General features: G+C 31.6%; 92 protein-coding genes. 44 read left to right on the top strand and 48 right to left on the bottom strand.

Going from position 1 to position 93,441, the window contains the following annotated elements:
- Positions 1-100 precede the first annotated feature (100 nt).
- From B4A23_RS05250 to B4A23_RS05240, 3 genes are read left to right on the top strand one after another with little or no spacing between them, the layout of a single operon-like run.
- Positions 101-643: an RNA polymerase sigma factor gene (locus tag B4A23_RS05250; RefSeq protein WP_180906191.1), complete on the top strand. Its 543-nt coding sequence runs from the start codon at positions 101-103 to the stop codon at positions 641-643.
- A gap of 44 nt (positions 644-687) precedes the next feature.
- Positions 688-1,245: a C40 family peptidase gene (locus B4A23_RS05245; protein ID WP_280046011.1), complete on the top strand. Its 558-nt coding sequence runs from the start codon at positions 688-690 to the stop codon at positions 1,243-1,245.
- 8 nt (positions 1,246-1,253) lie between these two features.
- Complete coding sequence (locus tag B4A23_RS05240; protein ID WP_291117706.1) at positions 1,254-3,080, top strand: hypothetical protein; 1,827 nt, start codon at positions 1,254-1,256, stop codon at positions 3,078-3,080.
- 54 nt (positions 3,081-3,134) lie between these two features.
- Here the strand turns inward: B4A23_RS05240 and B4A23_RS05235 are convergent, their stop codons facing one another.
- Positions 3,135-4,319, bottom strand: a complete 1,185-nt coding sequence (locus tag B4A23_RS05235) for an ABC transporter permease (protein ID WP_291078460.1) — start codon at positions 4,317-4,319, stop codon at positions 3,135-3,137.
- Entirely contained in the window at positions 4,319-4,678 is a 360-nt protein-coding gene (rbfA, locus tag B4A23_RS05230) for a 30S ribosome-binding factor RbfA (RefSeq protein WP_038334637.1), read from the bottom strand. The genes B4A23_RS05235 and rbfA overlap by 1 nt, the downstream gene beginning before the upstream one ends.
- 94 nt (positions 4,679-4,772) lie before the next feature.
- Here rbfA and B4A23_RS05225 point away from each other — a divergent pair, with 94 nt between their 5' ends.
- Positions 4,773-5,171, top strand: coding sequence for a group III truncated hemoglobin (locus tag B4A23_RS05225; protein ID WP_019975256.1), 399 nt, complete (start codon positions 4,773-4,775; stop codon positions 5,169-5,171).
- Between the two features lie 56 nt (positions 5,172-5,227).
- On the opposite strand, the gene B4A23_RS05220 is transcribed toward B4A23_RS05225, so the two are convergent.
- From B4A23_RS05220 to B4A23_RS05205, 4 genes are all read right to left on the bottom strand, one after another.
- Entirely contained in the window at positions 5,228-6,601 is a 1,374-nt protein-coding gene (locus B4A23_RS05220) for an NAD-dependent succinate-semialdehyde dehydrogenase (protein ID WP_291117704.1), read from the bottom strand.
- 405 nt (positions 6,602-7,006) lie between these two features.
- Positions 7,007-8,566: a replicative DNA helicase gene (gene dnaB, locus B4A23_RS05215; protein WP_115001280.1), complete on the bottom strand. Its 1,560-nt coding sequence runs from the start codon at positions 8,564-8,566 to the stop codon at positions 7,007-7,009.
- A gap of 99 nt (positions 8,567-8,665) precedes the next feature.
- Complete coding sequence (locus tag B4A23_RS05210) at positions 8,666-9,619, bottom strand: acetyl-CoA carboxylase carboxyltransferase subunit alpha (RefSeq protein ID WP_038334644.1); 954 nt, start codon at positions 9,617-9,619, stop codon at positions 8,666-8,668.
- 157 nt (positions 9,620-9,776) lie between these two features.
- On the bottom strand, positions 9,777-10,955 hold the full coding sequence (locus B4A23_RS05205; RefSeq protein WP_291117701.1) for a thiolase family protein: 1,179 nt from the start codon (positions 10,953-10,955) through the stop codon (positions 9,777-9,779).
- Positions 10,956-11,147: 192 nt separating this feature from the next.
- Here B4A23_RS05205 and B4A23_RS05200 point away from each other — a divergent pair, with 192 nt between their 5' ends.
- The 3 genes from B4A23_RS05200 (at position 11,148) to B4A23_RS05190 (ending at position 14,052) form a co-directional block, all read left to right on the top strand.
- Positions 11,148-12,452, top strand: a complete 1,305-nt coding sequence (locus B4A23_RS05200; protein ID WP_291117698.1) for a M28 family metallopeptidase — start codon at positions 11,148-11,150, stop codon at positions 12,450-12,452.
- A gap of 463 nt (positions 12,453-12,915) precedes the next feature.
- A complete protein-coding gene (locus B4A23_RS05195; protein ID WP_291117694.1) occupies positions 12,916-13,488 on the top strand; it encodes a hypothetical protein in 573 nt (190 codons plus the stop codon).
- A 48-nt stretch (positions 13,489-13,536) separates the two neighbouring features.
- Positions 13,537-14,052 carry a hypothetical protein gene (locus B4A23_RS05190; RefSeq protein ID WP_286475897.1) on the top strand — a complete coding sequence of 172 codons (516 nt, stop codon included), beginning with the start codon at positions 13,537-13,539 and terminating at the stop codon, positions 14,050-14,052.
- Positions 14,053-14,112: 60 nt separating this feature from the next.
- On the opposite strand, the gene B4A23_RS05185 is transcribed toward B4A23_RS05190, so the two are convergent.
- Positions 14,113-15,066, bottom strand: coding sequence for an isopenicillin N synthase family dioxygenase (locus B4A23_RS05185; RefSeq protein ID WP_115001276.1), 954 nt, complete (start codon positions 15,064-15,066; stop codon positions 14,113-14,115).
- Between the two features lie 438 nt (positions 15,067-15,504).
- On the opposite strand from B4A23_RS05185, the gene B4A23_RS05180 reads away from it, so the two are divergent.
- Positions 15,505-15,768 carry a hypothetical protein gene (locus tag B4A23_RS05180; RefSeq protein ID WP_291117690.1) on the top strand — a complete coding sequence of 88 codons (264 nt, stop codon included), beginning with the start codon at positions 15,505-15,507 and terminating at the stop codon, positions 15,766-15,768.
- Between the two features lie 57 nt (positions 15,769-15,825).
- Complete coding sequence (gene hemF, locus B4A23_RS05175; protein WP_291117687.1) at positions 15,826-16,728, top strand: oxygen-dependent coproporphyrinogen oxidase; 903 nt, start codon at positions 15,826-15,828, stop codon at positions 16,726-16,728.
- 43 nt (positions 16,729-16,771) lie between these two features.
- Here the strand turns inward: hemF and B4A23_RS05170 are convergent, their stop codons facing one another.
- Genes B4A23_RS05170 through B4A23_RS05155 form a run of 4 tightly spaced genes read right to left on the bottom strand, consistent with a single transcriptional unit; the run spans position 16,772 to position 21,111 of the window.
- Positions 16,772-18,217, bottom strand: coding sequence for an RtcB family protein (locus B4A23_RS05170; protein WP_291117684.1), 1,446 nt, complete (start codon positions 18,215-18,217; stop codon positions 16,772-16,774).
- On the bottom strand, positions 18,204-19,271 hold the full coding sequence (locus tag B4A23_RS05165; protein ID WP_291117680.1) for a DNA polymerase beta superfamily protein: 1,068 nt from the start codon (positions 19,269-19,271) through the stop codon (positions 18,204-18,206). The genes B4A23_RS05170 and B4A23_RS05165 overlap by 14 nt, the downstream gene beginning before the upstream one ends.
- The gene (locus B4A23_RS05160) at positions 19,268-20,023 is read right to left on the bottom strand and encodes a nucleotidyltransferase domain-containing protein (protein WP_291117677.1); all 756 of its coding nucleotides are present in this window, start codon (positions 20,021-20,023) and stop codon (positions 19,268-19,270) included. Before B4A23_RS05160 ends, B4A23_RS05165 begins: the two co-directional genes overlap by 4 nt.
- Positions 20,020-21,111 carry a slipin family protein gene (locus B4A23_RS05155; RefSeq protein WP_280045990.1) on the bottom strand — a complete coding sequence of 364 codons (1,092 nt, stop codon included), beginning with the start codon at positions 21,109-21,111 and terminating at the stop codon, positions 20,020-20,022. Before B4A23_RS05155 ends, B4A23_RS05160 begins: the two co-directional genes overlap by 4 nt.
- Positions 21,112-21,912: 801 nt before the next feature.
- Between B4A23_RS05155 and B4A23_RS05150 the strand changes: the two genes are divergently transcribed.
- Together B4A23_RS05150 and B4A23_RS05145 are read left to right on the top strand one after the other, a co-directional pair.
- Entirely contained in the window at positions 21,913-22,932 is a 1,020-nt protein-coding gene (locus tag B4A23_RS05150) for a helix-turn-helix transcriptional regulator (protein WP_291117674.1), read from the top strand.
- A gap of 40 nt (positions 22,933-22,972) precedes the next feature.
- Positions 22,973-23,722, top strand: a complete 750-nt coding sequence (locus tag B4A23_RS05145) for a polysaccharide deacetylase family protein (protein WP_291117671.1) — start codon at positions 22,973-22,975, stop codon at positions 23,720-23,722.
- A 64-nt stretch (positions 23,723-23,786) separates the two neighbouring features.
- On the opposite strand, the gene B4A23_RS05140 is transcribed toward B4A23_RS05145, so the two are convergent.
- The gene (locus B4A23_RS05140; protein WP_291117668.1) at positions 23,787-24,128 is read right to left on the bottom strand and encodes a phage holin family protein; all 342 of its coding nucleotides are present in this window, start codon (positions 24,126-24,128) and stop codon (positions 23,787-23,789) included.
- A 133-nt stretch (positions 24,129-24,261) separates the two neighbouring features.
- The gene (locus tag B4A23_RS05135) at positions 24,262-25,797 is read right to left on the bottom strand and encodes a glycine--tRNA ligase (RefSeq protein WP_291117665.1); all 1,536 of its coding nucleotides are present in this window, start codon (positions 25,795-25,797) and stop codon (positions 24,262-24,264) included.
- Positions 25,798-26,000: 203 nt separating this feature from the next.
- Here B4A23_RS05135 and B4A23_RS05130 point away from each other — a divergent pair, with 203 nt between their 5' ends.
- From B4A23_RS05130 to B4A23_RS05115, 4 genes are all read left to right on the top strand, one after another.
- Positions 26,001-26,519: a hypothetical protein gene (locus B4A23_RS05130; RefSeq protein WP_291117662.1), complete on the top strand. Its 519-nt coding sequence runs from the start codon at positions 26,001-26,003 to the stop codon at positions 26,517-26,519.
- A 93-nt stretch (positions 26,520-26,612) separates the two neighbouring features.
- Entirely contained in the window at positions 26,613-27,065 is a 453-nt protein-coding gene (locus tag B4A23_RS05125) for an HYC_CC_PP family protein (protein WP_291117659.1), read from the top strand.
- Between the two features lie 126 nt (positions 27,066-27,191).
- Positions 27,192-29,441: a TonB-dependent receptor gene (locus tag B4A23_RS05120; RefSeq protein WP_291117656.1), complete on the top strand. Its 2,250-nt coding sequence runs from the start codon at positions 27,192-27,194 to the stop codon at positions 29,439-29,441.
- Positions 29,442-29,462: 21 nt separating this feature from the next.
- Positions 29,463-29,828 carry a heavy-metal-associated domain-containing protein gene (locus tag B4A23_RS05115; RefSeq protein ID WP_291117653.1) on the top strand — a complete coding sequence of 122 codons (366 nt, stop codon included), beginning with the start codon at positions 29,463-29,465 and terminating at the stop codon, positions 29,826-29,828.
- A 64-nt stretch (positions 29,829-29,892) separates the two neighbouring features.
- Here the strand turns inward: B4A23_RS05115 and dnaJ are convergent, their stop codons facing one another.
- The 4 genes from dnaJ to B4A23_RS05095 form a co-directional block, all read right to left on the bottom strand.
- Positions 29,893-31,017 carry a molecular chaperone DnaJ gene (gene dnaJ, locus B4A23_RS05110; protein WP_291117650.1) on the bottom strand — a complete coding sequence of 375 codons (1,125 nt, stop codon included), beginning with the start codon at positions 31,015-31,017 and terminating at the stop codon, positions 29,893-29,895.
- Between the two features lie 14 nt (positions 31,018-31,031).
- A complete protein-coding gene (locus tag B4A23_RS05105) occupies positions 31,032-31,589 on the bottom strand; it encodes a nucleotide exchange factor GrpE (RefSeq protein WP_038335626.1) in 558 nt (185 codons plus the stop codon).
- Positions 31,590-31,884: 295 nt separating this feature from the next.
- A complete protein-coding gene (locus tag B4A23_RS05100) occupies positions 31,885-34,323 on the bottom strand; it encodes a TonB-dependent receptor (protein WP_291117647.1) in 2,439 nt (812 codons plus the stop codon).
- Positions 34,271-35,962 carry a M23 family metallopeptidase gene (locus B4A23_RS05095; RefSeq protein ID WP_291117644.1) on the bottom strand — a complete coding sequence of 564 codons (1,692 nt, stop codon included), beginning with the start codon at positions 35,960-35,962 and terminating at the stop codon, positions 34,271-34,273. Before B4A23_RS05095 ends, B4A23_RS05100 begins: the two co-directional genes overlap by 53 nt.
- 238 nt (positions 35,963-36,200) lie before the next feature.
- On the opposite strand from B4A23_RS05095, the gene B4A23_RS05090 reads away from it, so the two are divergent.
- The 6 genes from B4A23_RS05090 (at position 36,201) to B4A23_RS05065 (ending at position 42,739) form a co-directional block, all read left to right on the top strand.
- Positions 36,201-37,025, top strand: coding sequence for a hypothetical protein (locus B4A23_RS05090; protein ID WP_291117641.1), 825 nt, complete (start codon positions 36,201-36,203; stop codon positions 37,023-37,025).
- Positions 37,026-37,155: 130 nt separating this feature from the next.
- Positions 37,156-37,491, top strand: coding sequence for a hypothetical protein (locus B4A23_RS05085; RefSeq protein ID WP_146810388.1), 336 nt, complete (start codon positions 37,156-37,158; stop codon positions 37,489-37,491).
- Positions 37,492-37,499: 8 nt separating this feature from the next.
- Positions 37,500-37,790 (top strand): cell division protein ZapA, encoded by a 291-nt coding sequence (locus tag B4A23_RS05080; protein WP_291117637.1) that lies wholly within the window; start codon positions 37,500-37,502, stop codon positions 37,788-37,790.
- Positions 37,791-38,053: 263 nt separating this feature from the next.
- The gene (gene rny, locus B4A23_RS05075; RefSeq protein ID WP_414647060.1) at positions 38,054-39,616 is read left to right on the top strand and encodes a ribonuclease Y; all 1,563 of its coding nucleotides are present in this window, start codon (positions 38,054-38,056) and stop codon (positions 39,614-39,616) included.
- Positions 39,617-39,999: 383 nt separating this feature from the next.
- Entirely contained in the window at positions 40,000-40,959 is a 960-nt protein-coding gene (locus tag B4A23_RS05070) for a ribonucleotide-diphosphate reductase subunit beta (protein WP_291117635.1), read from the top strand.
- A gap of 79 nt (positions 40,960-41,038) precedes the next feature.
- Positions 41,039-42,739, top strand: a complete 1,701-nt coding sequence (locus B4A23_RS05065) for a ribonucleoside-diphosphate reductase subunit alpha (protein WP_291117632.1) — start codon at positions 41,039-41,041, stop codon at positions 42,737-42,739.
- 99 nt (positions 42,740-42,838) lie between these two features.
- Here the strand turns inward: B4A23_RS05065 and B4A23_RS05060 are convergent, their stop codons facing one another.
- On the bottom strand, positions 42,839-43,666 hold the full coding sequence (locus B4A23_RS05060; protein WP_291117629.1) for a DUF4197 domain-containing protein: 828 nt from the start codon (positions 43,664-43,666) through the stop codon (positions 42,839-42,841).
- Between the two features lie 55 nt (positions 43,667-43,721).
- Positions 43,722-45,308, bottom strand: a complete 1,587-nt coding sequence (locus B4A23_RS05055; protein WP_291117626.1) for a peptide chain release factor 3 — start codon at positions 45,306-45,308, stop codon at positions 43,722-43,724.
- A gap of 116 nt (positions 45,309-45,424) precedes the next feature.
- On the opposite strand from B4A23_RS05055, the gene B4A23_RS05050 reads away from it, so the two are divergent.
- Both B4A23_RS05050 and B4A23_RS05045 read left to right on the top strand, forming a co-directional pair.
- Positions 45,425-48,562, top strand: coding sequence for a T9SS type B sorting domain-containing protein (locus B4A23_RS05050; protein WP_291117623.1), 3,138 nt, complete (start codon positions 45,425-45,427; stop codon positions 48,560-48,562).
- A gap of 17 nt (positions 48,563-48,579) precedes the next feature.
- The gene (locus B4A23_RS05045; RefSeq protein WP_286475533.1) at positions 48,580-49,539 is read left to right on the top strand and encodes a PorP/SprF family type IX secretion system membrane protein; all 960 of its coding nucleotides are present in this window, start codon (positions 48,580-48,582) and stop codon (positions 49,537-49,539) included.
- A 117-nt stretch (positions 49,540-49,656) separates the two neighbouring features.
- On the opposite strand, the gene B4A23_RS05040 is transcribed toward B4A23_RS05045, so the two are convergent.
- The 3 genes from B4A23_RS05040 to B4A23_RS05030 all read right to left on the bottom strand — a co-directional run bounded on the left by B4A23_RS05040 (position 49,657) and on the right by B4A23_RS05030 (position 51,898).
- On the bottom strand, positions 49,657-50,598 hold the full coding sequence (locus B4A23_RS05040) for a PstS family phosphate ABC transporter substrate-binding protein (protein ID WP_291117619.1): 942 nt from the start codon (positions 50,596-50,598) through the stop codon (positions 49,657-49,659).
- Positions 50,582-50,776, bottom strand: coding sequence for a hypothetical protein (locus B4A23_RS05035; protein ID WP_038333573.1), 195 nt, complete (start codon positions 50,774-50,776; stop codon positions 50,582-50,584). The genes B4A23_RS05040 and B4A23_RS05035 overlap by 17 nt, the downstream gene beginning before the upstream one ends.
- Before the next feature lie 177 nt (positions 50,777-50,953).
- Positions 50,954-51,898, bottom strand: a complete 945-nt coding sequence (locus B4A23_RS05030; protein WP_286484574.1) for an energy transducer TonB — start codon at positions 51,896-51,898, stop codon at positions 50,954-50,956.
- 121 nt (positions 51,899-52,019) lie between these two features.
- Between B4A23_RS05030 and B4A23_RS05025 the strand changes: the two genes are divergently transcribed.
- From B4A23_RS05025 to B4A23_RS04980, 10 genes are all read left to right on the top strand, one after another.
- Positions 52,020-52,691: a hypothetical protein gene (locus B4A23_RS05025; protein WP_291117615.1), complete on the top strand. Its 672-nt coding sequence runs from the start codon at positions 52,020-52,022 to the stop codon at positions 52,689-52,691.
- Positions 52,692-52,802: 111 nt separating this feature from the next.
- On the top strand, positions 52,803-53,774 hold the full coding sequence (trpS, locus tag B4A23_RS05020; RefSeq protein WP_280048961.1) for a tryptophan--tRNA ligase: 972 nt from the start codon (positions 52,803-52,805) through the stop codon (positions 53,772-53,774).
- 119 nt (positions 53,775-53,893) lie between these two features.
- Positions 53,894-54,223: a HesB/IscA family protein gene (locus B4A23_RS05015; protein ID WP_180906272.1), complete on the top strand. Its 330-nt coding sequence runs from the start codon at positions 53,894-53,896 to the stop codon at positions 54,221-54,223.
- Position 54,224: 1 nt separating this feature from the next.
- Positions 54,225-55,079: a hypothetical protein gene (locus tag B4A23_RS05010; RefSeq protein WP_291117611.1), complete on the top strand. Its 855-nt coding sequence runs from the start codon at positions 54,225-54,227 to the stop codon at positions 55,077-55,079.
- Between the two features lie 4 nt (positions 55,080-55,083).
- Entirely contained in the window at positions 55,084-56,541 is a 1,458-nt protein-coding gene (gene sufB / locus B4A23_RS05005) for a Fe-S cluster assembly protein SufB (RefSeq protein ID WP_291117608.1), read from the top strand.
- A 140-nt stretch (positions 56,542-56,681) separates the two neighbouring features.
- Positions 56,682-57,437 carry a Fe-S cluster assembly ATPase SufC gene (gene sufC / locus B4A23_RS05000; RefSeq protein WP_038333580.1) on the top strand — a complete coding sequence of 252 codons (756 nt, stop codon included), beginning with the start codon at positions 56,682-56,684 and terminating at the stop codon, positions 57,435-57,437.
- Between the two features lie 149 nt (positions 57,438-57,586).
- Positions 57,587-58,906 (top strand): Fe-S cluster assembly protein SufD, encoded by a 1,320-nt coding sequence (gene sufD, locus B4A23_RS04995; protein ID WP_291096327.1) that lies wholly within the window; start codon positions 57,587-57,589, stop codon positions 58,904-58,906.
- Between the two features lie 136 nt (positions 58,907-59,042).
- Positions 59,043-60,266, top strand: a complete 1,224-nt coding sequence (locus B4A23_RS04990; protein ID WP_291117605.1) for an aminotransferase class V-fold PLP-dependent enzyme — start codon at positions 59,043-59,045, stop codon at positions 60,264-60,266.
- 81 nt (positions 60,267-60,347) lie between these two features.
- Positions 60,348-60,596 (top strand): hypothetical protein, encoded by a 249-nt coding sequence (locus B4A23_RS04985; RefSeq protein ID WP_291117602.1) that lies wholly within the window; start codon positions 60,348-60,350, stop codon positions 60,594-60,596.
- Positions 60,597-60,610: 14 nt separating this feature from the next.
- Entirely contained in the window at positions 60,611-61,402 is a 792-nt protein-coding gene (locus B4A23_RS04980) for a DUF3667 domain-containing protein (RefSeq protein ID WP_291117599.1), read from the top strand.
- A 55-nt stretch (positions 61,403-61,457) separates the two neighbouring features.
- Here the strand turns inward: B4A23_RS04980 and B4A23_RS04975 are convergent, their stop codons facing one another.
- The 3 genes from B4A23_RS04975 to B4A23_RS04965 form a co-directional block, all read right to left on the bottom strand.
- Positions 61,458-61,784 (bottom strand): single-stranded DNA-binding protein, encoded by a 327-nt coding sequence (locus B4A23_RS04975; RefSeq protein WP_180906278.1) that lies wholly within the window; start codon positions 61,782-61,784, stop codon positions 61,458-61,460.
- A gap of 80 nt (positions 61,785-61,864) precedes the next feature.
- Positions 61,865-62,248: a DUF3037 domain-containing protein gene (locus B4A23_RS04970; RefSeq protein ID WP_291117594.1), complete on the bottom strand. Its 384-nt coding sequence runs from the start codon at positions 62,246-62,248 to the stop codon at positions 61,865-61,867.
- Complete coding sequence (locus B4A23_RS04965; RefSeq protein ID WP_291117591.1) at positions 62,226-63,017, bottom strand: HipA family kinase; 792 nt, start codon at positions 63,015-63,017, stop codon at positions 62,226-62,228. The genes B4A23_RS04970 and B4A23_RS04965 overlap by 23 nt, the downstream gene beginning before the upstream one ends.
- A 121-nt stretch (positions 63,018-63,138) precedes the next feature.
- Between B4A23_RS04965 and B4A23_RS04960 the strand changes: the two genes are divergently transcribed.
- On the top strand, positions 63,139-63,774 hold the full coding sequence (locus tag B4A23_RS04960) for a SanA/YdcF family protein (protein ID WP_180906281.1): 636 nt from the start codon (positions 63,139-63,141) through the stop codon (positions 63,772-63,774).
- A 36-nt stretch (positions 63,775-63,810) separates the two neighbouring features.
- Here the strand turns inward: B4A23_RS04960 and B4A23_RS04955 are convergent, their stop codons facing one another.
- The 3 genes from B4A23_RS04955 to B4A23_RS04945 form a co-directional block, all read right to left on the bottom strand.
- Positions 63,811-64,341 carry an adenine phosphoribosyltransferase gene (locus B4A23_RS04955; RefSeq protein ID WP_291117588.1) on the bottom strand — a complete coding sequence of 177 codons (531 nt, stop codon included), beginning with the start codon at positions 64,339-64,341 and terminating at the stop codon, positions 63,811-63,813.
- Between the two features lie 93 nt (positions 64,342-64,434).
- Positions 64,435-64,863 carry an acyl-CoA thioesterase gene (locus tag B4A23_RS04950; protein WP_291117584.1) on the bottom strand — a complete coding sequence of 143 codons (429 nt, stop codon included), beginning with the start codon at positions 64,861-64,863 and terminating at the stop codon, positions 64,435-64,437.
- Positions 64,864-64,948: 85 nt separating this feature from the next.
- Positions 64,949-65,209 carry a hypothetical protein gene (locus B4A23_RS04945; protein WP_291117581.1) on the bottom strand — a complete coding sequence of 87 codons (261 nt, stop codon included), beginning with the start codon at positions 65,207-65,209 and terminating at the stop codon, positions 64,949-64,951.
- 255 nt (positions 65,210-65,464) lie between these two features.
- On the opposite strand from B4A23_RS04945, the gene dnaA reads away from it, so the two are divergent.
- The 4 genes from dnaA to B4A23_RS04925 all read left to right on the top strand — a co-directional run bounded on the left by dnaA (position 65,465) and on the right by B4A23_RS04925 (position 68,753).
- On the top strand, positions 65,465-66,892 hold the full coding sequence (dnaA, locus tag B4A23_RS04940; RefSeq protein ID WP_038333589.1) for a chromosomal replication initiator protein DnaA: 1,428 nt from the start codon (positions 65,465-65,467) through the stop codon (positions 66,890-66,892).
- 18 nt (positions 66,893-66,910) lie between these two features.
- The gene (locus B4A23_RS04935) at positions 66,911-67,357 is read left to right on the top strand and encodes a low molecular weight protein-tyrosine-phosphatase (RefSeq protein ID WP_291117579.1); all 447 of its coding nucleotides are present in this window, start codon (positions 66,911-66,913) and stop codon (positions 67,355-67,357) included.
- A 9-nt stretch (positions 67,358-67,366) separates the two neighbouring features.
- Positions 67,367-68,074, top strand: a complete 708-nt coding sequence (locus B4A23_RS04930; protein ID WP_286501802.1) for an SAM-dependent methyltransferase — start codon at positions 67,367-67,369, stop codon at positions 68,072-68,074.
- Positions 68,075-68,279: 205 nt separating this feature from the next.
- Positions 68,280-68,753, top strand: coding sequence for a DUF962 domain-containing protein (locus B4A23_RS04925; protein ID WP_291117576.1), 474 nt, complete (start codon positions 68,280-68,282; stop codon positions 68,751-68,753).
- Between the two features lie 49 nt (positions 68,754-68,802).
- Here the strand turns inward: B4A23_RS04925 and B4A23_RS04920 are convergent, their stop codons facing one another.
- From B4A23_RS04920 to B4A23_RS04900, 5 genes are all read right to left on the bottom strand, one after another.
- Positions 68,803-69,357, bottom strand: coding sequence for a hypothetical protein (locus B4A23_RS04920; protein WP_291117573.1), 555 nt, complete (start codon positions 69,355-69,357; stop codon positions 68,803-68,805).
- A 134-nt stretch (positions 69,358-69,491) separates the two neighbouring features.
- Positions 69,492-70,559 carry an SGNH/GDSL hydrolase family protein gene (locus tag B4A23_RS04915; protein WP_291117570.1) on the bottom strand — a complete coding sequence of 356 codons (1,068 nt, stop codon included), beginning with the start codon at positions 70,557-70,559 and terminating at the stop codon, positions 69,492-69,494.
- 89 nt (positions 70,560-70,648) lie between these two features.
- The gene (purB, locus tag B4A23_RS04910) at positions 70,649-72,076 is read right to left on the bottom strand and encodes an adenylosuccinate lyase (RefSeq protein WP_038333596.1); all 1,428 of its coding nucleotides are present in this window, start codon (positions 72,074-72,076) and stop codon (positions 70,649-70,651) included.
- 21 nt (positions 72,077-72,097) lie between these two features.
- Complete coding sequence (locus tag B4A23_RS04905; protein WP_038333597.1) at positions 72,098-72,952, bottom strand: fructosamine kinase family protein; 855 nt, start codon at positions 72,950-72,952, stop codon at positions 72,098-72,100.
- Between the two features lie 56 nt (positions 72,953-73,008).
- Positions 73,009-74,298: an adenylosuccinate synthase gene (locus B4A23_RS04900; RefSeq protein ID WP_038333598.1), complete on the bottom strand. Its 1,290-nt coding sequence runs from the start codon at positions 74,296-74,298 to the stop codon at positions 73,009-73,011.
- Positions 74,299-74,527: 229 nt separating this feature from the next.
- On the opposite strand from B4A23_RS04900, the gene B4A23_RS04895 reads away from it, so the two are divergent.
- Positions 74,528-75,217 (top strand): DsbA family oxidoreductase, encoded by a 690-nt coding sequence (locus tag B4A23_RS04895; RefSeq protein WP_291117567.1) that lies wholly within the window; start codon positions 74,528-74,530, stop codon positions 75,215-75,217.
- A 55-nt stretch (positions 75,218-75,272) separates the two neighbouring features.
- Here the strand turns inward: B4A23_RS04895 and B4A23_RS04890 are convergent, their stop codons facing one another.
- Complete coding sequence (locus tag B4A23_RS04890) at positions 75,273-75,878, bottom strand: N-acetylmuramoyl-L-alanine amidase (protein WP_291117563.1); 606 nt, start codon at positions 75,876-75,878, stop codon at positions 75,273-75,275.
- 125 nt (positions 75,879-76,003) lie between these two features.
- On the opposite strand from B4A23_RS04890, the gene B4A23_RS04885 reads away from it, so the two are divergent.
- Entirely contained in the window at positions 76,004-78,400 is a 2,397-nt protein-coding gene (locus tag B4A23_RS04885; RefSeq protein WP_291117561.1) for an outer membrane beta-barrel family protein, read from the top strand.
- 49 nt (positions 78,401-78,449) lie between these two features.
- On the opposite strand, the gene B4A23_RS04880 is transcribed toward B4A23_RS04885, so the two are convergent.
- From B4A23_RS04880 to B4A23_RS04855, 6 genes are all read right to left on the bottom strand, one after another.
- The gene (locus tag B4A23_RS04880; RefSeq protein ID WP_291117558.1) at positions 78,450-79,067 is read right to left on the bottom strand and encodes an N-acetylmuramoyl-L-alanine amidase family protein; all 618 of its coding nucleotides are present in this window, start codon (positions 79,065-79,067) and stop codon (positions 78,450-78,452) included.
- Between the two features lie 80 nt (positions 79,068-79,147).
- Positions 79,148-80,476 (bottom strand): DUF58 domain-containing protein, encoded by a 1,329-nt coding sequence (locus B4A23_RS04875; RefSeq protein WP_291117555.1) that lies wholly within the window; start codon positions 80,474-80,476, stop codon positions 79,148-79,150.
- Complete coding sequence (locus tag B4A23_RS04870; RefSeq protein WP_291117552.1) at positions 80,476-81,462, bottom strand: AAA family ATPase; 987 nt, start codon at positions 81,460-81,462, stop codon at positions 80,476-80,478. The genes B4A23_RS04875 and B4A23_RS04870 overlap by 1 nt, the downstream gene beginning before the upstream one ends.
- On the bottom strand, positions 81,462-82,706 hold the full coding sequence (locus B4A23_RS04865; protein WP_291117550.1) for a hypothetical protein: 1,245 nt from the start codon (positions 82,704-82,706) through the stop codon (positions 81,462-81,464). The genes B4A23_RS04870 and B4A23_RS04865 overlap by 1 nt, the downstream gene beginning before the upstream one ends.
- Positions 82,703-83,365, bottom strand: a complete 663-nt coding sequence (locus B4A23_RS04860) for a hypothetical protein (RefSeq protein ID WP_180906296.1) — start codon at positions 83,363-83,365, stop codon at positions 82,703-82,705. The genes B4A23_RS04865 and B4A23_RS04860 overlap by 4 nt, the downstream gene beginning before the upstream one ends.
- Entirely contained in the window at positions 83,352-84,347 is a 996-nt protein-coding gene (locus tag B4A23_RS04855) for a stage II sporulation protein M (RefSeq protein ID WP_291117548.1), read from the bottom strand. The genes B4A23_RS04860 and B4A23_RS04855 overlap by 14 nt, the downstream gene beginning before the upstream one ends.
- Positions 84,348-84,376: 29 nt before the next feature.
- Here B4A23_RS04855 and B4A23_RS04850 point away from each other — a divergent pair, with 29 nt between their 5' ends.
- Complete coding sequence (locus B4A23_RS04850) at positions 84,377-85,099, top strand: RDD family protein (RefSeq protein WP_114999751.1); 723 nt, start codon at positions 84,377-84,379, stop codon at positions 85,097-85,099.
- A gap of 30 nt (positions 85,100-85,129) precedes the next feature.
- A complete protein-coding gene (locus tag B4A23_RS04845) occupies positions 85,130-85,501 on the top strand; it encodes a YchJ family protein (protein WP_291117545.1) in 372 nt (123 codons plus the stop codon).
- Between the two features lie 34 nt (positions 85,502-85,535).
- Here B4A23_RS04845 and B4A23_RS04840 read toward each other — a convergent pair whose 3' ends face one another.
- The 6 genes from B4A23_RS04840 to B4A23_RS04815 all read right to left on the bottom strand — a co-directional run bounded on the left by B4A23_RS04840 (position 85,536) and on the right by B4A23_RS04815 (position 89,594).
- Positions 85,536-85,997 (bottom strand): PEGA domain-containing protein, encoded by a 462-nt coding sequence (locus B4A23_RS04840; RefSeq protein WP_286484548.1) that lies wholly within the window; start codon positions 85,995-85,997, stop codon positions 85,536-85,538.
- 93 nt (positions 85,998-86,090) lie between these two features.
- Positions 86,091-86,927 carry a tetratricopeptide repeat protein gene (locus tag B4A23_RS04835; RefSeq protein WP_291117541.1) on the bottom strand — a complete coding sequence of 279 codons (837 nt, stop codon included), beginning with the start codon at positions 86,925-86,927 and terminating at the stop codon, positions 86,091-86,093.
- Positions 86,902-87,384, bottom strand: a complete 483-nt coding sequence (locus tag B4A23_RS04830) for a hypothetical protein (protein WP_291117538.1) — start codon at positions 87,382-87,384, stop codon at positions 86,902-86,904. Before B4A23_RS04830 ends, B4A23_RS04835 begins: the two co-directional genes overlap by 26 nt.
- Before the next feature lie 63 nt (positions 87,385-87,447).
- Entirely contained in the window at positions 87,448-88,161 is a 714-nt protein-coding gene (locus tag B4A23_RS04825; protein WP_291117536.1) for a nucleotidyltransferase family protein, read from the bottom strand.
- A gap of 1 nt (position 88,162) precedes the next feature.
- Entirely contained in the window at positions 88,163-88,585 is a 423-nt protein-coding gene (locus tag B4A23_RS04820; protein WP_291117533.1) for a RapZ C-terminal domain-containing protein, read from the bottom strand.
- The gene (locus B4A23_RS04815; protein ID WP_291117530.1) at positions 88,578-89,594 is read right to left on the bottom strand and encodes an aminoglycoside phosphotransferase family protein; all 1,017 of its coding nucleotides are present in this window, start codon (positions 89,592-89,594) and stop codon (positions 88,578-88,580) included. Before B4A23_RS04815 ends, B4A23_RS04820 begins: the two co-directional genes overlap by 8 nt.
- A gap of 105 nt (positions 89,595-89,699) precedes the next feature.
- On the opposite strand from B4A23_RS04815, the gene B4A23_RS04810 reads away from it, so the two are divergent.
- Complete coding sequence (locus B4A23_RS04810; RefSeq protein ID WP_291117526.1) at positions 89,700-90,164, top strand: hypothetical protein; 465 nt, start codon at positions 89,700-89,702, stop codon at positions 90,162-90,164.
- Positions 90,165-90,240: 76 nt separating this feature from the next.
- Positions 90,241-90,876 carry an NAD(P)H-dependent oxidoreductase gene (locus tag B4A23_RS04805; RefSeq protein ID WP_114999737.1) on the top strand — a complete coding sequence of 212 codons (636 nt, stop codon included), beginning with the start codon at positions 90,241-90,243 and terminating at the stop codon, positions 90,874-90,876.
- A 47-nt stretch (positions 90,877-90,923) separates the two neighbouring features.
- Here the strand turns inward: B4A23_RS04805 and B4A23_RS04800 are convergent, their stop codons facing one another.
- Together B4A23_RS04800 and B4A23_RS04795 are read right to left on the bottom strand one after the other, a co-directional pair.
- Positions 90,924-92,570 (bottom strand): dipeptidyl-peptidase 3 family protein, encoded by a 1,647-nt coding sequence (locus B4A23_RS04800; protein WP_291117522.1) that lies wholly within the window; start codon positions 92,568-92,570, stop codon positions 90,924-90,926.
- A 51-nt stretch (positions 92,571-92,621) separates the two neighbouring features.
- Entirely contained in the window at positions 92,622-93,326 is a 705-nt protein-coding gene (locus B4A23_RS04795) for a hypothetical protein (protein ID WP_291117519.1), read from the bottom strand.
- Positions 93,327-93,441: the final 115 nt, after the last annotated feature.

Below are 93,441 nucleotides of genomic sequence, written 5' to 3'. Positions count from 1 at the left end.
TCGAATCCCTGTGGGTCTACAGATTTTAAGCTTCAATATTTTTATTGAAGCTTTTTTTATACTATATATTTTGTTATATTTATCATAATTGATTTAGTAAATGACATTAGAGAACATAATTTTAGAAGCTAAAAAAGGGAAACGAAATGCTCAGAACGCAGTGATAGAGGTTTTGTGGAACAAAGTTTATCATTATGTATTTTCTAAGATTAGAAACGAAGAAGAAGCCGAAGATATCGCTATAGAAACGTTCACAAAGGTTTTTACAAAATTAAAATTGTATAACGAAGATTTTGATTTTACGACTTGGGTAATTTCTATCGCACATAATACGATGATTGATCATATCAGAAAATCTCCAAAACTGAATATTTCTCTTGATGATGAAACAAAATTTTTAGAAATTTTAGAAGATCATCCTTCGCCAGAAGAGCATTTGATTTTAAAACAAGATAATGACACGCTAATAAAGGCTATTGCAAAATTGAGAGAACCTTATCAAAAAATTATCGAACTGCGTTATATCGAAGATAAAACATATAAAGAGATTGCTGAAGAACTCAATTTGACCTTGCCAAATGTTAAAGTTCGACTTTTAAGAGCCAAACAATTGTTAACAGAGGTGATGCAAGATAATATTTAGTAAATTTATTCGTTGAAAATTTGTTGAAGAAAACCGAACCGAAAATGAAGAAGCACATATACCTTACAACAATTATTATCGCAAGTTTATTCTTGACGTCTTGTGGAAGTAGCAAAGTAACTTCGTATAAGAAAACAGGTTCTAAAAAAGTGTATACTTCTTCCAAAAAAAACGAATCTACAGAGGTTTTTCGTTCTAAAAATGCTGATGATAGTGCGCCTCGTGATATAAATAAAATCCTAAAAACGGCAAAATCTTACTTAGGAACACCTTATAAATATGGTGGAATTACGAAAACAGGCTTCGATTGTTCGGGATTGGTATATATAAGTTTTAAAGAAATGAATTTAGAATTGCCTCGTCGTTCTAGTGATCAGGCACAATATGGAAATGAAATAACGATTGAGAATGTAAAAATTGGTGATTTAATATTTTTTAATACTTCAGGAAATTCAATTTCTCATGTAGGTATTGTAGAAAGCATTAATCATGACGGATCAATCAGTTTTGTACATTCATCTACTTCAAAAGGTGTCATCATTTCTTCTCTTGATGAAAATTATTGGAAAACTAGATTTGTAAAAGCGGTTAGACTTTTATAACTTGACGTGTGCTTAAAAAAAGAACTATATTATTAACTTTTCTGGGATTACTATTTTTTAGTTTATCCATAGTTGTTAATGCTCAAGAAGATAGTGTCAAAATTGATACAGTTAGAATTGAGAATAAAAATCATTCTAAGTTTAGAAAGTTTTACCAAAAATTATTATTCAAGAAAAAACCAACGAGTTTTCCTATTCAGCCCAATAATAATGTAGGTGATGGAAAATATCAAGGAAAAATTATTCGAAATATTTACTACAAAACACAAGATCCTTTCGGATATTCTTTGCAGGACACGACGAGAAAACCGACAAGATGGATTGAAAGAACTGGAAATACTTTGCATGGAAAATCCAAAAAGTTTGTGTTGCGCCAAAATATGTTGTTAAAGCCAGGAGATAAATATGATTCTGTAAAAGCATCCGAATCTGAGCGTTTAATTCGTACCAATCGTTCTATTCGTCGAGTGGAGATTAAGGAAGAAGCTGTCGGAAATGATTCGGTTGATTTATATGTCAATTCAATTGATTCTTGGAGTATGTTTATAACAGGTTCGGTTTCGAGTTCGAAAGCTGGGATTCGCGTTAGAGAACGAAATTTTTTAGGTTTAGGACATGTGTTTGATAATCGTTATCGTCACAATTACAAAACAGGAAATTCGTTATATCAATTTAATTATACGGTTCCAAATATTGCTCAAACTCGAATTATTGGGAATGTACGATATTTTAAAAATGAAGACAATCATTATACAAAATCAATCAGTTTTGTACGGCCTTTTTATTCGCCATTAGCGCATTATGCGGGTGGAGTTTCGGTTGGACAAGTGTATTTTAAAGATTCATTAGACTTCGAAAAACCTATTTTGGTTGATAATCATTTCAAGTATAATTACCAAGATTATTGGTTGGCAAGAGCGTTTAGAATTGATGATGGTCATTCAGAAAACATTACCAATTTTATTGTCTCAGGGAGATTTTATGATCGATCTTATACCGAAACACCAACTCCAGAAAACGATCCTGTGAACTTTTTTTCTGACCAAACGAATTATTTAGTAGGGATAGGAGTTTCTTCGAAACGATATATCAAAACAAAATATATTTTCAATTATGATATTGAAGAAGATATTGCGATAGGGAAATCATTGGGAATTATAGGAGGTATTCAAAATATTCGCCAAACTGATCGTTATTATCTTGGCGGAAAAGCTTCTGCGGGAGGTTTCTTAAATACTGGCTTTTGGGGATTTGGAGTTGAGTTTGGAGGATTTTTTAATAAAGGAAAATTTGAACAAAAAACGCTATCAGTAGAATTACAGTATATGGCAAAATTGATAAGTTGGGGAAAATGGAAGTTCAGAAACTTCATGAAAACTAATTATCTTTTGGGACATGATCGTTTAGATTCTCCTGCGGATCAACTTTCGCTTCATGAACATGATTATTTGGGAATGGCAGGTTTCAAATCGGATAGAGGATTAACAGGTCAACAGAAATTAATGTTCGAGTATCAATTGCAATCCTATACACCTTACGAGTTTTTAGGATTTCGTATTTCGCCATTTTTCAATGCGATGGTTGCGGCAATTGGAGATAACAAAAAATTTATATTAAATAATAACCCAATTTATTCGCGTTTTAGTTTGGGTGTGATGTTGACAAATGATTATTTTGTGTTTAATAATATTCGTTTTTCATTGTCGTATTATCCTTCAATTCCTGGACAAGGTGATAATCTAATCAAGACAAATTTATTGGATAATAGAGATTTCCAAATGATGGATTTCGACTTCTCAAAACCAAATTACATTCGTTGGAATAGGTGGGATTAAAGCATAAAAAAAGCTTGAAGATTTCTTCAAGTTTTTTTTATGTCTTAATATTTTTTATTTCACTTGTCTGGAAACGATCCATGAAACCAAACTTCCCAAACCTAACACAGTTACAATAACTGCAATAAAATTTTCGACAGAAAAGATGAATGGAAACGGAACAGTTGGCGAAGCCATAACCAAACCAAAATCTATTTGTAATAATCCAATAACAGAGGCGATTAATAAACCTGTTGTCATCGCAATAAAGGTGATAATAAAACCAGTTTGGAAGAAAATATTACGAATGTTTTTTCGTGATAATCCAAAACTATACATCGTCTGAATTTCTTTCTTTTTATCCAAAATCAAGATAATAATTGTTCCTGCCAAATTGAAACATGCAATAATAATGACTAACGTGAAAATCAAATAACTGATTAAATTTTCCATATTCATTACTTTCAAGAAAGCTGAATCTAAATCTTGTCTGGTTTCGATTTTATAATGAGAACCCAATGCTTTTTGAAGTTGAATTTTCACTTCGTTAAACGATTTTTTTCCAGTCGTTTTTACTTCAATCGAATAACATTGATTTTCGTTTAACAACAATAATTCTTGCGCCAAACCTAAAGTTGTAAAGATGTGTTTGTCGTATTGTTCGTTCAAAATAAAAACGCCAACGCTATACGCATCTTTGCGAGTAAAAGCATCGCTTTCTTGTTTTATTAAACCTGTTCCAGCTTTTGGCATCATCAAATCTGCTGGCGTTATCGGATCGATATAAAGTTGTAAACGTTCTGCAATTCCATTCGAAACAATAAAATTATCATCGCGATTAAAATCTAAATATTGTCCACCATAAATCACCGTATCTAAACGCGTAACTTTGGTAAAGTTTTCGTCAACACCTTTCAAATAGGCAATATCTTGCTTTCCTTTGTAATCGATGTAGACTTTTTCTTCGATGATTTTAGAAAAAGCTTTGACGTCTTTTTGTTGCTTTAATTGATCCACAACAAAAGTTAAACTATCTAATACTTTTCCTTTCGAAGGAGAAATTTTAATTTCAGGATTTACATTGCTATAATACTTTAAATTCATTTTTTCTAATCCCGAAAAAACGGATAAAATAATAAACAAAGCCGCTGTAGCTACCAAAATAGCACCAACAGCAATCGATGTAATAATGTTTACAGCGTTTGTATTCGTTTTCGAAAAAATGTAGCGTTTCGCAATGTAAAGTGAAATGTTTCTCATTATAAGATTGGATTATTTCCTTCTCCTCTTAGCGCTTTGTCGATTTTGTCCATTTCGTCTAACGAATTATCTAAAATGAAAATTAATTCTGGCGTAATACGCATTTGTTTAGAAGCACTTTTTGATAAAATTCCTCTAAATAATGGTGTATTAACTCTAATTTCTTTGAAAATTTCGTCTTTTTGAGTACTTGGAAAAATACTTACATAGATTTTAGAAACGCTCAAATCTGGTGTTACTTTTACTTCTGTAACACTAATCAAATTTCCAGGGAATTCCTTTACAGCCCATTTTCTAAAAGCTTCTGCTAATTCTTCTTGAAATAATTTACTTACTTTTTGTTGTCTATTGCTATCCAATTCTATTCATTTTTATGAGACCGTAAAATTACTGCATTTTTTCGTGATTAAAAACATTGATGAATTGAATTAAGTTCTTTGTAAATTTGTTTTAATGAAAAAAGATATCGAAACTTCAGAAGATGTTGCTTTATTGGTGAATACGTTTTACGATAAAGTGCAAAAAGATGATGTCATTGGTTACTTTTTTTCGGAAGTTGCAAAGGTAAATTGGGACGAACATTTGCCACATATGATTCAGTTTTGGGAAACTGTTTTGTTAGGAAAAGCAACTTTTGAAGGCTGGCCAATGCGAACACATTTGGTTTTGAGTCAAAAAGAGAAATTAAAACCACACCATTTCGAGCGTTGGATTGAATTGTGGTACGGAATAATTGACGAAAAATTTGAAGGAGAAATAGCAAATGAAGCAAAAAATCGAGCAAAAATTATGCGTGATTTAATTCTTTTCAAAATTGACCAAATGGAACAAAAACAAGGATTTATTCAATAAAAAAATGCAACTTTTATGAAGTTGCATTTTTTTATTATTAAGATATGATTGAAAAATTATTTCGCAATCATGATTAATTTTTTATTGATAAATTCCATAATTCCAGCTTTAGAAAGTTCGCGTCCGTAACCCGAATGTTTCACACCTCCGAAAGGTAAATCTGGGCTTGATGAAACTTGTTTGTTTACGTAAACCATTCCCGAATCTATTCTACGAGCGATTTTCTCCGCATTAGGAACATCTTCTGTGTAAATAGAAGCACCTAATCCATAAGGCGTGTCATTCGCAATTTTGATTGCTTCTTCTACATCTTTCACTTTCCAAATACAAACCACAGGTCCAAAAACTTCTTCGTCATAAGCCTTCATTCCAGGTTTTAAATCTGTCAAAATTGTTGGTTGTAAAAAGAAACCATCACGATCAATACGTTTTCCTCCCGAAACAATTGTTGCTCCTTTATTCGCTGAATCATTAATTTGATCCAATAATTTTTCTAATGCACTTTCCGAACTTACAGGTCCCATGTTGGTATCTGTCTGTGTAGGATCACCAACTTTCATTCCGTTTACATAATCCGTAATTTTTTTCAAATATTCGTCGTAAATACCTTCTTGTACAATAATACGTTTCGAAGAAGTACACGCTTGTCCAGCATTACGTAAACGACCATTAATTGTTCCGTTCATCACTTTTTCGATATGCGCATCATTCAAAACAATCATTGGATCAGAACCACCAAGTTCTAAAACCGAAGGTTTTACATTTTTACCTGCGATACTTGCAACCTCTGCACCAGCAGCTTCTGAACCAGTTAAAGAAACACCAACAATTTTTGGATTATTGATAATTGCATCTGTGTCTTTTCCTGACATCAACAAGTTTTTGTACAAACCTTTTGGAGCACCAGCAGTTGTAAACATTTCTTCAAAAGCGATTCCACATTGTGGAATATTAGAAGCCGTTTTCAAAACAACTGTGTTACCAGCCATAATGTGAGGACCAGCAAAACGCGCAATTTGAGAAAAAGGGAAATTCCAAGGCATAACACCTAACAACACACCAATTGGTTCTGAAACTACATAAGCGTCACCTTTTTCTGTTTGTAAAGGAACATTTGCCAAGAATTCTTCTGCATTATCTGCATAATATTCGATGATATTTGCACTATAATCAATTTCGATTTCGCTCTCATACAATGGTTTTCCCATTTCTGTTGTAATCAAAGCAGCTAATCGAGTTTTTTGCTTGCGCATTTCGTTTGCGACACGTTTCATTACAGCTTTTCTTTCTTCGAAAGATTCGAATCGCCATGTTTGATATAATTCGTTTGCGTCGTCTATATATTGATTGATTTCTTCGCTTGTGTAGGCTTGAAATTCTTTTTCGATTTTACCTGTAGCAGGATTTAATGTTCTGATTGAACTTGCCATTTCACTCTTTATTTAATGTATACAAAGTTGTAGCAATTCTCGTTCCTAACAAAACTTTTAGGATAAATAAAACTGATAGTTTGTTGAATAAAACCAAATGTAGTTGATTGTTTAGTTTTTATATTAATTTAAGCTAGATGATTGTTTGCTGAATTCAGAAATTTATATTTTCGAAATGTTTAAGGTTTTAGATTCCTTGACAAATTTGATAAAACAATTAATTGTAGCAGAAACCATTCTGAACTCGTTTCAGAATCACATATAATTAATAAAATAAATTTAAAAAATAACGATTTCTACATCTAGTTTGTTGATTATCGTTAAATTATCTATTATAAAAAAATATAATGATCAAAAGCTGAAATGAATTCAGCTGAGATAATATTTATTAATGAAAATTATTTTCTAAAACGGTAAATTATCGTCGTCGTTATTCATCGAACTTGTGAATTCTCCACCGAAATCTCCAAAAGCATCAGAAGGATCAATAGCAGATAAATTCATGGCACTTCCCATTTCTTGAGATCCATCATTCATCGAACTTTGAATTTCGAAATCTCCACCAAATGAAGTTTCTAAATCGGTAAATTTAGCTTGTTCATTAATGAATCGTAAACGTACATTTTCTAACGCACCATTACGGTGTTTAGCAATGATAAACTCGGCTTGTCCAGCACAAGGTTCACTTTCGTCATCCCAATATTCCAATTTATAATATTCGGGACGATAAATAAAAGAAACGATATCGGCATCTTGCTCAATCGCTCCAGATTCACGTAAATCCGAAAGTAAAGGGCGTTTACTCCCTCCACGAGTTTCTACCGAACGAGATAACTGCGAAAGTGCAATAACAGGAATACTTAACTCTTTCGCAATGGCTTTAAGGGAACGCGAAATCATCGAAATCTCTTGCTCACGGTTTCCATTTGCTTTTCCACCAGCAGTCATTAACTGCAAATAGTCAATCAAAATCATTTTAACACCATGTTGAGAAACCAAACGACGTGCTTTTGCTCTTAAATCGAAAATTGAAAGGGCAGGCGTATCGTCAATGTAAAGTGGTGCATTTTCAAGACCTTTTACTTTTGTGTATAATTGTTTCCATTCGTGATCGGCTAATTTTGCTTTACGCAATTTTTCACCCGAAATTCCAGTTTCACCTGAAATCATACGTGTAATCAACTGAACAGAAGACATCTCTAATGAAAAAACAGCAACCGGAATATTTTTGTCAACCGTCATATTTTTCGCCATCGAAAGGATAAAAGCGGTTTTTCCCATACCAGGACGAGCGGCTAAAATAATCAAATCCGATTCTTGCCAACCCGAAGTTATTTTGTCAATTTCTGTAAATCCAGAAGATAAACCAGACATTCCTTCTTTTGTAGATTGGGCTTTAATTTTATCAATCGCTTCGGTTACTAAATCTCTTGCTTCCGAATAACTCCGTTTGATTCCACCTTCTGTAATTTCGAATAATTTCGATTCTGAATAATCTAATAAATCAAATACATCGGCAGTGTCATCGTAAGATTTTTCAATGACTTGATTCGAAATTTCAATTAAACGACGAAGAATATATTTTTCTTGAATTACACGAGCATAATACTCTACGTGCGCAGAAGAAGAAACTTTTTGCGTTAATTGAATCAAATAATAATCACCTCCAACACGATCTAATTTGCCCTCACTTTTCAACTCATTTGAAACCGTTAATAAATCAATTGGTTCTGAATCGTTAAATAATTTTTGAATGACAGCATAAATCGCCTGATGCTCTGGGCGATAAAAAACTTGCGGTGTAAGAATGTCAATGACTTCGTCCAACCCTTTTTTATCAATCATCATCGCGCCAAGTACAGCTTGCTCTAAATCAACAGCTTGTGGAGGAAGTTTACCTTTCTCTAAACCAATGACATTGTGCTTGTTAGCTGGTATTTCGGGATTATAATTTGCTTGTTCCATAAGAGTTCCAAAATTAAATAAAAAAACGAGATATAACTAATTTTATATCTCGTTTTAAAATCGTATATTCTACAATAAGTGTTATTGTAAAACAATATTTTATCCTGAAAATTCTCCGAATTTGATGTAACGTTCTTGACGTTGTTGTTGTAATTCTTTAGGAGAAAGTTTTTTCAATTCGTTGTAAGTATCTAAAACTTTATTTTTCAAGTTTGTGTACGCAACTTCTGGTTTGTAGTGTGCTCCACCAAGCGGTTCTTGAATGATATCTTCAATTAATCCTAATTCTAACATATCAGGACCAGTTAATTTCATTTGCGAAGCAGCTTGCTCTTTGTAATCCCAGCTTCTCCATAAAATTGTAGAACAGTTTTCTGGTGAAATTACAGAATACCAAGTGTTTTCTAACATGAAAACTTTGTTTCCAACTCCAATTCCTAATGCTCCACCTGAAGCTCCTTCACCAATTACAATTGTAATGATAGGAACTGTAAGTTTCAACATTTCGTAGATGTTTTTAGCGATAGCTTCACCTTGACCTCTTTCTTCAGCTTCTAAACCAGGATATGCGCCAGGAGTGTCGACTAAAGTCAAGACAGGAATATTAAACTTTTCTGCTAACTTCATCAATCGTAAAGCTTTGCGGTAACCATCTGGATTAGACATACCGAAACGACGATATTGTCTTTCTTTGGTATTTTTCCCTTTTTGTTGACCAATAATCATAAAAGTTTGACCATTGATTTTTCCCATACCACCAACCATTGCTTTGTCGTCAGCAAAAGTTCTATCTCCGTGAATCTCGATAAACGTGTTATCTGTGATCGCGTAAGCGTAGTCTAAAGTATAAGGGCGAGAAGGGTGACGAGACAATTGTACACGTTGCCATGGTGTTAAATTACCATAGATTTCCTTCTTTTTATTTTCAATTGCAATTTCAATTTCAACGCAAGCCTGTTTGATGTTAACACCGCTTCCTTCGCCGACGATTTGACAGCTTTGTAACTGTTCTTCTAAATCTTTGATAGGTTGTTCAAATTCTAAATATTCCATACAAAAGTGTTTGTTCAATCCAACAAATATAGAAAAGGTTTTTAAGCCAATTATAATAAATGTCGAATGTTTTTCAGATTTTTTACAAGTATTTTAATTTCAAAAGATAAAAAAGCGTCTACAGATTAGACGCTTTCATCGTGTATTTGATCTAAAATTAAATTTTTTCGATAATCATTGCAGATGCTCCACCGCCACCATTACAGATAGCTGCACCTCCAATTTTTCCTCCATTTTGCTCTAAAACATTTAATAATGTAACCAAAATTCTTGATCCAGAATTTCCAAGTGGATGACCGATAGAAACCGCACCACCATTTACATTAACTTTAGAAGCATCAAGGTTTAATAATCTAGTATTTGCAATTCCGACAACTGAAAAAGCTTCGTTAAATTCCCAAAAATCAACATCAGCAGCTGTCATATTTGCTTTTTTCAATAATTTTTCAACCGCTTTAGCTGGCGCAGTTGTAAATTTTGAAGGTTCTTGAGAAGCATCAGCATAAGCGATAACTTTCGCAAGAGGTTTTAATCCTAATTCGTTTGCTTTGTCCAAAGACATTAATACTAAAGCAGAAGCTCCATCGTTGATTGTAGAAGCATTTGCAGCAGTTACAGTTCCGTCTTTAGAGAAAACTGCACGTAAACCTGGAACTTTATCAAAGTTTACATTTTTATATTCTTCATCTTCTTTAAAAATAACTGGTTCTCCTTTGCGTTGAGGAATTTCTACAGGAACAACTTCGTTGTCAAATTTTCCAGCAGCCCAAGCAGCAGCAGATTTTTTGTAAGAATTAATTGCAAATTCATCTTGCTCTTCACGAGAAATATTGAACTCAGTTGCACAAGTATCTCCAAAAAGTCCCATCATTTCTTTGCTGTAGTAATCTTGCAAACCATCGTTCACAATTCCATCTAACAAAACCGTATTTCCGTATTTATTTCCAGTTCTTGCATTTGTCGAATAAAAAGGAACCATCGACATGTTTTCCATTCCTCCAGCAACTACAACATCTGCATCACCCAAACGAATCGCTTGCGTAGCAAACATCACAGCTTTCATACCAGAAGCACAAACTTTGTTTACCGTTGTTGCAGGAATCGTATTTGGTAAACCTGCTTTTATCATTGCTTGCTTAGCAGGTGCTTGTCCTTCACCAGCTTGCAATACATTTCCCATATATACTTCATCAACCAAAGATCCATCTAAGTTGATTTTATCTAAAGCTCCTTTAATAGCTGTTGCGCCTAAATCTGTAGCTGGAACGTTAGATAAACTTCCCAAAAAAGATCCCATTGCTGTACGAACAGCTGAAACGATTACGACTTCTTTCATTTAATTGTGATTTGTTGTTTTTATTATGATAACTTAATAATGCAAGATATAAAATTTATAGTAGTATTAATTTGATTTACTTTTTAAAGATTTTTTAAATTTGTTGTTGACTTAATACAGATAATTGATTTTTTTTGTTAAAATGATAATTATCTTAGAATAGAATATTTTTTGAACGATAAAATGATTAAAATGCTGAAGATAAAAATGATATTATTTGGTTTGATTTCGTGTTTTGCAATTGCAATCGGAAATGCGCAAACCTTTGATCAAAAATATTTTAAAACAATTTTAGATTCGCTTACGTCAAATTCGTTTGCTGGTAGAGGTTATGTAGAAAATGGAATGACAAATGCTGGAATTTATTTACAAAACGAATTTCAAAAAAATGGATTGAAATCTTTTTCCTCGAATTATGAACAAAATTTTACTTTTCCGATTAATATTATCAAAGACGCAAAACTGAAAATTAATGGAAAAGAATTGAAATATGGAATTGATTTTATCGTAAAACCAAGTTCTAAATCAATTTCGAAAGCGAATTTACCTTTTTATATTTTTGACACAAAAGCCTATATCGAATCTTTTCAATCGAAAGATAAAACGAGACATTTTATTGTGAAAGATGATGAATCGCAAAAAGGAAAACATATTATTTTGCCGTCTTTAGCGACTTCTGTAGATTCTATTCAAAAATATTATAAACAATGGGCGAATATTTATGAGAAAGATGAGAATCAAAATCAGGCAATTTTTCGATTTACTTCAGATAAATTAACGTCAAGTTTGAGTCAACGACAATCTTCGATTTCAGAATTTATTATTTCAGATAAATTTTATTCTAAAAATTTAAAAATAAACGATTATTTTATTGATTCAGAATTAAATAATTCATTCGAGGCAAATAATGTAATTGGTTACATTGACGGAAAGAACAATGATAGTGTTGTCGTGATTTCTGCTCATTACGATCATTTAGGGAAAGTTGGACAAACTATTTTTCCTGGAGCGAGTGATAATGCGAGCGGAACAGCGATGATGATGACGCTAATGAAGCATTATTCGAAACATCAACCTAATTACAGAACGGTTTTTATGGCTTTTGCTGGTGAAGAAGCGGGGATTTTAGGTGCAGATTATTATGTCAATCATCCACTTTTTCCATTAAGTCAAATCAAATTTCTGGTAAATTTAGATATTATGGGGGCTGGAGATCAGGGAATTCAGGTTGTGAATGGTAAAGTTTTTAAAAATCAATTTGAAAAATTAGTTGAATTAAATCTAACAAATAAATATCTAAAAGAAGTTAAAACTCGAGGAGAATCATGTAATTCTGATCATTGCCCGTTTTATCTAAAAGGAGTTCCGTCGTTTTTTATTTACACATTAGGAGGAAAAGGATTTTATCATGATCCCAATGATACAGATGAAAGTTTGGATTTGAGTTACTCCGAAAAAGTATATAATTTGTTGAAAGATTTTATAAATAAGCTATAAAAAAATAATCCGTTCAAAGTGAACGGATTACTAACCAACCTAAACTACTATAAAAAACTCTAAAAAGTAAAAAGAGTGCGAGTAATTTCAAACTTCATAAATCAATTTCGTTATACTCGTTGTTACTCTTTGTCTTACTATCTATGAATAAATTATTTGACACTGCAAATGTCTAACTTTTATGTCTTATTTGGAGAAATTGTAAAAGATTTTATTTATAATAGATATAAAAAATATTTATAACAATCGTTTGTTGTCGGATATTAAACTTTATATTAATTCATTAAAAATAAACAATAATAGTTAAAATGTAATTACGTGAAAACGTACTTTAACACCTTTTTAACTATTTATTTACGAAAAGATGATAAAATGATAAGATTTGAAATCTTTTCAACTAAATTTGATTTTGAATCATAAAGACTTCATAAATTTAAACAAATTTTAAACCAAAAACGCCAAAATGAGACTTTTTTTATTGGTTTTTTCCTTACATATTGTGTTATTTGTTGATGCGCAAAATGTTAACCCAAATCAAATTCGAGCTAAAATATACGATACTATTTCACAAGATATCCAAAAACAAAGTTTAGAATTTCCGAACAAAAAAATTGTGGTAGATCCTACAATTAATAAGTTTGAAGATTATAAAATGGACGAATTTGGACTGAAATTGGATTCGGTAAAATATGTACAAGACACTTCAATTTGTTCTAAGTTAACAACCTACAAATGTGTTTCTAAATTTGAGATTGATAATTATTCGATTGCCAATGTTTACAAAGATGAAGAAGATGCGCTATATCCTGACTTTTATGGAATTTATGCACCAATTGATTCGTGGTACAATTTGATTTATTATGCGGCTGTTAATCATTTTGAAAAAGATAGAAAATTTCAATTTAATGTCTTAATTCCAGTTCGAAATGTGCAAATGAAAAATAAAATGATGAAGGAAAAAATGTTCTTTTATAACGTTTTATTTGATGAGCAATTTAAGATTCTAAAATTTGAAAAATTATTCTTAAAACATTAAAATTCAATCAGAAAAATTGTAAATTAGCAAGACTCAAATTTTTAATTGATGTTAAACGTTAGCGCTTATATAGACGAGCTTTTGCAATTATCAAAAGGTAATTTACGAATTTGCCGTATGAATTGGTGGCTTTTAAAGTATGAAGATGAATTTGAGAAAGCGATAGAAGAGACGTCTTGTAAAAAGTGGCAGAGATGGTTTTATAATGGCGAACACCCGTATCCGTGTGTTTGTCCAAAGCGCGAAAAATTATGTGTTTTTATTGACTTATATCGTGAATTGGATCGTTTGACACAAGTGCAACGTTTGGAGAATTTTTTTCAAGAATATTTTCAAAAATTTGAGTTGATTAAAGATTCAAAAGAATCTTTGAAAAATTGGATGAATGATATTCGTCCAACGATTTCTTCCATTTATTTATTGTTGGATAAGAATGATAATCTAAAAATTAGATTTTATAATTCGGATCCAGTTTTGGAAGTGGATATCAATAAAAATGATTATAAATACACCTTGTTGTGTTTGGATATTTTTAACTACAACATGTACGTAAGAGGCATGTAAACGAAAAGAGAGTTGACGAAATCAACTCTCTTTTTTATGAAATAATAGATTAAATATGGCTTATTTAATTAAACCAATTTCTCTTAAACGCTGAGTCAAGAAATCTCCAGCTGTAATATCTTCAAATTGTTTTGGATTTTCTTCTGTTACACAATCTTCTAAAACAGATAAATCCATTTCAGAAACTGGGTGCATAAAGAATGGAATAGAAAAACGAGATGTTCCCCATAATTCTTTCTCCGGATTAACCACTTGGTGAATTGTCGATTTTAATCTGTTGTTTGTGTGACGAGATAACATATCACCAACATTAATTACCAATTCGTCGTCAGCAGCAATTGCATCAACCCAAGTTCCATCATGACGTTGTACTTGTAATCCACGACCTTGCGCTCCCATTAACAATGTAATCAAGTTAATATCACCGTGAGCACCTGCGCGAACTGCATCTTTAGGCTCTTCTGTGATAGGAGGATAGTGAATTGCTCTCAAAATAGAGTTTCCGTTTTTCACTTTATCATCAAAGTAAAACTCGTCTAAACCTAAGAATAAAGCCAAAGCACGTAAAACGTAAACTCCAGTTTTTTCTAATTGTTTGTATGTTTCTTCACCATAAGTGTTGAAACCTGGAACTTCGTTTACATCAACATTTTCTGGATAGTTGTATTTCGCTTTATCTTCTTCAGATAAATACTGTCCAAAATGCCAAAATTCTTTCAAGTCACCAACAGTTCTACCTTTAGCATGTTCGTTTCCGAAAGCTGTATAACCGCGTTGACCACCAATTCCTTCTACTACATAACTTTGTTTTGTTTCTGTAGGTAAAGCGTAAAATTCGCGAACGCTTTTATATAAATTTTCAACTAATTCGTCAGATAAAAAATGTCCTTTCAAAGCAACGAATCCTATTTCTTCGTATGCTTGACCAATTTCGTTGACAAATTTTTGTTTTCTTGCAGGATCATCAGATAAAAAGTCTGCTAAATTAACCGATGGAATTCCGTTTTGTGACATTTATATTTTGTTTTATAAAATTTCTTTTGCAAAGGTATAGAAAGATTTCTTTTGTGAATAATATTGTTGATAACTTTTTTAAGTTGCTATTGGTTTGATTTAAAATTAAATCGTTTAAATGATTTTAATTGGTTAAAACTCTTGTTATAAGTGAAATGTGATTTTATATCTAAGTTTTTGAAGTTTTTATATTAATAAATATAATTTATTGAAATTATGTTTTGAATAGTTATTGTTAATAATTATTTTAAATAATATGAATTAATTTTAACAATATGAAGAAATATTTATTTGTATTAGCATAATGTTGTTTTCGCAAGAACCTATAAAACTCCTTTGATATATCTGAGTTGTAAAAAAGTTGAACAGAAGGGAAATGAAGAATTAAATAAATGCTTTAAACAAAATTTTAGAAAAGATTTTTATAAAATGGTAAGCATGGAATTAAGGTCGAGAAACTTAATTACGAATTACCTTCTTAAAGCTAAATTCAATTTTATTTTTGATGAAAATGGTATAATTTTTATTTCTGATTTTGAAGGAAGTGAGGACACGAAAGATATTGTAGAAAAGTCTTTATTTAGGTTAAATGAGAGAATTAAAGGAGGTAAATATAAAATTATTCCAGCAAAAAATAATGAAGGACAATTTATAGAAACCACTATAAAAGTTCCATTTCAATATGCATTTGTGAGAAGTTAATTATTAATCTTCTTTCGAATCGTTATCAATCATTCTATATTTGCAAAAATATTTATGATGAAAGATCAATTTTTTCAATATATACAAGACTTACAAAATATAATTATTGCCAAACTTGAAGAAGTTGATGGTAAATCTAAATTTTTACGAGATAATTGGGAACGCGAAGAAGGCGGCGGAGGTCTTTCTTGTGTTTTAACTGACGGAGCTGTTTTTGAGAAAGCTGGTGTTAATATCTCGAAAGTTTATGGTGAATTGCCCGAAACAATGCAAAAAGCGTTAAATGTTTCATCGGGTAAATTTTTTGCGTGTGGTTTGAGTTTGGTTATTCATCCAACAAGTCCACATATTCCAACGACTCATGCGAATTGGAGATATTTCGAAATGTATGATAAAGATGGAAATATCGTTGATCAATGGTTTGGAGGTGGACAAGATTTGACACCATATTATTTGGATGAAGAAGATGTGATGCATTGGCATATGATTTGTAAAAAAAGTTGTGACGTGCATGATGCGGCTTTTTATCCGAAATATAAAGAAGAATGTGATAAATATTTTTGGAATACACATCGTGAAGAAGCCCGTGGAATAGGAGGTTTGTTTTTTGATTATCTAAAACCAACTTCAGAAAAAACAGTTGAACAATGGTATGATTTTGTAACAGAAGTAGGAAATTCATTTTTAGAAGCCTACATTCCGATTGTTGAAAAACACAAAAATGATGAATTTTCTGCTGAACAAAAGGAATGGCAAGAAATTAGACGAGGTCGTTATGTAGAGTTTAATTTAATTCATGATAGAGGAACTTTGTTTGGTTTGAAAACCAATGGACGAATAGAATCTATTTTGATGAGTTTGCCAAAACATGTGCAATGGCATTATAATCATCAGCCAGAAGAAGGTTCGGAAGAATATAAATTAGTCGATGTTTTGAAACATCCAAAAGATTGGATTTAATCTATAATATATAAAATGCCTGAACAATTGTTCAGGCATTTTTTTAATCTTCTCTCGATCCGTCATCTGCCATTCGGACCATTTTAGGTGTAAAAGTAGCTACTACATCAACCAAATCTTGTTGCGCAGCCATTACTTCATGAATATCTTTGTATGCCATTGGTGCTTCATCTTTTCCACCACCAATTAATGTAATTCCAAAATCAATCAAATAATCGTTTATCTTATTTTGAGATAATGATTTAATCGCTTGTGTTCGGCTCATTTGTCGACCAGCGCCATGAGAAGCAGAATTAATAGAATTTTCTTCACCTTTTCCTCGAACCAAAAATCCTGGCGCAGTCATAGAACCTGGAATAATTCCCATTATATCCTTAGAAGCTGGCGTTGCACCTTTTCGATGGACAATTACTTCTTCGTCATTGTAAATTTCTTTCCAAGCAAAATTATGATGATTTTCTACTTTCGCTAAAACTTCTGCACCGATTGATTTTGCAATTTTTTGATGAATAATTTCGTGACAAGCCGAAGCATATTCGCCAGCCAAATTCATCGCAATCCAATATTCTTGACCTTCGGCTGAATCTAAATCCAAATAAGCCAAATTCTGCGCTTTGTACGGAAGTTTACAAATTTCTTTTGCAATCTTTGTATAATGTCCAGCAATTGTAGCACCAAAACCTCTCGATCCAGAATGCGTTAATAACGCTAAATATGAACCTTTTTTGATGTTCAATTTTTCATCATCTTCCTTGAAATCAATCAAACCAAATTCTACAAAATGATTTCCTCCACCAGAAGAACCCAATTGCGACCATGCTTTATCTTTTAGATTCTGAATAAATGAATTCGTCTCGAATTTTGCATCATCCAAAATCTGATGTTCTGCTTTGTATTGACCATGAAAACCATGTCCTGCACCAAATTTTGTATTTTTTATCAAAGTTTCTTTTAATGAATCGTGATGTTCAAAATAATGAGAAGCAGGTAAATCATAAATCGATAAAGCCATTCTACATCCAATATCAACGCCGACACCATAAGGAATAATCGCATTTTTTGTTGCTAAAACTCCGCCAATCGGTAATCCATAACCCTGATGTGCATCCGGCATAATTGCGCCAGCAACGGTAACAGGAAGTTTCATAGCGACTTTCATTTGTTCCAAAGCGCCGTCCTCAATTTTTTCTGCTCCATAAATTTTAAAATCGGTTGGATTTTCATTCAATTCAATCAAGTTTTCATCTTGTTGAGGTAAATGAATTCTATCGATAAAGCCTTTTGCAAGAGTTTTGAAAATTTTATCTTCTAAAAAATCTTGTGGCAAAGACAAAACTTGCGCATATTTATCAAGCATTTCGGCTTTTGTATAACCATTTCTTTTTTTGTTGATTTTTAAGGCAATTCCTAAAATTTCGTTTTCAGGATAACCCAAGGCAATCAAATCATTTCCATTGATTGGTTTATTTTGTTGTTCAGTTGTTTTCATATAATTTGGTTCTAAGGTTGATTAAAAATTTTTCTATTTTCGAAGAGTTTATTTTGGATGGAAGAAATTCTAGTTTAGATTTTTCTTCAATTTCTCGTCGTAAATTTTCAGCTTTTTCGATTACTTCTTCATAAGAGAAATCTCCATTTTTTATCGCTAATAATTCGTCACGATCTTCTGTTCGTTTTACATTTAGATTTCCGGTTTCCACTAATTCTTTCGCTACTTTTAATAGGCGAATCGTGTGCATCATATTTTTACTATCATAATTTTTTTCATGTGCAATATTTGTTGTGTAACGCTCTTCATTTCGCAATTTCATCCAATCCCAATATTCTTTGTATTGCTTACAATAAGTGGAATATTCGTCTTTTTGGAAAATGAAATAGGCAATTGGTTTTTCATTTTTCGGAATTTCACTCAAACGAATATTATCATTATTTTCATCTTTTACGATTCCTTTATAATTCAATTTTTCATTGTAATAAAGAGCAAATAAATCTTTTGAATGATTGATTTTACTTAGCCCGCAAAATTCTTGTTTGTAAGAATTTGAACTCATCCAATCAGCGAAAGAAATAGTTTTGTTGTCATCAATAATATAACAAAAATCAAGAACGGTTTTCCTGATTTCATCTATTGGATTTAGAAATTTTTTATTCAATCCTTTTGCTTTTTTGATTTGACTCAAGGTATATCCAACAAATGTTTTCTCAACTTCCGAAGTGATAAAATCTTTATAATTCAATTCATCTAACAAAGGCGATTTATACAAAATAAATTCTTCTGGAGTCGCTAAAATTTCTAAACAACTCGGATTATTTTTTAATAATAATTCAATAAATCGTCCAATTTCATAATACACAATATCATTGGTTTCGTTGCTAATTTGTGCTTGATATTCGAAACCATAAAACTCATTTTTTGGTAAATAAAAAACGCCACGAATATCAGTGTCCGAACTTTTAGTTGCCAAATTATAGGCTTTGCTTCCGCTTATACATTCAAATAAAATCAAGTTTTGACTTTTTAGATCTTCTATAGTTAGTTTCATTTTGTTACGGTTTTAATGAAAAATGCATTGATTTTGTTTTTATCAAATTCAATTCTCGATAATTTCTCAGATTCAATTTTTAATTCAGTTTTCAAATTAGTTAACCAATTGAAAAGTTCATCATTCTTCGAAATTTTAAAACTTTCATCAACATTTGATTTGATTGCAAGATATTTATCTACTTTATTTTCGATTGTTTTATTTCCGATTAAATGTTTTAATTTTTCAAATTCCATTGGAGGAATTGTTTTATTTTCTACAATCCATTTCGCTGAAAGAACCGAACGTAACGCATAAAACAAACTTTTGAGTTTAATTTCATTTTGATGTTCCATTTCAATCATTCGCTTTGTTGTAATTCCTAAATAATGCATTGCAACTTTTTGAGAATTGAATTGTGAAGCAGCTAAATCAAACAATTCTTTTTCGAAAATTTCATCAGAAATATAATGAATCGGAGATTGTAAATATTCGTTGATACTCGAATTTGATTTCAACATCAAGCGCAAAACCTTTTGAATATCCCAACCTTTAAAATCCAGTTCATCTACAATTTCTAAATCAATAAAATCGTCAATTGAATCAATTTTGAGATAATCTTCAATTTTTCGTTTGTAAATAAATCGAACATCGTAATCGCTGTCAGTAGAAGGAAAGCCCCAAGCGCGGCTCCCGGATTCTACAGCAAAAAGAATTTTGATGTTATATTTATCTTCTATTTCTTTTAATTTATTTATAATGATTGGTTTCATTTCGTAAACATTGTTTTTAGTTCATTTAACACATTCGATCCGCCAGAAATTGAGATTTCTCCCACTTTATCGGCAATTTTTTCGATGTATTCCATCTCTTTCAATTTCCATAACGTTTCGTTTTCTTCCATCAATTTCGCAGTGTTCAACAAGCTTCTTGTCGAAGCAGTTTCTTCACGACGTGTAATCGAATTGGCTTGAGCCGTTTTTTCGGCAATCAAAACGCGGTTCATAATTTCTCTTATTTCTCCAGGAAGAATAATGTCTTTCATACCTGCGTCAATCAATTTTAGACCAATTTCTTGGAATTGAGCTTGATATTTTTGAATGATATAATTCGTTACCGAATTTTTATCCGACATCAAATCGTCAAAATTCATGTTTCCAATAAACTCTCTCAAACCTAATTGAATCGCTTGATAAATCATTTTTTCGAAATCTTTGTTCGATTGATAAGCATTTAACAAATCAATAATTTGATAATTTACCATAAAATTGATTCGCAATTGAGCTTTATCTTTTGTCAAAATTTCTTGTCCCGAAATTTCAATTGTTTGCGGACGCATATCAAAAGAAACCATCGAAATTTTTGTTTCGTTGTTGTAAAATTGGTATTCACCAGCTTTTAAAACTGAATCAAATTCATTGTCTTTAAACAAAATTCCTTCGAAATATGACGCAACAGAAATGATACGAATTGCACCAGCTTTTCTCAAAATATCAATTTCTCTTTTTGTTAAATTTTTAATTTCTTCAGTAGAATTCAAATCAAACTTTACAGCTTTTAATTGAGTCGAATTTTTCCAAATCATTACATTTTTATTATAAAATGAATTATAGATTTGATTGTTTTTGTAAATAATCAACACTTCGTTATGTAAAACTTCGATAAAATCTACCATCGATTTCAATGTTTCATTTTCTAAAAAGATTGTGTGGTATTTTTCATCAATTATTTCGTTGATGTTCAATTTTTCGATGTTTTTATTGAACAAAATCCAATAATTTCCTTTTGTGTAAACTTTTTCGATTTCGTTGTTTTTGATATAGATTCCAATTTCTTGGTTGTTAATTGCTAATTTTTTCATTTTATTATTTTTATAGGTTTTTACTATTTTATATTTCTCCTTTGTCGAAGAATCTTTAATTTTTTTTGTCAAGCTGAATTTATTTCAGCTTCTCATTCTCTATTTTATGTGATCCTGAAACGAGTTCAGGATGACTGTATTTCTAATTAAAAAAGCTAAATCATTTTCCTTTTTCAAAACGGAATTTGAAGTTTGAGCAGCTTATTTTGATTTCTTGTTTTTACAACTTTTTTTCAAATCATTTTGACTTGATATTTTAATTTAAACTTTGAAATCAATCATCAACTAAAGTTTCAAATTCAGGTTTTAAGCAAGTTTTTGATCTCATTTCAAATTCATTTCTACGAAATAAATTTTCTATTCGAAAAGAAAACTTTTTTAGCTTTTTGTTTCCAATGGTACCCTTTCGGGCGATAAACAGATTAAAAGTCTGTGTGAATTGCTCTACCCACTGAGCTATTTCAGTTTCCTGAAAGTAGGAATCGAACCTACGACCCATCCGCTGGAGATTTTAATTATTCAGAATAGAAGTGATGAAACATTTTCTACTACAATGCTATACTGAAACATTTGTCAAGGAACAATTAAAATCGTTTGGTTATTAAACCTTTGACAAAGTTGGAGTAGAAGTGTGCGAATGAATTGCGCAATAAAATATTTTTTCAAAATAATTTGTAAATGACGATGAATAGAGACTTTTGTGTTGAAAATATTTTGAATAAAAGTTGAAATAAAAATTTCTACGCAAATAGATTGCGTACTTTGATTTGAAATTTGTAGTATTGAACAAAGAAATCAACTATGGCAACCAATAAAATTGCATTGATTCGTTATCAAACGATCGATAAATGTCTTCAAAATCATTTCAGAAAATGGACATTAGAAGATTTGATAGAAAAAGTTTCGGAAGCATTGTATGAATACGAAGGAATAACTTCTGGTGTTTCGAAACGTACAATTCAAGGCGATATACAAGTGATGCGCAGTGATAAATTGGGTTATAATGCGCCAATTGTTGTTCGAGAAAAAAAGTTTTATGAATATGAAGATCATGATTATTCGATTCATAATTCGCCTGTTTCGTCTGCTGATTTAGATAAAATGAAAGAAGTGATTTCGGTGATGAAACAATTGAATGGTTTTAATTATTTTGATGATATGAACGAGATTATTACTCGTCTCGAAAATAATTTATCCAAGCAAACTCATCAACAGCCAAATTATATTCAGTTCGAAGAAAATCCATTATTAAAAGGTTTGGAGCATTTGAATCGTTTGTATCAAGCAATTGTGAAGAAGCAACCTTTGCTGATTTCCTATCAATCTTTTACTTCAAAAAGCAAAGAGCCAAAACAACAAGTTTATTATCCTTATTTGTTGAAAGAATATCGTAATCGTTGGTTTTTATTGGCTAAATCTAGAAAAGATAAAAATTTGTATACGCTGGCTTTGGATAGAATAGTTGAGTTTTATGAATTGGCAAATGAACCTTTTGTAGATGAACAAGAAATTAATTTTGATGCGTATTACAACAATGCGATTGGCGTAACGAAAAGTGTGAAAGAAAGAGAGCAGCGTGTTGTTTTTCGTGTGAATAAAAAATTGGCGCCTTATGTGGTAACAAAACCAATTCATGCGACGCAAAAAGTATTGGAAGTGACGGATGAAGGAACTTTATTTTCGATAGAAGTTGTACATAATTTTGAGTTGGAACGAGAGCTTTTAGGATTTGGAGAAGAAATAGAAGTTCTCGCGCCGAGATTACTGAAAAAAAGAATCAAAAAACGATTAGAAAAAGCGTTAGAAAAATATAAAAAATAAAATTTCTTTTATACATTTAATTCATTAAAAACTACCTTAAATGATATGGAATAAAAAAGTAATGACACTTTTGAGTGTTTTTTTATTAAGCTTTTCGACAAGTTTGTTTGCGCAGAAAACGAGTAATTCTGTGAAGAAATACATTTATTTAACTTTTGATGATGGACCTTTGAATGGAAGTGAAAATATTGATGAGGTTTTCAAAAATGAGAAGTTAAAAGTGACTGTTTTTCTTGTTGGAGAACATGTGGAGAAAAATAAAACAATGACGGATTATTTTAAATATTACGAAGATAATCCGTATATCGAAGAATGTAATCATAGTTGGACGCATGCAAATGATCAGTACAAAAAGTTTTATAGTAACGAGCAAACGTCGGTTGCGGATATTTTGAAAAATCAATCGACCTTAAAATTACAAGATAAAATTGTTCGTTTACCTGGAAGAAATATGTGGAGATTGGATGGGAAATCGAAGAATGATGGAGCTTCAGGAGTACAAACGGCTGATGGTTTAGCAAAGTTGGGTTATAAGGTTATTGGTTGGGATTTGGAATGGGCGCATCATGCAAAAGATGGAACACCAGTGCAATCTGTTCAAGCGATTTATAAACAAATTGTTAATCAATTAGAATCGAATAAAACCTTTACAAAGAATAATATAGTTGTGTTAATTCATGATGAAATGTTTCAGAATAAGTGGGAAGAGTCAGAATTGAAACAATTGGTTGATCTTCTTAAAAAACATTACAATTATATTTTTGAGCAAATAAAATTTTATCCTCAATAAACCTTTATAAAGTACAAAAGCTGTCCAAATTGGACAGCTTTTTATATGTAGTAATTTGTATAAATTAGTCTCCCATCATTCCTCCAACTAAAGAATTGACAATCGCTAAAACAATACCAAATAATAATGCATACCAGAATCCGTCCACATGGAAACTATCTCCCATAATTGCACTTGCTAATAAGATAATGATTGCTGTAATCACAAAAGAAAATAATCCTAATGTTAAGATTGTTACAGGTAAACTAATAAAGTTTAAAACTGGTTTTACAAAAGCGTTTAAAAGTCCAATAACAAGTGCAACAATAATCGCAGAACCATATCCTTTCACAGATACTCCAGGTAAAATGTTAGCAAGTCCGAAAACAACTAATGCTGATACCAAAAGATTAATAATAAAGCCCATAATTTGTATTTTTTAGATTAATATATCCAATTAAAATCAAAAGCTTTGCCAAATTGTTAAAAATTTTAATAAAAATAAAAAAAGCTCAGAAATTTCTGAGCTTTAGTATTATTGTATTGAAAAAATATTCTTTTTATAATTGTTCAAAAAGATATTTCATGTTTACTTCTTTGTCGATAATTTGAGCTAATTCATCAATATTAACACGTTTTTGTTCCATTGTATCACGGTAACGTAATGTAACAGAATTATCGTTTAACGAATCGTGGTCAACAGTGATACAGAAAGGAGTTCCAATTGCGTCCATACGACGATAACGTTTCCCGATCGTATCTTTTTCTTCGTACATTACGTTGTAATCTAAACGTAATTTTTTCAAAATTTCTTTCGCTAATTCTGGTAAACCATCTTTCTTCACTAATGGTAAAACAGCCGCTTTAATTGGTGCTAATGCAGCTGGTAAAGACAATACAACACGTTCTGATCCATCTTCTAAAACTTCTTCTTTCAATGAATTTGAGAAAACTGCTAAGAACATACGATCCAAACCTACAGAAGTTTCTACCACGTAAGGTGTGTACGATTCGTTTGTTTCGTTATCAAAATATTGAATTTTTTTGCCTGAATGTTGTTCGTGTGCTTTCAAATCGAAATCTGTACGAGAGTGAATTCCTTCTAATTCTTTGAATCCGAATGGGAATTTAAACTCAATATCAGCAGCAGCATTTGCATAGTGCGCTAATTTTTCGTGGTCGTGGAAACGGTAATTATCATTTCCTAAACCTAATGTTTGGTGCCAACGTAAACGCGTTTCTTTCCATTTTTCGTACCAATCTAACTCAGTTCCAGGTTTTACGAAAAATTGCATTTCCATTTGTTCAAACTCACGTTGACGGAAAATAAATTGACGTGCAACAATCTCATTACGGAAAGCTTTACCAATCTGAGCAATTCCGAAAGGTAATTTCATACGTCCAGATTTTTGTACGTTCAAGTAATTTAAGAAAATACCTTGAGCCGTTTCTGGGCGCAAATATAAATCCATTGCTTGATCAGCTGTCGCTCCTAATTTTGTTCCGAACATCAAGTTGAATTGACGAACTTCTGTCCAGTTTTTAGAACCAGTTACAGGATCAGCAATTTCTAATTCTTCAATCAAAGCTTTTACGTCATCTAAATCTTCGTTTTCCAAAGATTTTCCCATGCGTGCTAAAATTGTATTGATTTGATTTTGATATTCTACAACACGAGGATTTGTCGCAATAAATTGATCTTTATCAAAAGCATCTCCGAAACGTTTTGCAGCTTTTGTAACTTCTTTCTCGATTTTACCTTCAATTTTTGCACAATGATCTTCAATTAAAACATCGGCACGGTAACGTTTTTTAGAATCTTTGTTATCAATCAAAGGATCATTAAACGCGTCAACGTGGCCCGAAGCTTTCCAAGTAGTAGGGTGCATAAAAATAGCAGAATCAATGCCGACAATGTTTTCGTTCATTTGTACCATTGCTTTCCACCAATATTGTTTGATGTTATTTTTTAGCTCAGCTCCGTTTTGACCATAATCGTAAACGGCTGATAATCCATCATAAATCTCACTCGATTGAAAAATGAAACCATATTCTTTCGCATGAGAAACTACTTTCTTGAAAATATCTTCTGACATAATTAATTGTGTGTTCTTATTTAAAGTGCAATTTTAGTGATTTTTGACGACTATTGAGGTATATTTTAATAAAATCGTAAGGCTTTAAGCACTTATTCTAATTTTTGAGAAGATTATTAGCGGAATGATTGATTTTATCATTCGGATTATTTCAATTTCAATCAAAAAAACATACTTTTAAATCATTAAAAAATGATAACCTTATGAAAAAAAATATTCTTCCTATTCTATTATTAAGTTTTGTTACAAGTTGTAATTCTAATAATTCATCTAGTTCATCAACGGAAAATAAAGTTGAAAGTGAAGTGAAAGATTCGGTTAAATCATCAGATGTTAATTATAATGTTGCGCTTGATTTTATGAATAATTATGTTGATTATATCATGGATACAATTGGAAAAATAAATCAAGATGAGTATATTAAACAAAACGAATTATTGACGCAAAGTTTTAAAGATCGATACAAATTTGTACAAGATTCTGCTTATAAAGTTGAGCCAGAAATTGGTTTGGGATTTGATCCTATTGTTGATGGACAAGATTTTCCGGATAAAGGATTTAAAATAAAATCGATTGATAAAGCAATAGGTTTAGTGACTTTGCAAGGAATAGATTGGCAAGATTTTGAAGTCGTTTTGAAAGTTGTCAACGAGAACAATAAATCGCTGGTAAATGGTTCTGGAATTATTAATATTCCGACCAATAAACAGGCAAAAAGATAAAATGATAAAAACTGAAAATTCTATAATAAACTTGGAAAATGATATAAATTTCAGTTTGTTTTGATTTGAATTTTTTGTTTATTTTTGTCCAACATGAAAATGCAACAGTACATAAAGTATGTTTTGTCGTTGGTTTTGATTTTTTCAAATCTTAGCTACGCATTTTCTATGCACTTTTGTCAAGGAGTGGTTGAGCAAGTGAAGTTGAATCATTTGGATAATAATTCACACGAAATGGAAGTTTCTACTTCGTGCTGTCCTTCAAAAACAGAAAAAAAACATTGCGAATTACCAGAAAGCAATAAATCTAAAAAAGACGATTGTTGTAAGGATATTTCTTATTCGGATAAGTTTGTAGAAAAGCAAACTGTCAAAATACAGAAACTTGTTCCGATTAGTTTTATAGCTTCTGAAATTCTTCAAATTAGAATTCCGATTCAAGATGAAGAGGTGAGCAATCAATCAAATTTCCTTGATTTTTATGTTGCGTCAAATGCGCCGCCAAATTATATACTCAATTCTCAATTAACATTTTACGAAGGATAATATCCGTTATTTTTGATTAAATCAATCAGAAAACAATACGCTACTATCTAAATATTAAAGTATTTGATGAAAATCTAATCAACAAGTACACAATAATAAATAGGCATTGAGCCTTAAATCGTAAAAATGAAAAAAATATTCACTTCAGTATTTATACTAAGTGCTGCGTTATCTTACGCGCAATCTACATTAAAAGGAAAAATTACAGATCAAAATCAACAACCAATCGTTGGAGCAGAAGTGTTTTGGCAATCGTCAGATATTTCTGTTATAACAGATGAGAAAGGAAATTTTGAGATCGAAAATTACCAACCAACCTCAATTTTAGGTGTTTTTTATGACAATGAAACGACAACTTTTAAGGAATTAAAAGACGAATTTCAGAATATCACAATCAATGTAAAAGATCATTTTGGGGATACTTCGTTGAATGAAGTTGTAGTTCGTGATACAAGTAGTTCGCTTAAAAAATCGAAGTTTGCAACCAATATGACGACAATGACAGGCAAGGAATTGTTGAAAGCTGCTTGTTGTAATTTAGCAGAATCTTTTGAAACAAATCCTTCTATTGATGTCAATTTTTCGGATGCTGTAACGGGAAATAAGCAAATTAAAATGTTGGGTTTAACGTCGCCTTATATTTTGATTGCAGAAGAAAATATACCAAATGTTCGTGGAGCTTCGCAAGCTTTTGGGCTTAGTTTTACCCCTGGAACTTGGGTAGAAAGTATTCAGGTGACGAAAGGTGCGGGAACGGTGATTAATGGTTATGAAAGTATTTCTGGGCAGATTAATACAGAATTAATCAAGCCTTCAAATGATATTCCGTTGTTTGTGAATCTTTATGGTTCGACAGATTCGCGTTTTGAAGGAAATGTGCATTTGAACAAAAAATTGAATGATAAATGGAGTACTTCTTTGTTTATGCATGGAAATGCACGTGTTTCGAAGAATGATATGAACGATGATGGGTTTTTAGATAATCCGCTTGGACATCAAGTTAACGTGATGAATCGTTGGCAATATCAAAACTTAGAAAAAGGTTGGGTTGCATTTTTATCTGCACGTTATTTGAATGATACAAAACAAGCAGGACAAGTTGATTTTGATAAAGATCGCGATAAATTAACAACTAATTATTGGGGATCAGAAATCAATACGAATCGTGTGGATGTTTCATCAAAAATTGGGTATGTTTTTCCAGAAATGCCTTATCAAAGTATGGGATTGCAAACGGCGTTTAGTTATCATAAACAAGATTCTTACTTCGGATTGAATCAATATGATATTGAGCAACAAAGTTTTTATTCCAACTATATTTTCAGTTCGATTATTAGCAATACAAAAAATAAATTCTCTACAGGAGCGAGTTTTACGTATGATAAATTCAAGGAATTTGTAGCGCTTCCGACTGATGCGAATTATGATCGAATAGATAATTCTGCAGGAGCATTTTTTGAATATACGTATGATAATATGAAGAATTTTAACATGATTGCTGGGCTTCGTGGAGATTATCATAATCGAATGGGATTTTTCTTAACACCTCGTTTGCATACACGTTATACGCCTGTAAAAGGAACAACAATAAAAGCGTCGGTTGGTCGTGGAAAACGAATCAATAATATATTTGCAGAAAATCAGAATTTATTTGCATCTTCAAGGCAATTTAATATTTTGGGTGATGGGAATGGAAAAATATATGGTTTAGATCCAGAAATTGCTTGGAATTATGGATTTAGTGTGACGCAGGAGTTTAAATTATTTGGAAAAAATGCAGATGTAACAGCAGATTTTTATCGAACAGATTTTCAAAATCAAATTGTAACGGATATCGATTATTCGGCCCGTCAAGTAAGATTTTATAATTTAGAAGGGGACTCGTATGCAAATTCGTTTCAATTCGATTTTAATTATAATCCATTTACGCATTTCAAAATTAGAGCATCATACAAATATTATGATATAGCAACTGATTACGAAAACGGAAAATTAGAGCGTCCATTGCAAGCGAAGCATCGTTTCTTTACCAATCTTGAATATGAAACACATGAAAGAAATGGAAGAAATTGGCGTTTTGATGCGACATACAATTGGATTGGAAAACAGCGTTTACCAAATACATCAGATAATTTACCAGAAAATCAATTGAATGATTATTCGAATCCATTTGGAACAATTAATTTCCAGATTACACGTGTTTTTTCAAAACGTTTTGAAGTATATGTTGGAGGAGAAAATGTAACGAATTATCAGCAACATCGCGTAATTTTAGGAGCAGATAATCCTTTTGGTTCAAATTTCGATAGTTCGATTGTTTATGCGCCAATTTTTGGACAAATGTATTACGCTGGATTAAGATTTAGTTTAAAATAAAATCATAAAAATAATAAAACAATGAAAAAATTATTAGCCTTTGCTTTGGTTGCGACTTTAGGAATTAGCGCACAAGCACAAAATAAAAATGCAAAACACGATTTACATGTAAAAGGAAATTGTGGACAATGTAAAGATCGTATAGAAAAAGCGGCTTATGGTGTAAAAGGCGTAAAATCTGCTGAATGGGATAGTAATACACAAAATTTACATATCATATTGAATGAAAAAAAGACTAAAGTTGATGATGTAGAAAACGCTGTAGTAGCGGTTGGACACGATACTGATAATAAACGTGCAGAAGAAAAAGTGTACGGAAGTTTACCTTCTTGTTGTTCGTATGATCGTGAAGGTTCAGCTGGGGAAGCTAACACACATAGTCACTAAAAAATTTTAAAATAAAAAAAATCCATCTCATTTGAGATGGATTTTTTTGTTATATATTTTTCAATTACTGAAACATATCTTTTACACGTTCAAAGAATGATTTTTCATTTTTCGAAGGTTCTGGTGAGAAATGATCATCGTCTCTCATTTTTTCAAAATACGCTTCTTGGTCTTTCGATAAATGAGTTGGTGTCCAAATGTTAACATGTACAAATAAATCACCTTTTCCGTAACCATTCAAATCTGGTAAACCTTGACCTTTTAAACGTAATACTTTCCCTGATTGAGTTCCTTTGTCAACTTTAATTTTCACTTTTCCATTAACAGTCGGAATTTCTTTCGAAGCACCTAAAACAGCATCTGGAATAGAAACATACAAATCAAAATGTAAGTTGTTTCCATCACGTTTTAATGTGTCGTGTTCTTCTTCTTCAATCAAAACAAGTAAGTCACCAGGAATACCATCAAAAGGCGCATCGTTACCTTTTCCGCGAACTTGCAATTGAATTCCTTCTCTTGCTCCAGCTGGAATTTTAAGGTCGATTGTTTCCTCAACTTTGATTAATCCTTGATTATTTGCTCCCGAAGGAATTTTATCTGCAACTTTTCCTACTCCTTGACAAGTTCCACAAGTTGTAGCAGTTTGCATTTGTCCTAAAAATGTGTTGGTAACGCGAACTTGTTGTCCAGAACCGCCACAAGATGGACATGTTTTAGATGTAACGCCATCTGCTTGTTTGAAACGTTTAACTTTTACTTTCTTTTCGCAACCGTTAACCATTTCTTCTAAGTTCAATTTTACGCGAATACGCAAATCAGAACCTTTCATTCGACGTGGACCACGAGATTGACCTCCAAATCCGCCACCGAATCCTCCGCCTCCAAAGATATCGCCGAAATGAGAGAAAATATCCTCCATATTCATTCCGCCGCCACCGCCGAATCCTCCGCCAGCAGCTCCACTCATTCCTGCATGTCCGAATTGGTCGTAACGTGCACGTTTGTTGTCGTCGCTTAAAACTTCGTAAGCTTCTGCAGCTTCTTTAAATTTATCTTCTGCCTCTTTGTCACCAGGATTTTTGTCAGGGTGATATTTGATGGCAAGTTTACGATAGGCTTTCTTGATATGCTCTGATGTTGCAGATTTTTCGACCTGCAATATTTCGTAATAATCTCTTTTTGATGACATTTTCTTAATCTAAATTATAATCCAACAACAACTTTCGCGTAGCGAACTACTACATCATTTAATAAATATCCTGTTTCTACAACGTCTACAATTTTACCTTTCAAATCCTCTGTTGGAGCAGGAATTTGAGTAATTGCTTCGTGTAAATCTGTGTTGAAATCGTCACCAGGTTTTACTTCCATTTCTTTCAAGCCTTTTGCACGTAACGTTTCTACTAATTTATTATTGATCAATTCAACTCCTTGAAGTAAGTTGTCGTCTCCAGATTTTTCAATTTGATTGATTGCGCGTCCAAAATCATCTAAAACAGGCAATAATGAAGTGATTACCTCTTTATTTGCTGTTTTGAAAATATCCATGCGTTCGCGCGAAGTACGTTTTTTGAAGTTATCAAACTCTGCAAATAAACGTAAATATTGGTCTTTTTCTTTTGCTAATTGTTCCTTAACAATTTCTAATTCTGACTTTCCAGCAGTTTCTTCTTGTGGTTGTTCTACAGTGTTGTCACTCTCTTGAACGTTTTCTTGAAGATTCTCGTTCTCTAATTCTTCGTGTATATTTTGGTCAGACATATTCTTATTAGTTTTTTTGTTTCTGATTGAATCAAATAGTTTGCCAATGCCCATTATGTGTCGTTTTGTCAGATTTTAAATAAAAAAGAAGCACTTCTGTCGCGAGAAGTGCTTCGGTAAATGTATAAAGTTTTTTTGATTTGAGGTTTGATAGATTATATTAATAGTTTAACAACTATCTTTTTTATGTTTCTAAGTGTCATTCTGAACTTGTTTCAGAAACACATCTTGTTAGCTTTACTGAGGATGCGAAGTTGAAATGAATTCAACTTGACATAGGGTTTTAAAAATTATATTAAAACTTAAAATTAATTTTTCCATTCAAGAAACGTCCTGTCAAATAATTTGGCATCGTATAAACTGCATTCGAGTTTACATCACGAATCCACGAATTACTGATTTCATTTTTGATATCAAACACATTGAAAACATCTACACCAATCGAAATCTCTTTGAAATTACTCCAAAATGTTCCTTTTGATGGTTTTAATTCTTTTTGATTGATCAATTCTTTCACAAAACCAATATCCACACGTTTGTAATCTGTCAGCGTTGTTTGATAATTATATGGATCTGCAAATTGTGGTGCTCCGTTTGGTAATCCAGAAGCATAAATCAAATTCACATTCACCTTGAAAGATGGTAAAAACTCCATATAATCTTGGAAAAATGCTGATAATTTGAAACGCGGATCTGTTGGTAATGGAATATTTCCTTTGTCATCAATATTTTGGTAAGCGCGCGCATACGAAGCCGAGAACCAAGAATCAATACCAGGAACAAACTGCCCAAATAAACGCATATCAAGTCCATATGCGTAACCTTTCGAGTTGTTATCTGCCGTATAACGAATTCTCACATTGTCCACATAATACGGATTCAAATCGTTTAAGATTTTGTAATAAACCTCAGTTGTTAATTTGAACGGACGATCCATCCATTTAAATTCGTAATCGTTTCCAAGAATAAAATGTATCGATTGTTGCGATTTTACTTTATCATTCAAAGAACCATCTAAACGACGAATTTCGCGATAGAAAGGAGGTTGATAATAAACACCTGTCGAAAAACGGAACAACATATCGCTTTCCCAATCAGGTTTAATTGCGATTTGAGCACGAGGCGAAACAGTTGTTTCTTCGTTGAAATCCCAATAAGCTGCACGTACACCAGCGTTGAACATCACTTTTGCATCATTCCACATGAATTTGCTCGTGTATTGCGCATAACCAGAAATACGATTGGTTTTTAAATTATTTTTAGAGTTCACATAATAACTTAAATTCAAGCCATTATTAGGATTTGGATTCACAACATATCCTGTCGAATCAATAGCTTGCCATTCACCTAATAAATCACGAATATCTTCTTGTTGAAATTTTGCACCCCACTCAATATCATTGTTTCCGTTGATTTTGTATTTTCCTTTGTGTTGAATTCCGGCAACTAATGCATCAAAATTATTTCGTGCATGATCGATTTGCGAACCAACATCATTCGTAGAAGTAGCAAAGCCTTTTTCGTCTACTTCGGAAATGAAATAAGAACCTTTAATATCAAAATATTCGCGCTCTTTAGAATGATAAGCAAAAACGTCTAAACCTAAATCTACTTTAGAATTTGGTTGATACGTAAACGATAAACTTCCTGTTTCTGTGGCAAATTTATCATCTTCTTTTCCGTCATAAAAAACAGTTAGTAATAACGGCGTATCCATTGTATTGATATAAGTTTCACGTTTTATAGGAAACATTTCGTAGCGCGAACGCGACATTGTACCCAAAAATGCAACATTCCATTTATCATTTAATTTATAATTGATATTGGCTTGTATATCGTAATATTCAGGATTGAAATTGGTGTCACCTTTTAAAGTATTTAATACCAAATTTCTGTTTTGATAACGCGCTCCAACAATTGCCGAAAGTTTTTTGTCTTTAGAACCTCCGCCTAATGTCAAGCTCCCGCCCATTAAACTAGCTTCTAATTGACCTTCAAATTTTGTTGGACGTTTGTAGGTAACATCTAAAACAGAAGACATTTTGTCGCCATATTTGGCTTCCCAACCACCAGCAGAAAAGTTGATAAATTGTGTCATCGCAGGATTTACAAAGCCTAAACCTTCTTGTTCACCAGAACGAATTAATTGAGGTTTGTAAACTTCGATTCCGTTAACGTAAATTAAATTTTCGTCATAATTTCCTCCGCGAACCATATATTGCGAACTCAATTCTGTATTCGAATTTACGAAAGGTAATGTTTTTAATAAATCGGCAACTCCGCCAGTTAAACTTGGTCCTTGTTGCATTTGCGCAGCACTCAAAACGGTACTTTGCAAAGGTTTATTTTTATTGGATTGAAAAGAAATTGTTGCTTCACCTAATTCTATCGCATTGGTTTGATCAGGAACTAATTGAACAAAAATTTCTTTTTTGTTTTTATCTTTTAGCGTAAACGTTTGTGCAAACGAATGATAACCATTGTTGTTAAAAGTTACGGTAACGGAAGAATTTGATGGAATATCAATTTTGAAATTACCATTTTGATCCGTAAAATAAGATTGATCGTTGACAATAATCTCAGCTTCACTAATTGGAATTCTATTTTCGTCGACAACTTTACCATTAATTTGCGCAGTTTGAGCAAATAAAATTCCACCCAAAAGAGATAAACTTATGGTACTAAGAAATCTTTTTGAATGTTGTAGAGTACGTTGCTGTGTTGTTTTTTTCATCTTTCACGTTTAATTCTAATTGATGGTCACCAACCGAAATCTGTTCTTTGTTCAAATTAATTGATAATCGTTTAATTTTTTGATCATATTCGGCTAAAACCCACTTACCATCGATATAAGCTTTATAGTCTTTTATCCCAGATTGTGCATCATCAATTGTAAATTTGATAATAGCATTAGCTTGATTAAATTGACTATCTGATTTGATATTTAACGGAGTAATTGTCGGTTTAGTATTGTCAATTAAAATAGAAAAAACGCCAAAATCTTTTGGATTCGCAACAAGCTTCCCATTTTTGAGCTCTGTTGTTAAATAATCTTTTTTCCAAGCGCCTCTTTTTTGATATTCTCGCACAATAACAGCTTTGTCCAATTGTGCAGTAGGAATATCAGCAGTTGGCTCTATCGCTAACGTGTAAGTTTGATGAACTGGCATATAATAATCGCCAACCCAATGTTTACCATTCGAGAATTTATAAGCTAAATCAAAATCTTCATAGAAGATATTTTTAGGGAAAAATATTTCGATTCCATCAGATTTGAAATGATTTTCTTTGTTCCACAACATAGGATTTGTTTCAGGAAGTCTCGCGGAATCTACAAATGCTTTTCCATTAACAGTAAAAGATTGCGAAGATAAATTGCCAGCATAATCAGAAACATCAATTTTTACTTTATATGATTTTCCGTCTTCAAGCTCTAAAATTCCATTGTTTTTTAAGTTAGAATACATTCTGACAGGATTTCCATTTTTTACAAATCCTTGGTACACCCAGCTATTATTTTTCTGAATATCGCCATAATCGCAAACTGTATTTATAGCTCGAGCTTCATCAAATGAAAAACGACTCGAAGTAAAGGTATAAATTGGTTCGTCATTTACATAAATATTTATTTGATGAATACCATTGTTGTTTTCAACTCCATTCAGTTTGTCATATGCTTTTACACCAAAACCTATTGCGCCAGAAGCAGAAATTGTTCCGCCATTTGCTACAACAATTCTATTTGTTTTTAGATTCACATCACCATAAATTGGATAAGCATACAAACCTAAAATAGATGGTTTTCGTGTGTCAGGCAAATCAAAACCGAAGTAAAAAGGATTAATTGGTTCTTCCGTTTTGGTATCACGAATTTCGAAATGTAAATGTGGACCTCCAGAACCTCCAGAATTCCCTGAAAGCGCAATCAAATCGCCCATTTTTACAGGAAGTTCGTTTGGTTTTGGATGTAATTCGATCTTGAACGTTTCATTCGCATATTGTTGTTTGCGCACATATTCCTGCAATTCTGGCGTAAATTCTCTCAAATGCGCATAAACAGAAGTATATCCATTTGGATGATCGATATAAAGTGCATTTCCGTAACCAGTTGGAGAAATATTAATGCGAGAAATGTAACCATCTCCAATTGCTTTTACTTTCAGACCTTCGCGTTGTTGCGTTTTGATATCAAGTCCAGCATGGAAATGATTGGCACGTAATTCTCCAAAATTTCCAGCCAAATAATTGGTAATTTCTAAAGGATTTTGGAAGATATTTTTTGGATATGTTTCGGATTTTGGTTGTTCTGCTCGTTGTCCAAAAACAACAGAACTTAGTAATAAGTTTAGTAAAATTGGCTTAATCACTTTCATTTTTTCTTTTCAATAATTAACAAATCAGTTAAAAGTAAACTAATTCTTTTACAAACATCTTTAATCTTTTGAATTTCTGAAAATTATTTCAGGATAAATCTTTGTAAAATAAAATTAAATAAATGATTATCAATGTTTTGTATTTGTAAAATAATAAACAAGCAAAAGAAAAGGATTTTGGTGAATGATTGAAAAATGATGCAACTAATTTTAAATCAAACATTAAAAAAACATCATTATGAGAAAAATTATTTTAGCATTTTTTATAGTTGCTTCTATTGTAAGTTGTAAACAATACAAGAGTTCGGAAAGTAATGCAGAATTGGCTGCGGATGCGAAAGAAGAAGTTGCAGTTTCTAATGCCGCAAATCCAGAAGTAGAAGGGAAGACTTTCAAATCGAATGCGTTGATTGAAATGAAAGTAAAAGATGCGATGAAAGATGCGGTTCAAATTGAAGAAAATGCGATTGCACTGAATGGTTTTGTATTGAACAGCGAAATGAATAATCAAATTTTAGATTCGGATAAAATTGAATTATCGGAAGAAAGCGTCAAGAAAATAGATAAAATTCAACGTTCTTATTTGATTGAATTAAAAGTTCCGTCAAATAAATTGCGCGAGCATGTCAAATTTGCAGTAGAGAAAGGAATTATTATCGATCATATTTTAATTAATAATGAAGAAATGACCTTCGAGAAATATGAGAATGAGTTGAAAAATGAAAACAATAAAGCAGTTAAAATTTCGCAACAAATCGAAAATAAAGTCAACAAAGCGTTGATAAATGATGCGACTTCTTATGCGACTATTGCGTATCAATTATCAGAAGAACCACGAGTTGTAACGAATATTTTACCACAAACAGATCTGAAAGCTTATAGAGAAATCAACTTAGGATATGAGTTAAAACAAAGTTGGAAAGATGGAATGTATTATTTCAAATCAATTTTGATTATTTTCTGTCAATTTCTGCCAACTATTCTTTCGGTATTGTTTTTGTTTTTTAGTATCAAGTATGTTGTGAAAGTAGTGAAGAATAGAGAAACGAAACAAAAAATATAAGTAAATCTCTATTTGTCAAATGAATAAGAAAAAACTGATAATATTTAGGTTTTTGTATTGATTAGAAGTAAAAAAATACTATTTTTGCAATAGAAGCTAGAATAATTGAAATTCTCAGGAGATGGAAAAAATGGTAAAATTTAATGAACTTGAAAACAAAGTTTTAAGTGTTTTAGGCCAACTTGGGAATTATAAAGATATATTGAAGGGCGCTGAAAACTCGATACAAGAATTGGAAAAATTGCAAAATGAAATCAATTCTCTAAAAGAAGAAAATGCCCGATTGAAAAATAAATTGAGAGATTCGCAAGCGAATAACTTAAATTTAAATGAGGAGGTAAAACGATTAAAAGTCGTTAATGCAATGAGCGGAAATCAGGAGTACAAACAAATGATGAAGCAAAGAATGAACAAATTAATAAAAGAAGTCGATACGTGCATCGCTCAAATTAAAACTAATAATTAATAAAAAGAATGTCAACTCAACGAATTGAGATAAAAATTGCTTCACGTCATTATCCAATGACGATTAATTCTGACGAGGAAGAAATGTTACTTTCTTGTGCAGAAGAAATAAATGGTATTTTGAAACAATTTGAACAAAAGTACGCTGTTTCTGACAAACAAGACGCGCTTGCAATGGTGACAATTCAGTTAGCTTTACGCGAAGCAAAGCTGAAAAAGCAAGTGAAAGATAACGAAGAAATGACTACAGAGCGCATTTCGAAGTTATTAGAATTGATTGATCAGTCAATCGAAAAATAAGAGAAGTTCTGACAGTTGTGAAACTGTCCACTAAACAATATTCCTACATTAGTTCTAGCTATTTTGGTTAACTCAACACTAGTTTTGTTACCGAGTGAACACCGTTCGGAAAGCGGGCCGCAACCTTTTAGGTTCATTTATTTGACAGCGGATACTTGACTGACGGACTAACTCAAATCCTGTTTACAGGAGTTAACTCAAAACATACTTTACTAATGTAGGTTTTTTTATATATAAACATTACATAATCTATGGACCCAATTATGACAATAATTATTGCAATTGTTACATTAATCATAGGTGCAGCGGTGGGATATTTCTTATCAAAAAAATCAGTTGATAAACAGAATCAAGAACTGATTGACGAAGCAACTCGCAAAGCACAAAATTTGATTAATGATGCTGAGAAAGATGGTGAAGCCATTAAAAAAGAGAAAATTTTTCAAGCCAAAGAGAAATTTTTAGAATTAAAATCTAAACACGAAGAAGTTGTTAATCAACGTGAAAGAAAAGTAGCTGATGCTGAGCTTAAAGTAAAAGAACGTGAAGAGAGAATCAAAACGGACTTAGCAGAAATTCAGAAACAAAAAGATCAGATTAAATCTGAGAAAGGAAATATACAAGCACGTACAGAAAAGCTTAATATTAAGCAAAAAGAAGTGGATACGATGCACAAAAAACAAGTAGAAATCCTTGAAAAAATTTCGAATTATTCTGCTGATGAAGCACGTGCTGAATTGATTGAAGTCTTAAAAGACGAAGCGAGAACAAAAGCACAAGCTCATATCCAAGAAATTATGGAAGAGGCGGAATTAGATGCGAAAAATGAAGCACGTAAAATTGTGATTTCTTCTATTCAACGTATTGGTACAGAGCAAGCGATTGAGAATGCGGTTTCTGTATTTAATATTGAGTCTGACGAAATTAAAGGACGTATTATTGGTCGTGAAGGACGTAATATTCGTGCAATCGAAGCTGCAACTGGAGTTGAGGTGATTGTTGATGATACGCCAGAAGCGATTATCCTTTCTTGTTTCGATCCTGTTCGTCGTGAAATCGCTCGTTTGTCTTTGCATCGCTTAGTAACGGACGGACGTATTCACCCAGCACGTATTGAGGAAGTTGTTGCGAAAACAACAAAACAAATAGAGGACGAAATCATCGAAGTTGGTAAGAAAACAATTTTAGATTTAGGAATCCACGGTTTACACAAAGATTTGGTTCGTATCGTTGGACGTATGAAATATCGTTCTTCTTATGGTCAAAACTTGTTGCAACACTCTCGTGAAGTGGCAAATTTAGCAGGAACGTTGGCTGCGGAATTAGGATTGAATCCTAAGTTAGCGAAACGTGCAGGTTTATTACACGATATTGGTAAAGTTCCGGAGCAAGAATCTGAATTGCCTCACGCAATTTTGGGTATGCAATGGGCAGAAAAATATGGAGAACATCCAGATGTAATTAATGCAATTGGAGCTCACCACGACGAAATTGAGATGACTTCTTTAATTTCACCACTTGTACAAGTTGCCGATGCGATTTCTGGTGCTCGTCCAGGTGCTCGTCGTCAAGTTGTGGAATCGTATATGCAACGTTTAAAAGATTTAGAAGCTACGGCTCTTAACTTTGATGGTGTAGAAAAAGCATACGCGATCCAAGCTGGTCGTGAGTTGCGTGTGATTGTAGAAAGTGATAAAGTTGATGATACAAAAGCAGCTGAATTATCGTTCTTAATTTCAGATAAAATTCAAAACGAAATGACTTATCCAGGTCAAGTTCGTGTAACTGTAATTCGTGAAACGCGTGCAGTAAATATTGCAAGATAAAATTTAGAATTTAATCATATTCTTTAGGCAAGTCTACAACAAGGCTTGCCTATTTTTTTGTGTTAAATTATAGAAAATTAATCCAAGTTATAGTTGTTATTTTGATAAAAATTATTAAATTATAACGAATAAAAATATGAAAATAATCGATTAATAATCAAATAATTAACAACTTGTTGATAACCTTTTTAATTTTTAAGATTACAAAATTTTTAATTGTAAAATCTTATCTTAATTTTGAAAGAATCGATGAGTAATTGAAACGAAAATGTAACCCTATTGAGGTTCAAATTTCTAAATAAAATAAAAGAACCAACTTTAATTTATTTGGAAGAAAAAATCGTTTTTACCAAAGTTTATTAATCTAAAAAGTCCAAAAAACTATGTCTATTTTTGATAAAAGGATAAATTATAAACCATTTGAATATCCTGAAATTTTAACCTTTACAGAAGCAATCCAAAAAGCATATTGGGTACATGGAGAAGTAGATTTTACTTCGGATATCCAAGATTATCATGCAAATTTAGATGATGCGAAACGCGAAATTCACAAACGTTCTATTTTATCAATTGCTCAAGTTGAGGTAACGGTAAAAGGATTTTGGGGAGATTTGTATCACTATTTTCCAAAACCAGAATTGAATGGATTAGGAGCTACTTTTGCAGAATGTGAATTTAGACACAGTGAAGCATATTCACGTATTTTGGAGGTAAATGGTTATTTGGATGAGTTTAATGTAGCCTTACAAAATCCAATTTTCAAAAGCTATAATACGTTTGTTGGCGAAATTATGCGCGACGAGAGCAAATCAATTGTAGAGAAATTATTGTTCTTTGCATTGGTTATTGAAGATAGTTCGTTGTTCTCGAAATTTGCAAATATTTTGGCATTTACACGTTTTGACGGTTTAATGAAAAATACTGCAAACATCATTGCTTGGACATCTACAGATGAGCAAATTCACGCAAATGCTGGGATTTATTTGATTAATAAAATTCGTGAAGAAGGTTTATTACCAGAAGAGTTAGATCAAAACTGGGTAGAAACTGCGGTTCGTGGTTATATTGACCAAGAAGAAATGATGTTGGATTGGATTTTCGAGAAAGGTGAATTTGGTTATTACTCAAAAGCAGATTTATTAAACTATATGAAATACCGTATTGATGAAGCGATTGCTAAAATTGGATACAAAAAAATATTTCATATTTCACAAGAACAATATAAGCCGATGGCTTGGTTTGAGGAAGAAGTTTTTGCAAGTAGCTTAGACGATTTCTTCGCAAAAAGACCAGTAGATTATACTAAACACGACAAAAGTATTTCAGCAGACGATTTATTTTAAACCGCCAAAACTTTTTATAAAAAACACAACTATAAATAAAATTATTTAACAATATCACATCATTATAAATTCTAAAGCTATGGAGAATCCAATACCACACGACGACATTCAAAACATATTTTTTGACGGTGAAGCACCAAAATTATGGTGGAAAAACTCTGAATCTGAACAAATTTTGAATAGAGGTTATTTATTGAAAGGAGAAACAGTTGAAGGAGCTATAGATCGTATTACAGCTGCGGCTGCAAAGCGTTTATACAAACCAGAATTGCAAGAATCTTTCAAAGAAATGATAGAAAGAGGTTGGATGAGTTTATCATCTCCAATTTGGGCAAACATGGGAACAGAGCGTGGTTTACCAATTTCTTGTTTCAATGTTCATATTCCAGATAGTATCGAGGGAATTACGCATAAATTAGGAGAAGTTATCATGCAAACTAAAATCGGTGGTGGTACTTCTGGTTATTTTGGTGAATTGCGCGAGCGTGGAGCAGCAATTACAGATAACGGAAAGAGTAGTGGTGCTGTTTCGTTTATGGAATTGTTCAATTCGGCGATGAATGTGGTTTCTCAAGGTTCTACACGTCGTGGAGCTTTCGCAGCTTATTTGGATATTGACCATGATGATATCGAAGAATTTTTGAAAATTAAATCGATCGGAAGTTCAATTCAGAATTTATTTTATGGTGTTTGTGTGCCAGATTATTGGATGCAAGAAATGATTGATGGTGATGCGGATAAACGTCAAATTTGGGCGAAAGTTTTAGAATCTCGTCAAGAAAAAGGATTACCATATTTATTCTTTACAGATAACGTTAATAAAAATAAACCACAGGTTTACAAAGATTTAGGAATGTCGATCAACGCTTCTAATCTTTGTTCAGAAATTATGTTGCCTTCATCTGCGGACGAATCATTTATTTGTTGTTTATCTTCTATGAATTTGGAGTTGTACGACGAATGGAAAGATACAGAAGCAGTACGTTTAGCAATCTTCTTTTTAGATGCAGTTTTACAAGAATTCATCGAAAAAACAGAAGGAAATCATTATTTAGCATCAGCAAATCGTTTTGCAAAACGTCACCGTGCATTAGGTTTAGGTGTATTAGGATGGCACTCTTATTTACAACGCAACATGATTCCTTTCGAAGGAATGGAAGCGAAATTACGCACAACAGAAATTTTCAAACATATTCAATCTAAAGCGGATAAAGCTTCGGAAGAATTAGCGCGTATTTATGGAGAACCAGAAGTTTTAAAAGGTTATGGACGTCGTAATACAACAACTTGTGCAATTGCACCAACTACGTCTTCTTCTGCAATTTTAGGACAAACTTCTCCAGGAATTGAGCCGTTTGCTTCTAATTATTACAAAGCAGGTTTATCGAAAGGAAACTTTATGCGTAAGAACAAATATTTGACAAGATTATTACGTGAAAAAGGAATCGATAACGAGGATATTTGGCGCGAAATCATGTTGAATGGAGGTTCTGTGCAACATTTAGAACAATTGACGAAAGAGGAAAAAGATGTGTTCAAAACATTCAAAGAAATTTCTCAATTAGAAATTGTTCAACAAGCAGCAATTCGTCAAAAATATGTAGATCAATCACAATCATTAAACTTAAATATTCCGCCAGATTTACCTGTGAAGGAAGTTAACCGTTTGATGATCGAAGCTTGGCAATTAGGTGTTAAAACATTGTACTATCAGCGTTCACAATCAGTTTCTAAGGAATTAGTTGCAAACTTAGTTTCTTGTTCTTCTTGTGAAGCTTAATAGGAAATGATATATTTTATTACAAATTAAAAAATCCGCTCATTGAGCGGATTTTTTAATTTAAAATCATCCTGAACTTGTTCAGGATGACATAATATCTTACTTTTTACTGTCTTGTGCTCCAAAAACCTGCTGTAACAATGATGTTGTACGCAACGCTTTATTTCCACGAATTCCTTCTTCTTTTTCTGCAACCATGTTAAACACACCATTTATTGTTTGTTGTGTTACATATGCATTCAGATTTGGATCGATTTGATTTCCAGTTAACGTATTATACTTTGTAATCAAATTATTCCAAACTTTATCCGCACCAACTTTTCCCAAAGAAGCTTCCACTTTTGGTTGAAAAGCCTTTGTTAAATCAGATGTTGTTTTTAGTTTTAAATAATTTGTAGCCGAATTATTTCCTCCTACTAGAATATCTTTCGCATCTGTAATAGTCATCGATGTTACTGCATTTACGAAAATAGGAGCAGCTTCAGAAACAGCATCTTCAGCAGCAGAATTCAATAGTTTGATTCCTTTATCTGCCAAACTTCCCATACCCAAAGAACGCAAAGTTTTTTCTACATTTTGTAATTCTTCTGGCATCAAGATTTTCGCAACTGAATTATTGTAAAAACCATTCTTTTGGCCTAATGATTTTATTCCGTCCGTTAATCCTAATGACAAAGCTTCTTTTAATCCAGAGGCAACGGTTGCGTTAGATAAACCATTTAACTTTGTTAAGGATTCAGTAGAAATTGTTTTAGATTCAGTTGAACTATTTACAACTTTTACAGTTGAATTATTTTGTGTTGTCGGTTGAGTATTTACTTTTTCGACTTCTTTTTTTAATGTTCCAAAAATTGATTGTAAATCTTGTGCTTTTGCATTTGCTGCAAACGCTGAAATCAATGTTAAACTTAATATGATCTTTTTCATTTAGATTTTTTTCTAAAAAATATTTCAGTCGTTAATTCAATTATCTGACCAAAATTTAAAACTCACTTACAAAATGCAATTTCACTGATGGAAATTTATCTTGCGTCATTTGAATTGTAAAAGCAGAATCTGCTAAAAATACCAATTGATTGAATTTATCTCTTGCTAAATAACGTTGTTTAACACGTTTGAATTCTAAGAATTCTTCTGATTTTTCATCGTCAACTTCTACCCAACACGCTTTGTGAACAGAGAAAGGTTCGTATGTCGCTTTTGCACCATATTCATGCTCCAAACGATATTGAATTACTTCGTATTGTAGTGCACCAACCGTTCCGATAACTTTACGATTGTTCATTTCTAATGTAAATAACTGCGCAACACCTTCGTCCATTAATTGATCAATTCCTTTTTCTAATTGTTTTGCTTTCATTGGATCAGCATTGTTAATGTAACGGAAATGTTCTGGCGAGAAAGCTGGAATTCCTTTGAAAGAGAATTTTTCACCTTCTGTTAACGTATCACCAATTCTAAAGTTTCCTGTATCGTGTAAACCTACAATATCACCCGCAAACGATTCGTCAACCACTTCTTTTTTATCAGCAAAGAAAGCATTTGGCGCAGCGAATTTCATGTTTTTACCTTGACGAACATGGAAATAGTTGGTATTACGTTCAAATTTTCCAGAAACGATTTTGATAAACGCTAAACGGTCACGGTGTTTTGGATCCATATTTGCGTGAATTTTGAACACGAAGCCAGAAAATTTATTTTCGTAAGGTTCAACAATTCTCAAATCTGTTTCTTTAGATTGAGGCGTTGGAGCGATATCAACGAAAGCGTCTAACAATTCGCGAACACCAAAATTGTTAAGAGCAGAACCGAAAAATACAGGTTGTAAATTTCCGTCCATATATTCTTGCATATCAAATTCTGGATAAACTCCATCAATCAAATCAATTTCATTACGAAGATTTTCTGCGTAAGTTGTTCCAATTAATGTGTCTAAATCTGGACTTGATAAATCTTCAACTTTCGTTGTTTCAGAAATTTTTTGTTTATTATCTCCAGAAAAAATATTGATATTTTTCTCCCAAATATTATAAATTCCTTTGAAAGTTGCTCCAATACCAATTGGCCAAGAAAGAGGAGTAACCTGTAAGCCTAATTTTTGTTCAACTTCGTCCATCAAATCGAACGCATCTTTTCCTTCGCGGTCCATTTTGTTAATGAAAACCAACATCGGAATTTTTCGCATACGACAAACTTCTACCAATTTGATTGTTTGTTCCTCAACCCCTTTTGCAACGTCTATTACCACAATCGCAGAATCTACGGCAGTTAGCGTACGGAAAGTGTCTTCGGCGAAATCCTTGTGACCAGGCGTATCTAAGATATTAATCTTTTTTCCTTTGTACTCGAAAGCCAAAACAGAAGTTGCAACAGAAATCCCACGTTGACGCTCAATTTCCATGAAATCGGACGTTGCACCTTTTTTAATTTTGTTACTTTTTACAGCTCCAGCTTCTTGAATTGCACCTCCAAAAAGTAATAACTTCTCTGTTAAAGTTGTTTTACCAGCATCGGGATGGGCAATAATTCCAAAGGTTTTTCTTTTATTTATTTCTTGTTCTAAAGACATCTTAATCAAATTTTCAGGTTGCAAAGATAGTTTATCTCAGTAAAATTAGAAACATTATGGTTGATAGAATATTCTAAAGTAAATTGCGTTATTCTAAAATAGATGATGAAAGACGTATGAAAAAGATTTTTTACTTTTTACTGTTGATGATTAGTGTGGTTGTTTGGGGGCAAAGACCTACAATTTATCCATTAGAAGGAGGTTTTACTTTTAAGAATCAAACATTAGATATCTATACAAGTAATAATAACTTTTCTCCAATTGCTGTAGATGGATGTGCATTCAATACGACCTACGTATATAAGTATTTCTCATTTAAAGCTAATTTTGATATGGTTTTTGCATTTGATTTGATTGCAAATAAACCAGATTTTAAATTTTTAGTATGGAAATTACCAAAAGGTAACATTGCAAATGATGTCTTTGTGGGAAATAGTGCTACTATAAAAGCTAATAGAGCTGTAGAAGGAAGTGTTAATAATAAAGGAATGAAAGAAGGTGATCCTAATTTGTGTGAAAGTTATGGAGCTTCTGGAGGAAATGGTTATGCAAAAGCGTTTGAAGGGAATGAACTTTTGAGAAAAGATGAAACAGTAGTAATTGCAGTTTATGGAGGTAGTGATACAGAGCCTTTTGATATAAAAGTAAATGTAGCTGAAGAGAGAACAATTACAACTTTTAATAATTTATGTTTTGGTCAATCTTATACAGCAAGTCAAATTTATAATGCTATACAAAGTGATTCTGGTTTTAATGATATAAAATTATTTACAGATAATACATTTAGTACAGAGATCCCGATAGGGACTAGTATAAGTTCAGATACTACACTATATGCGCAAGTAAGAGATTCTTCTGGAAATCTAAAATTTATTTATACAATTCCGATTGCTTTTATTCCAGAACATCAATTTAATTTTAAAACTAATATTGAAACTGAATATGCGTGTACAATAAGCTACACTATTCCAAGTGAAGCAGATTTATTGAAGAAGCTTTTTACTGTAGTAAATACAGATTATTCAATCTCTTCAATAGTTATCGATGGAACAAATTATACACCTGGACAAACGGTAAATTTAGCAGTTGGTCTAAACACTTCGATGAAAATAAAAGTTCATTACGGAGGCGGTTGTCCAATCGATTCTAATGAAGTTTCAATTCCTTTAGTTCAGGGAAAACCAATTTTGACTGATGATATTTCTGATGCAACTTGTGATTCTTCTTATAAAATAAATTTTGATCGAATTTATTCTAAGCTAGGAAAAGATAAAAATGCTTTTGACGTAATTGTAACCTTAGGCGGTTTACCGATTTCTGATGGACAATCAACTGTAATTACGACAACTTTAACGTATAAAATTAAAATAAAATCAAGAACAGGAGGAGGTTGCGAAAGTGATGAGGTTGATTTTGTAGTTACTAAAACTTCTCCAGCAAAGATTGTGGATGATTCAATTAATGGAATTTGTTTAGCAGATTTTGATCAACCTAAATTAGATAATGCAATTAATAAAATTCAAAATGGGAATTCGTATCATTTAAGATTTTTTCAAGCAGATGGTCTTGTAGAAATTTCGCAAGCAGATTTATTTAATTACATCAAAACAAATAAAATAGGAAAAATCATTGTAAAAGCGTTAGCTGTTGATAATGGAAATACAATTTGTGATACAGATGTTGAATTGGGTTTTAAATTGGATGAATCAACTTTTGTTAAGGTTGATAATATTCAGACTTTAAATTCTACATGTGCTGAAGTAGGAGCAGGTTACATATTTCAGAAAGCTGACATAGAGAGTTATCTAAAAACAGTTTTAGGAACTTCAGTTTCTGCATTTCAAGGAATTTCTAGTGAAACGCTTGCAGATAATCAATCCAAAACAATTTCGTTTAAAGTTCAAAAAACGGGTGAAGCGTGTTGGTCAGAGGAAATGATATTGAAATTACAAGTGATTACAAAACCAGATGTTAGAGAAGCTTCTACTTCATTAATGGCTGATTGTGATGATAAAATTACAATCGATGCACAAGTTTTGAGTGATTTATTTGGTGCAAATTCTATTGTTGATTATCATTATGAAATTTTGTATAATAATTCAACACCATTAACTTTCGATACAAGTGGAAAAGCGATTGTAAAAGTTCTTTTCAAAAATAAATTAGACAATTCTTGTTTTGTCGAAAAAGATATTGTTATCAATAAAAAACAAGATTTAGTTGTTGATAAAGCTACTTTAGAAACGTATACAAAAGATTATCCTGTTATTTTTTGCGAAGGAGATGATGCAAATGCAAAAAATCAAATAGAAGATATTTTAGATTACATTAAATCAAAATATCCAACTTTAGTAGCGAAATCTACGGTTGACGAAATTTACACGATGTTCAATTCTAATAATGGATTTGTTGAGATTGTTTTTGAAGATCCAAATTATTGTGGAACAGAAAAAATAAAATTCTATTATCAAAAAAATGCTTTACCAGACTTTGCTATTCCGACTTCTGCTGAAATTTGTTCTGCTACAAAATATGAGTTAGATTTTGAACAATTAACAAAAGAGAAAGGATTAGACGTTACTCAATATGATTTTTCGGTTGTTGGAAATGATGTTATTAAAGTTTCAGCATATCAATATGAATTAGGAGTTGGTGATTATACGATTACAATTAAAAATATTAATTCAGGTTGTCCGAAAGAATTTATTTTGAAATTGACAAACTCAGAAACGCCAACTATTAACAAAATTACCATTAACGAAAAGAGCGTTATTGTTTCTGCAAAAGGAAATGGAAAGTTAGAATATGCGTTGTTTGATTCTGTAGGAAATGTAATCGTAGATTGGCAAACAAAGAATGAATTAATTATTCCAGATAATATCAAAAATAATAATTTTACAGTAAGAGTAAGATTGAATAATTGCGGAGTTTCGGAGCGTAAAAATGTTATTTACCTTGCTTTACCAAATGTTGTAACGCCAAATAATGATGGTTTTAATGATATTTGGCAACCAATGACAAAAGATGGTAAAGTTACTGATACATCAAATTCGTACAAATTGATTATTTTTGACCGTTACGGAAAACAGATATTGTCGCAAGAAGGAACAGATATTATAAAATGGGACGGAACGCTGAATGGCAAACCTGTTGCAGATGGAACGTATTGGTATTTGTTAGAGTTCTCGAAGCAATCAGACGATTTGCAAGTTTTATATTCTGGTAGTATATTAGTTAAACGAAAAATCAATTAATTGATTGAAAAATATTTATGAAAAAAATCACACTATTCATATTAACACTATTTTCACTTTCGAAAGTAGAAGCACAACAAGGGTTACCTTTTTACAATCACTATTTGGTGAGTGATAAAATGTTGATTAATCCTTCGTATGCAGGACAAGATCCGAACGTGATTTCTATAACAGGAACCCATCGCAATCAGTGGGACGATTTGCCCGAAAGTCCAAGTACACAAACGGTAAGTGCGCACGGAATTATTGTAGATCGTTTGGCAGTGGGAATGCAATTTTTTAACGATAGAAATGGAGCAGTTAAAATGACTGGTTTCGGAATTAATGCGGCTTATCACATTCCTATTGATGATAGAAGTTATGATGGAGACGAAATCAATGTTTTTTCGTTTGGAGTTGGAGCTTCTAATGTTTCGCAACGTTTTGATTATTCAAAAATTATTGCGGAAGATCCAAATGATCCTGCTTTACAAGAAGATAAATATTCTACTTATTTTGCGAATTTGGGATTGTCTTTCAAATATGCTGGTTTCTCTGCTGGAGTGTCAGTTTTGGATATTCCATTGAGCCAAAATGTGTATTATATTAACAATGTAGAACCTTTGCCAACGTGGTATTATTTCAATGTTGGATATAAATGGAACGTTTCCGAAGGAATTGCGTTAGAACCTTCTTTGGTGTATAATTTGAACTCGAATTCGGAGCGTCATTTGGATATCAATTTGATGTCGCATATTGGTTTTGGAGACAATAATCAAGGTGTAGACATTGGAGTAGGGTACAAGCAAGGAATGGATTCTAAAAATAGCAATCCGTTGTTTGTTTCTCCAATTCTAAAGTTTAAAGTTGGTTCTTTAAAAGCTGGAATTTCTTACGATATTGGCTTGTCAGATTATCAAGTTGATGGTCGCAAGAACGGAATGTTATTTAGTTTAGGGTTCGATTTGCAAAATCCTTGGGGAGCAAGATTTGATTAATGAAAAGAATTATATAAGAATTTTTCACCATAAATTGATGATTATAAAATTTATAAATTACGATTTTAATACTCGTTAAAAAGTAAAAAAACCTTCCAATTCGGAAGGTTTTCTGTTTTATTGTAAGGGTTGTTCTAAATTGTTAATCTGAACTTCACGTTTATAAATATAATAAGGTTGAAGACTTTCGCGCGTTACAATTTTTTGTCCACGTTGCGAACCAGCAAACCTTGTGAAACCAGCTCCAATTCCAAAACCAACTTCATTTTTCAAAATATAAATTTGACGATAAAAAGGATAAACACCAAATTTCAAATTCGGAATAGTTGGCAACACCAAGTTTCCTTTGTCATCTGCGATTGATAATACTTTTACCTTTTTAAGATATTCTTCAACTTTTGGATTTCCTTTGTCACTCAAAATATTCAATCCAATAATCCCAATTGCAGTTTTATCTTTTTGCACAAAATCAATTACTTTCTCAGCATCACCCATCGCTGTTACTTTTGCACCATTTTCTACAGATAATTTGAGTTTATCATTTATTGTGTTGAAATTCGCTGAGTTTGGATGATCGTAAACAAATGTTATTTTTGGATCTTTTTTGTACAAATTATCCTTAATATCATTTACCGTAATAGAATTGATTGGATTATCAATAGAAGTAATAAAAACTGTAGCATCCAAAGCAATTACAGACGAAATGTATTTGGTTGTTGTTTTATCGAATAAATGTTGTTGTTGTGCGTTTGTAAGCGGTTTACTTACCATCAACAGAGGAATTTTACCTTCGTAAAAATCTTTGATTGCTTTTTCTTCAATCTCTTCGTTAATCGTAATTTTTACATCAGGATAATCAACCATGTACATATCTGCCAACGACTGCGCCAAATTCTTAAAACTTGGATCTACCGTCATTGCTAAATCTCCATATTCGTGCAAAGCGCGCTTTACAGCAGTTTTTTGTTCTGCTTTTGTTGGTTTTTCCTTGTCTTTACAACTAAAAGTAGAAAAAATAAGAAAGGCCGAAAGTGAAAGTAAACTAATTTTCTTGATCATTTTTATAAGATTTTATACCGCGATAAACACGAAAAGCGCCATAAACAATAAATAAAATACCCAATAACATCGCTTTTGTTTCATCTAATTTGATGATGAAAAACTGATATTTCCAAGTAAAAATTCCGATCAAAAAATAACCGAAACCAATCAATCCGTAAACAATATTCTTATTCATAATTCGCGACGAAGTTACAATTTTATTGTGTTAAGATTGACTTAAAACTTAAATTTTATACGACAAATATGCATTTAAAGGAACTTTTTCTGAATAGATATTCAATTTCTTAAACAATAGAAACCATCACACTCAAAAAAATGAATGCAATGGTTTCAGAAAGAAAAGTATTATTAATTATTCGTTTGTTTGAAATCTAACAGGAATTGAGAAAATTAAATTTGCATCAGAACCATCTTCTAATTTTGCAGGTGTTATTTTTTTACCTTTTCTTAGAATTTGTTTATTGATACGCTCCAACGCAGATTTAGCTTCTTTCCCTAAATCTTGATTACTTCCGCTTAACGGTTTTACTTGCGAAATTTCTCCATTTTTGTTTACAATAAATTGCATTTTCGCAACCGCTGAACCAATATTATTTCGAGAAGCAGTTTCGGCAAAATCACTTAATTCTCCACCCAATTCTTTCGAGATTTTATCACTCATACATTTTGTCAAAGCAGCATTTCCTTTTTTGCTTTCGCTTTCACAACCAGGATAAATTGCCATCACCGCAGCATTTTTTGCTGTAATTGCAACATCAGGTTTTACAGGATCTGGTGTTTTTGGTCCTTCTGGAATGTCTGTATTTTGTTTACCTACTTTATTCCCTTCGTCACTTTCTTTGCCTCCACCAACTTGTCCATTCGATTTATCACCATCTCTATCAAAAGCGCCTAAATCTTTTCCTTTCAGTTCATCAACAGATTTTATAGTTTCTTCAACTTTTGGACTTTCTGTTGGAGTTGGAATAATATGTTTCGCCTGATCTGTTTTCAATTGAATTGTTTTTTCTTCCATCGGTGGATCTTCTTTTGGAGGAACTACTTCTTCTTTTTTTGGAGGTTCTACATCATCAACTTTTGTAAGATCAACCGTTACAAAATCATCATATATAATTGTTGACTTTTGCATTGTTCTATTATTTGCATAAATAGTTCCACCAGTAATTAATGCAACAATACCAATCCCTACAAAAAGAGATTTCATCAAATCTTGGCTTGCAACTTGTCTCAGTTGATAAGCACCATATTCTTTGTTTCGATTTTCGAAAAGAATGTCTAAAAAAGCTTTGTTACTCATATCAATATAATTTAAGGTTAATGAATCTTTTTTCTTTATAGATTCATCTTTTTGCAAAAAGGTTGGTTGAGGTTTGAAAAGTTTTCGAAAAAAGTTTAATTTTATTGAAAAGTAGATTTTTATGCAGCTACAAATTGATAAAAAATGTAATCAGAATTGGGACGAAATGAAGGATGCAGATTCGCAACAAAAGTTTTGTGATGTTTGTTCAAAATGTGTTCACGATTTGGATCATTATTCATTCAAAGAATTAAAAACTTTTCTGAATGATAATCCTGCCGCTTGTGTAAAAATTAAAACTAGAAATTTAGAACAGTTTAATTCATACGAAGCTTCAAAATCTATTTCTAATCAATCCAAAAGATGGTTACAACTTTCTTCTTTAGTTGGATTTTTGAGCTTTTCAACTATTACAAAAGCACAAACCGAAAATGACTCAATTATTGTACAAGGAATTATTAATGATAATAATAATTTTCCAGTTGCTGATGCTGAGGTTAATTTAAAGAATTCTAATAAAATGGTTTATACAGACGACAACGGCAAGTTTGAGTTGAAAGTTCCTAAAGGACAATCAAATTATGAAATTGAATACAAAGAATATTCTGTCGATAAAATTCAGTCATTTACTTTTAGTAATCCCGAAGTTTGTCAAAAAATAATAAGTAATAACGAAGCAAGTGAAGTTACTTTAGGTGCTGCAGTTGTAAGTTATTATAAATCTCCAACTATTTTAAGAAAAGTAGGTCGCACAATCACTTGGCCATTTCGACAAATAGGGAAGCTTTTTTAGTTGATCCATATGTTTTTCGTCATTCTTGTCAATTAATTCAAATAAACTTCTCGTTACAATTGGTGCATTTCGTTGATTAAGTTTATCTTTGCTTCTTAAATTTTTAAACAAATGCCAAGAATACTTACAGGAGTTCAAGCTACTGGAACTCCGCACTTAGGAAATATTTTAGGAGCAATTTCTCCCGCAATCGAATTAACGGAGAAAGAAGGAAATGACTCTTTCATTTTTATTGCTGATTTACACGCTTTAACGCAAATTAAAGATGCGGAAGTGTTAAAACAAAATACGTACGAAGTGGCTGCAACTTGGCTGGCATTAGGTTTAGATCCTTCGAAAGTAGTTTTTTACCGTCAATCTGATGTGACTGAAACAACAGAATTAACATGGTATTTATTGAACTTCTTTCCATTTCAACGTCTTACTTTAGCGCATTCTTTCAAGGATAAAGCAGATTATTTAGCAGATGTAAATGCTGGATTATTTACGTATCCAATTTTGATGGCTGCGGATATTTTATTGTATGATGCAGAAGTTGTACCAGTTGGGAAAGATCAATTGCAACATTTGGAAATTACACGTAGTGTTGCCGAAAAATTTAATCATCAAATGGGAGAAACTTTTGTTTTACCGCAAGCTGCAATCGACGAAAATATTATGTTGATTCCAGGAACTGATGGAAACAAAATGTCTAAATCAAGAAATAATTTCATCAATATTTTCTTACCAGAAAAACAATTGCGCAAACAAGTAATGTCGATTGAAACGGATTCAACGCCATTAGAAGATCCAAAAAATCCAGATACAGACAATGTTTTTGCTTTATACAAATTATTGGCAACGCCAGAACAAATAGAGGAAATGCGTCAAAATTATTTGAATGGAGGTTACGGATATGGTCATGCAAAACAGGCTTTATACGAATTGATTTTAGAAAAATATGCAGATGCGCGTACTAAGTTTGATGAATTGATGAATGATAAAGTGACTTTGGATGCATTTTTAGAAAATGGAGCATTGAAGGCAAGAGATGTTGCACAAAAAGTATTGAAACGTACACGAAACAAATTGGGATTGAAGTAATTTGATCAAATTGTAAGTTGGCGATAAATAATATAACTTAAGCGATTGTTAATATTTATATCGTTCATTATTTGAAGTCATTTTAAATAAGTATCTTTGCAATATAAAATTAGAATCAAATGATTAAGGTTTCAGAATCAGCAAAAAATAAAATAATTTCACTTTTACAAGAAGAAGGAACTTCTATCGAAGAATCTTTTGTTCGCGTAGGAGTTACGAGTGGAGGATGTTCAGGTTTAAACTATAATTTAGAGTTTACGAAAGAACAAAGTGCAGATGACAAATTGTTTGACGACAATGGCGTAAGAATTTTGGTTGACAAAAAATCATTTTTATACCTTGTTGGAATGACATTAGAATATTCAGGAGGATTGAATGGGAAAGGTTTCGTATTCAATAATCCAAATGCATCGCGCACGTGTGGTTGTGGAGAAAGTTTTGCAGTTTAAGATGAAAAAAATAGCTTTATTCGTTACGTTTTTGATTGGTTTCGTCGCTTTTGGACAAAATACAATTGTAGAAAAAGATTTGATGGTTTTTCAACCAACTGAATCTTCAAAAAAGTTGAATAAAGCTTATTCAGAACATCTATTTTTCGGTTTGTTTAATGTAAAACCTTTTATAAAAGCGTTGGATTTAGACGAATCAAAAATCAAAACAATCACCATTACCAATGCATCAAACAAAAAAGTTGCGTACAAAGCAAATTATGATGCGACAGGAAATCTTCTTGATTTTGAATTGACAGATGAGGTTGCAACACCAACTAAAGTAAGTTATATGTATAAAGATGGTGTAATTTCTGCCGAAACAATAGCAAGAAAAGGAAGTGAAGCAAAAACAAATCAATTCTTTTACGACCAAGAAAATATGTATGTCAAAAACGGAAATAAACTTTTTGATATCATTTGGTTAGAAGGAGATGTGATGTTGAAGAAAACCTATATGGAGCAGAAAATTGGTTTCGAAGACCGATTAATGCATGATTGTAGAATTACAAAATCATTAGGTCAAGACATTAATAAGATTTGTTATAGCAATTCAACATTTAAGGTGCCATTCAAAATAAAAGAATATACGCCAGATGTTGCGCCAAAAACAGAAAGAATTAATTTGGTAGAAGGACCTTGGTCAGAAATTAAATTAATTGCTCAAAATAAATATCAGATTTCGAAAAATGATCAACCACAATTTGAGGTGATTTTAGATCAAAATCAACGATTAAAAGAATTCAATTTTTTAGGAAATAAAGCTGATAAACAGCAACCTTTACAGTTTAATTTTACCTATACATTTTATAAATAATAAGATGAGTAACACAAAATATACAGAAGACGATCTACGTGAAGATCTTGCTAGCCAAAAGCAATATGAGTTTGGTTGGACGACTGAAATGGAATATGAAGAATTCCCAGTTGGATTGAATGAAGATATCGTGCGTGCTATTTCAGCCAAAAAAGAGGAACCTGAGTGGATGACGGAATGGCGTTTGGAAGCTTACCGTGCTTGGGTTAAGATGGAAGAACCAGAATGGGCAAACGTAACTTACGAAAAGCCAGATTTTCAGGCTATTCAATATTACGCAGCTCCAAAACCTAAGAAGGAATTAGCGAGTTTAGACGAAGTTGATCCTGAATTATTAAAAACTTTCGAGAAATTAGGAATTTCTTTAGATGAACAAAAACGTTTATCTGGAGTTGCAATTGATGTGGTTTTTGATTCGGTTTCAGTCAAAACAACTTTCCGCGAAACTTTAGCAGAAAAAGGAATTATTTTCATGTCAATTTCGGAAGCAATTAAAGAGCATCCAGAATTGGTTAGAAAATACATTGGTAAAGTAGTTCCGCCAACAGATAATTTTTATGCAGCTTTAAACTCGGCAGTTTTCTCGGACGGATCATTCTGTTATATTCCAAAAGGTGTTCGTTGTCCAATGGAATTGTCAACATATTTCCGTATCAACTCTGCAGGAACAGGACAGTTTGAACGTACTTTATTAATTGCGGACGAAGGTTCTTATGTATCGTATTTAGAAGGTTGTACAGCCCCAATGCGTGATGAAAACCAATTACACGCTGCTGTGGTTGAGTTAATCATTATGGATGATGCTGAGATCAAATATTCTACAGTACAAAACTGGTATCCAGGTGATGATAAAGGAAAAGGTGGAGTTTTCAATTTTGTAACAAAACGTGCAGTTTGTGAGAAAAATGCAAAAGTATCGTGGACGCAAGTTGAAACAGGTTCTGCTGTTACATGGAAATATCCATCTTGTATCTTAAAAGGAGATAATTCGGTAGGAGAGTTTTACTCAATTGCGGTAACAAATAATTATCAACAAGCGGATACAGGAACAAAAATGATTCACATCGGTAAGAATACGAAATCGACAATTATTTCGAAAGGTATTTCTGCTGGTAAATCACAAAACTCTTATCGTGGTTTGGTGAAAGTGATGAAAAATGCCGAAGGAGCACGTAACTTCTCGCAATGTGATTCATTGTTGATGGGTAACGAGTGTGGTGCGCATACTTTCCCTTACATCGAGATTGAAAATAAATCGGCTCAATTAGAGCACGAAGCAACAACTTCTAAAATTGGTGAAGATCAATTGTTCTATTGTAATCAACGTGGTATCGATACAGAAAAAGCGATTGCATTAATCGTAAACGGATTCAGCCGCGAAGTATTAGACAAATTACCAATGGAATTTGCTGTTGAAGCCAAAAAATTATTAGAAATCTCGTTAGAGGGTTCTGTAGGGTAGTTTTTAGAAACTAGAATTGAGAAGTTAGAAATTAACAATAATAAATAGATATATAGTTGGAAGATTCTAAAATCTGACATCTAATATCAAAATCAAGATAATTAGAAAATTATCACATTAACTAATTTACAAATTAGATTATGTTATTAAATATAAAAGACTTACACGCTCGTATTGAAGAGCGCGAAATTTTAAAAGGTTTAAACCTTCAAATTAATCCAGGTGAAGTTCACGCGATTATGGGACCTAATGGTGCTGGAAAATCAACTTTGTCTAACGTTATTACAGGTAAAGAAGAATATGAAGTAACGGATGGTGATATCGAGTTTGATAATGAATCAATCTTAGAATTAGCACCAGAAGAAAGAGCACAAAAAGGAATTTTTATGTCTTTCCAATATCCAATCGAAATTCCTGGAGTTTCTGTAACAAATTTCATCAAAACTTCTATCAACGAAACGCGTAAAGCGCAAGGTTTAGAAGAAATGGGAGCTTCAGAAATGTTGAAAGAAATTCGTGCAAAAGCAGAATTATTAGGAATCAAGAAAGATTTCTTATCTCGTTCTCTTAACGAAGGTTTCTCTGGAGGTGAGAAAAAACGTAACGAAATTTTCCAAATGTTAATGTTAAACCCAAAATTAGCGATCTTGGATGAAACTGATTCTGGTTTAGATATTGATGCTTTACGTATTGTTGCGGATGGTGTAAACGAATTCAAAAATGAAAACAATGGAGTGTTAGTAATTACACACTACCAACGTTTATTAGACTATATCGTTCCTGATTTTGTACACGTTTTAGCAGACGGAAAAATCATTAAATCTGGTGGTAAAGAATTAGCTTTAGAATTAGAAGCAAAAGGTTACGACTGGGTAAAAGAAGAAGCAGGAATCTAATTAATTTAGAAGTTAGATATTAGAAGTTAGATATTAGATATTAGAAGTTAGAAAGTGGTTATAAAATATTTTTAAATCCAGAATCTAAAATCTAAAATCTAAAGTCTGAAATCTAAAATCTGAAATCTAAAATCTAAAATCTTATAAAGATGATTGATTTAAAAGAAAATTTAGTTTCTCGTCATTTAGTGTTCAACGAAAAAAACAAAGTGAATAAAGGAATCGAAGGTTTACGTCAAGAAGCCATCGAAATCTTTAATCAAAAAGGTTTTCCGACACGTAAAGACGAAGAATGGAAATATACAAATCTTGCTCCTTTGTTGAAGGTGGATTACAAATTGTTCCCAGAAGACGAAGTTGCAGTAGAGTACAAAGACATCAAGAAATATTTGATTAATGATATCGATACATACACAATCGTATTCATTAACGGAAAATATTCTTCGTTTTTGTCAAATACAACACATGATGAAGCTGATATTTGTGTCTTATCAAGTGCAATGCATAAAACAACTCATCAAGCTGTAATTGAGAATTATTACGGAAAAATTGCGAAAAAAGGTGAAAGTTTAGTTGCTTTAAATACAGCTTTTGCAAAAGATGGAGCTTACATTTATGTTCCAAATAATGTGATTTTATCTAAGCCAATTCAGATTGTTTATTTCTCAACAGGAGCTTCTCAAGAAGCAATGTATCAACCACGTAATTTGGTTGTAGTTGGAGATAATGCGCAAGTTCAAATTATCGAAAGACATCAAACATTAGACGAAAAAGCAAATTTAACAAATGTTGTTTCGGAGGTGAATGTTGGACGTAATTCTGAAATTCATTGGTACAAATTCCAAAATGATTCTAACGATGCTTCTTTAGTTGACAATACATATATCAACCAAGAAAGAGATTCTCGTGCCAATGTATTTACGTTTGCTTTTGGAGGAAAAATTGTACGTAACAATTTAAATTTCTTCCAGAATGGAGAAAATTGTAACTCTGTAATGGACGGAATTACTGTGATTGATGGAAAACAACATATCGATCATCATACATTTGTGGAGCATAATTTCCCGAATTGTGAGTCGCACGAATTGTATAAAGGGATTTACGATGAGAAAGCGCAAGGAGTTTTCAATGGTAAAATCTATGTACACAAAGAAGCACAAAAATTGAATGCATTCCAACAAAATAATAATGTTTTATTGTCTGATGGAGCTTCAATTAATACAAAACCTCAATTAGAGATTTTTGCTGATGATGTAAAATGTTCTCACGGATGTACAGTTGGGCAATTAGAAGAAGAATCTTTATTCTACATGCAACAACGTGGTATTCCGAAGAAAGAAGCGAAAGCAATGTTATTGTATGCCTTTGCTGCAGACGCTTTGCGCCATGTACAAATTCCACAAATCTCAAATAGAGTAAACTCTATAATTGCAAAAAAATTAGGAGTTAGTTTAGATTTCGAATTATAAAATATAGTTCTGAGTTATACGTAATAAGTTTTAAGTTGAACTTATTTTGAAATATAAAGTAAGTATTTGAAACTATTTTGAATACTTACTTTTTTATTACACATCACTCATAGCTCATTACTCAAAACTAAAAAAAATGTCAATAGATATTCAACAAATAAGAAGTCAATTTCCAATTTTAAATAGAGAAGTCAATGGAAAACCATTGGTTTATTTAGATAATGGTGCAACTTCTCAAAAACCGAAAGTTGTTTTAGATGTTTTAGACGAATATTACGAAAAGTACAATGCAAATGTACATCGTGGAATTCATACATTAAGTCAAGAAGCAACAGATTTGATGGAAGAATCGCGTCGTAAGATTCAGAAATTTATCAATGCGAAACATGATTATGAAATCATTTTTACGCGTGGAACAACGGAAGGAATTAACTTAGTTTCTAATTCACTTCGTAATGTTTTATCAGCCGATGATGAAATTATTATTACCGAAATCGAGCATCATTCTAACATCGTTCCTTGGCAATTGTTGTGTCAGCGAACTGGTGCAAAACTGAAATATATTCCGTTAACTGCAGAAGGTATTTTGGATATTGATAAATTGGATGATTTATTGACAGATAAAACTAAATTAGTTTGTGTTAATCAAGTTTCGAATGCTTTAGGTGTTGTAAATCCGATCAAAACAATTATCGAAAAAGCACATGCAAAAGGTGCTTGGGTTTTGATTGATGCGGCACAATCTGCTCCACATACGGTTATTGATGTACAAGCAATGGATTGTGATTTCTTGGTTTTTTCTGGACATAAAATGTACGGTCCAACTGGAATCGGTATTTTGTATGGAAAAGAAGATATCTTGAATGAATTACCACCTTTCCACGGAGGAGGAGAGATGATAAAAGATGTAACGATGGAAGTTTCGACTTACGCTTGTTTACCTTTTAAATTTGAGGCTGGTACACCAGATATTGCAGGTATTATCGGACTTGGAGCTGCGGTAGATTTTATCAATTCTATCGGACTGCAAACGATTCACGATTATGAAAAAGAATTGGTAGATTATACCATTCAACGTTTATCAGAATTTGATGAAGTGGAGATTTATGCAAAAGATGCAGAGCATTCTGGTGCTGTTTCTTTCAACTTAAAATTTGATGGTGTTCATTCATCTGATGTCGGGATGATTTTGGACAAAAAAGGAATTGCAGTTCGTACAGGACATCATTGCGCGCAACCAATTATGCATCATTTCAATATTCCGGGAACGGTACGCGCTTCATTCGCTGTTTATAATACAAAAGAAGAAATAGATACATTTATCGAAGGTCTAAAAACCGCGATTAGAATGTTAGGATAATATTAAAAGGATTTCATTTTTTGAAATCCTTTTTTGTTTCAATTAATTTTTTATTTTTGACGTAATTAATACTAAAAACTTATGCAAACTAAAAATAAATTATCAGAACTAACATTAGATGAATTACAGACTAAACATAAGAAAGTTAATAAACTAACAATTACGATTCAAATTATATTACTTATAATTTCTATTTCACTTATTCTTGGATTTTTTGCTAATTATTTAAAACCTATAAATGTCGTTTTTGTTTCTTTATCTGTCATTTTTATTCCATTTATTACAGGTTTAAATCAAATCAACCAAGAATTAAAAAATAGAAATAATTAATTCTTAAGATTTTTATGAGTGATAAATGTATGACTTGTGGTAATTTGATTACAGAAAATTTCTGTGGAAATTGTGGTCAACGTAAAAATAAGAGAATTAATAAAACTTATATATTGGATGAATTGCAAGATTTGTATGCGCATACAAACAAAGGTTTCTACTATACATTAAAGAAAACAGCAATAAATCCTGGTAAAACAGCAAGGGAATTCATTGAAGGAAGCCGTGTTAATCATTATAAGCCTTTAATGTTTGCTCTAGCACTTTCTGGTATTGCATCATTTTTAAGTTATCAAGTAATTGGTTTAAATGACATTTTTAAAGAGACTTATAAGTCTATGGGACTTAATAATGAGTTTTCAAATGATATAATTGCCTTCTTAGCTAGTAATAATGCATTATTGATGTTAGCATTACTTCCATTTTTTGCTATACTTACAAAAATTGTTTTTAGAAAATGGGGTGAAAATTATTATGAACATGTAGTGATGAATTCATTTATTTTATCGTTTTATACAATAAGTTCAATATTATTAATTTATCCACTAATGTATTTTTTTAAAAATGATTTGGAAATTATTTTTAAAATCACATCATTAAGTTTTTTATTACTTCCATTTATTTTATTCTTCTTTTATAAGAATTATTATCCAACAAAATCAGTAAAATTGATTATATGGAAAATCTTTTTAATTTTTTTGTTAATGATACTTTCATATATCGTTTTAATAATCATATTTAGTCTAATAGTAGGTTTAATGATTGTAATAAATCCAGAGTTTGGAAACTATTTTAGAAAAAGTTAATTAATAAAACAATAAAAGGGAAACGAACTAATCCGTTTCCCTTTTATTTTAAACGCTAAAGAAGTACAATTTCATCAATTATAATTTCTGTAATCGTTTTTTGTTGATCATCTTTATCTTGATAATCTCGGTAAGTCAATTTGCCTTCTATAGCAAGTTGTTTTCCTTTTTCTACGTGTTTTTCGATCACATTTACAATTGGTCCGTAAGCAACTAAATTGTGCCACGTCGTTTGCTGCACTTTCTCACCTTTGCTATTTGTGTAGCTTTCGTTTGTTGCTAGACTAAATTTTGCAAGCTTCTTTTCGTTTTCTAATGTTTTAACTTCAGGATTGCTACCAACATTCCCAATTAGCTGAACTTTGTTTCTTAATGTACTCATGGCGATAAATAATTTAAAATTAATGTATAACCAAATTTAAGAAAATGTTTTTAAAATATTCGTTTTTAAGTATTTAACTTTTATAAAACATGTTCTTTAAATAATCGATCCAAGGTTTTATCAAGGTTTGTTGTTTTACCTGGATGCGGACGAGAACTTTGGATAGACGAACTTCTGACAGCCGTTAACCAACGAAAACGTTCAGGCGTATCGAAATTAGAGACAGCAGATTCGGGATGAATTCCTTCGGCAATTTTAGACAAAGCATTCAAATTACTGTCAATAAAATCAAGGTCTAATTCGTGGCAAAAAGCATTGATTCTATTGTCATTAATAAAATATTTTACTTTCAAATAATCTTCTTTTTTCGAAAATAAAATTACTCCAACATTGATAAATTCTTCGCGTTCAACTTTCGGAACCAAACGAAGAATCGCATACTCATATAAGATTTTTTCTGGCATTGTTTGCTTCGTTTATAAAAAGTTCGGTATGTTGTAATCGAGTTTTGATAAATGTTTTGTAGACCGTTTTCATTTCTTCGTGAGTAGAATGCGTAACTTCTGTTTCTAACCATTCATCAGGAATCAAATCGACAATTTTATCAATGATTTCATCATTCAAAATCGCTTTAAATTCTGTATCAACTTCTTCAAGTTTTGTCGCATTTTTCAATAAAACATGGTCTTTAATAGGTGTAAAAGGAGCAAGAGCCGCTTTTTCCCAATTGTCCCACGAATGATGAAAATAATAAGATGCACCATGATCTATCAACCACAATTCTTTATGCCACATCAACATATTTGTATTACGAAAAGTACGATCTACATTCGTCAAAAATGCATCTAACCAAACGATTTGCGAAGATAATTTGTTATCAATTTTCATCACAGCAGGATCATAATTGATTGCACCAGACAAATAATGCAAAGCCAAATTAGTTCCTTCGCTAAATTTTAACAAATCCTGAATTTCTTCATCAGCTTCGGATTGACCAAAATATTCGTCCAAATTTGCAAAAACTAATTCAGGAACTTTAAATCCTAAAACACGTGCAATTTCTCCTCCTAACAATTCAGAAATCAGCATGCGAGGGCCATGACCAGCACCTTTAAATTTTAAAACATATTTAAAACCGTCATCTGCATCAGCTAGTGCTGGCAAAGAACCACCTTCGCGCAAAGGTTGCAAATAGCGTTCAACGGTAACTGTTCTTAACTCAATCTCATTCATTCTCTAAAATTACGATGAAAAATTTAAAATAATTTTCACATTTATAATTTTTAAATATCACTAAACTTATAGACTTTTGAATGTTAAAATTTTTTAAAATAAAAGATAGTTGAGTAAACTTGTGAAAATAGGAAGATTTGTAATGCGTAAAAGTATGTTTATCGTTGGATTAATAACGGTTTTTACTTTGATCGTTGCATTGATTATTCAGATTTTTACTTCGTATTACATTTACAATTATCAAGGAAATATTCCGTCAGATTATCGTGTAGCAGTTGTCTTTGGTGCAAAAGTGCAAGCTAATGGACAACCAACTCGTTTTTTAAAAGATCGTTTGGATGCTGCAATTCGACTTTACAAAGAAGATCAAGTGGATGTAATTTTACTTTCTGGAGAAAAACTTCACGAGAATTTTAATGAAATTGATGTGATGGAAAAATACTTGTTGGATAGAGGTGTCAAAATTGAAGATACTTATCTCGATGGGGCAGGTTTGGACACGTATAGCACGATTTATAGAACCAAAAATATTTATCAATTTGATAAAGTGATTTTAATTTCTCAATCTTATCATCTCAAAAGAGCGCTTTTCTTAGGAAAAGTTTTCGGATTAGATTGTATTGGATATAATGCAGATAGCGGACCTTATAAAACAGAAGGTAAACAGAGTTTTAGAGAGATTTTAGCGAATATAAAAGCTTTGTTGGATATTGGGAATGAAAGAGCGCCTGAAGTGATTATAGCGCCTAAAAAATAAAAAACTCCGCTCAAAATTTTGAACGGAGTTTTTAGTTTAATATTCTGTTAAAGTAACAATATCAGTTGTGAAAGACGTTAATTTATCCTTTCCTTTTAAGAAAGTCAAATCAACAATAAATGAAAATTGTGTTGTTTTTCCGCCACATTTTTCTACCAATTTAGCACAAGCTTCGGCAGTTCCACCAGTTGCCAAAACATCATCGTGAATTAAAACTCGCGCACCATCTTTGATGTAATTCGAATTTACTTCTATCGTTGCTTGTCCATATTCCAAATCATACGATTGACTAATTGTTGGAGGAGGTAATTTACCAGCTTTACGAATTAATACAAAAGGGACTTTTAATTTTTGTGCAATCTGAATTCCGTACAAAAATCCACGGCTTTCAATTCCACAAACAATATCCACTTTACCTTTTGCTTTTTCTACAAAAGCGTCTACAATTTCGTCCGAAAGTTCAGGATTTAAGAACAATGGAGTAATATCTTTGTAGACAATTCCTTCTTTTGGAAAATCGATAACGTCTACAATCGTTTGATTGATTTTTTCTTGAAGTGTTGACATTCGTTTTTAATCATGTTTTGTTAAGGAACAAATTTAATGAGAAATCATGTGCAAGAATTTGTTTTAACGAATAATTAATCATTCTAAATAATATTATAAACCTAAACTTATCCAAATACGTTCCGGAATACGAACAGGACGTCGAGTTTCGGCATCAATACAACATAAAATAGTGTATCCTTGATTAATTATTTTTCCCGCTTCATTATATATATTGTAATCAAATCGAATGCGAACACCTTTGTCGCGCTCATGAACGGTTGTTTCAATCTCGATTAATTCATCGTACAAAGCGCTACCAATATATTTTGTATGCATTTCGATAATCGGCATCTGAATTCCCATTGCTTCCAATTCGGCATAAGGAAAACCACGCTCACGCATCAATTCTACACGACCAATTTCATAAAACTCTGGATAGTTTCCGTAATAAACCACTTTCATTTGATCGGTGTGTTTATATAGAATACGAGTTTTGGTGCGAAAAACATTTAATTGTTCAGTTTGTTCTATCTTCTCCATAATTTTCTAAAAACATCATTTTAATCTTCAAAAGTAGAGAACAAAAAAAAGACTTTATCATTAATTATATAAAAAATGAAAAAGTCTATTCAGTAATTTTTTTGTAATCCATCCAACTAAAAGAAGTTTGTGAAGAATCTTTTTGCTTTTCTTTTAAGAAATCGTATTGAATTTGAATAATCGTTTTAAAAGTAGGATTTGCTATTTCATAATAAAAAGTCCTTACATTTTCTTCTTCACCTTGTTCAATTCGTAAAAGAGAAAAATTATTTTTGATGCCCAAATCATTTAAATGATTTTCTACTTTGATAATTGCGAAGTCAATTTTTTCTTGTGTAATTTCCATAGTGATACAAAAATAAGAATTAATAGTTTTATAAGCCAAAATATGTCCGAAAAGATTATCTTTGCATTACTTTTATTTTATCTAAAACTACTTATTGATTATTTTGAATTATACAAAGTATTTTTTAATATATCAATACCTAAATCATTTTTTTTATTCAAAATTTGTTCACAATTTTGTAGAGAAGGGTTGATGAAAATTTAACATTGACTTTCAGTAATTTACATTAAAACTTAAGCACTTTTGGACAATATTATGACGATAACTGCAAATTCTGTGTGGGAAAAATGCTTGTCTTTTATAAAAGACAACATTGCGGAAGATGCCTTCAATACTTGGTTTGTACCGATACGTCCGGGCAAACTAAATAATAATGTTTTAACAATACAAGTACCAAGTAAATTTTTTTACGAATGGTTAGAGGAACATTATATCAAAATTTTAAAAAGTGCCTTACAAAAAGAATTAGGTTCTGATGCAAAATTGGTATACAGTATTTTGATGGATCAAAAGTCGCAAGGACGTGAGCCATTTACGGTACGTATTCCAAGTTCGAACAAAGAAAAACCTCGCCCACAAGAGGTAGAAGCGCCAATTAATTTGCAAGCTGGTAAAATGATGAATCCTTTCGTTATTCCAGGATTGCAAAAATTAAAAATTGATTCGCAATTAAATCATAACTATACATTCAATAATTTCATCGAAGGAGAATCAAACCGATTAGCTCGTGCGGCTGGTCGTGCGATTGCCAAACGCCCAGGAGGGACTTCGTTCAATCCACTATTCATCTATGGTGGAGTAGGATTAGGAAAAACTCATTTGGTGCATGCGATAGGTTTAGAAGTAAAAGATTTACACCCAGAGAAAACTGTTTTGTATGTTTCTACTGAGAAATTTACACAACAATTTATCGAAGCTGTAAAAAATAATAATCAAAATGATTTCATTCACTTTTATCAAATGATTGACGTTTTGATAATGGATGATATTCAGTTTTTATCTGGAAAAGCAAAAACGCAAGAAGTTTTCTTCCATATATTTAACCATTTACATCAAAGAGGAAATCAGATTATTTTGACTTCGGATAAATCTCCAGCAGATATTCAAGATATGGAAGATCGTTTGATTTCTCGTTTCAAATGGGGATTATCAGCCGATTTACAAAATCCTGATTACAATACACGTCTTTCAATTTTGAAACAAAAATTAGAAAACGATGGTATCGAATTTCCTGATGAAGTAATGGATTATATCGCACAAAATATTGATACAAATGTGCGTGAATTAGAAGGTTCATTAAACTCAATCATTGCACAAGCAACGTTGAATAAACGTGAAATTACGTTAGATTTAACAGCACGTACGTTATCAAAATTAGTACAAACTGCTCGCAAAGAAATCTCGATTGATTACATTCAGAAAACAGTTTGTGAATACTTCAAAGTGAAGATTGAAGATATTCAGTCAAAAACACGTAAACGTGATGTCGTACAAGCGCGTCAATTAGCAATGTATTTTGCAAAACAATATACAAAAGCGTCTTTGGCAAGTATTGGTACACAAATCGGTAAACGTGATCACGCAACAGTTTTACATGCATGTAAAACAGTGAAAAATTTACAAGAAACAGATAAGCAATTCCGTGGTTATATCGAAGATATTTCACGTAAAATTGCAGATTAATCTATAAATACTTTTTCAATGAAAATTTTGATGGTTTGTTTAGGTAATATTTGTCGTTCTCCGTTGGCAGAAGGAATTTTACAAGCAAAGGTTGGCGACAATCATTTGGTAGATTCTGCTGGTACAGGCGATTGGCATGTTGGTGAACAGCCAGATAGACGCTCGGTTGCGGTTGCTAAAAAACATGGTGTTGATATTTCTGATCAACGCGCGATGCATTTCAATCCAGTTTTTTTCGATGAGTTTGATTTAATCTTTGCAATGGATGAACAAAATTTAATTGATTTGCAACAATTAGCTCGAAGCGAAGAGGAGCAAAGCAAAATCAAATTGATTTTGAAAGATGGAATAGGGCAAACGCAAAATGTGCCTGATCCTTACTACGATGGTGAAGATGCTTTCGAGCATGTTTATCAATTATTAGATGAAGCCACAGACGGAATCATCAAAAAATACAATCTTTAAAATTATACAATGAAAACGGCTAAAGTTTATTTGATTCCTTCACTTTTAGGTGAAAGCGAACACAGTAGAGTATTGCCTTTATACAATCTTGACGTTATTCGAGCAATTGATACGTTTGTGGTAGAAAACGAAAAATCTGCACGTAAATTTATCAAACAAGTTTGCCCCGAAAAAGTTCAAGCCGATTTAGATATTTACATTCTAAACAAAGATACAGAGCCAGAAGAAATGTTAGATTTGATCAAATTATTGGATCAAAACAAAACGATCGGAATTATTTCCGAAGCTGGTTTGCCTGCTGTTGCAGATCCGGGTGCGCAGTTGGTAAAAGTTGCGCAACAGAAACGCATCCAGGTAGTTCCTTTGGTTGGTCCATCGTCGATTTTGTTGGCGTTAATGGCTTCTGGAATGAATGGTCAAAACTTTGCTTTTCATGGTTATTTACCAATCGATAAAACGGAACGTAAAAAGAAATTGGCACATTTGGAAGCTGAAAGTGCAAAGACTGGAATTGCTCAAATTTTTATGGAAACGCCCTATCGTAACAATCAAATGGTAGACGATTTAACGAAAATTCTTCGTGCCGAAACCAAGATTTGCGTTGCATGTCACATTACATTAGAGGACGAAGATATCCGCACGTTATCGATTAAAGAGTGGAAAAATGAAAAGTATGATTTTCATAAACGTCCCGCAATTTTTGTCATGCAAGCTTAAAATTTTTATAATATAGATCAACACTTCGTGTTTCTTTTCGCGAGTCGTTGCTCCAAAGTATACGAGAAAGCCAACATATAGATGTTGGCTTTCTCGTATAATCGTTTTTTGTGGTGAAAATAGTTGAATTGAATTAAAATATTTTAACGATTAGGTTTTATAATTTATCCAAATTCAACCTATATTTAATATAAAATCATCCAAAATGAGAAAAATAGAACAACTTTTTAGTGAATATGGAGAAAGTCATCAAAATGGGACAAATAAAACCATTCATTGGATTTGTGTTCCGCTCATCTTTTGGACGATTCTTGGTTTTATTTCCTACATTCCAACACCGCATTTTTATATTCCAAGTTTTGGTTATATCAGTATAGCTTCAATCATTGCATTGATGATTGTTTCAATCTTTTATTTTAGATTATCGGTTGTCGTTGGTCTAATCATGATTTTTCTAATGTTGATTATGGAATATTTTATTTCGTTGTGCAATCTTCAATTCGGTACAAAATCTTGGATAGTTTATTTAGTAGTTTTTATCATTACATGGATTCTGCAATTTGTAGGTCACAAAATAGAAGGGAAGAAGCCAAGTTTTCTTAAGGATTTACAATTTCTGTTGGTTGGACCAATTTGGTTGTTAGGTTTTATTTTGAGAAAAGTTGGTATAAAATATTAGTTATTATTTAAAGGTAATTAATTTTTCGTCAGCTATTATACTCAATATTTTAACAAGGAAACCACCAATGCATATTGTATAATTTTCCATTTTTAATGAATATTTTGATATGTCCATCAGAAATATTATGCTCATCTTCTCTTAATTGAATTACTTGTAACTTACCTTCATTATAAACATCTATTGTCCCAATATCATTCATTGCATTTGGAAACAATTTTTTAAGTTCTGTAATAGTTGTTTGTGAGGATAATTTTTTTCCTTTGTATAAGATGTAATTATTCTTTGAGAATCTGAATTCATCAACTGCAAATTCATTTTTAGAATTTTCAAAACGAGAGCCATCTTTATAATAGTATTTATCATCCATGTTTTTGGTTCCATCTTTATTTTCGAAAATATAAGAACAAGGAGCTTCTTCTGACATCAACATTATACTATCAGCTTTACCAAAAACGTTTTCAAAATCTTTTTTGGTAAAAAATCGTTTAAGTTTTCCATTAAAAAGAATGTCATCTGTTTTCAAGACTTCATTTTGATTATTATCAGGTTTAGGATTTTCAGTATTTGTATTTTGAACAATATTAACTGAATTATTATTCATCTTTTTACATGAATAAAAAAATAGAATAAGGATGGTAATAGTTAATCTCATAGGTTAGTTGTAATTGTTTAATAATTAGTGATTAAGTTAAGATTTTTATTGATTACATTTTAAAATTATTTTTTGAAAATAATCTATTTCTTACTCAAAATTTCATTTACTTTTTTCTCAATAGCTTCTGATAATCTACTAAAACCTAAATCATTTGGATGAATTCCGTCTGTAGAACCTTCGTAATCTGAACCGATTAAATTATCACCTTTCAATAAATACAAATCTTTTACACCTTCTTTTATCAATGCATCGTATTGTGCACGATAGGTTTGATTTTGTCTTATCATATCTTCGTGAGCAGTTAAATCAAATTTACTCATCGGTCGAATCAAGCTTTCTAACATCAAAATAGGAGTTTTTGGATGATGTTTTCGGAGTAATTTAACGAACGGAATTGTTCTACTTTTGATTTCTTCAGGAGAACTATTCGGAACACAATCCAAGATAAACAAATCAACACCTTGAATATCTTTAATCATTTCAGCTAATTCAATTTCAATTTTAGCATTTCCACTCAAACCAAGATTAATGAATTCGTAACCTGTTTTTCGCGTTAAAATTGATGGATAATTCATTCCAGGACGACTTGCTGACGCACCTTGTACAATGCTCGAACCATAAACCACGATTTTCTTTTTATACGCAATCGGTTGATTGATAAAATTTGAAGAAGCATCAATTCCTATTTTTAAGTCTGTAATTTCGTTCCAAAGTGGCAAATAAAGCATGAATTCCTTTTCTGTCTTAGATAAATTTTTGACAATATCATATTCACTTTTGATATTTTGCTGATTTGGTAAAGCCGCACCTGCAAAAATCCACTTTCCGTTTTCTTTGATATACAAATCCAATCCACGCGCCATGATTCCAGTTGTATTCGCACCCAGATAAGTAGAACGAGTTGTCCAATCTAGTTTTATTTGCGATGTATTCGATTTGAATGTAACATATAATCCAGCGGGAGCAGTAAATAAACCTTTTACTTTTTCGGGAAGATTTGCGTATTTGTTGGTGTCGATTCTATGATAGAAAGGTGCATTATCAAAGGCTTTTCCTTGTATAGTAAATTCTTTATTTGTGATATATTTGATTTGTCCAAATAGTTGAAAAGAACAAATAAGTGCAAAAAGCAGAAAGAATTTTCTCATTGATTGAAATTGATTAAAGGTTAAAATTAAAAAAAGACTTCCAATTCGGAAGTCTTTTTTTTTGTTTCATGTGTTTGTCTTAAGCGTGTTTACACTTTAAGGTCTGTGTGAGCGCCTAAAAGTGCTTTATTTTCTTCGATAATTGGATCAACCAAATCTTTTAAGAACTCTTCTGTCTGTTCAGAAGCAAATCCTGTAAAGTTTTTCGGATCTAATAATTCGACTAATTTTTCTTTGTCAATCTTCACATTATCATCAGCAATGATACGCTCAATCAAATCGTTAGATTTTCCTTCCATTTTCACTTGTTTTGCAGCTTCCATAGAGTGTGTACGAATAATTTCGTGTAATTCTTGACGATCTCCACCATTTTTAACACCTTCCATAATGATATATTCGGTTGCCATAAATGGTAATTCTTCCGCGATATGCTTCTCGATGATTTTAGGATAAACGACTAAACCATCTAAAATATTGTTCCAAATGATTAAAATTGCATCAATCGCTAAGAAAGCCTGAGGAACAGCTAAACGTTTATTGGCAGAATCATCTAACGTTCTTTCGAACCATTGCGTAGATGCAACCATTGCAGGAGAAGTTGCCAAAGACATCACGTATTTAGCTAAAGAAGCGATACGCTCAGAACGCATAGGATTACGTTTATATGCCATTGCAGAAGATCCAATTTGATTTTTCTCGAAAGGTTCTTCAATCTCTTTTAAATTTTGTAATAAACGTAAGTCGTTTGTGAATTTATGTGCAGATTGAGCAATGTTTGATAATAATTCTAATGCTTGTGCATCAATTTTACGATCGTAAGTTTGTCCAGAAACTGCAAAAACATTTTTGAATCCGAAACGTTCAGATAATTTTTTGTCTAATGTTTTTACTTTTTGGTAATCTCCATCAAATAATTCTTTGAAAGAAGCCGCTGTACCAGTTGTTCCTTTTACTCCACGAAAACGTAAAGTATCTATTCTGAATTCTAATTCTTCTAAATCTAATAAAACAGATTGTAACCAAAGTGTTGCACGTTTCCCTACTGTTGTTAATTGCGCTGGTTGGAAATGTGTAAATCCTAAAGTTGGTAAATCTTTGTATTGACGTGCAAATTTTGCTAAACCATCAATCACATTGATTAATTGCCCTTTTACATGTTGAAATCCATCACGAATCTGAATCAAATCTGTATTATCGCCAACAAAAGCTGAAGTCGCACCTAAGTGAATAATCGCTTTTGCGCTTGGAGCAACATCTCCGTAAGTGTGAACGTGAGCCATTACATCGTGACGAAATTTCTTTTCGTAAGCCGCAGCAACATCATAATCAATATTAGTTGCGTTATCTTTTAACTCTTGAATTTGTTCGTCTGTAATATCTAATCCAAGTTCCTTTTCAATTTCTGCTAAAGCAATCCAAAGCTGTCTCCATGTTGTGAATTTTTTCTCAGGAGAAAAGATATATAGCATTTCGTCACTACAATATCTCGATTCTAAAGGATTTTGATACTTGTTCATTGTATTTGTTTGTTTTGTTTTTTAAAATTTTTTCAAAATGGTTTGCACATCTTTCACATAATAACCTTCGAAAAGGTAAGCGTGTATCAACAATGGAAATAATTGTGCAATCGGTAAACGCTCTTCAAAATTTGGTGCTAAAGGATTATTTTCGTGATAAGCATCAAAAAATACATCATCAAATCCTCCAAAAAGCTTTGCAATAGCCAAATCCATTTCGCGATGACCATAATAAATTGCAGGATCTATAACCGAGAATTCACCTTTTTTGTTGGCTAAAATATTTCCATTCCAAAAATCTCCATGCAATAAAGCAGGCTTTTCTTCTGGAAATATCGAATTCAATTGTTTACATAAATTCTCTGCAGATTTTATTTGTTTTGAATTGATTAATTGTTTGTTTTGCAGTAGTTTCATCATTGGCATGATGCGATTTTTTGCATAAAATTCGCTCCAAGAATCCGTTAAACTATTCGGTTGAACGACAATTGCAATGTAATTATCTTCTGACCAACCAAATTGTTTACTTGTATTTTGATGAAGTTTTGCTAAATTTTTTCCTAAGTTTTCCCAATTTACAACAGTTGGAGTAGAGGTTTCCATCCATTCTAATAATAAATATTGAAAATCTTTTCCAGCTTCGCCAACATTTACCACTTTCGGAACCGAAAATGTTTTGGTCTTTTTGATGGCTTCTAAAGCACGTGCTTCTTTCTTGAAAAGATGAGGAAAGTTGTTGGCGGAATTTACCTTTAAAAAATATTTTTTATCAAACGATTCTAATCGAAAAGCATCATTAATATCACCACCTTTTATTGGGACGATAGAATCTATACCTAAATTCAATTGTTTTAATCGTTCTAAAATTTCATTCATAAAAATATCTCATAAAGTTATAGCCCAACAAAAGTCAGGCTATACTATTTAATTTATTAAAATAAAGTTGTTCTAATAATGTTTTGAGAACGCTCTGGTCCAACCGAAACTAAATAAACTTCGATTCCTAAGTATTTCTCAATGTAGTGGATGTAGTCTTGCGCTGTTTGCGGTAACTCATCAAAAGATTTTACGTTTGTAATATCTTCTTTCCATCCTGGTAACTCGTCGTATTGTGCTTCGTAATCAGCTAATTTAGTTGTAGAAGAAGTGAAATAATCAATGATTTTTCCGTCTTCCGTTTTGTAACCTGTACAAACTTTTACTGTATCAATATTCGACATTACATCTAATTTAGTGATCACTAAATGTGTAATTCCGTTAATCATACAAGCGTGTTTCAAAGCTACTAAATCTAACCATCCCGTTCTACGTGGACGACCTGTTGATGCTCCGAATTCGTGACCAACTTGACGAATTTGTTCCCCCAATTCGTTGTCTAATTCTGTTGGGAAAGGACCGTTACCAACGCGTGTACAATATGCTTTCGAAACTCCGATCAAATTTTTCAATTTTGTAGGAGGAACTCCAGCACCAACACAAACTCCACCAGTTGTTGGAGAAGACGATGTAACGAATGGATATGTACCAAAATCGATGTCTAACATTAATGCCTGCGCACCTTCGAATAATACATTTTTACCTTCGTCAATCGCGTGATTGATTTCTAATTCAGAATCCATGATACGTTCTTTCAAACGCTCTCCGTAAGCTAAATATTTTTCGTAAATATCTTCGAATTTTAATGGCTCTTTATTGAATAATTTTTCGAATAAAGCATTTTTAACCACTAAATTTTCTTTGATTTTTTCTGCTAAAACCTCAGGATTTAATAAATCAATTGCACGAATACCAACGCGCGCTACTTTATCCTCATAACAAGGACCAATTCCGCGTTTTGTTGTACCAATTTGACTATCTTTTCCTGCAAATTCTTCACGATATTCGTCTAACAAAATGTGATAAGGCATAATGATATGCGCTCTTCTTGAGATAAAAACGTGATCTGTAGAATAACCTTTTGCTTCTAATTGTTCAGTTTCTGCAAAAAAAGCTTCAGGATTTACTACGACACCATTCGCAATAATACATTTTCCTTTGCATTGTAAAACTCCAGAAGGTAATAAGTGTAAGACAAATTTATCATCGCCTACATATACCGTATGACCAGCGTTGTTACCACCTTGGTAGCGTACAACATAATCCGATTTTTCGGCTAATACATCTGTAATTTTTCCTTTTCCCTCGTCACCCCATTGAAGACCGACTACTACGTGTGTTGACATATTGTTTGTTCGTTATTTGTTTTGGAATAAAAATGAAACTAATCATCTTATCTTGGTTCACTGCAAAGGTAATTTAAACCTTGTCTTAAACAAATTTAAAACTCAATTTAGCACGATTATTTTTCAAGATTTTGTTAATAATTTTTCAAGATTAAATTAACCGAAAAATAACCGAATCCATTCAAATAAAAAGCGTATTTTTACAAACTTTTACACCAAAAATTTCCATATGAAAATTGAAATCTGGTCGGATGTAATGTGTCCGTTCTGTTACATCGGAAAAAAACATTTTGAACAAGCTTTAACGCAAATTCCTTATCAAGATAAAATACAGGTTGAATGGAAAAGTTTTCAGTTAAATCCTGATTTATCTAAAACTGAAATTACTTCTGTGAATGATTATTTGATAGAAGCAAAAGGAATTTCGGAAGAACAAGTTTCGGCAATGAATAATCAATTGGCTGAGATGGGAAAAGCTGTTGGAATTGATTTTCAACAACAAAATTCTAAAGTTGTCAATACAGGAGATGCTCATCGATTGATTCATTTTGCGCAAACGAATGGAAAAGGTTCGGAAGCAGAAGAAAGACTTTTTAAAGCGTATTTTACTGAAGGTAAAAATGTGGCTGATTATGAAGTTTTGGCTGAATTGGGTGAAGAAATTGGTTTGAACAAAACCGAAGTTCTTGAAATGCTAAATTCTGATGCAAATGTTTTTGAAGTTGCTTCGGATATTTTAGATGCACGTAATATTGGTGTTTCTGGCGTTCCGTTTTTCGTAATTGACCGTAAATATGCACTTTCTGGTGCTCAACCTATCGAGTATTTCGTTTCTGCTTTGACACAGGCTTACGAAAAAGATCATTTGGATCAACCGCAAAATGGTGCTTCTTGTGATGTTGACGGAAATTGTGATTAAAACAATTTGCAAATAAATATAGAAAAGGACTTCAATAGAAGTCCTTTTTTTCGTTTTATATCGATTGATAATTTTCTAAAAATTGTACAATTTTTTCTGCTAATTGATTTTTATGATAAGCACTTTTCAAAGTTTCGGCATCAGTAGAATTACTGGCGAAGCCTAATTCGATTAAAAAAGTTGGCTTTTTAGAATCTCTTAATATTTTAAAATTAGCTTTCTTCAAGCCTCTGTTTTCAATGGAATTAATACTTACTAATTGTGCTAATTCAGTTCCAATTTTTTCTGTATTTACATCTGTATTATCTTTATTGATAAAAACTTCAGCTCCTTTTAGTTCCTTATTTGAAGCATTATTCAAATGCAAAGAGATAACTAATTCAGGATCCAATTCATGCATTTTATCAACACGAGATTGTAAATCAAGAAAATCATTCCCATCTCTCGTTAAAATAACATTGATATTTTTCTTTTTAGCTAATTGTTGAATTTTTTGAGCCAACTCTAAAGAATATTCACTTTCTACAATATTTCCATTATTTGAACCTTTATCAAAACCGCCATGTCCAGCATCTATGACAAAAGTTTTAGAAGTTTGTGCAAACATGGTAGATGTTGCAAATAAACTTGCAATAGCAAATAGATATAGTTTCTTTTTCATAATAGTCGTAATGATTTAATTAATATAAACATAATCAATTATTTATAAAAAACTACATTTTTAGCCTAAAAAAGATGTAACATTTTAGCGATTCAAGCGTCTATAAGGTATAAAAATTAACACAAATGAAATTTTACGCATCCATTCTAACGCTTTTTTTACTCCAGAATTTTTTATCTGCTCAATATTCTATAAAAGGTAAAATTGTCAACCAAGAAAATCAACCTGTCGAATTTTTAGATGTTTCTATCATTCAAAATGATTCAATTATAGATTTTATTACAACAAATACAGATGGAACTTTTCTTCTTAAAACTCCAAAAGGAGAAATAGAATTAATAATAGAAGAAATGGGAAAAGTTGTAGAACAACGAAAAATAACTGTAAACAATGATTTGGATGTAGGAAATATTGCGATAACAAGTCAACAATTAGGCTTGAAGGAGGTTTTGGTGCAAGGAAAAGCGAAGACGTATGAACGATTTGTTGATCGTTTAGTTTTTAATGTAGAAAATTCTATTGCGGCAATTGGAGGAGATGCTTTAGATGCTTTGAAAAATACACCTTCTGTCAAAATTAAAGATGATCAAATTTCTATTGTTGGAAAAAGTACGGTGAATGTTTTGGTAAATGATAGAATTGTTCAGATGAGTGGAAATGATTTAACAAATTATCTCAAAAGTATTCCATCTGCAAATATCAAAAAGATTGAAGTGATAACAAATCCTCCTGCAAAATATGAAGCTGAGGGAAATAGTGGATTAATCAATATTGTATTAAAAGAAGCAAAGCAAAATGCGTGGAGTACAACGTTTAGAAGTTCGTATACGCAAGGAGTTTATGGGATTCTGAATGATGGAATTAATTTTTCATACTCCAAAGATAAATTTTCTGCGTTGGTTGATTTATCGCATTATACAGGAAATAATATCTACACCAATGATATGAATTATGATTACCCAACTGAACATTGGAATCAAAAGGTAAGAAATAAAAATATGTATAGAGGTTTATCTGGTTTGACAACTTTAAGTTATAAGATAAATGACAAAAATACAGTTGGAATTCAGTTTAATGGAGGCCATAATTACAATGGAGGAAAAGAAAGAACAAGAACAATTAGTAATCAAAATGGTCAGATTATCAAAGATTTTTCTACCAATTCTCGTACAGGTGGAGATGGGGATAACTATAATTTGAACTTAAATTTTACTCACAAGTTTGATACAATTGGAAAGAAATTTTCTGTTGATTTAGATTATATGTCGAATACTGGAGCTAATGAAAACGATTTTATTTCGGATATGTATTTCAAGAAAGAGCGCAAAACAATTTTAGCAAATAATCTAAATGATAAGGATATTCAGAATATTTCGGGGAAAATTGATTTTTATTTTCCATACAAAAAGGGAACGTGGGAATTTGGTTCAAAAGTAAGTTCTACAGAATCTGATTATAAATTAAATTCAGTTTTTACAGATATCAATACCAACGAGAATTTGATGACGCAAAATGATCATTTCAATTATACTGAGAATGTAGAAAGTTTATATTTATCGTATCAACGAAAATTATCAGATAAATGGTCAACTAAAATTGGACTTAGAGGAGAATTTATGCAATCTAAAGCCAACTCGATTACCACAAATATTATTACGGAGAAAGAATATTTCAAATTATTTCCAACATTTTATATTCAATATCAGCCAACAGAAGATCATTCGTTCAATTTTAATTTTGGACGAAGAATTCAACGACCAGCTTTTTGGGAATTAAATCCAAATAAATGGTACAGTAATCCTATTTCTTACACAGAAGGAAATCCTTTTATGCAGCCAGCTTTTGTGTATAATTTCGAGTTAAGTTATGGATTCAAAGATTATTTACAAGCAAAAGTTTATTATCAGAATATACAAGATGGTTTTGGTCAAATTGCCTTTCATCAAGAACAAGAATTGGATGGAGAATTGACGCAAACACAAATATTTAAGCGACTAAATTATTATAAAATGTCTAATTACGGAATTAGTTTATCATCAACTTTAAAACCTTATAAATGGTGGGAATCTAATCTTGAATTTAATTTTGGATTTAATAAATCAATCAATGAAATTGATGTATTAGATAAAGAATATACAGGAAATGGAGCTAATTTTTCGGTTTATAATAACCTGAATTTAAATACTAAAAAAACGTTTACGGCTCAAGCTAATTATACGTTTACACCAAAAGGAAAAAACAGAGAATTTAATTATAGTTCAAGTTCTTCGTTAGACATAGGTTTTAAATATTTGGCGATGGATAAGAAATTAACGTTGTCGTTGATGGCTTATGATATTTTCAAAACAGATCTTTCAACATTGTCGACAAATGTGCAAAATATTCCGCAATCGTTTAGACAATATTATGATTCGCAATCGATACGTTTTTCGGTTTCATATAAATTTGGTAACTCAAAAATCAATGTGAGTAAACGTCAAACGTCTAATGCAGAAGAAGCAAATAGAAGTGGAGGAAAATAGAGAAAAAACAAAAAATCTCAGAGCATTTTGCTCTGAGATTTTTTCATGTCTAATTTTTCAATGCTTCAAAAATTTTATCTGCTATTTTAGGGTAATTACTTTCGTTTGTTAAGATTTTTCGGTCATTGTCATTTGTCAAATAACCGATTTCAATCATAATAATTGGAACTTGTGAATCTCGTAATATTTTCGAATTTGTTTCAACAATTCCTAAGTTTTCAAAACCTAAAGAACTTATACTTTTTCCAATTTTTTCGCCAAGTATTTTACATTCTTCGAAAGTAGGATTCAACGGAGAAAGGTGAATTTCTGTTCCTTTTTTCGAATCTTTTACATTATAATTTGCGTGGATTGATAAAACCAAATCAGGTTTTATTTCATTAATCATTTTCGCACGACTTGTATTGATAATTTGTTCGTCACCTTTTCTCAATAATACAAAGTCAACATCTGTAAAAGGATTTTTTTCTTGAATAATTTCTGCAATTTTCAGCGCAATATCTTTTTCCTGAAATTCATCTTTTTTTACGCCAGTATCTGTTCCTCCATGTCCAGCGTCCAAAAGGATTACGCGCTTTGTAGAAGGTGTTTTATTTTCGATAAAATTTGTTTGCGCAAAAAGACCTGTTGTTAAGATTAAACAAAAGATCTGAAATAGTTTTTTCATGGGTTGTTCAGATTAAATTGACCTACTTTAAGCAATAATTGTGCTTTTTTTTCTAAATAATTGGTTAAATAAATCTTTTTTTAAAATAAACCTCGCGCTTTTATCTCTAAATATTTATTGATTAAGTTAATAGACAATTCTTGTGGTTCGCAATAAATGGTTAAAATCCCAAATTGATGCAAACGATTTATGATTAATTCTTTGTCGTAATTAAACTTTTCGGCAATTGTTTGATCATAAATGTCAGTTGTAGTTTTTGCTTTCTGATAATTTAATTTCTTCAATTCCGAATTTTTAAAAAGAATCAAAACGACAACATGTGATTTTTTAATCAATTTCAGATATGGTAATTGACGTTCTAAACCATCAATTGTTTCAAAATTGGTGTAAATAAATAAAAGCGATCGTTGCGTTAATTTTCGTTTGATATAGGCATATAATTGTCCAAAATCACTTTCCAAAAAATCAGTTTGTACATTGTATAATTTCTCTAAAATCAATTGCATTTGATGATTTTTTCGATCAGCAACAACGTGATCTTGAATTCTTTTATTAAATGTAATTAAACCTGCCTTTTCATTTTTTTGAAGTGAAATATTTGCAACAACTAAACTCGAATTGATCGAATAATCCAACAATTTTAAACCATCAAAAGGCATTCGCATCGTTCTTCCCAAATCAATTAACGAATAAACAGGCTGCGATTTTTCTTCCTGAAATTGATTTACCATCAATCGATTTGCTTTCGCTGTTGCTTTCCAATTGATTAAACGATATTCGTCACCAATCGTATAATTTTTTATATTTTCAAATTCTGTATTTGTTCCAATTTTTCGAATTCTTTTCATTCCAAATTGATTCTGTAACTGAGCGGTAGAATACAATTGAAATTGTTTTAATTGCAAATAAGAAGGATAGCACGCAATTGAATTTGGTTCGTTTATTTTGATTTTTTTCTCAATCAATCCAAAAACAGAAATAAATACATTTGTTAATCCAAATTTATACGAACCTCGCTCTGTTGGTCGAATTTTGAAATCAAATTTAGTATTTTGACCACTTTTAAATCGTTTTCTAAACTTAAAATCTCTTAATTGTAATTGAACAGGAAACTCTTCTATAATCCTTACATTCAGCGGAAATTGATAATGATTTGTTACGAAAATTTCCAATTCATTTTCATCGCCATTTGATAATCGTTCTGGATAATTTCGAATAACTTCAATGGAAGTTTTAGGAATATAAACCAAAAATATTTCGACAATAACACTAACGATAAAGACAAGTGTCAAAATTTTTGCAATAATGTAAATAGGAGGTATAAAAAATGCGATCACATAACAAAATGTAATCAATAATCCCGCATAAAAAAAGCGATTGGTAAGAAATAAGCTTCTGAAAAATTTCATTAACGAGGAATTTCTACGCGATCAATAATTTGCTGAATAATATGTTGTGTTGTAAAACCTTCCATCTCTTTTTCTGGAACCATCACAACGCGGTGTCCCAAAATTGTATGTGCAATTTGTTTGATATCTTCTGGAATCACAAAATCGCGTCCATTCACCGCTGCATTAGATTTTGCTGCATCTAAAATCGCGATAGAAGCACGTGGCGATGCGCCCATATATAAGGTTTGATCGATTCTGGTTTGATGAACAATTGTCGCAATATATGTAATTAACGCTTCGTGTACGAAAACAGATTTTATTCGATTTTGGAACTCGATAATTTCATTTCCTGAAATTACTTTTTCTACCAACGATTCTTTGTCGATATTTTTGCGTTCTTGTTGTTCTTTCAATAATTCAATTTCACTTTCTAACGAAGGATATTTGACATAAATCTTGAACATAAAACGATCCAATTGTGCTTCTGGTAAGCGATACGTTCCTTCTTGCTCGATTGGATTTTGAGTTGCAAAAACCAAAAAAGGTGCTTGCAAAGGATAAGTTGTTCCGTCTACTGTTACTTGTCTTTCTGACATCGATTCGAATAGAGCCGCTTGAGTTTTCGCAGGAGAACGGTTAATCTCATCAATCAAAATAATATTCGAGAAAATTGGTCCTTTTTTGAACTCAAATTCATTGATTTTAGAATTTAAAATAGACGTTCCAATCACATCAGAAGGCATTAAATCTGGCGTAAACTGAATTCTACTAAAACCAGAATCTATCGTTTTTGCCAACAGTTTTGCCATCATTGTTTTGGCAACTCCAGGCAAACCTTCAATCAGAGAATGTCCATTAGAAAGCAAAGCCAAAATCAATTGATCAATAATATCATCTTGCCCGACAATTACCTTTTTCAATTCATTTTTTACCGCTTGCATTTTATGTTGTACATCCGAAAAATCGACTCTATTTTCGAATGGTTGATATGTATTTTCGCTCATTAGATATTTGCTTTTTGTTTATAGTTTTCGATGATTTGATACACAGTTTTCAAATCGTGTTCATTTGGTTGATTTTTTTGATAAATATTTTTAAGAATCGTGAATTTTTCAAGACATTCTTCTTGGCTTAAATTTGCTTTTTGTGCAACAATTTCAATGAATTGTTTATTCGTAATATCATCTGTTTCGATTAAAAATGTTTTTCTTAATTTGTATAAAAAATAATCGATTTTCTTTGAAACAATGTCTTTTACTTCTCCATTTTCTTGGTATAAAGAAGAAATTGTCTTAGCAAATTCGACGGTATGATTTTCTTCTTTGGTATAAATTGGAATGATGCGTTGTTCGCGTTTACTTCTAAAAATTAAAAAGAAGAAAAGTAAAACCAATAGCGTTATCCAAGCAGCTTTTAAAGCTGGTTCTCCCATTATGAAACGCATCATTGACGAACTTCCTGCATAAGTTTTCGAGGTATTGTACCAAAAAATAGTTTTTCCTTTTAATGGTTCTAAAACTGATTTTGCATAGAAATAACTGTCTTCATTTAATAAATAATAATTCGTAAAATAAAGCGGTTCTGCGTGATACAAATAATAACCTTTATAATCTTTTGGCTTTATTTTTAAATAATTTGGATAAGCTTTATCTTTATAAGTAAGTGTTCCAAGAATTTCAGAATCACTTGTGATGTCGCTAAAATAGTGATGTTCGATTTCTTTTTTCTTCTTTATTTTAAAAGATTTATTTGTTCTAAGCTCGAAATTATCATTAATATTTATAGTCTGATTGTACAACATATTCTCTTCAGATTCCGTAGAATCAGTTGTTGGTGTATCTGTAGAATACGTTTCTTCGGTAACTTCTTCATGTCCATTTGTATCATCTCCAAAATTGTCGTAATAATCTGCAATCATCACAATTCCGCCATTTTCGGCAATTTTGCTTAATAGATTTTTGGAAACTGTATCAAAATAAATCTCAGAACCAAGCACAACAACTGCATAATCTTTTGCTTTTTTAGGATCAATTTTTAATTCAGAAAGTTTTTCCAAATCTTTCATTTTTCCATTGGATAAATTTCCAAGTTCTTCGTGCATAATAAATAATCCGTACGGATCTTTACTATTTTGATAAAGGCTAACATCCCATGATTTAGGAAGTTTATAACGAAGTTTTGAGAAAGAAAATACAAAAATTCCGACCAATAAAACCGCGCCTAATAGAATACCTAATTTCTTTTTCATGAAGCTAAATATTGATTAAATTGATTGAAATTTGTCTTGAATTCGTGGTATTTATTTTCATCAATTTTAAATTCTCCAAACCAAACTTGATTAAAAATTTTAGTATTTTGATTGAATAAAATTTTTGATTTTTCGTCTTTAATTTGATTGATAAATTGCTGATTTGTTTTCTTTGGATCCCATTCAATCCAACCTTTTTTATCTAAATTTTGTAGATTTTGATAATGCAAATAACGAATTGCTAAAGCAAAATTTTGCTCCGTTTCTGCTTTATTGATTAAAGAATTCAAATTAACTTCTGCTAAATTTTCTTCGATAAAATCAAAATCAGATTCGTTATATAATTTTTTCGAATTTCGTTTGAGAATTCCACCATTTTTGTAAATACGTGTGGCAAGAAAAATTAAGAATAATCCAATTACAAAATAGAAAATAATTTCCCAAGGCAAATAAGAAAGAAATCTAAAAATCCCTTCGATTATTTTTGAGAAAAAACCAGGTTCGAATTCTTTTTTAGGTTTTGGAACATCTTCGTAATTAAATTCTTTTCCAGCATATTTTTCTTTGAATGCTTTAAATTCTGCTGTTTTTTCTTGTGCAAAAACAACGAATTGAATCAATAATAATGTAAATGTAAAAAATAGTCTAAATTGTTTCATTCGATTCTAAAGTTTGATTGAACGAAAAAGTTTTTTGTCTATTTTTTTGAATCGGATAAATGATATAATACCAAATAATTAAGATTAATGAAAGGATTATAACCGATAAACTCAATACAATATTTACATGATATAAACGCGTAATAAAACCTTCGATAAATCCAGCTATAATAAACATTGGAACAGTGCTTAATAAAATCATTACCGCTTCTTTCGCTTTGATTGTGAGTGATTTTCTTCGCGATAAAGTTTTTGGAAACATAAAGCCATTTCCTAACATCAAACCGCAAGCTCCTGCAATAATAATCACCGAAATTTCGATTGTTCCATGCATCCAAATTGCCGACATCGCCTTTCCTAAAACGCCTTCTTTGAAAAACATATAATGAAATGCACCTAACATAATTCCGTTCGAAAATAGAATATATCCTGAGCCAATACTGAAAAATAAGCCCAATGTAAAAGCAAAAAAAGCAACTCGAATATTATTGATTGTAATCGCTAATGTACTTCCTGTCTGGCTTCCTGATTTGTAAATTGCTGCAGGATCACCTTTTTTGATATTCATTAACGTTTCGTCTACATATTGATTTCCTAAAATTAATCGTGTAAAATCTGGATCGAAATGCGATGATAAAACGCCAATTAAAACCGCTAAAGCAAAAATCAGGAATGAATATAACAACATTTTGTGATTTTTGTAGACTACATTTGGCACATCTTCTTTGAAAAACTGTACAAATTGATTTCCAGAAGTTCGTTGATCTTTGTAAATTGACTGATGCGCAAATAAAGCTAACTCGTTCAAATAATCTTTTGTCTTACTTTTTGGGTAATAAGTTTGAGCAAACGCCAAATCATTTGTAATTTCGATGTAGTTTTTTGCTAAAATATCTGGATGAACATCAATTTTATTTTTCAAATTATGTTCAATATCAGACCATTTCGCCTTATTTTTATCAATAAAATGCGCTTCTCTCATAGTAGAGTAGTTGTTAATGAACCAAATATATGAATAAACTTTTAGTCAATACACCACAAAACGTGCAAATTGCTTATAATATTGCGCCACTCGGAAAACGTTTACTGGCTTATATTATTGATATGATTATCCGGATCGTATTAGTTTACGGCATGTCTTATTTTTCGGAGTTTATTCCGAATAGAGACGAATGGTTTCGAATGGGTATTTATAGTATAATAGGTTTTATATTTTTACTTTATCCGTTGATTTTAGAGATTTTGATGAAAGGGCAAACTGTTGGAAAATGGATCATGAAGATTCGTGTAATACGAATGGATGGAAACCGCGCCAATAATTTCGATTATTTCTTACGTTGGGTGATTGGTATTGTAGAATTGTTTTTATTTACTGGACTTATTGCTTTGATTACAATGATTATTAATAAAAATGGTCAACGTTTAGGTGATATTGTTGCGAATACGTGTTTGATTGACTTGAATCCGAAATTAGATTTATCACAAACCATTTTTGCTGAAGTTTCTGAAACTTATAAAATTCGTTTTCCGGAAGTTTATCGCTTGTCTGATCGTGATATTAATATTGTAAAAGAAAATTTTACGTCTGCTTTACACAATAATAATTATGATATTCTACTAAAATTAACGCGAAAACTGGAGGAAATAATGGAAGTGAAAAGTGATGGTTTAGGGAATATTGATTTTATTCAAGTGGTGATTCAGGATCATTATCATTACCACAAAGACAAGTAAACAGTATCTTTGCAAAAAATAAAGAATAAAATGAATTGTCCTTGTTGTTCTGGAAAAGAATATAAAAATTGTTGCGAACCTTTACATTTGAATGAAGAACTGCCAAAAACTCCCGAAGAGTTGATGCGTTCTCGTTACGCTGCTTTTGCAATGGTTTTGCCTGAATATTTAGTTGATACAACACATTCTTCTACACAAAAAAATAATGATTTTAGTGATATCGAAGATTGGGCAAAATCGAATAAATGGTTGAAGTTAGAAATTGTTTTTGCAAAAGATAATAAAGTTCGATTTAGAGCTTATTACCAAGACAAACAAGGTGAAATCTACGAACATGACGAGCTTTCTACATTTGTGCAAGAAAATGGAAAATGGTTTTATGTAGATGGAGAGTTTTATTAAAAAACAAAAGCCTCTGAAATAGAGGCTTTATATATTATTTTTTCAATTGAGCTACTTTTTCCCAAGAAGGATCAATATCCAATTTTACAGCAAAGTAAATATGATCACCTTTTTGTTTGAAGGCAGTTCCTTGAGCCATTTCAGCTTCTATTTGTTTTGGAGTTAATCTAAACATAGCTCCTGTTGCAGGATCTACAATAAAACCAATTACTCCTCCAAACATAATGTTACCTAAATACCAAGCGTTGAATTTCTTTGTGATTTTTGTCTCAAAAGGTTGGTATCCATCTAAAACAATTTTAACATCATAATTGTTTTTTCTTGCTAATTTAGTCTCAACTGGTGTTTTTCCAATTTCAGACTCGTTAATATAAACTGTTGCCTCAGACGGATTACTTGTAAAGCTAACTTTTTGTTTAGATCCAGAAATAATAGTTGCACAACTTGTGAAAGAGAATAATCCTCCTAAGAACAGAGCGATTGTAAGTTTTTTCATGTGTAGAATTATAATGTAAATATGTTAATTATTTCCGCAAAAGTAGAAGAATAAAATTATTGTACAAATTTTATTTTTAGGTATATTGATAATTTACAATTTCTTCAATTTATCATGAATTTCTGTATCATAAATTTCTAAAAATACTTCATCATAAGCATCTTGATTTTTATAATTATTTCTGATTAAATCTAAACTTTTATTATAATTTACTTTAGCTGAATCTTTTTGATTAGTAAGTCGGTACGTTTCGGCTTTATAATAATAGGCTTCCGCAATATTTTTATCTAAATCGATTGTTTTATTGTAAAAATCTAAAGCTTTTGAATAATTTTTTCGATCAGCTTCAATTTTTCCACGATAAGTGTACATTCTTGGATAGATATTATTAGGATTTTTTTCGGACGCAATAAATTTATCATAATAAATAATCGCGGAATCATAATTTCCTAAACCTTGATAACAAATTCCCATTTGAAAATAAATATTCTCGCCCCAAGGATATTCCACAATATTTGACAATTTATCCAATCGATGAAAATCTTTTAAGGCATTTTCGTAATCTTTTAGTTTTGTATATTTAATCCAACCCGTATAACCTAAATGATCTGTAGCGTTTAAAGAATTTGCCTTATTTAAGCGACGCATTCCTTCTTCAAAATCTCCTCTTTTATTGTATGCAACTGATGATTCCCACCAAAATTTAGAATTCTTAGGTTCTGATTTTAATAAACGATCAAACATAAATTCAGAATAATAAGAGCCTTGTGTATCACCAGCAAATACAAACAATTTATTGTTAGAAGAAAATAAGAATTTGTTAATGTAAAAAACACTTACACAAAAGATTGGAATAGAAATAAATAATTTCAATGTTCCCCAAATAATTCGCCACGTTTTCGACTTAAAAAATGTCTTCAACTTTTCCATTCTTTAACTTTATTTGTATTTGATAATATGAATCTTCATTTTTCCCGTTCCAATCATTTAATTGCTGAATAATCGCAACAATTTTCTTTTGCAAATCATCAGAAATTTCAACTTTTTTATAATCTTGGTCAACTGCTTTAATTCTGAAATAGCCAATTTCATTTTTACAATTAATCACAAAACGAACATTTATATTTCCAGAAAAATTAGGGAAGTTTAATTGATGAATTGGTTCAGAAATAGCTTTACGAATGCCATAACGTTCTGTTCTGTACCCCGCTTTTGTGCTATAATATTGATAAATCTTAGACGAACAAGGCTCGAAAGAAGTGCCTTTATCGATAATTTCTTTTTTATGAATATTCCCAACTTTAGTTTTGAAAGAAAAGTAAATTATTGAAGCGAGAATTATCACTACAACAATAGTTAAATAGACAAAATAATTGATGTATTTCATTCGGTCTAAGATATATAAACTTTTTGCAAAAAAAAACTCAATTCATCGAATTGAGTTTTTGATTTATTTAAAATAGTTTTCAGCTTCTAATACACTTTCTGGTCGACCAACATCGATTAAAATTCCGCCAGAATGGTCAAAACCAAGAATTGATTCAGTTTGCATTAAATCCATATAGACTTTCATGATAGAAAATTTGCCTTTCTCTGTAATTTTATCAAAAAGTGCTGGAGAAATAACATGAATTCCACTAAAAGCCAAATCTTTGCAATTGTCTAAGGAATCTACAGCTTTTATTTCTTCTTCGGTTTTCAGATTTCGCCAACCTTTCAATTCATTTTGCTTATTAAAAAATAGTTTGCGAGATGAATTTCTATCCGAAACAGCCAAGGTTACCAATGCTTTATTTTCTTGATGTGCTTTGATAAAATCAGCAAGATTTAGATCTGTTAAAATATCAACATTCATCACCAAAAAATCTTCCTCAAAATTAGCTTTTGCTTTCACCAAACCACCACCAGTTTCAAGAACTTGATCCGTTTCATCAGAAATAGTAATCTCAATTCCGAAATAATTATTTTCTTCTAAAAATTCAATGATTTGATCTGCAAAATGATGCACGTTAATCACGATTTCTTCAATGCCAAAAGATTTCAAATATTCGATATTTCGCTGCAAAAGAGGTTTTTCATTTACAACGGCTAAAGCTTTGGGATGATTGTCAGTAAATGGTTTTAAACGAGTCCCAAGACCCGCTGCAAAAATCATTGCTTTCATATTAATACGTCTCGTTTATCCAATTTTTTTCCTCTTGTACAACATGATGTAACGTAACTTGCGCTTCTGGAAATTTTTCTTGAATATGTTTTGCAGTCGCATCAGCAGAATAAACCGAACGATGTTGCCCGCCTGTACAACCAAAATTTATTTCTAAATTCTCAAAATCACGTTGCAAATAATCTTCAATTGAAATGTCAATAATTTGAAAAACGCCTTCTAAAAAAACTGCAATTTTAGTTTCTGTTTCCAAGTATTTTTTAACGTCTTCGTCGCGCCCTGTTTGCGTTTTATATTCCTTAATACGTCCTGGATTTAAGATTCCACGACAATCAAAAGCAAAACCTCCGCCATTTCCTGTTGGATCAGTTGGAATTCCTTTTTTGTACGAAAAACTACGAACGTTGATATTTAATTTAGCCATTTATTTTATGATTTATGCGTTCTAACGTTTCTGGAAGAACAAGGATTTTTATAATATGTTTTAATTCTGGATAATTTTGTAATATAGGATAATCGATTATAGATTCTAAGTTTTTAAGCCCAAACGAAATGCTTTCTAAAAAGTGTTTTTTTCTTTCAATAATTCCTCTCAACCCATAGGTTCCTAAAACTTGTAAAAGTCGAGCAACTACACAATATTCGTACGATTGACGAAAATCTATCGGAACCAAAGTCGGAATTTGTTTAGTTAATTCTTGGTAATAAAATTCGTACAATTCTTTCTTAAATTCAAACGGTAAATTGGCTTTTGCTTGCCAAATTAAAGAAACCAAATCATAGACAACAGGTCCATACAAACCGCCTTGATAATCGATAAAATAAGGTTCGTTTTGATAGATCATAATGTTGCGCGTTTGGAAATCTCTGAACACAAAACCTTGTGGCGAAAGTTTATCAAATTGAGACGCAAAACGATCAAAATCTTTGATTAATTTTCCTGCATTGTAATCGATTCCTAAGACATCTAAAAAGTAAAAATTAAACTGAAATAAATCTCTTAAAATTAATGTTTTATCTAATTTTGGATATGAAAAAGTATGATTAAAATCGATTTTAGTTGCACCTTGAATTTGAGCAATTGCTAATTTTTCTAAAGTCTTAAAATAATAAGGTTTTGCTTTTTCGAAATCATTCAAGACAACATTCATCAAAGTTTCGTCGCCAAAATCTGTTTGAACATAGGTTGTGAAATCTTCTGAAACTGAAACAATTTCCGGTATATTATTGATGACTTTTTTTAAATCTAATGAAAACTGAATAAACACTTTATTTTCTTCGATATTAGAGCTTTCAGCCAAAATATACGACTGATTTTGATCAAAAAATCTCGAATAAACTCGAGCCGAACCTCCTCCTGAAAGTTGAGTTAAACTTTCAATTGCTTTTTGAGTAAAGTTTTCTTGCAAAAATTGAGCTGTAGTATCGTTCATCAGAATATTTTGCGAAAGTTACGCATATCAAAAATGATTTAAAAATATTTGTTTGCTGTAACTTTTTTCAAAATGCTGCATCTATTTAGTAAAAGAGAAACTAATATGAAAAAAATAGCACTTATTATCGCAATGATTTCGTTACAATCATGTATTACAGTAAAAGTTAATGCAGATGTGGACTCGAATAATTTTTATAGAAAAGTGGATAATCCAAATATCAAATCGCAAGGAACTTTTTTTGACAAAGGAGTTGGAGATTCGAAATGGTCGAATTCGAATGGCGATAATTGGACAAAAGCGAAGTTTGAAGATGCTTCTGGAACGAGTTATATTAAGTTAAATATTTCGAAAAGCTTAACTGTTAATTTTCATTCGAATATCAAATTAGAAGGCGAAATGAATTTTGAAATTGTCGATCAAAATAATGAAGTTGTGTTTAATCGTCAACTTGCAAATTCGAAAGAAGAAAATTTTACAGTTGATTTAGCAAAAGGTGATTATCAAGTTCGTTGGAATTCTACGAATGCAACTGGAAGTTATTTTTTGGAATGGAAACAAGATAAATAACATAAATTTTAGCATATTTTTTGGTTGATCGATTACTTTTTTGATGTATTTTTAGAAAGATTTTAAATAAGTAATTATGTCTTTAATAGATGATTTGAAATGGCGTTACGCCACAAAAAAATATGATCCGTCTTTGATTGTTGAAGAAGAAGACGTTAAAAAAATTGTTGAAGCCGCTCGTTTAGCGCCAACTTCATCAGGTTTGCAACAGTTCAGAATTTTAGTTATTAAGAACAAAGAATTGCAACAAAAAATTGTTCCAATTGCCTATGATCAGCAAGCGATTGTAGATTGTTCGCATTTATTAGTTTTCGTGGCTTGGGATCGTTATACAGAAGATCGTATTGATGCAATTTACGATTACACAACGGATGAGAGAGATTTGCCAAGAGGTCGTTTTGGTTCATATACGGATAAATTGAAAGGAATTTATTTACCTCAAACTTCTGAAGAAAATTTTGCGCATACTGCTCGTCAAGCATACATTGGATTAGGTTTTGCTCTTGCTCAAGCAGCAGAATTGAAAATTGATAGTACGCCAATGGAAGGTTTTGATAATGCTGAATTGGATGATTTGCTTGATTTGAAAGAAAAAGGAATGCGAAGTGTTTTGATGCTTCCTTTGGGATACCGAGATAGTGAAGATTGGTTAGCACCAATGAAAAAAGTTAGAAATCCGATGAAGGATTTTGCAACGAAATTATATGAATAACAAAAAAGCTTTCTCAGATCTGAGAAAGCTTTTTTGTTGAATTTATTTTACAATCCCAACATTTTAGGACCTTGTTCGAAAACAACATCTACAGGAATATTTTTCGTTTTCAAGACATCTAAATCTTTTTGTAAATCGCCGTGAATAATTCCTTTATCAGCATATAATTTTTTCACACCATCATAATCTCCATTTCCTTGTAAGGTTAAAATCAATTCTGATAAACCATTCATTGCTTTTTCCATTTTAGCTACATTTACTTTGTAACGTCCATTTGCAGTTTTTTCGAAAGCACCATTTTCAGCAAAATAGTTGAACGCAATCATATTTGCTTGTCCATGAGCAGAACTCGCTCCAAAACGAACTGAACGTAAAATTCCGGCCAAGAAAGTCACAAAATAATCTTCTTGTGTTCCTGTCAATTCTCTTTTTTTCAATAATTGATTGACCATATACAAACCAAGAATATCTGCCTTTCCTTCTTCTAAAGCTGAATTAGCTTCTTTTAAAGCATCACGAACTGAACCTTTTCCATTCACCGTATTTTTGATTCCTAAACCATGCGCCACTTCGTGAAACATAACATTAGAAAAGAATGCATCAAATTTGATGTTTTTCTGTTGGCTTTCATCAATCAAAGCAGTCGCAATAGGTGCAAGAATTTTATCAAACTTGGCTTTCATAGCATTTTTTAATTGCAAACGGCGCGTTCCTTTTTCCAATTGAACTTTTTCATCATTTGGCAAATTAATCGCAATTGTTTTTCCAGCAGCGTTACAATCTCCCGCATAATACACAACATCATAGGCATTAAGATCAGAATCAGTTCCAGGAACTTCTTTTTTGTAGTTTGCAGAAACAGGTAAATTCTTCTGTAATTCTGGTAAATATTGAACAAATTTTGCCAATTTTTTCGACCATTCGATGTCTTTTACCAAAATATAAGCTGAATAAGAAGTTTTGTATCCAAATAATTGATCTTCATAATTTTCTATAGGACCAACCACCATATCAATGTTTGCATTTTTCATATCCATCCAAGCCAAATCACTTGCATAGAAATCATCACTCATCAAAGCTGCAGCACGTAATTTTAAATAATTTTTAAGTCCAGCATCTTCTGCTAATTCAGAAGCTTTTGTCAAATATTCAGCGGCTTTTGATAATTGATTTTTGAAATTTTCGCTATACGGAATCGAATATAATTTTCCTTCTCGATTACGACGAATAATAGAGTAGGGCGATTTACCATCTTTGATATTTGCTTGTTCAAATTCCTCTTTCGTCATATTAATAGGATAGAAAGTTGCACCTGCAGGTTTTGCTCCAATACCGTTTATAAAAGGCGCTTCGTTATTCAATCTATCCCAAGGGCCATAATTTATTTTTGCATATTCCTTGGCTTCACCTTTCGTTTCATCCATCAAATCTATTTTAGCACCATAAGCTTGTTGCCAAAATAAATCGTCCATAATATCGGCTGTTTTGAACATCAAACGTAAAATCTCTTTCTCATTTTTTGTTAAATGCGAAATATCTGTTGTTAATGGAACTTGAGCATAATATTGAAAAGCGTAATCTTTTGTCATTTCTGTTGAGGTTTGAGTTGATTCTGTTGCTGCTTTTTGAGTTGAACAAGAGCTTAAAACTCCAGCAAAAGCAATCAATCCCAAGAATATTGATGATTTTTTCATTTTAAATGTTTTGGTAAATTTAAGGAGAAAAGAATCTAAGATTCAATATTCTTAAATTTTAGATAAATTATTTTTTAGCTTTATACCAATTTCAGTTAAGTAAATAATTTCATCTCCGCCTTCTACTATATACTTTTCATAAGATTTCCAATCATCTTGATCTCTTACATTTATTTCTCCAGTTTCAGATGCACATATACCTACATTTATTAAGCTACTTTGAAAGTCTGATAAACCAGGATTATAAGATGTTATATTATTTTCAATTTCAGAATATTCAGAATCTATAAACCTTTCTAAATCTCCAATATATATTTTTTGAATAATTTGTACTCCCCTTAAGAAATCTTCGTACTGTAATTTTTCATTTAAAAAAGATTTAAACAACATTCCTGTGTATTGAGAAACAATATGATCATCACATTTATCTAAAATATAGATTAATTTTTCTCCAACTTTAATCTTTATTTTTTCTGATGAGTCTATTTTACTTATCATTTTTTTTCTCTTTTCAATATCAATTTCTTTAATCTCAGATATAAAATACATCAACTTTTTTATAAATAATCGATCTTTAAAGTTTATAGATGCTTTTGTAAGACCGACTATTGTGCCAATTATTGGTATATCTTTTAAAATCCCTTCTGAAAGAATAGAATCAATTAAAGTTTCAAATAAATCTATTGAAACATTTTGAAGTTCTGAATCTTTTAGAGTTAACTCGAGAGAGTTTGATAGTTTAGAGATTTCATTCATAGAGCATTTTATTTAATATTTTGGTAAAAATATATTATTATGAAACATTAAATAAAAAAAAATCTCAACTTCTACTGAAATTGAGATTTTATCTGGGTGAATGATGGGTCTCGAA

The sequence above is a fragment of the Empedobacter sp. UBA7248 genome, from assembly GCF_002472945.1.
Taxonomy (GTDB): Bacteria; Bacteroidota; Bacteroidia; order Flavobacteriales; family Weeksellaceae; genus Empedobacter; species Empedobacter falsenii_C.
The sequence above is the reverse complement of the archived record's forward strand: the minus strand, read 5'-3'. Positions and strand labels throughout refer to the sequence as shown.

Coding starts and splice junctions, on each gene's coding strand:
- B4A23_RS04820 (WP_291117533.1), bottom strand. CDS start 88,585: ATGGCTAAATTAAATATCAACGTTCGTAGTTTTTCGTACAAAAAAGGA.
- B4A23_RS04965 (WP_291117591.1), bottom strand. CDS start 63,017: ATGAATGAGATTGAGTTAAGAACAGTTACCGTTGAACGCTATTTGCAA.
- B4A23_RS05115 (WP_291117653.1), top strand. CDS start 29,463: ATGAAAAAATTATTAGCCTTTGCTTTGGTTGCGACTTTAGGAATTAGC.
- B4A23_RS05190 (WP_286475897.1), top strand. CDS start 13,537: ATGTTAAACGTTAGCGCTTATATAGACGAGCTTTTGCAATTATCAAAA.
- B4A23_RS04955 (WP_291117588.1), bottom strand. CDS start 64,341: ATGTCAACACTTCAAGAAAAAATCAATCAAACGATTGTAGACGTTATC.
- B4A23_RS04890 (WP_291117563.1), bottom strand. CDS start 75,878: ATGAAAAAGAAACTATATCTATTTGCTATTGCAAGTTTATTTGCAACA.
- B4A23_RS04855 (WP_291117548.1), bottom strand. CDS start 84,347: ATGAGAGAAGCGCATTTTATTGATAAAAATAAGGCGAAATGGTCTGAT.
- B4A23_RS05125 (WP_291117659.1), top strand. CDS start 26,613: ATGAAAATGCAACAGTACATAAAGTATGTTTTGTCGTTGGTTTTGATT.
- B4A23_RS04900 (WP_038333598.1), bottom strand. CDS start 74,298: ATGTCAACACACGTAGTAGTCGGTCTTCAATGGGGTGACGAGGGAAAA.
- B4A23_RS05080 (WP_291117637.1), top strand. CDS start 37,500: ATGTCAACTCAACGAATTGAGATAAAAATTGCTTCACGTCATTATCCA.
- B4A23_RS04850 (WP_114999751.1), top strand. CDS start 84,377: ATGAATAAACTTTTAGTCAATACACCACAAAACGTGCAAATTGCTTAT.
- B4A23_RS05135 (WP_291117665.1), bottom strand. CDS start 25,797: ATGTCAGAAGATATTTTCAAGAAAGTAGTTTCTCATGCGAAAGAATAT.
- B4A23_RS04920 (WP_291117573.1), bottom strand. CDS start 69,357: ATGAATAATAATTCAGTTAATATTGTTCAAAATACAAATACTGAAAAT.
- B4A23_RS04835 (WP_291117541.1), bottom strand. CDS start 86,927: ATGGAAAAGTTGAAGACATTTTTTAAGTCGAAAACGTGGCGAATTATT.
- B4A23_RS04800 (WP_291117522.1), bottom strand. CDS start 92,570: ATGAAAAAATCATCAATATTCTTGGGATTGATTGCTTTTGCTGGAGTT.
- B4A23_RS05095 (WP_291117644.1), bottom strand. CDS start 35,962: ATGAAAGTGATTAAGCCAATTTTACTAAACTTATTACTAAGTTCTGTT.
- B4A23_RS04885 (WP_291117561.1), top strand. CDS start 76,004: ATGAAATTTTACGCATCCATTCTAACGCTTTTTTTACTCCAGAATTTT.
- B4A23_RS04875 (WP_291117555.1), bottom strand. CDS start 80,476: ATGAAATTTTTCAGAAGCTTATTTCTTACCAATCGCTTTTTTTATGCG.
- B4A23_RS04905 (WP_038333597.1), bottom strand. CDS start 72,952: ATGAATGAAATTTTAGAACGATTAAAACAATTGAATTTAGGTATAGAT.
- sufB (WP_291117608.1), top strand. CDS start 55,084: ATGAGTAACACAAAATATACAGAAGACGATCTACGTGAAGATCTTGCT.
- B4A23_RS04980 (WP_291117599.1), top strand. CDS start 60,611: ATGAGTGATAAATGTATGACTTGTGGTAATTTGATTACAGAAAATTTC.
- purB (WP_038333596.1), bottom strand. CDS start 72,076: ATGAACAAGTATCAAAATCCTTTAGAATCGAGATATTGTAGTGACGAA.
- B4A23_RS05085 (WP_146810388.1), top strand. CDS start 37,156: ATGGTAAAATTTAATGAACTTGAAAACAAAGTTTTAAGTGTTTTAGGC.
- B4A23_RS05120 (WP_291117656.1), top strand. CDS start 27,192: ATGAAAAAAATATTCACTTCAGTATTTATACTAAGTGCTGCGTTATCT.
- B4A23_RS05145 (WP_291117671.1), top strand. CDS start 22,973: ATGATATGGAATAAAAAAGTAATGACACTTTTGAGTGTTTTTTTATTA.
- B4A23_RS05015 (WP_180906272.1), top strand. CDS start 53,894: ATGATTAAGGTTTCAGAATCAGCAAAAAATAAAATAATTTCACTTTTA.
- B4A23_RS05040 (WP_291117619.1), bottom strand. CDS start 50,598: ATGATCAAGAAAATTAGTTTACTTTCACTTTCGGCCTTTCTTATTTTT.
- B4A23_RS04945 (WP_291117581.1), bottom strand. CDS start 65,209: ATGGAAATTACACAAGAAAAAATTGACTTCGCAATTATCAAAGTAGAA.
- B4A23_RS05030 (WP_286484574.1), bottom strand. CDS start 51,898: ATGAGTAACAAAGCTTTTTTAGACATTCTTTTCGAAAATCGAAACAAA.
- rny (WP_414647060.1), top strand. CDS start 38,054: ATGACAATAATTATTGCAATTGTTACATTAATCATAGGTGCAGCGGTG.
- B4A23_RS05235 (WP_291078460.1), bottom strand. CDS start 4,319: ATGAGAAACATTTCACTTTACATTGCGAAACGCTACATTTTTTCGAAA.
- B4A23_RS04930 (WP_286501802.1), top strand. CDS start 67,367: ATGAAAACGGCTAAAGTTTATTTGATTCCTTCACTTTTAGGTGAAAGC.
- B4A23_RS05070 (WP_291117635.1), top strand. CDS start 40,000: ATGTCTATTTTTGATAAAAGGATAAATTATAAACCATTTGAATATCCT.
- B4A23_RS04845 (WP_291117545.1), top strand. CDS start 85,130: ATGAATTGTCCTTGTTGTTCTGGAAAAGAATATAAAAATTGTTGCGAA.
- B4A23_RS04865 (WP_291117550.1), bottom strand. CDS start 82,706: ATGAAAAAGAAATTAGGTATTCTATTAGGCGCGGTTTTATTGGTCGGA.
- B4A23_RS04970 (WP_291117594.1), bottom strand. CDS start 62,248: ATGCCAGAAAAAATCTTATATGAGTATGCGATTCTTCGTTTGGTTCCG.
- B4A23_RS05155 (WP_280045990.1), bottom strand. CDS start 21,111: ATGAAAAAATTAGCAATTAACAACCAAGAAATTGGAATCTATATCAAA.
- B4A23_RS04810 (WP_291117526.1), top strand. CDS start 89,700: ATGAAAAAAATAGCACTTATTATCGCAATGATTTCGTTACAATCATGT.
- B4A23_RS04830 (WP_291117538.1), bottom strand. CDS start 87,384: ATGAAATACATCAATTATTTTGTCTATTTAACTATTGTTGTAGTGATA.
- B4A23_RS04990 (WP_291117605.1), top strand. CDS start 59,043: ATGTCAATAGATATTCAACAAATAAGAAGTCAATTTCCAATTTTAAAT.
- B4A23_RS04935 (WP_291117579.1), top strand. CDS start 66,911: ATGAAAATTTTGATGGTTTGTTTAGGTAATATTTGTCGTTCTCCGTTG.
- B4A23_RS05060 (WP_291117629.1), bottom strand. CDS start 43,666: ATGAAAAAGATCATATTAAGTTTAACATTGATTTCAGCGTTTGCAGCA.
- B4A23_RS05105 (WP_038335626.1), bottom strand. CDS start 31,589: ATGTCTGACCAAAATATACACGAAGAATTAGAGAACGAGAATCTTCAA.
- B4A23_RS04825 (WP_291117536.1), bottom strand. CDS start 88,161: ATGAAAGCAATGATTTTTGCAGCGGGTCTTGGGACTCGTTTAAAACCA.
- B4A23_RS05090 (WP_291117641.1), top strand. CDS start 36,201: ATGAGAAAAATTATTTTAGCATTTTTTATAGTTGCTTCTATTGTAAGT.
- B4A23_RS05210 (WP_038334644.1), bottom strand. CDS start 9,619: ATGGAATATTTAGAATTTGAACAACCTATCAAAGATTTAGAAGAACAG.
- B4A23_RS05245 (WP_280046011.1), top strand. CDS start 688: ATGAAGAAGCACATATACCTTACAACAATTATTATCGCAAGTTTATTC.
- B4A23_RS05180 (WP_291117690.1), top strand. CDS start 15,505: ATGGAATTAAGGTCGAGAAACTTAATTACGAATTACCTTCTTAAAGCT.
- B4A23_RS05100 (WP_291117647.1), bottom strand. CDS start 34,323: ATGAAAAAAACAACACAGCAACGTACTCTACAACATTCAAAAAGATTT.
- B4A23_RS04985 (WP_291117602.1), top strand. CDS start 60,348: ATGCAAACTAAAAATAAATTATCAGAACTAACATTAGATGAATTACAG.
- B4A23_RS05140 (WP_291117668.1), bottom strand. CDS start 24,128: ATGGGCTTTATTATTAATCTTTTGGTATCAGCATTAGTTGTTTTCGGA.
- B4A23_RS04880 (WP_291117558.1), bottom strand. CDS start 79,067: ATGAAAAAACTATTTCAGATCTTTTGTTTAATCTTAACAACAGGTCTT.
- B4A23_RS05250 (WP_180906191.1), top strand. CDS start 101: ATGACATTAGAGAACATAATTTTAGAAGCTAAAAAAGGGAAACGAAAT.
- B4A23_RS05025 (WP_291117615.1), top strand. CDS start 52,020: ATGCAGCTACAAATTGATAAAAAATGTAATCAGAATTGGGACGAAATG.
- B4A23_RS04870 (WP_291117552.1), bottom strand. CDS start 81,462: ATGAGCGAAAATACATATCAACCATTCGAAAATAGAGTCGATTTTTCG.
- B4A23_RS05200 (WP_291117698.1), top strand. CDS start 11,148: ATGCTGAAGATAAAAATGATATTATTTGGTTTGATTTCGTGTTTTGCA.
- B4A23_RS04840 (WP_286484548.1), bottom strand. CDS start 85,997: ATGAAAAAACTTACAATCGCTCTGTTCTTAGGAGGATTATTCTCTTTC.
- B4A23_RS05185 (WP_115001276.1), bottom strand. CDS start 15,066: ATGTCACAAAACGGAATTCCATCGGTTAATTTAGCAGACTTTTTATCT.
- B4A23_RS05160 (WP_291117677.1), bottom strand. CDS start 20,023: ATGAAACCAATCATTATAAATAAATTAAAAGAAATAGAAGATAAATAT.
- B4A23_RS05150 (WP_291117674.1), top strand. CDS start 21,913: ATGGCAACCAATAAAATTGCATTGATTCGTTATCAAACGATCGATAAA.
- sufD (WP_291096327.1), top strand. CDS start 57,587: ATGATTGATTTAAAAGAAAATTTAGTTTCTCGTCATTTAGTGTTCAAC.
- B4A23_RS05195 (WP_291117694.1), top strand. CDS start 12,916: ATGAGACTTTTTTTATTGGTTTTTTCCTTACATATTGTGTTATTTGTT.
- B4A23_RS04805 (WP_114999737.1), top strand. CDS start 90,241: ATGTCTTTAATAGATGATTTGAAATGGCGTTACGCCACAAAAAAATAT.
- B4A23_RS05220 (WP_291117704.1), bottom strand. CDS start 6,601: ATGGCAAGTTCAATCAGAACATTAAATCCTGCTACAGGTAAAATCGAA.
- B4A23_RS05055 (WP_291117626.1), bottom strand. CDS start 45,308: ATGTCTTTAGAACAAGAAATAAATAAAAGAAAAACCTTTGGAATTATT.
- B4A23_RS04975 (WP_180906278.1), bottom strand. CDS start 61,784: ATGAGTACATTAAGAAACAAAGTTCAGCTAATTGGGAATGTTGGTAGC.
- B4A23_RS05170 (WP_291117684.1), bottom strand. CDS start 18,217: ATGAAAACAACTGAACAACAAAATAAACCAATCAATGGAAATGATTTG.
- hemF (WP_291117687.1), top strand. CDS start 15,826: ATGAAAGATCAATTTTTTCAATATATACAAGACTTACAAAATATAATT.
- B4A23_RS04915 (WP_291117570.1), bottom strand. CDS start 70,559: ATGAGAAAATTCTTTCTGCTTTTTGCACTTATTTGTTCTTTTCAACTA.
- B4A23_RS05045 (WP_286475533.1), top strand. CDS start 48,580: ATGAAAAAAATCACACTATTCATATTAACACTATTTTCACTTTCGAAA.
- B4A23_RS04815 (WP_291117530.1), bottom strand. CDS start 89,594: ATGAACGATACTACAGCTCAATTTTTGCAAGAAAACTTTACTCAAAAA.
- B4A23_RS04950 (WP_291117584.1), bottom strand. CDS start 64,863: ATGGAGAAGATAGAACAAACTGAACAATTAAATGTTTTTCGCACCAAA.
- B4A23_RS05065 (WP_291117632.1), top strand. CDS start 41,039: ATGGAGAATCCAATACCACACGACGACATTCAAAACATATTTTTTGAC.
- B4A23_RS05165 (WP_291117680.1), bottom strand. CDS start 19,271: ATGAAACTAACTATAGAAGATCTAAAAAGTCAAAACTTGATTTTATTT.
- trpS (WP_280048961.1), top strand. CDS start 52,803: ATGCCAAGAATACTTACAGGAGTTCAAGCTACTGGAACTCCGCACTTA.
- B4A23_RS05035 (WP_038333573.1), bottom strand. CDS start 50,776: ATGAATAAGAATATTGTTTACGGATTGATTGGTTTCGGTTATTTTTTG.
- B4A23_RS05205 (WP_291117701.1), bottom strand. CDS start 10,955: ATGAAAGAAGTCGTAATCGTTTCAGCTGTTCGTACAGCAATGGGATCT.
- dnaB (WP_115001280.1), bottom strand. CDS start 8,566: ATGGAACAAGCAAATTATAATCCCGAAATACCAGCTAACAAGCACAAT.
- B4A23_RS04895 (WP_291117567.1), top strand. CDS start 74,528: ATGAAAATTGAAATCTGGTCGGATGTAATGTGTCCGTTCTGTTACATC.
- dnaA (WP_038333589.1), top strand. CDS start 65,465: ATGACGATAACTGCAAATTCTGTGTGGGAAAAATGCTTGTCTTTTATA.
- dnaJ (WP_291117650.1), bottom strand. CDS start 31,017: ATGTCATCAAAAAGAGATTATTACGAAATATTGCAGGTCGAAAAATCT.
- B4A23_RS05130 (WP_291117662.1), top strand. CDS start 26,001: ATGAAAAAAAATATTCTTCCTATTCTATTATTAAGTTTTGTTACAAGT.
- B4A23_RS05010 (WP_291117611.1), top strand. CDS start 54,225: ATGAAAAAAATAGCTTTATTCGTTACGTTTTTGATTGGTTTCGTCGCT.
- B4A23_RS04795 (WP_291117519.1), bottom strand. CDS start 93,326: ATGAATGAAATCTCTAAACTATCAAACTCTCTCGAGTTAACTCTAAAA.
- B4A23_RS04860 (WP_180906296.1), bottom strand. CDS start 83,365: ATGAAACAATTTAGACTATTTTTTACATTTACATTATTATTGATTCAA.
- sufC (WP_038333580.1), top strand. CDS start 56,682: ATGTTATTAAATATAAAAGACTTACACGCTCGTATTGAAGAGCGCGAA.
- B4A23_RS04925 (WP_291117576.1), top strand. CDS start 68,280: ATGAGAAAAATAGAACAACTTTTTAGTGAATATGGAGAAAGTCATCAA.
- B4A23_RS05225 (WP_019975256.1), top strand. CDS start 4,773: ATGAAAAAAGATATCGAAACTTCAGAAGATGTTGCTTTATTGGTGAAT.
- B4A23_RS05050 (WP_291117623.1), top strand. CDS start 45,425: ATGAAAAAGATTTTTTACTTTTTACTGTTGATGATTAGTGTGGTTGTT.